This is a genomic window from Streptomyces sp. NPDC058195 (genome assembly GCF_042883525.1).
GTDB lineage: Bacteria > Actinomycetota > Actinomycetes > Streptomycetales > Streptomycetaceae > Streptomyces.
Genome location: NZ_JBHVVM010000006.1, coordinates 59,709 through 170,010, shown reverse-complemented (window position 1 = coordinate 170,010; position 110,302 = coordinate 59,709). Strand labels below are relative to the sequence as shown.

Annotated in this window: 105 protein-coding genes, 2 pseudogenes and 1 riboswitch (1 of these 108 running past the window's edge); of the genes and pseudogenes, 43 read left to right on the top strand and 64 right to left on the bottom strand. The window is 72.3% G+C overall.

Going from position 1 to position 110,302, the window contains the following annotated elements; genetic code table 11:
• Positions 1–360 precede the first annotated feature (360 nt).
• The 3 genes and pseudogenes from sigK to ACFVWY_RS10270 all read left to right on the top strand — a co-directional run bounded on the left by sigK (position 361) and on the right by ACFVWY_RS10270 (position 2,943).
• Positions 361–954, top strand: a complete 594-nt coding sequence (gene sigK, locus ACFVWY_RS10280; protein WP_389869385.1) for an ECF RNA polymerase sigma factor SigK — start codon at positions 361–363, stop codon at positions 952–954.
• The gene (locus tag ACFVWY_RS10275; protein WP_389869383.1) at positions 951–1,700 is read left to right on the top strand and encodes an anti-sigma factor domain-containing protein; all 750 of its coding nucleotides are present in this window, start codon (positions 951–953) and stop codon (positions 1,698–1,700) included. Before sigK ends, ACFVWY_RS10275 begins: the two co-directional genes overlap by 4 nt.
• A 254-nt stretch (positions 1,701–1,954) precedes the next feature.
• Positions 1,955–2,943, top strand: a pseudogene (locus tag ACFVWY_RS10270) (transposase).
• Positions 2,944–2,956: 13 nt separating this feature from the next.
• On the opposite strand, the gene ACFVWY_RS10265 reads toward ACFVWY_RS10270, so the two are convergent.
• From ACFVWY_RS10265 to ACFVWY_RS10230, 8 genes are all read right to left on the bottom strand, one after another.
• Entirely contained in the window at positions 2,957–3,961 is a 1,005-nt protein-coding gene (locus ACFVWY_RS10265) for a MerR family transcriptional regulator (protein WP_389869381.1), read from the bottom strand.
• A gap of 4 nt (positions 3,962–3,965) precedes the next feature.
• The gene (locus ACFVWY_RS10260) at positions 3,966–4,637 is read right to left on the bottom strand and encodes a HEAT repeat domain-containing protein (RefSeq protein ID WP_389869379.1); all 672 of its coding nucleotides are present in this window, start codon (positions 4,635–4,637) and stop codon (positions 3,966–3,968) included.
• Between the two features lie 87 nt (positions 4,638–4,724).
• Positions 4,725–5,474 (bottom strand): precorrin-4 C(11)-methyltransferase, encoded by a 750-nt coding sequence (cobM, locus tag ACFVWY_RS10255; RefSeq protein WP_389869377.1) that lies wholly within the window; start codon positions 5,472–5,474, stop codon positions 4,725–4,727.
• Positions 5,471–6,745 (bottom strand): precorrin-6y C5,15-methyltransferase (decarboxylating) subunit CbiE, encoded by a 1,275-nt coding sequence (gene cbiE, locus ACFVWY_RS10250; protein WP_389869376.1) that lies wholly within the window; start codon positions 6,743–6,745, stop codon positions 5,471–5,473. The genes cobM and cbiE overlap by 4 nt, the downstream gene beginning before the upstream one ends.
• Positions 6,738–7,760, bottom strand: coding sequence for an ABC transporter substrate-binding protein (locus ACFVWY_RS10245; RefSeq protein WP_389869373.1), 1,023 nt, complete (start codon positions 7,758–7,760; stop codon positions 6,738–6,740). The genes cbiE and ACFVWY_RS10245 overlap by 8 nt, the downstream gene beginning before the upstream one ends.
• A 15-nt stretch (positions 7,761–7,775) precedes the next feature.
• Positions 7,776–8,561 carry an ABC transporter ATP-binding protein gene (locus ACFVWY_RS10240; protein ID WP_389869371.1) on the bottom strand — a complete coding sequence of 262 codons (786 nt, stop codon included), beginning with the start codon at positions 8,559–8,561 and terminating at the stop codon, positions 7,776–7,778.
• Positions 8,561–9,589: a FecCD family ABC transporter permease gene (locus ACFVWY_RS10235; protein WP_389869369.1), complete on the bottom strand. Its 1,029-nt coding sequence runs from the start codon at positions 9,587–9,589 to the stop codon at positions 8,561–8,563. Before ACFVWY_RS10235 ends, ACFVWY_RS10240 begins: the two co-directional genes overlap by 1 nt.
• Before the next feature lie 182 nt (positions 9,590–9,771).
• A riboswitch (cobalamin riboswitch) is annotated at positions 9,772–9,893 on the bottom strand.
• Positions 9,889–10,224 carry a hypothetical protein gene (locus tag ACFVWY_RS10230; protein WP_389869368.1) on the bottom strand — a complete coding sequence of 112 codons (336 nt, stop codon included), beginning with the start codon at positions 10,222–10,224 and terminating at the stop codon, positions 9,889–9,891. Its footprint overlaps the riboswitch before it by 5 nt.
• A gap of 220 nt (positions 10,225–10,444) precedes the next feature.
• Between ACFVWY_RS10230 and ACFVWY_RS10225 the strand changes: the two genes are divergently transcribed.
• Complete coding sequence (locus ACFVWY_RS10225; protein WP_389869366.1) at positions 10,445–11,146, top strand: ankyrin repeat domain-containing protein; 702 nt, start codon at positions 10,445–10,447, stop codon at positions 11,144–11,146.
• A gap of 8 nt (positions 11,147–11,154) precedes the next feature.
• Here ACFVWY_RS10225 and ACFVWY_RS10220 read toward each other — a convergent pair whose 3' ends face one another.
• Together ACFVWY_RS10220 and cynR are read right to left on the bottom strand one after the other, a co-directional pair.
• Complete coding sequence (locus ACFVWY_RS10220) at positions 11,155–11,799, bottom strand: GntR family transcriptional regulator (RefSeq protein WP_389869363.1); 645 nt, start codon at positions 11,797–11,799, stop codon at positions 11,155–11,157.
• A gap of 63 nt (positions 11,800–11,862) precedes the next feature.
• Entirely contained in the window at positions 11,863–12,771 is a 909-nt protein-coding gene (gene cynR, locus ACFVWY_RS10215; protein WP_389869360.1) for a transcriptional regulator CynR, read from the bottom strand.
• Positions 12,772–12,894: 123 nt separating this feature from the next.
• On the opposite strand from cynR, the gene ACFVWY_RS10210 reads away from it, so the two are divergent.
• On the top strand, positions 12,895–13,494 hold the full coding sequence (locus ACFVWY_RS10210; protein ID WP_389869358.1) for a carbonic anhydrase: 600 nt from the start codon (positions 12,895–12,897) through the stop codon (positions 13,492–13,494).
• Between the two features lie 58 nt (positions 13,495–13,552).
• Positions 13,553–14,023: a cyanase gene (gene cynS, locus ACFVWY_RS10205; protein ID WP_389869355.1), complete on the top strand. Its 471-nt coding sequence runs from the start codon at positions 13,553–13,555 to the stop codon at positions 14,021–14,023.
• 476 nt (positions 14,024–14,499) lie between these two features.
• Here cynS and ACFVWY_RS10200 read toward each other — a convergent pair whose 3' ends face one another.
• The gene (locus ACFVWY_RS10200) at positions 14,500–16,005 is read right to left on the bottom strand and encodes an MFS transporter (protein ID WP_389869354.1); all 1,506 of its coding nucleotides are present in this window, start codon (positions 16,003–16,005) and stop codon (positions 14,500–14,502) included.
• 132 nt (positions 16,006–16,137) lie between these two features.
• Entirely contained in the window at positions 16,138–17,100 is a 963-nt protein-coding gene (locus tag ACFVWY_RS10195) for a helix-turn-helix domain-containing protein (RefSeq protein WP_389869351.1), read from the bottom strand.
• Between the two features lie 91 nt (positions 17,101–17,191).
• Here ACFVWY_RS10195 and ACFVWY_RS10190 point away from each other — a divergent pair, with 91 nt between their 5' ends.
• Entirely contained in the window at positions 17,192–21,424 is a 4,233-nt protein-coding gene (locus tag ACFVWY_RS10190) for a S8 family serine peptidase (RefSeq protein ID WP_389869348.1), read from the top strand.
• A 178-nt stretch (positions 21,425–21,602) separates the two neighbouring features.
• Here the strand turns inward: ACFVWY_RS10190 and lysA are convergent, their stop codons facing one another.
• Together lysA and ACFVWY_RS10180 are read right to left on the bottom strand one after the other, a co-directional pair.
• The gene (gene lysA, locus ACFVWY_RS10185; RefSeq protein WP_389869345.1) at positions 21,603–22,952 is read right to left on the bottom strand and encodes a diaminopimelate decarboxylase; all 1,350 of its coding nucleotides are present in this window, start codon (positions 22,950–22,952) and stop codon (positions 21,603–21,605) included.
• A 17-nt stretch (positions 22,953–22,969) separates the two neighbouring features.
• Positions 22,970–23,347 carry an SAV_915 family protein gene (locus ACFVWY_RS10180; RefSeq protein WP_389869343.1) on the bottom strand — a complete coding sequence of 126 codons (378 nt, stop codon included), beginning with the start codon at positions 23,345–23,347 and terminating at the stop codon, positions 22,970–22,972.
• Positions 23,348–23,581: 234 nt separating this feature from the next.
• Here ACFVWY_RS10180 and ACFVWY_RS10175 point away from each other — a divergent pair, with 234 nt between their 5' ends.
• The 3 genes from ACFVWY_RS10175 (at position 23,582) to ACFVWY_RS10165 (ending at position 26,548) form a co-directional block, all read left to right on the top strand.
• On the top strand, positions 23,582–24,010 hold the full coding sequence (locus ACFVWY_RS10175; protein ID WP_389869341.1) for a hypothetical protein: 429 nt from the start codon (positions 23,582–23,584) through the stop codon (positions 24,008–24,010).
• A gap of 139 nt (positions 24,011–24,149) precedes the next feature.
• Positions 24,150–25,262 (top strand): PLP-dependent cysteine synthase family protein, encoded by a 1,113-nt coding sequence (locus ACFVWY_RS10170; RefSeq protein WP_389869339.1) that lies wholly within the window; start codon positions 24,150–24,152, stop codon positions 25,260–25,262.
• Complete coding sequence (locus tag ACFVWY_RS10165) at positions 25,259–26,548, top strand: MDR family MFS transporter (RefSeq protein WP_389869338.1); 1,290 nt, start codon at positions 25,259–25,261, stop codon at positions 26,546–26,548. The genes ACFVWY_RS10170 and ACFVWY_RS10165 overlap by 4 nt, the downstream gene beginning before the upstream one ends.
• A 23-nt stretch (positions 26,549–26,571) precedes the next feature.
• Here the strand turns inward: ACFVWY_RS10165 and ACFVWY_RS10160 are convergent, their stop codons facing one another.
• From ACFVWY_RS10160 to ACFVWY_RS10145, 4 genes are all read right to left on the bottom strand, one after another.
• Positions 26,572–27,060, bottom strand: coding sequence for an NUDIX hydrolase (locus tag ACFVWY_RS10160; protein ID WP_389869336.1), 489 nt, complete (start codon positions 27,058–27,060; stop codon positions 26,572–26,574).
• On the bottom strand, positions 27,057–27,413 hold the full coding sequence (locus ACFVWY_RS10155) for a hypothetical protein (RefSeq protein WP_389869333.1): 357 nt from the start codon (positions 27,411–27,413) through the stop codon (positions 27,057–27,059). Before ACFVWY_RS10155 ends, ACFVWY_RS10160 begins: the two co-directional genes overlap by 4 nt.
• Before the next feature lie 453 nt (positions 27,414–27,866).
• Positions 27,867–28,595, bottom strand: a complete 729-nt coding sequence (locus ACFVWY_RS10150) for a hypothetical protein (RefSeq protein WP_389869330.1) — start codon at positions 28,593–28,595, stop codon at positions 27,867–27,869.
• On the bottom strand, positions 28,592–29,971 hold the full coding sequence (locus ACFVWY_RS10145; RefSeq protein WP_389869327.1) for a right-handed parallel beta-helix repeat-containing protein: 1,380 nt from the start codon (positions 29,969–29,971) through the stop codon (positions 28,592–28,594). Before ACFVWY_RS10145 ends, ACFVWY_RS10150 begins: the two co-directional genes overlap by 4 nt.
• Before the next feature lie 389 nt (positions 29,972–30,360).
• On the opposite strand from ACFVWY_RS10145, the gene ACFVWY_RS10140 reads away from it, so the two are divergent.
• Positions 30,361–31,305, top strand: a complete 945-nt coding sequence (locus ACFVWY_RS10140) for a Dyp-type peroxidase (protein WP_389869325.1) — start codon at positions 30,361–30,363, stop codon at positions 31,303–31,305.
• A 75-nt stretch (positions 31,306–31,380) separates the two neighbouring features.
• On the opposite strand, the gene ACFVWY_RS10135 is transcribed toward ACFVWY_RS10140, so the two are convergent.
• The gene (locus ACFVWY_RS10135; protein ID WP_389869322.1) at positions 31,381–33,468 is read right to left on the bottom strand and encodes an SdrD B-like domain-containing protein; all 2,088 of its coding nucleotides are present in this window, start codon (positions 33,466–33,468) and stop codon (positions 31,381–31,383) included.
• 941 nt (positions 33,469–34,409) lie between these two features.
• Positions 34,410–35,375, bottom strand: coding sequence for a pirin family protein (locus tag ACFVWY_RS10130; protein WP_389869321.1), 966 nt, complete (start codon positions 35,373–35,375; stop codon positions 34,410–34,412).
• 175 nt (positions 35,376–35,550) lie between these two features.
• On the opposite strand from ACFVWY_RS10130, the gene ACFVWY_RS10125 reads away from it, so the two are divergent.
• Positions 35,551–35,895 carry a tetratricopeptide repeat protein gene (locus tag ACFVWY_RS10125; RefSeq protein ID WP_389869319.1) on the top strand — a complete coding sequence of 115 codons (345 nt, stop codon included), beginning with the start codon at positions 35,551–35,553 and terminating at the stop codon, positions 35,893–35,895.
• A 99-nt stretch (positions 35,896–35,994) separates the two neighbouring features.
• Here ACFVWY_RS10125 and ACFVWY_RS10120 read toward each other — a convergent pair whose 3' ends face one another.
• Positions 35,995–36,753: a CbtA family protein gene (locus ACFVWY_RS10120; RefSeq protein ID WP_389869318.1), complete on the bottom strand. Its 759-nt coding sequence runs from the start codon at positions 36,751–36,753 to the stop codon at positions 35,995–35,997.
• A gap of 27 nt (positions 36,754–36,780) precedes the next feature.
• Positions 36,781–36,996: a CbtB-domain containing protein gene (locus ACFVWY_RS10115; RefSeq protein WP_389869315.1), complete on the bottom strand. Its 216-nt coding sequence runs from the start codon at positions 36,994–36,996 to the stop codon at positions 36,781–36,783.
• 270 nt (positions 36,997–37,266) lie between these two features.
• On the opposite strand from ACFVWY_RS10115, the gene ACFVWY_RS10110 reads away from it, so the two are divergent.
• A complete protein-coding gene (locus tag ACFVWY_RS10110) occupies positions 37,267–37,872 on the top strand; it encodes a histidine phosphatase family protein (RefSeq protein WP_389869313.1) in 606 nt (201 codons plus the stop codon).
• A gap of 186 nt (positions 37,873–38,058) precedes the next feature.
• Positions 38,059–38,943: a family 16 glycosylhydrolase gene (locus ACFVWY_RS10105; protein WP_389869310.1), complete on the top strand. Its 885-nt coding sequence runs from the start codon at positions 38,059–38,061 to the stop codon at positions 38,941–38,943.
• 193 nt (positions 38,944–39,136) lie between these two features.
• Here the strand turns inward: ACFVWY_RS10105 and ACFVWY_RS10100 are convergent, their stop codons facing one another.
• Positions 39,137–40,576: a dihydrolipoyl dehydrogenase family protein gene (locus tag ACFVWY_RS10100; RefSeq protein ID WP_389869308.1), complete on the bottom strand. Its 1,440-nt coding sequence runs from the start codon at positions 40,574–40,576 to the stop codon at positions 39,137–39,139.
• 115 nt (positions 40,577–40,691) lie between these two features.
• Here ACFVWY_RS10100 and trxA point away from each other — a divergent pair, with 115 nt between their 5' ends.
• On the top strand, positions 40,692–41,072 hold the full coding sequence (gene trxA, locus ACFVWY_RS10095; RefSeq protein WP_389869307.1) for a thioredoxin: 381 nt from the start codon (positions 40,692–40,694) through the stop codon (positions 41,070–41,072).
• 33 nt (positions 41,073–41,105) lie between these two features.
• Here the strand turns inward: trxA and ACFVWY_RS10090 are convergent, their stop codons facing one another.
• Both ACFVWY_RS10090 and ACFVWY_RS10085 read right to left on the bottom strand, forming a co-directional pair.
• Positions 41,106–41,492, bottom strand: coding sequence for a hypothetical protein (locus tag ACFVWY_RS10090; protein WP_389869305.1), 387 nt, complete (start codon positions 41,490–41,492; stop codon positions 41,106–41,108).
• Positions 41,493–41,557: 65 nt separating this feature from the next.
• Positions 41,558–42,580, bottom strand: a complete 1,023-nt coding sequence (locus tag ACFVWY_RS10085; RefSeq protein WP_389869302.1) for a LacI family DNA-binding transcriptional regulator — start codon at positions 42,578–42,580, stop codon at positions 41,558–41,560.
• Positions 42,581–42,702: 122 nt separating this feature from the next.
• On the opposite strand from ACFVWY_RS10085, the gene ACFVWY_RS10080 reads away from it, so the two are divergent.
• Positions 42,703–43,170 carry a type II toxin-antitoxin system PemK/MazF family toxin gene (locus tag ACFVWY_RS10080; RefSeq protein WP_389869301.1) on the top strand — a complete coding sequence of 156 codons (468 nt, stop codon included), beginning with the start codon at positions 42,703–42,705 and terminating at the stop codon, positions 43,168–43,170.
• Here ACFVWY_RS10080 and ACFVWY_RS10075 read toward each other — a convergent pair.
• A complete protein-coding gene (locus ACFVWY_RS10075; RefSeq protein WP_389869299.1) occupies positions 43,155–44,012 on the bottom strand; it encodes a TIGR02452 family protein in 858 nt (285 codons plus the stop codon). The two genes, ACFVWY_RS10080 and ACFVWY_RS10075, sit on opposite strands and share 16 nt — an antisense overlap.
• A 148-nt stretch (positions 44,013–44,160) precedes the next feature.
• Between ACFVWY_RS10075 and egtA the strand changes: the two genes are divergently transcribed.
• From egtA to egtD, 4 genes are read left to right on the top strand one after another with little or no spacing between them, the layout of a single operon-like run.
• On the top strand, positions 44,161–45,480 hold the full coding sequence (egtA, locus tag ACFVWY_RS10070; protein WP_389869297.1) for an ergothioneine biosynthesis glutamate--cysteine ligase EgtA: 1,320 nt from the start codon (positions 44,161–44,163) through the stop codon (positions 45,478–45,480).
• Complete coding sequence (gene egtB, locus ACFVWY_RS10065; RefSeq protein ID WP_389869294.1) at positions 45,477–46,820, top strand: ergothioneine biosynthesis protein EgtB; 1,344 nt, start codon at positions 45,477–45,479, stop codon at positions 46,818–46,820. Before egtA ends, egtB begins: the two co-directional genes overlap by 4 nt.
• Entirely contained in the window at positions 46,820–47,575 is a 756-nt protein-coding gene (gene egtC / locus ACFVWY_RS10060) for an ergothioneine biosynthesis protein EgtC (protein WP_389869291.1), read from the top strand. The genes egtB and egtC overlap by 1 nt, the downstream gene beginning before the upstream one ends.
• Entirely contained in the window at positions 47,572–48,534 is a 963-nt protein-coding gene (gene egtD, locus ACFVWY_RS10055) for an L-histidine N(alpha)-methyltransferase (protein WP_389869289.1), read from the top strand. Before egtC ends, egtD begins: the two co-directional genes overlap by 4 nt.
• Here the strand turns inward: egtD and ACFVWY_RS10050 are convergent.
• The 3 genes from ACFVWY_RS10050 to ACFVWY_RS10040 form a co-directional block, all read right to left on the bottom strand.
• Positions 48,477–49,400, bottom strand: a complete 924-nt coding sequence (locus ACFVWY_RS10050) for a lysophospholipid acyltransferase family protein (RefSeq protein ID WP_389869288.1) — start codon at positions 49,398–49,400, stop codon at positions 48,477–48,479. The two genes, egtD and ACFVWY_RS10050, sit on opposite strands and share 58 nt — an antisense overlap.
• Positions 49,397–50,191, bottom strand: coding sequence for a GNAT family N-acetyltransferase (locus ACFVWY_RS10045; protein WP_389869286.1), 795 nt, complete (start codon positions 50,189–50,191; stop codon positions 49,397–49,399). Before ACFVWY_RS10045 ends, ACFVWY_RS10050 begins: the two co-directional genes overlap by 4 nt.
• Before the next feature lie 189 nt (positions 50,192–50,380).
• The gene (locus tag ACFVWY_RS10040) at positions 50,381–51,637 is read right to left on the bottom strand and encodes an extracellular solute-binding protein (protein ID WP_389869284.1); all 1,257 of its coding nucleotides are present in this window, start codon (positions 51,635–51,637) and stop codon (positions 50,381–50,383) included.
• A 204-nt stretch (positions 51,638–51,841) separates the two neighbouring features.
• On the opposite strand from ACFVWY_RS10040, the gene ACFVWY_RS10035 reads away from it, so the two are divergent.
• On the top strand, positions 51,842–52,057 hold the full coding sequence (locus tag ACFVWY_RS10035) for a dodecin (RefSeq protein ID WP_389869281.1): 216 nt from the start codon (positions 51,842–51,844) through the stop codon (positions 52,055–52,057).
• Between the two features lie 58 nt (positions 52,058–52,115).
• Here the strand turns inward: ACFVWY_RS10035 and ACFVWY_RS10030 are convergent, their stop codons facing one another.
• The 3 genes from ACFVWY_RS10030 to ACFVWY_RS10020 all read right to left on the bottom strand — a co-directional run bounded on the left by ACFVWY_RS10030 (position 52,116) and on the right by ACFVWY_RS10020 (position 53,670).
• Positions 52,116–52,604, bottom strand: coding sequence for a hypothetical protein (locus tag ACFVWY_RS10030; RefSeq protein ID WP_389869279.1), 489 nt, complete (start codon positions 52,602–52,604; stop codon positions 52,116–52,118).
• Between the two features lie 12 nt (positions 52,605–52,616).
• Positions 52,617–52,958, bottom strand: a complete 342-nt coding sequence (locus ACFVWY_RS10025; RefSeq protein ID WP_389869276.1) for a hypothetical protein — start codon at positions 52,956–52,958, stop codon at positions 52,617–52,619.
• 118 nt (positions 52,959–53,076) lie between these two features.
• The gene (locus ACFVWY_RS10020) at positions 53,077–53,670 is read right to left on the bottom strand and encodes a hypothetical protein (RefSeq protein ID WP_389869275.1); all 594 of its coding nucleotides are present in this window, start codon (positions 53,668–53,670) and stop codon (positions 53,077–53,079) included.
• Positions 53,671–53,933: 263 nt separating this feature from the next.
• Between ACFVWY_RS10020 and ACFVWY_RS10015 the strand changes: the two genes are divergently transcribed.
• From ACFVWY_RS10015 to ACFVWY_RS10005, 3 genes are all read left to right on the top strand, one after another.
• Positions 53,934–55,304: a polysaccharide pyruvyl transferase family protein gene (locus ACFVWY_RS10015; protein ID WP_389869273.1), complete on the top strand. Its 1,371-nt coding sequence runs from the start codon at positions 53,934–53,936 to the stop codon at positions 55,302–55,304.
• A gap of 118 nt (positions 55,305–55,422) precedes the next feature.
• Positions 55,423–57,849 (top strand): ABC transporter, encoded by a 2,427-nt coding sequence (locus ACFVWY_RS10010; protein ID WP_389869271.1) that lies wholly within the window; start codon positions 55,423–55,425, stop codon positions 57,847–57,849.
• Between the two features lie 238 nt (positions 57,850–58,087).
• Positions 58,088–59,854, top strand: a complete 1,767-nt coding sequence (locus ACFVWY_RS10005) for a glycosyl hydrolase family 18 protein (protein ID WP_389869268.1) — start codon at positions 58,088–58,090, stop codon at positions 59,852–59,854.
• A 73-nt stretch (positions 59,855–59,927) separates the two neighbouring features.
• Here the strand turns inward: ACFVWY_RS10005 and ACFVWY_RS10000 are convergent, their stop codons facing one another.
• From ACFVWY_RS10000 to ACFVWY_RS09990, 3 genes are read right to left on the bottom strand one after another with little or no spacing between them, the layout of a single operon-like run.
• Entirely contained in the window at positions 59,928–60,674 is a 747-nt protein-coding gene (locus tag ACFVWY_RS10000; RefSeq protein ID WP_389869265.1) for a succinate dehydrogenase/fumarate reductase iron-sulfur subunit, read from the bottom strand.
• The gene (locus ACFVWY_RS09995) at positions 60,671–62,620 is read right to left on the bottom strand and encodes a fumarate reductase/succinate dehydrogenase flavoprotein subunit (protein ID WP_389869262.1); all 1,950 of its coding nucleotides are present in this window, start codon (positions 62,618–62,620) and stop codon (positions 60,671–60,673) included. Before ACFVWY_RS09995 ends, ACFVWY_RS10000 begins: the two co-directional genes overlap by 4 nt.
• Position 62,621: 1 nt before the next feature.
• A complete protein-coding gene (locus tag ACFVWY_RS09990) occupies positions 62,622–63,329 on the bottom strand; it encodes a succinate dehydrogenase (protein ID WP_389869259.1) in 708 nt (235 codons plus the stop codon).
• A gap of 95 nt (positions 63,330–63,424) precedes the next feature.
• Here ACFVWY_RS09990 and ACFVWY_RS09985 point away from each other — a divergent pair, with 95 nt between their 5' ends.
• Positions 63,425–64,309 carry a LysR family transcriptional regulator gene (locus ACFVWY_RS09985; RefSeq protein ID WP_389869257.1) on the top strand — a complete coding sequence of 295 codons (885 nt, stop codon included), beginning with the start codon at positions 63,425–63,427 and terminating at the stop codon, positions 64,307–64,309.
• Positions 64,310–64,370: 61 nt separating this feature from the next.
• Here ACFVWY_RS09985 and ACFVWY_RS09980 read toward each other — a convergent pair whose 3' ends face one another.
• Entirely contained in the window at positions 64,371–66,536 is a 2,166-nt protein-coding gene (locus tag ACFVWY_RS09980; protein ID WP_389869256.1) for a putative bifunctional diguanylate cyclase/phosphodiesterase, read from the bottom strand.
• A complete protein-coding gene (locus ACFVWY_RS09975; RefSeq protein ID WP_389869255.1) occupies positions 66,533–67,351 on the bottom strand; it encodes an SAM-dependent methyltransferase in 819 nt (272 codons plus the stop codon). Before ACFVWY_RS09975 ends, ACFVWY_RS09980 begins: the two co-directional genes overlap by 4 nt.
• 665 nt (positions 67,352–68,016) lie before the next feature.
• Here ACFVWY_RS09975 and ACFVWY_RS09970 point away from each other — a divergent pair.
• The 6 genes from ACFVWY_RS09970 to ACFVWY_RS09945 all read left to right on the top strand — a co-directional run bounded on the left by ACFVWY_RS09970 (position 68,017) and on the right by ACFVWY_RS09945 (position 72,981).
• On the top strand, positions 68,017–68,532 hold the full coding sequence (locus ACFVWY_RS09970; protein ID WP_389869253.1) for a hypothetical protein: 516 nt from the start codon (positions 68,017–68,019) through the stop codon (positions 68,530–68,532).
• 15 nt (positions 68,533–68,547) lie between these two features.
• Positions 68,548–69,315 carry a hypothetical protein gene (locus ACFVWY_RS09965; protein ID WP_389869250.1) on the top strand — a complete coding sequence of 256 codons (768 nt, stop codon included), beginning with the start codon at positions 68,548–68,550 and terminating at the stop codon, positions 69,313–69,315.
• 176 nt (positions 69,316–69,491) lie between these two features.
• Positions 69,492–70,001, top strand: a complete 510-nt coding sequence (locus ACFVWY_RS09960) for a hypothetical protein (protein WP_389869248.1) — start codon at positions 69,492–69,494, stop codon at positions 69,999–70,001.
• A gap of 116 nt (positions 70,002–70,117) precedes the next feature.
• Positions 70,118–70,579, top strand: a complete 462-nt coding sequence (locus tag ACFVWY_RS09955) for a universal stress protein (protein ID WP_389869245.1) — start codon at positions 70,118–70,120, stop codon at positions 70,577–70,579.
• Positions 70,580–70,769: 190 nt separating this feature from the next.
• Complete coding sequence (locus ACFVWY_RS09950) at positions 70,770–72,212, top strand: amino acid permease (RefSeq protein ID WP_389869242.1); 1,443 nt, start codon at positions 70,770–70,772, stop codon at positions 72,210–72,212.
• Positions 72,213–72,411: 199 nt separating this feature from the next.
• Positions 72,412–72,981, top strand: a complete 570-nt coding sequence (locus tag ACFVWY_RS09945) for a sigma-70 family RNA polymerase sigma factor (RefSeq protein ID WP_389869239.1) — start codon at positions 72,412–72,414, stop codon at positions 72,979–72,981.
• On the opposite strand, the gene ACFVWY_RS09940 is transcribed toward ACFVWY_RS09945, so the two are convergent.
• The gene (locus tag ACFVWY_RS09940) at positions 72,915–73,112 is read right to left on the bottom strand and encodes a zf-HC2 domain-containing protein (protein WP_389869236.1); all 198 of its coding nucleotides are present in this window, start codon (positions 73,110–73,112) and stop codon (positions 72,915–72,917) included. The genes ACFVWY_RS09945 and ACFVWY_RS09940 overlap by 67 nt on opposite strands.
• A 125-nt stretch (positions 73,113–73,237) precedes the next feature.
• On the opposite strand from ACFVWY_RS09940, the gene ACFVWY_RS09935 reads away from it, so the two are divergent.
• A complete protein-coding gene (locus ACFVWY_RS09935) occupies positions 73,238–73,768 on the top strand; it encodes a hypothetical protein (protein WP_389869233.1) in 531 nt (176 codons plus the stop codon).
• Positions 73,769–73,778: 10 nt separating this feature from the next.
• On the opposite strand, the gene ACFVWY_RS09930 is transcribed toward ACFVWY_RS09935, so the two are convergent.
• The 10 genes and pseudogenes from ACFVWY_RS09930 to ACFVWY_RS09885 form a co-directional block, all read right to left on the bottom strand.
• Positions 73,779–75,002 carry a sensor histidine kinase gene (locus ACFVWY_RS09930; RefSeq protein ID WP_389869231.1) on the bottom strand — a complete coding sequence of 408 codons (1,224 nt, stop codon included), beginning with the start codon at positions 75,000–75,002 and terminating at the stop codon, positions 73,779–73,781.
• Positions 74,999–76,480, bottom strand: coding sequence for a cation acetate symporter (locus tag ACFVWY_RS09925; protein ID WP_389869229.1), 1,482 nt, complete (start codon positions 76,478–76,480; stop codon positions 74,999–75,001). The genes ACFVWY_RS09930 and ACFVWY_RS09925 overlap by 4 nt, the downstream gene beginning before the upstream one ends.
• Positions 76,477–76,839 (bottom strand): hypothetical protein, encoded by a 363-nt coding sequence (locus ACFVWY_RS09920; protein WP_389869226.1) that lies wholly within the window; start codon positions 76,837–76,839, stop codon positions 76,477–76,479. Before ACFVWY_RS09920 ends, ACFVWY_RS09925 begins: the two co-directional genes overlap by 4 nt.
• A 72-nt stretch (positions 76,840–76,911) precedes the next feature.
• Positions 76,912–77,664, bottom strand: coding sequence for a LytR/AlgR family response regulator transcription factor (locus tag ACFVWY_RS09915; RefSeq protein ID WP_389869223.1), 753 nt, complete (start codon positions 77,662–77,664; stop codon positions 76,912–76,914).
• Between the two features lie 70 nt (positions 77,665–77,734).
• Positions 77,735–78,390, bottom strand: a pseudogene (locus ACFVWY_RS09910) (DNA-formamidopyrimidine glycosylase family protein).
• Positions 78,391–78,426: 36 nt separating this feature from the next.
• Positions 78,427–79,281, bottom strand: a complete 855-nt coding sequence (locus ACFVWY_RS09905) for an amidohydrolase family protein (protein WP_389869222.1) — start codon at positions 79,279–79,281, stop codon at positions 78,427–78,429.
• Between the two features lies 1 nt (position 79,282).
• Entirely contained in the window at positions 79,283–79,594 is a 312-nt protein-coding gene (locus tag ACFVWY_RS09900) for an L-rhamnose mutarotase (RefSeq protein ID WP_389869220.1), read from the bottom strand.
• A gap of 1 nt (position 79,595) precedes the next feature.
• On the bottom strand, positions 79,596–80,585 hold the full coding sequence (locus ACFVWY_RS09895) for an aldo/keto reductase (RefSeq protein WP_389869707.1): 990 nt from the start codon (positions 80,583–80,585) through the stop codon (positions 79,596–79,598).
• Positions 80,586–80,737: 152 nt separating this feature from the next.
• Positions 80,738–82,156, bottom strand: a complete 1,419-nt coding sequence (locus ACFVWY_RS09890) for a wax ester/triacylglycerol synthase family O-acyltransferase (protein WP_389869217.1) — start codon at positions 82,154–82,156, stop codon at positions 80,738–80,740.
• 210 nt (positions 82,157–82,366) lie between these two features.
• The gene (locus ACFVWY_RS09885; protein WP_389869214.1) at positions 82,367–84,433 is read right to left on the bottom strand and encodes a SpoIIE family protein phosphatase; all 2,067 of its coding nucleotides are present in this window, start codon (positions 84,431–84,433) and stop codon (positions 82,367–82,369) included.
• Positions 84,434–84,689: 256 nt separating this feature from the next.
• Here ACFVWY_RS09885 and ACFVWY_RS09880 point away from each other — a divergent pair, with 256 nt between their 5' ends.
• Complete coding sequence (locus ACFVWY_RS09880; RefSeq protein WP_389869213.1) at positions 84,690–86,057, top strand: FAD-dependent oxidoreductase; 1,368 nt, start codon at positions 84,690–84,692, stop codon at positions 86,055–86,057.
• A gap of 139 nt (positions 86,058–86,196) precedes the next feature.
• On the opposite strand, the gene ACFVWY_RS09875 is transcribed toward ACFVWY_RS09880, so the two are convergent.
• On the bottom strand, positions 86,197–87,249 hold the full coding sequence (locus ACFVWY_RS09875; RefSeq protein WP_389869210.1) for a chitinase: 1,053 nt from the start codon (positions 87,247–87,249) through the stop codon (positions 86,197–86,199).
• A 343-nt stretch (positions 87,250–87,592) separates the two neighbouring features.
• On the opposite strand from ACFVWY_RS09875, the gene ACFVWY_RS09870 reads away from it, so the two are divergent.
• The 6 genes from ACFVWY_RS09870 (at position 87,593) to ACFVWY_RS09845 (ending at position 93,694) form a co-directional block, all read left to right on the top strand.
• Entirely contained in the window at positions 87,593–88,642 is a 1,050-nt protein-coding gene (locus ACFVWY_RS09870; protein WP_389869207.1) for an iron-siderophore ABC transporter substrate-binding protein, read from the top strand.
• A gap of 18 nt (positions 88,643–88,660) precedes the next feature.
• On the top strand, positions 88,661–89,701 hold the full coding sequence (locus ACFVWY_RS09865) for a FecCD family ABC transporter permease (protein ID WP_389869204.1): 1,041 nt from the start codon (positions 88,661–88,663) through the stop codon (positions 89,699–89,701).
• The gene (locus ACFVWY_RS09860) at positions 89,698–90,762 is read left to right on the top strand and encodes a FecCD family ABC transporter permease (RefSeq protein WP_389869201.1); all 1,065 of its coding nucleotides are present in this window, start codon (positions 89,698–89,700) and stop codon (positions 90,760–90,762) included. The genes ACFVWY_RS09865 and ACFVWY_RS09860 overlap by 4 nt, the downstream gene beginning before the upstream one ends.
• Positions 90,763–90,884: 122 nt before the next feature.
• Positions 90,885–91,727, top strand: coding sequence for a YndJ family protein (locus ACFVWY_RS09855; RefSeq protein WP_389869199.1), 843 nt, complete (start codon positions 90,885–90,887; stop codon positions 91,725–91,727).
• Positions 91,724–92,227, top strand: a complete 504-nt coding sequence (locus tag ACFVWY_RS09850) for a DUF1990 family protein (protein ID WP_389869196.1) — start codon at positions 91,724–91,726, stop codon at positions 92,225–92,227. Before ACFVWY_RS09855 ends, ACFVWY_RS09850 begins: the two co-directional genes overlap by 4 nt.
• Before the next feature lie 27 nt (positions 92,228–92,254).
• Positions 92,255–93,694, top strand: a complete 1,440-nt coding sequence (locus tag ACFVWY_RS09845) for a lipase maturation factor family protein (RefSeq protein WP_389869194.1) — start codon at positions 92,255–92,257, stop codon at positions 93,692–93,694.
• A 15-nt stretch (positions 93,695–93,709) separates the two neighbouring features.
• Here the strand turns inward: ACFVWY_RS09845 and ACFVWY_RS09840 are convergent, their stop codons facing one another.
• Genes ACFVWY_RS09840 through ACFVWY_RS09800 form a run of 9 tightly spaced genes read right to left on the bottom strand, consistent with a single transcriptional unit; the run spans position 93,710 to position 101,901 of the window.
• The gene (locus ACFVWY_RS09840; RefSeq protein ID WP_389869191.1) at positions 93,710–95,059 is read right to left on the bottom strand and encodes an ammonium transporter; all 1,350 of its coding nucleotides are present in this window, start codon (positions 95,057–95,059) and stop codon (positions 93,710–93,712) included.
• A 27-nt stretch (positions 95,060–95,086) separates the two neighbouring features.
• Complete coding sequence (locus ACFVWY_RS09835) at positions 95,087–96,046, bottom strand: urease accessory protein UreD (protein WP_389869188.1); 960 nt, start codon at positions 96,044–96,046, stop codon at positions 95,087–95,089.
• Position 96,047: 1 nt separating this feature from the next.
• Entirely contained in the window at positions 96,048–96,668 is a 621-nt protein-coding gene (ureG, locus tag ACFVWY_RS09830; protein ID WP_389869185.1) for an urease accessory protein UreG, read from the bottom strand.
• Positions 96,669–96,710: 42 nt separating this feature from the next.
• A complete protein-coding gene (locus tag ACFVWY_RS09825; RefSeq protein WP_389869183.1) occupies positions 96,711–97,475 on the bottom strand; it encodes an urease accessory protein UreF in 765 nt (254 codons plus the stop codon).
• A gap of 18 nt (positions 97,476–97,493) precedes the next feature.
• A complete protein-coding gene (gene ureC / locus ACFVWY_RS09820) occupies positions 97,494–99,218 on the bottom strand; it encodes an urease subunit alpha (protein ID WP_389869181.1) in 1,725 nt (574 codons plus the stop codon).
• The gene (locus ACFVWY_RS09815; protein ID WP_389869178.1) at positions 99,218–99,724 is read right to left on the bottom strand and encodes an urease subunit beta; all 507 of its coding nucleotides are present in this window, start codon (positions 99,722–99,724) and stop codon (positions 99,218–99,220) included. The genes ureC and ACFVWY_RS09815 overlap by 1 nt, the downstream gene beginning before the upstream one ends.
• A complete protein-coding gene (locus ACFVWY_RS09810; protein WP_389869176.1) occupies positions 99,721–100,575 on the bottom strand; it encodes a cobalamin biosynthesis protein CbiX in 855 nt (284 codons plus the stop codon). The genes ACFVWY_RS09815 and ACFVWY_RS09810 overlap by 4 nt, the downstream gene beginning before the upstream one ends.
• A 3-nt stretch (positions 100,576–100,578) precedes the next feature.
• Positions 100,579–100,884 carry an urease subunit gamma gene (locus ACFVWY_RS09805; RefSeq protein ID WP_376688282.1) on the bottom strand — a complete coding sequence of 102 codons (306 nt, stop codon included), beginning with the start codon at positions 100,882–100,884 and terminating at the stop codon, positions 100,579–100,581.
• Between the two features lie 54 nt (positions 100,885–100,938).
• On the bottom strand, positions 100,939–101,901 hold the full coding sequence (locus tag ACFVWY_RS09800; RefSeq protein WP_389869172.1) for an urea transporter: 963 nt from the start codon (positions 101,899–101,901) through the stop codon (positions 100,939–100,941).
• Between the two features lie 213 nt (positions 101,902–102,114).
• On the opposite strand from ACFVWY_RS09800, the gene ACFVWY_RS09795 reads away from it, so the two are divergent.
• Together ACFVWY_RS09795 and ACFVWY_RS09790 are read left to right on the top strand one after the other, a co-directional pair.
• Positions 102,115–102,588 carry a fluoride efflux transporter FluC gene (locus ACFVWY_RS09795; RefSeq protein ID WP_389869170.1) on the top strand — a complete coding sequence of 158 codons (474 nt, stop codon included), beginning with the start codon at positions 102,115–102,117 and terminating at the stop codon, positions 102,586–102,588.
• Entirely contained in the window at positions 102,585–102,959 is a 375-nt protein-coding gene (locus ACFVWY_RS09790) for a fluoride efflux transporter FluC (protein WP_389869168.1), read from the top strand. Before ACFVWY_RS09795 ends, ACFVWY_RS09790 begins: the two co-directional genes overlap by 4 nt.
• Positions 102,960–103,063: 104 nt before the next feature.
• Here the strand turns inward: ACFVWY_RS09790 and ACFVWY_RS09785 are convergent, their stop codons facing one another.
• The gene (locus ACFVWY_RS09785) at positions 103,064–103,240 is read right to left on the bottom strand and encodes a hypothetical protein (protein ID WP_389869165.1); all 177 of its coding nucleotides are present in this window, start codon (positions 103,238–103,240) and stop codon (positions 103,064–103,066) included.
• 416 nt (positions 103,241–103,656) lie between these two features.
• Positions 103,657–105,141 (bottom strand): SDR family NAD(P)-dependent oxidoreductase, encoded by a 1,485-nt coding sequence (locus ACFVWY_RS09780; protein ID WP_389869163.1) that lies wholly within the window; start codon positions 105,139–105,141, stop codon positions 103,657–103,659.
• A 289-nt stretch (positions 105,142–105,430) separates the two neighbouring features.
• Here ACFVWY_RS09780 and ACFVWY_RS09775 point away from each other — a divergent pair, with 289 nt between their 5' ends.
• On the top strand, positions 105,431–105,886 hold the full coding sequence (locus tag ACFVWY_RS09775) for an ATP-binding protein (RefSeq protein ID WP_389869161.1): 456 nt from the start codon (positions 105,431–105,433) through the stop codon (positions 105,884–105,886).
• Positions 105,887–105,944: 58 nt separating this feature from the next.
• Here the strand turns inward: ACFVWY_RS09775 and ACFVWY_RS09770 are convergent, their stop codons facing one another.
• Positions 105,945–106,625: a (2Fe-2S)-binding protein gene (locus ACFVWY_RS09770; protein ID WP_389869158.1), complete on the bottom strand. Its 681-nt coding sequence runs from the start codon at positions 106,623–106,625 to the stop codon at positions 105,945–105,947.
• Between the two features lie 209 nt (positions 106,626–106,834).
• Between ACFVWY_RS09770 and ACFVWY_RS09765 the strand changes: the two genes are divergently transcribed.
• Positions 106,835–107,884 (top strand): DMT family transporter, encoded by a 1,050-nt coding sequence (locus ACFVWY_RS09765; protein WP_389869156.1) that lies wholly within the window; start codon positions 106,835–106,837, stop codon positions 107,882–107,884.
• On the opposite strand, the gene ACFVWY_RS09760 is transcribed toward ACFVWY_RS09765, so the two are convergent.
• From ACFVWY_RS09760 to eat, 3 genes are all read right to left on the bottom strand, one after another.
• The gene (locus ACFVWY_RS09760) at positions 107,854–109,209 is read right to left on the bottom strand and encodes a transglycosylase family protein (RefSeq protein ID WP_389869153.1); all 1,356 of its coding nucleotides are present in this window, start codon (positions 109,207–109,209) and stop codon (positions 107,854–107,856) included. The genes ACFVWY_RS09765 and ACFVWY_RS09760 overlap by 31 nt on opposite strands.
• 163 nt (positions 109,210–109,372) lie before the next feature.
• Positions 109,373–110,095 (bottom strand): gamma-glutamyl-gamma-aminobutyrate hydrolase family protein, encoded by a 723-nt coding sequence (locus ACFVWY_RS09755; RefSeq protein ID WP_389869150.1) that lies wholly within the window; start codon positions 110,093–110,095, stop codon positions 109,373–109,375.
• 46 nt (positions 110,096–110,141) lie between these two features.
• On the bottom strand, positions 110,142–110,302 hold the final stretch of the coding sequence (eat, locus tag ACFVWY_RS09750) for an ethanolamine permease (protein WP_389869148.1). 1,297 nt of this gene lie beyond the right edge of the window; only the last 161 of its 1,458 coding nucleotides appear in the window; its start codon lies beyond the right edge, outside the window; the stop codon is at positions 110,142–110,144.

Below are 110,302 nucleotides of genomic sequence, written 5' to 3'. Positions count from 1 at the left end.
CTCCCATGAGGACACCTCGGCCGAGCAACCCACGCGGCCGGTGAGGGGAGCAGGAGAACGTCGCTCCGCTCTCCTCACGCACCGTCTTCGCCGCCGTGCCCCCTCCGGCTTGGCCTCTGGGGCCAGCTTCCCTCGAACGGGTTACTCAGGGATAGCACGGGTGACGAAGCGCCCCCATCCACACGCCCGTCCGCTACGAACAATGGACGAGAAACCCCAGGATTTCGGTGACCGGACCACCCCCAGGTGGTCCGGCCCGATCGAGCGACGACAAAGGACCGGCATGCGATGCACGCTCCGCCCCCCGACGGCCGGCCCAGGCCGCCCCGTCGCCTTCTCACCGCGACCGGAGCGGCGCAGGTGAACCAGCCGCTTTCCTTCGGCGCCGGCCGCAACGGCCGCCCCGCCCCCAACGACCTCACCGAGGTCATGGGCCAAGTGGCGCGCGGCGACAAACTGGCCTTCTCCGCCCTCTACGACGCCCTGGCCCCTCTGGTCTTCGGCATCGTGCTCAAAGTGGTGCGCGACCGGGCACAGTCCGAGGAGGTCACCCAGGAGGTCATGATCGACCTGTGGCGGCAGGCGGCGCGCTACCGGCCCGAGGCCGGCGCGGTGACGGCGTGGGCGGCGACGATCGCCCACCGCCGGGCCGTGGACCGGGTCCGCTCCGCCCAGGCCGCCACCGACCGCGAGCAGGCCCAGGCCGCCCGCGAGCACACCACCGCCTTCGACGAGGTCACCGAACAGGTCGAGACCCGCCTGGAGTCCGAACAGGTCCGCCGCTGCCTGCGCGGCCTGACCGAACTGCAACGCCAGGCGGTGACCCTGGCCTACTACCAGGGGCTGACCTACCGTGAAGTCGCCGAAGCCCTGCGCACGCCTCTTCCCACCATCAAGACACGCATGCGCGACGGGCTCATCCGGCTCCGCGACTGCATGGGGGTGACCACATGAAACACCACGCCACCGATGCCCACACCCTCGTCGCCGCCTACGCCCTAGGCGCCCTCGACGACGCCGAACGCAAGGAATTCGACACCCACCTCCAGACGTGCGAGGCATGCCGGCAGGAAGCCGCCGAGTTCCAGGCGACCACGGCACGCCTGGCGGCAGCCGTCGCCCAGCCACCGCCTCCGGCAGCCAAGGCGCAGGTCATGGCCGCCATCGACGGCGTGCGTCAGCTGCCCCCGCGCGTCCCCGCCGCCAGTGCGGCGCCCGCCCTCGGCGGCATCCTGCGCCGCCGAGCCGTACCCCTGGCGCTGGCGGCCAGCGTGGCCGCGGCCGCACTGGGCGGCGTCGCGGTGTGGCAGACGCAGAACGGACAGGACCTCGAACAGCAGGCCCGCCAGGCCCAGCAGCAGCTCGACGAGGTCAGCGCCGTCCTGGCGGCCCCGGACGTCCGCACCGTCCACGGCAAGACCGCCAACGGCGCCCTGACCACCGTCGTCGCCTCCGAGCAGCAGAACAAGGCCGTCTTCACCGCCGCCAACCTGCCCGCGCCCGGCGCCGGGAAGACCTACCAGCTGTGGCTCGACCACAACGGCACCATGCGCCCGGCCGGACTGATCGACCACGACGGCACCGTGCTCCTCACCGGCGACCCCGCGGACGCCGGCGCCGTCGGCCTCACGCTCGAACCCACCGGAGGATCCCCCCAGCCCACCAGCGACCCCCTGCTCCTGATGACCCTTCCCGCCTGACCGGGCGTTCCGCATCGATGGCGGTCGAGGTATCTCATCCCCGCCCGCCGTCACGCTGAGCGCACATTGCGCCGGTCTCACCGGCTGAACCGGTGCACCTCTTCGGCCGACCAATAAGCTTGTTCTTTTCTTCCGGCCTCGAACGGCGTCTCGAACTGAGTCGCTCACCTGGGGGTTCGCCGGACGTGGGGGCTGCCTTCGTCTGATCATGTGCTCCGACCAAGGTGCACGTGACCAAGACGAAGGCCGTGAGGATGAGTCAGCTGCCTGATGCTGTCCGGAGGGAAGCGTTCGCGGAAGCGTCACGCTTCCGGGGCGAGTTCTACGAGTGTCTGACCGCTCGGCGTGACGAGTTGTTCGAGCTGGTGGACGCGGTGCTGTATGCGGACGGTGCGGTGAAGTCCCCGGTGGACCTGACGCTGCTGCCCGAGCATCGCCGTGGGCACGGGGCGATGTACGGCGGCCTGAACCACGGCCGCATCGACGTCGACCGGCTACGGACGGTGCTGGCCAGCCTGCCGCTGCCGCGTTTCGACGGCGGGCGCCTGGTCCTGGCGGTCGACGTGTCGCCGTGGCTTCGCTCGGACGCGCCGTGCTCGGCTGAGCGCCTGTTCTGCCACGTCTACGGCCGGGCGAGGACAGCCTCGCAGTTCATGCTCCTCATGGCTCGACCACGACGGCAAACTCCCCTTGGTCGAGGGCACGTTGATCCGCCTGAAGGTCGAGCACCTGTCGAAGGAACGGGACGCTCCGGCGGTCTGGTCATGGTCCTCCAAGACCGGCGCCACCCCCGACGACGTGGACCGATTCTGGCAGGCGTTTCTCCGCCGTTTCGATCTGGAACACACCTTCCGCTTCGCGAAGCAGACCCTTGGCTGGACCACCCCGAAACTCCGCACCCCCGAAACTCCGCACCCCCGAAGCGGCGGACCGCTGGACCTGGATGCTGATCGTCGCTCACACCCAGCTCCGGCTCGCCCAACCGCTCACCGCAGACCTCCGCCGGCCCTGGGAGAAACCCGCCACCTCCGACCGGCTCACCCCGGCTCGGGTCCGCCGGGGGTTCAGGAGCATCCGCGCTTATCTCGCCTGCCCGGCCCGAGTTCCCAAACCACGAGGCACCGGACCCGGACGGCCACCCGGCGCCAAGAACAAACACCGGGCACCCCTCTACGACGTCGGCAAAGCCGTCAAGCGCCCCGAGACCCTCAAGGCCATCGGCAAGCCCGGAAGATCTTGGTAGATAAAGAACAAGCTCAGGCTCCTTCGCGCAGGCGCAGTACGTGGGCGGCGGTGAGCGCGACGGCCCGGTCCCGGTCCTGCGCCAGGGCGGCGAGGGCGGCCGAGGCCGCGGCCCCGGGGATGTCGGCGAGCGCCTGGGTGAGCCGCAGCCGTACGGGCGGTGCGGCGGCGTCGTGGGCGAGGCGGTCGACGAGCCCGGTGGCGATCCGGCCGGCCGTGACGGGGTCGTGCGCCAGGGCGCCGAGCGCGTCGGCCGCGTCGGTGTCACTCCTCCCCTCCGCGACCATGGCGAGGAGTTCCGGTGCCGCGTCGGTGACTCCCCGCGCGGCGAGCGCCAGGGCCGCGGGGCCCCGGACCCCGGGGGCCGGGTCGGTGAGGGCCCGGCGCAGCGGTGCGTCCGCCGCGGTGTGCGGCAGTTCGGCCAGCGCCCGTACGACGCGTTCCCGTACGAGGGCGGAGGGGGCGTGCAGCGCCTCGGCCAGCAGGGCCGGGGCGTCCGGGCCGGACCGGGCCAGGGCCCAGCGCAGGGCTCCGGCGACGTGCGGGTCCGGCTCCCCGAGCACCGCCTCGACCAGCGCTTCCGCCGGTACGGGGCGGTCCTCGGCGGCGGACAGGGCGGCGCGCTGCCGGGTTCCGGGGCTCGCGGACGCCAGTTCGTGCAGGAGCCGCACGGTCCGCAGGACGTCCGTCCAGCCGACGGGTTCCGCGGCGTCGATCCGCCGGAGCCGGGTGAGCAGTTCCGTCTCGGCGGCGATGCGTTCCCGGGTCCGGCGGACCAGGTCGTCGACGAGTGCCGCGGGCGCGAATCCGGGTTCGTCGAGCGCCCGCGCGACCTCGCGCAGCGACAGTCCCAGCGAGCGCAGGCTCTCGATGTGGAAGATCCGCCGGATGTTCTCGTCGGAGTACTCCCGGTAGCCGGATTCGTTGCGGCCCTCCGGCCGGACCAGGCCGAGCGATTCGTAGTGCCGGAGCATGCGGGTGCTGACCCCGGACCGCTGCGCGACCTCACCGATCAGCACTGCGTCACCGCTCCTCCTGGAGGTCCCCGCCGAGGGCCACGACGCGCTTCGCCGCCTCGATCGCGGACTCGAATCCGGCGCCCGGGTCGCGCCTCAGCCGCTCCGTGGCGATCGCGTGGGCCCGCGCCCGGGGGCCGGGGCCGGTTCGCGCGGCGGCCAGGAGCGGCAGCGCCGCCTCCCCGAGCGCGATCAGCGCCCGGCTGAGGCTCAGCTGTGTCTCGTGCCCGCCGCGTCCGAGCTGTGCCGCCAACCCTACGGCCAGCTCCTGCTCCGCGCCCTCGGGCACCAGCACGACGGCCGCCCGCCAGGCGCTGCGGGCCACCTCGTCGTCGGCGTCGGCCAGCAGCTCCGGTGTGATCACCGGCCAGGCCCGCCGGTCCCCGATCTTGGACAGGGTGTGCAGGGCCTGGCTGCGTGCCTGCGCACGCTCCGAGCGGACCTCTCCGACCAGCAGCGGGACCGTCGCCGACGGGGCGTGGCGGGTGAGCGCCCATGTCAGCATCTCGCGTACGGAGAAGTCGGGTTCGGTCGCGCAGCGCCCGACGAGCGGGCCGACGGAGCCCGGGTCCGGGGCGGAGCCGACCGTCATCGCCGCCCGGAGCCGGACCGACGGGTCGGTGTGCTCCAGCGCCCGGAGCGCTCGTGCGGTGTACGTGTCCTGGGTGGGCAGGGTCATCGAAGCCACCTCCTGGCCACGCAGTGAACCGCTTGTCACCGTGTCAAGGTCAAGCCGGTCCGGCCCGGACGGGGCGCGGGCGTGTGGTCAGCAGGTGTGGCGGTCGCGGGCGGGCGAGTAGAGGTGGCTGTCGCGGAACTGCCCGGCGCCCAGGGTGCGGCCGACCATGATGACGGCGGTACGGATCACGCCCGCCGCCTTCACCTGTCCGGCGATGTCGTCGAGGGTGCCGCGCAGGATGATCTCGTCCGGGCGGGAGGCCAGCGCCACGACGGCGGCCGGGCAGTCGGCGCCGTAGTGCGGGAGGAGTTCCCCGACGACGCGGTCCACGTACTGGGCTGCGAGGTGCAGCACGATCAGGGCGCCGCTGCGGCCCAGGGTGTCCAGGTCCTCGCCCGGCGGCATGGCGGTCGCCCGGTTGGCGATCCGGGTGAGGATGACGGTCTGGCCGACGGTCGGTACGGTCAGTTCCCGCTTGAGCGACGCGGCGGCGGCGGCGAACGCGGGTACGCCGGGCACCACTTCGTAGGGCACCCCCGCCTCGTCGAGCCTGCGCATCTGCTCGTTGACCGCGCTGAACACGGCGGGGTCGCCCGAGTGCAGCCGGGCCACGTCGTGACCGGCTTCGTGGGCGGCGAGCAGTTCGGCGGTGATCTGGTCGATGTCGAGTCGCGCGGTGTCCACCAGGCGGGCGTCCGGCGGGCAGGTGGCGAGCAGTTCGCGGGGCACGAGGCTGCCCGCGTACAGGCAGACGGCGCAGGCGGCGAGGGTACGGGCGCCGCGCACGGTGATCAGGTCGGCGGCTCCGGGGCCCGCGCCGATGAAGTAGACGGTCATCTGTGGGTGTCTCCTGGGTGGGGTGCGGGACTCTGTGCGTCGGGGCAGGTCGGGGGTTTGCGCACGGACCACTGGGTGACCGGCATGGCCTGGCGCCAGCCGGTGAAGCCGCCGACCGGTACGGCGTGGGCGACGGCGAGCCGGACGAGCTCGCCGCCGTGGCGGCGGTGCGACTCGGCGAGCAGGGCCTCGGACTCCAGCGTGACCGTGTTGGCGACGAGGCGTCCGCCGGGCGCCAGCGCGTCCCAGCAGGCGTCGAGGAGGCCGGGCGCGGTGAGCCCGCCGCCGATGAACACGGCGTCGGGTACGGGCAGTGCGGCCAGCGCGCCGGGGGCACCGCCGGTGACCACCCGGAGTGCCGGTACGCCGAGGCGTGCGGCGTTGCGGGTGATGCGCGCGGCCCGCTCCGGCTCGCGTTCCACGGTGATCGCGCGGCAGGACGGGTGGGTCCGCATCCATTCGATCGCGATCGATCCGGAGCCGCCGCCGATGTCCCAGAGGAGTTCGCCGGGAGCCGGGGCGAGCACCCCGAGGGTCGCGGCCCTGACGTGCCGTTTGGTGAGCTGTCCGTCGTGCGCGTACGCGTCGTCGGGCAGGCCGGGTACGGCGCCCAGGCGCAGTGCTCCGGGGGCGCGGCGACAGTCGACGGCGACGATGTTCAGCGGGTCGGACGGGGGGTGCGGCCAGTGGTCGGCCGTGCCCTCCAGACAGTCCTCGCCGGGCCCCCCGAGCTGTTCCAGCACCCGGATCCGGCTGGGACCGAAGCCCTGTTCGCGCAGGAGTCCGGCGACTTCGGCGGGGGTGCCGGCGTCGGCGCTGAGGACCAGGACGCGGCGCCCGTCGTGCAGCGCGGCGGCCAGCCGGGCGGTGGGGCGGCCCACCAGGGTGACGGTCTCGGTGTCTTCTACGGGCCAGCCGATCCGGGCGCAGGCGTAGGAGACGGACGAGGGGTGCGGCAGGACGCGCAGATTCCGGGCGCCGACCACCTCGGTCAGGGCCCGGCCGATCCCGTAGAACATCGGGTCACCGCTGGCCAGGACGGCGATGCTGCTCCCGGTGTGCGCGGCGAGCAGTCCGGGGACGGCGGGCCGCAGCGGGGAGGGCCAGGTGATCCGGCGGCCGGGGCAGGACGGCGGGAGCAGGTCCAGCTGGCGCCCGGCGCCGATGAGGACCTGGGCGCCGGTGAGTGCGGCGCGGGCCGCTTCGGTCAGTCCTGCCCAGCCGTCGGCGCCGATGCCGACGACCGCCACCGGGGCCGGTCGGTCAGCCATGGGACACGCTCTTCAGGTAGGTGGCGAGCGCGTCGACGGCGGCGGGGTTGCGGGGGCTCTCCACCAGGTCCACGTAGTGGAGGACGAAGATACGGCCGTTCCTGATGGCGGAGACGTTCGCCAGCGGCGGGTAGGACGTGAGGAACTCCTTCTTCTGCTGCGCGCTCCGGTCTCCGTAGTCATTGATCACGATGACCTCGGGGTCGCGGGCGACGACGGTCTCCCATCCCACCGTCACCCAGGTGTCCTTGAGGTCCTTCATGACGTGGTCACCTCCGGCCTTGGTGATGATGTCGTGCGGCCCGGCGAACGCGCCGGAGGTCAGCGGCTTGTCCCGCCCGTCGTCGTAGAGGAAGACCCGGGGGCGGGCGGAGCCCTTCGGGGCCTTGTCCCGTGCCGCGGCCACCTGGGCGCGGAAGCCGGTGACCAGGGCTTCGGCGCGGTCTTCCACGTCGAAGATCCTGCCCAGGTTGCGCAGGTCGGTGTAGAGCGCGTCGAGGGGGGCCATCACCCCGCGCGCCGTGCCCCGGCCGTTGCGGCAGGACTCGCTGAGCAGGTACGAGTCGATGCCCACGCGCCGGAGTCCGGCGGGGGTGAATCCGTCTTCCTCACTGAATCCGTAGTTCCACCCCGCGAAGACGAGGTCGGCGCGGGCGTCGAGGGCGAGTTCCTTGGTGAGGGTCTTCCTGGAGAGCCACGTGGTCTTCGCGTACCCGTCCTTCCAGGGCACGGAGGTGAGGTCGCCCTTGTCGTCGGGCATCACGTAGCCGGCCATGTGGTCCTCCAGGCCGAGCGCGAACATGATCTCGGTGATGCCGACGTCGTTGGTGACGACGCGCTGCGGGGCCTTGTCGTAGGTCTTCTTCTCGCCGCAGTTCTCGACGGTCACCGGATAGTGGCCCGTCGCGCTCCCGGGGCTGCTCCTCGGCTCCGGGGACGCGGGCAGCTGGGCGCCGCACCCGGTGAGGACCAGGGCGGCGAGGGCGAGCGCGGCGGGGCGCAGGGGGTGGGGCATGGCGGTGGCGCCTCCTCAGGAATCGGTTCGGGCGGGGCCGAGGCGGTCGAAGAGCAGTTGCAGGGCGCCGGTCTCGGGATGCGGGACGCGGTGGGCGCGCACGCCGAAGACCTCGGCCAGCAGCTCGGGGGTGAGCACGTCGTACGGGGCTCCGGACGCCACGATCCGGCCACCGGCGATGACGTGGAGCAGGTCGCAGTGGAGTGCCGCGAGGTTGAGGTCGTGCAGGGAGGTGAGGACGGTCGGTCCGCTGTCGCGCACCAGCGCCAGCACGTCCAGCTGCTGCGCGATGTCGAGGTGGTTGGTCGGTTCGTCGAGCACCAGGAGCCGGGGCTCCTGGGCCAGGGCGCGGGCGATCAGGACCCGCTGCTTCTCACCGCCGGACAGGGTGAGGAAGCCGCGGTCGGCGAGGTGGGCGGCGCCGACCCCGGCCAGTGCCCGCGCGCAGGCCGTCCGGTCCGCCTCGGTGGCCCGGCCCACCGACGACTGGTGGGGGGTGCGTCCCATGGCCACGACCTCGGCCACGGTGAAGTCGAACTCGGAGGCGGCCTCCTGGGGAAGCGCGGCCAGTCGGCGGGCGCTCTCGCGCGGGCTCATCGCGTACAGGTCCTCGCCGTCGAGCCGGACGGTGCCCGCGGAGGGGCGCAGCGCGCGGTAGACGCAGCGCAGCAGGGTGGACTTGCCGCTGCCGTTCGGCCCGACCAGGCCGACGAGCTGGCCCTGGCCCGCGCCGAGCGTGGCGTCGCTCACCAGGCGGGCACCGGCGATCTCCACCGTCAGGTCTTCGATGTCGATCCGCATCAGGCACCTCCGAAGGAGTAGGAGCGGCGGCGCATCAGCAGCACGAAGCACGGCACGCCGATGGCCGCGGTCAGAACGCCCACGGGCAGTTCGGCGGGGGCGAGGACCACCCGGGAGAGGATGTCGACCCAGATCATCAGGACGGCGCCGACCAGCGGGGCGACGGCGAGCAGTCGGCGGTGGTCCGCGCCGACCAGCATCCGTACGGCGTGGGGCACCATCAGCCCGACGAAACCGATCGCCCCGCTCACCGCGACCACCGCTCCCGTGACGGCCGCGCAGACCACGAAGAGCTCCTTGCGCAGCCGCCCCGCGTCGACGCCCAGGGCGGCCGCCGTCTCGTCGCCCATGGCCAGGGCGTTCAGCCGTCGGGCGGACCAGGCGAGGTGGGCGAGACCGCAGAGTACGGCCCCGGCCGCGATCGGCACCGAGGCCCAGTTGGCCCCGCCGAGGCTGCCGAGCATCCACATCATCGCGGAGCGGGCGGCCTCGCCGTGCTCGGCCGCGAACACCATGAAGGTGGTGACGGCCGAGAAGCCGTAGTACATCGCGGTGCCCGTGAGGACGAGCCGCAGCGGGGTGAGGCCGCGGGCGGTGCGGGCGATCGCGTACACCAGCAGCATGGCGAGGAGCGCGGCGAGGAACGACGCCGCGGACAGCGCCCAGATGCCCAGGGCACCGAAGGCGCCGAAGATGAGTACGGCGTTGGCGCCGACGGCCGCTCCCGAGGAGATGCCGAGGACGAACGGGTCGGCGAGGGCGTTGCGGACCATGGCCTGCACGGCGATGCCGACGGCGGCCAGTCCGGCGCCGACGACGGCGGCCAGCATCGCGCGCGGGAAGCGCAGTTCCCAGACGATGGTGTACGCCGCGACCTGGTCGGCGGATATCCGTCCGCCGGTCAGCCCGGCCCACAGATAGCGCAGCACCTCGCCCCAGGAGAGCCCGGAGGCCCCGATGCCCGCGCCGCAGACCAGGGAGACCAGCAGCGCCGCGCACAGCACGGGTACGAGGAGTTTCGGTGACATCCGGCGGGGCGGCGCGGGCCCGGATCCGGCTCGGGCCGCGCGGAAGGGCGCGGCAGACCGACGGGCGAGAGGGGTGGCCACGGGCGGTTCGCTTTCGCCTCGGGCCGTGCATCTACGTCATCAACGGAGCGGCCCGGACGCGGCGCGCCCCGTGCAGCACCCATCGCAGTCCACGGCGAATTGACAGGAGCCTTCACCGCCGCGGGTAATCGGGCTCACGGGGCCCTGTTCGGGCACCGTCTACCGTTGCGGGTCAGCGCCGGACTTCGACCGGACTTCCCCCGCGGGGCAGATGCAGCTTAACCCGAGTGGTCCGGTGCCTCCTCGCCCCCGTCCGAGTCCGGACGCGCCGCCTCGGCCCGCTCCGGTGCGTGGGCCCGGCGCGCGGTGCGCCAGGCCCGGCTCAGTACCAGCGTCGGCAGACCGGCGACGGCAGCGACGGCGAGCCCGGCGACCTGCTGGGGCCAGCCGCCCTCGGCGTCGGCTATCGCTCCCGTGTAGCCGACGCCCAGCATGATCAGCAGTTCCCCGGCCGTCTCGCCCCGGTACGCCCCGCGGGGGAACCCGGCCGTCCGAACGGTTCCGCCAGAACCCTGCTCCCCTTGCCCGGCATGGCGCCCCCATCGACGGCTCATGCGGATTCCCACCGGTCTTGTACCCCGGGCACCCGCGGCCACACCGCTCCTGGCAGGGGTGACGGAGCCGCGGGCGCATCGTACGAACGGCTGACACGGGGGTCGTCCTGAGGGGTACGCATCGCCCGCCGGTTCGGTGACCGTGCGCACCGGGGGCGCGTCGAGCATGGAGGGTGCGGGCCCGTACCGTCCGGGGCCCGCCCACGGATTGCGAGGAACCATGCCTTCGACACGACGCGCCGCTCTCCTGACCGTCCCGCTCCTCGGGATCGCCCTGCTCGCGACGGCGTGCGGCGGATCGTCCGGGGCCGGGGCCGGGGCGAAGCCCGTGGGCTCCGACCGGGCCCTGCTCGACGCGGCGCGTTCCGGGGACGCGGACGCGGTGCGCGCCGCGATCGAGCGGGGTGCCCGGCTGGAGACCCGCGACGGGGACCGCCGTACCCCGCTCCTGCTGGCCGCCTCCCGCGACCACGTCGAGGCCGCCGAGGTTCTGGTCCGCGCGGGTGCCGACCCGGACGCCCTGGACCGGCAGCACGACACACCGTGGCTGGTGACGGGGGTGACCGGCAGTGCGGCGATGGCCCGGACCCTGGCGGTCGCCGGCCCGGACTACACCATCGTCAACCGCTACGGCGGCACGTCCCTGATCCCGGCGGGGGAACACGGCCACGTCGGCTACGTGCGGGAGGTCACCACCAACCCGGACATCGACGTCGACATCGACCATGTCAACGACCTCGGCTGGACGGCCCTCCTGGAGGCCGTCATCCTCGGCGACGGCGGCGAGGACCACCAGGAGACCGTGCGGCTGCTGCTGGCCGCGGGCGCCGATCCGGAGATCGCCGACCGGTCCGGGACCACCGCGCTCCAGCACGCCCGGCAGCGCGGATTCGACGAGATCGCCGGGCTGCTGGGCGGCTGACCGGTCCCTCAGGAGGGTGCGCGCCGGGCGGCCGCCGCGTTGCGGCCCGAGATCAGGTGGCGGCTCGCCAGCTCCGCCACGCCCGCGACGTCCCGTTCGGCGATCGCCGTGTACAGGCCCTCGTGTTCGCGCGCGACGCCCTCCAGGTCGTCGTGCTGTCCCAGCAGCCAGCGCATCCTGCTGCGCAGGGTCGCCTGGAGTTCGTTCAGGAGCTCGTTGTCGGCCAGCGCCGTGACCGTCTCGTGGAAGTCGGCGGCGGCCCGGCGGGCGCCCACGGCGTCACCCTTGGCGGCGGCCTTCAGCTCGGCGTCCAGATCCGCGCGGAGCTTTTCGAGCCCCGCGCGGGTGCGCCGCTGGGCGGCCAGCCGGAAGGTCAGGGACTCCAGGGCCGCGCGGACCTCGTCGAGGTCCTCCACGTCCGCCGGGGTGAATTCCCGTACGACGGCCCAGGTGCGGGGCCTGGGGGTGACCAGGCCCTCGGTGACCAGCGCCTTCAGGGCCTCGCGTACCGGCAGTCTGCTCACCCCGAGCTCCGCGGCGAGTTCGCGCTCGACGAGTTTGCTGCCCGGCTCGCGCGCGCCGTCGATGATCTCGTCACGCAGCTGGCGCGTGACCCGTTCCGACTCGGGCTCGAAGTCCCCAGACCCTGTCATGGGCCCGATTGTCTCATCACCCGGCACCCTCACCCCCCAGGCCGCCCGCCGGTACGGGACGCGTCAGGCGGGTGTGTAGCCGCGGGTGCGGACGAGGTCGTGGACGAGTCCGGTGAAGGCGTGCGCGGCGGCGCTCTCGTAGCCGCTCTCCCGGCGCAGCAGGGTCGCGACCCGGGTGGGCAGCGGGGGGTCGACGGGGACGGGGCCGAGGTGCGGGTCGTCGTCCGTGATCGCCAGGGGCAGCACGGTGGCCAGCGGGCCGGTGCGCCGGACGATCTCGGTGAGGGCCTGGATGGTGTTGGCCTCGACCGCGATCGGGGGGTCGATCCGGTGCAGGGCGAAGTAGTCGTCGATATGACTGCGGGTGACGAAGTCGCTGCTGAGCAAGGCGAGTTGCTGATCGGCCAGCTCATGTACCGGCAGGGGGCGCTCACCCCGGGCCTCGGCGCGGTGGGCGCCGGTGACCAGGCTCAGGGGCTCGGTGAACAACGGGGTCGCGGCGATGCCGGGGAGGTGGGTTTTGGCGAAGGCGATGCCGAGGTCGAGTTCGTCGGCCAGCAGGCTCGCCTCCATGCGGTCCTGTGTCATCTCCCGGAGGTCCAGCGTGACACCGGGGTGGCGGGTGTGCAGCGCCTGGATGAGGGGGCCGACGAGATACGCGGCGAAGGTGGGGGTGAGCGCCAGCCGCAGATGCCCGCGGGAGAGGTCCGCGACGTCCAGGACGGCACGATCGGCGGCCGCCAGCTCCCGCAGGGCACGTCGCGCGTAGTGCACGTAGGCCGCGCCCGCGTCGGTGGGGCGGACACGGCGGCCGCTGCGGTCGAGCAGCTGGGCGCCGACGGCCCGCTCCAGCTGCTTGATCTGCTGCGACAGCGTCGGCTGCGAGATGCGCAGCTCCTCGGCGGCGCGCGTGAAATTGCCGTGTTCGGCCACCGCGATGAGGTAGCGGAGATGCCGCAGTTCAGGTCCCATCAGTAAATAATAGAGCTGATCTATAGGGATCATGGATACCAAGTCTTGGACACTATAGCTACAGGTCATGCATGGTGGTTCTCGTCAGCCCCTCGGGGCGGCACCCATCGAAAGGAGTGACCGATGCAGGACCTCACGGACGGCGTCACGCGATTCCACCGCGATGTCTTTCCCGCGAAGGCGGACCTCTTCGCCCGCCTGGCCACGACACACCGGCCGAAGACGCTGTTCATCGGCTGCTCCGACGCCCGGGTGGTCCCGGAGCTGATCACCCAGAGCGATCCGGGCGAGCTGTTCGTCATCCGCACGGCGGGCAATCTCGTCCCCGCGTACGGGTCCGGCCGCGACGGCATCGCGGCGAGCATCGAGTACGCCGTCGCCGTGCTCCATGTGACCGACATCGTCATCTGCGGCCACTCCTCCTGCGGCGCGATGACCGCCCTGGCGGAAGGGCACGACCTCAGCGACGCCCCGGTCACCGCCGACTGGCTGCGGCACGCGGACGCCGCCCGGGCCCGCGCCGCCGCCGCACCGGCCGCGTCCGGCGCGGACCGGGTGGCCGCCCTGGTGCGGGCCAATGTGGCCGCACAGCTGCAGAACCTGAACACCCACCCCTCCGTGGCCCGCGCCCTGGCCGACCGCTCGGTCACCCTGCACGGCTGGGTGTTCGACATCGCCACGGGCACGGTCGAGCCGGTCGAGGCCACTCTGGCCGCGGCCTGACCAGCCCCACCGAACCACCGGCCCCGCACCGGGTCCGGCACCCCCGAAAGGAATCCCCGTGCCGCACGCACAGTTCGACCCCACCGCCCGCCAGGCCCTCGCCGTCGCCGCCGTCGAGGCGAAGACCCGCAAGGACCTGACCTGGGAGCAGATCGCCGACGCCGCCGGGTTCTCGGTCGCCTTCGTCACCGCCGCGGTCCTCGGCCAGCACGCCCTGCCGGAGACCTCCGCGCGGGCGGTCGCCGAACTCCTCGGCCTCGACGAGGACGCGGTGACGCTGCTCCAGACGATCCCGACCCGCGGCTCGATCCCCGGCGGCATCCCCACCGACCCGACCATCTACCGCTTCTACGAGATGCTCCAGGTCTACGGCACCACCCTGAAGGCCCTGGTCCACGAGCAGTTCGGCGACGGCATCATCAGCGCCATCAACTTCAAGCTCGACGTGAAGAAGGTCGCCGACCCCGAGGGCGGCGAGCGCGCCGTCATCACCCTGGACGGCAAGTACCTCCCCACCAAGCCCTTCTGACCCGCCCCTCCCCCCACACCCTCTCCCCCCACCGCTGTAAAGAACAGAGCACGGCGGGCCGGACGGCGCCCCACGGCGCGGTCCGGCCCGCCGTTTGCGCATCGTCCGCCTGAACGTGGTCGGCGTCCCAGTGCACCTGCCGCGTGACGAGCGCCGTCGAGGGGCCGGTGGCCCGGCTGGGCACGCCGAGCGCGCGGGCCCGTACCACTGCCGCCGCGGCTTCAGCCCCGGACTGTGCGGGCCTTCGTCCCAGCGTCGTGATCGCCGTCGCCCCCGCGCCTTCTTCGGTGCCGCGTGCCGCGGCCGGGTTCTCCTGGTCCATCGGCCCGCCCTCGCCGCGCCGCCGTACACGGCCGTCGCCGACCGCGCCGAGGGCGGAGGTGACCGGCCGGGGGCGCGAGGGCATGTCCAGGCTCCCCGAGCGCGTCATCGAGCGCGTCGGGGTGCCCGTCGCCGACGGGGTGACCGCGGCCGATTCACTGGTAGGGCCCGGCCTGCGCACGTCCGGGGCGCGTACGTACGCCACGCCGCGGCCCGGGGAGATCTCCGGCCGGCCGCCGCGGAGGTGACGCGCCTCCCAGGGTCGCCGTGACGGCGGCGGCGAGCAGCAGGACGGCCAGGGGGCACCACATGGCGGTGGTGAAGCCGTGCAGGGCAGCCGCCCCCACGCTGCCGTGGAAGGCGGCCGCCGTGCTCGCCGCGACCGTGTTGAAGACGGCCGACCCGATCGAACCACCCACCTGCTGGGCGGAGTTGACAGCAGCCGAGGCAATCCCGGCGTCCTGCGTGGTGACGCCCGAGGTCGCCCCGGTCATGAGGGCGAGGAAGCTGCCGCCGTTGCCGATGCTGAACGTCACCAGGGCGGGGACGACCCTCGCCGCGTATCCGGAGTCCGGCGTCAGGAGCGCGAGCTGGAGCAGCCCGGCGGCCGAGAGGCACAGGCCCGCCGTCATCATCACCCGGGGTCCGAGCCGGGGCAGCAGGCGGGTGCCGAGCTGGGTGGCGGTGGCGGTGGTGACCAGGCTGACCGGCAGGAAGCCGAGGCCGCTGGCGAGCGCGGACCAGCCGAGCACGGTCTGGAGGTAGTAGGTGAGGAACAGTGAGACGGAGAGCTGCCCCGTCATCAGCGCACCCCCGGCCACCAGGCAGGACACCCGGCGGCGGTCGCGCATCAGCCGGGGCGGCAGCAGCGGCGTGGCGGTACGGGTCTGCCGGAGGGCGAAGGCGGTGAGCAGCACGGCGCCCCCGATGAGCGCGCCCAGCACCGAGGGGGCCCGCCAGCCGTCCGCCTCGGCGCGGCTGCATCCGAAGACCAGGGCGGTCGGTCCGCCGCAGCCCAGCACGGCACCGACGAGGTCGATGCGGCCGGCCGCCCGCCGGGCGCGGTCCGCCGGTATCCATACGGCACCGAGCAGCGCGGCGAGGGCGATGGGCACGTTGACCAGCAGGCACCAGCGCCAGCCGAGCCACTGGGTGAGCACGCCGCCCAGGACGACGCCGAGGGACGCACCGGCGCCGCCGAGTGCGCCGAAGACGGCGATGGCGCGGCGGCGTTCACCGGGGTCGGTGAACGCGGTCGCCACGAGGGCGAGCGCGGACGCGGCCAGCAGCGCGGCGAAGGCGCCCTGGACGGCGCGGGCCGCGAAGAGCGCGTGCGCCGTGGGGGCCAGGCCCGCCGCGGCGGAGGCGACGGCGAAGCCGAGCAGTCCGGCGGTGAACATCCGGCGGTGCCCCAGGTGGTCGGCGAGCCGCCCGGCGAGCAGCAGCAGTCCGCCGAAGGCGACGGTGTAGGCGGTGACCACCCAGGGGCGGTCGCCGTCGCTCATGTCCAGTTCGCTCTGCAGGGTCGGCAGGGCCACGTTCACGATCGTGCCGTCCAGCAGGATCATCAGCTGGGCCAGCCCCAGCACGCACAAGGCCCGCCATCGCTTCGGGTGCGGCGGCGGGAGCGGTGGACAGTGGGGCGTGAGGGGATCAGACATGAGATTTTTGTATACCAAATACACGCACTACGACAGTCGCCCCCTCCACATGCACCACCAGCCCCGGATAAATCCCCTACTCCACGGGATACCAATTCTTTCGAGAGCTTCACGCGACGATGAAGACCCGTCTCACAGCAGGCCGCGGCGGGCCGCGATCACACCGGCCTGGAAGCGGTTGGCGGCGCCGAGCAGCTCGTGCAGCCTGCTGATCCGGCGGCGCATGGTGCGGACCGACCAGCCGAGCTGACGGGCGATCGCCTCGTCCTTGAGGCCGCTGACCAGCAGGGTGAGGACGAGCCTGTCCTCCTCGCCCAGCGGGTCCTCGGCGGGGGCCTCCAGCGGCAGGGCCTGTTTCCAGCACAGCTCCCAGTAGTGGGCGAGGGCGTCGAGCAGGGTGGACGGGCGGATCACCGCGGCGCGCACGTCGTGCAGGTCCAGGGAGAGCGGCATCAGGGCGAGCTTCCGGTCGGCGATGGCGAGCTTGATGCCGAGGCCGGGCAGAACGCGGGCCTGCTCGCCGTGGCGGACCAGTTCGCGGATGTCGTCGAGGACACCGGGCCACTCCAGGGCCTCGGGGGCGTAGACCGCCCGGTAGCGCACGCCCCGGCCCAGGGCCGTCGCCTCCACCGGGTTGGAGGTGGTCAGGGCGTACGGCGGCCGGTCCAGGGTCATCACATCCCGGTGGGCCTCCTGCTGGAGGCGGACGAACCAGCGGCCCAGGGCCTCGCTCCCCGTGGTGATCTCCACCTCCTCCTCGCCGCCCGCCCCGGCGCACGCCGCGGCGAACAGCCGGGACAGCTCACCGGCCGCCGACCGGACCTTCTCCAGCTCGTTGCTCCTGGCCCGTACGAGTGCCTCGACGGCGGCCTCCGGTTCGATCGCCGCGTACCTGCGGCGGGCCCCGGCAAGCCGTCCGACCAGACCGTGGTCGCGGAGCCGGTCCAGCGCTCGGGCGACGCGCTCGGCCGAACATCCGAGGTCTGCGGCGAGTTCGGCGGGCGCCGCGGTCCGCCGGGTGAGCACATGGCGGTAGACACTCTCGTCGAACGGGTCGATGCCCGCGGCGGTGAGCTGTGAGGTCTCGGGAGTCATGAACGGATCGTGGCCCAGTTGTGCCACCGACAGCAATGGGCCACAAGGATCCGTTGTGCGGCAAGTGCCGGGACCGGTAGGACCTTTACGCATGGCAATGAAGTCACGAAGACCGCGTCATGCGGCGCTCGCCGTCGTTGTGCTCGCCGGTGCCCTGGCGGCGGCGCCGGGCGCAGCCGACGCGTCCACCACCCCCGACCCACCGCGCCGCGTGCTCGTCGAACTGTCCGGCAGCCCCGCCGTGTCCGCGGCTCCCGGCGGCTCGCTGCTCGCCGCCGGGGCCGCCCGCGATGTCCCGACCGCGCGCCGCGCCCTCGCCGCGCGGCAGGAGACGTTCCTCGGCTCGGCGCGGGACGCCGGACTGCACCCCTCGGCCACCCGCCGGCTCGGCCTGTTCATCGACGCCGTGGCGATGACGGTGCCCGCCTCCGAGGTGGGCCGCCTGTCCTCGCTGCCGGGGGTCACCGCCGTCCGCCCCGACACCCGGATGCTGACGAAGACCGACACGAGCGTCCCGCTGACCGGCGCTCCCGGCGTCTGGCGCCGCGAGGACCCCGCCGGGGCACGGGCCACCGGCACCGGCACCACCGTGGCGATCCTGGACAGCGGCGTGGACTACACCCACCCCGACCTGGGCGGCGGAATCGGCACGGGCCACAAGGTCGTCGGCGGGCACGACTTCGTCAACGGCGACGACGACCCGATGGACGACAACGGCCACGGCACCCATGTCGCGGGGATCGTCGCGGGCCGGGCCGCCGGGAAGGAGGGCGTCACCGGCATGGCGCCCGGTGCGAACCTGCTGGCGTACAAGGTGATGGACGCCGACGGCTCCGGCTACACCTCGGACATCATCGCCGGGATCGAGGCCGCCGCCGACCCGGCCAGCCCGCACCGCGCCGACGTCATCAACATGAGCCTGGGCGGACCCGGCGACGGAACCGACCCGCTGGGCCGTGCCGCCACCGCGGCCGTGAAGGCCGGTGTGGTCGTGGTGGCCGCGGCGGGCAACGACGGGCCCGGCGCGGGCACGGTCAGCACCCCCGGCATCGCCGAAGGGGTGATCTCGGTCGGCGCCTCGACCAGCGGCCTGCGGCTGCCGAGCGCCTATCTGGCGGGCAAGCGGCCCGAGTTGATCCAGACCTACCGCGGCATCCTGTCCGCGAACCCGCCCCGGCAGCCGGTCACGGCGCCGCTCGTCGACGTCGGCGAGGGCACCCCCGAGGACTGGGAGCGGGCCGGTGACGTACGCGGAAAGATCGTCCGGGCCCGGATGCTCATCGCCTCCGACACGCGGGACCTCTCGCTCGACGCCCTGGAATGGGCGCGGGAGGCGGAGCGGCGCGGTGCGCTCGCCGTACTGGGCGGGGTCTCCGCCTCCGACGGTCCGGTGCTCGCCGCCGGGGGGCCGGGAGCGGTCCGGCCGCCGGAGGTGAGCCCTGAGCCGGGCGTGGCCCACGTGCCGTCGTCGTCCGCGCGGATCGACGCCTCCGGTGACTCGCTGCGCATGGACCGTCTGGTGGTCATGGGCGTCGACGCGACCCAGTACACGGAGCTGAGTGCCCGGCTCGCCGCCGGGAAGGTGTCGGTCACCCTGCGCGGCACCGACGCCACCGACCAGATCGCCTCGTTCTCCTCGCGCGGCCCCACCCTGGCCTTCGCCCTGAAGCCCGACCTGGTCGCCCCGGGCGTGGAGATCCGCTCCACCATCCCCGCGTCCCTGTACGGGCCCGGCCAGTACCGCATGTCGGGTACGTCGATGGCGGCCCCGCACGTCGCCGGTGCGGCCGCCCTGCTGCGCCAGCTGCACCCCGGCCGGACGCCCGCCGGGATCAGGGCCGAACTGATCGGCACCGCGAAGCCGCTGAGCGGCACCGGGCCCACGGCGCACGGCTCGGGCAGGCTCGACGTGGCCGCGGCCGCCTCCGCCACCCTCAGCGCCTCGCCCCCGTCGGTGTCGTTCGGCCTCGCCGACCTGTCCCGGAGCCAGGTCGGCGGCACCGCGAAGGTGACCCTGCGCAACACCGGAGCGCGCGCCCTGTCGGCCACGCTGCGCACCGACGGACCGGCCACCGTCTCCCCGAAGCGGATCTCCGTACCAGCCGGGCGCACCGCGACCGTCACGGTCTCGCTGCGCGTCGCCCGGCCCGGCGCCGACACCGAGATCGGCGGCCGTCTCACGGCGACCCCCGACCGCGGCCCCACGATCGGGGTTCCCTATCTGCTCGCCGTACGGCACCTCGCCGTCCAGGCCGCACCCGACCCGAGCGACGGCCGCACGACCGTGCACATCGCCCCGCCGACCCCGCTCGCCCAACCGCCGGCCGTCACCGTCACCCCGCCCCGCGGCAGGTCCGTGAGGGTGACCGCCACCCTCGACACCGCGACCGGCTACTACCGGGCCCCGCTCACCGCCACCGCCACCGGTGTCCACCGGGTCGCGGTGCGCGGCACCACCGGCGGCGGGCAACTCCTCACCGGCTCGGCCTTCTTCGAGGTCACCCCGGCCAACAGCCGCACGGACCGCTGGGAGCCGGCCGGGCCCAACAGTGAGACCGGCACCGTCACGCTCGCGCCGGGCCGCCCGAAGCAGGCCGTCCTCACCCAGTTCCAGCAGGCAGCCCCCTGGCTGACCACCGACAACGGTGCGTCCTGGCGCCGTCTGGGCCGTCTCCCGGTCTCCGACGGCACCGGACCACTCGTGGTCGACGCGAAGGACCCCGATCGCTGGTGGTACGCCGTGAACAGCGTCCACGACGGCAGCCGCCGGGGCACCATCCTGCGCACCGACGACAACGGAAGCACCTGGCGCACCCTCGATGTCCCGGACACCCGTTTCTCGGCGCTCGTCGCCGACGAGCAAACCCGCACCCTGGTCGCGGTGACCCCGGACGCGCTGCTGGTCAGCACGGACGCGGGCGACCACTGGACGACGTACCCGACCGGGGTGCCCGGGGCCGTCAGGGCCGCCGCCCTGACCGGGAACACCCTCTACCTGTCGACGTACTCCGGCGTCTGGTCCCGGACCGGTGTCGGCTCGGGCGAACCCGGCGAGGCGCGCCGGATCTTCGACCCGGCCGGCCGGACCGTCGGCTCGATGGCCGCCGACGCCTCGGTCGTGGCGGTCTACGTCCCGGGCCAGGGCGTGATCGGCTCCCACGACGGCGGCGGCACCTGGCGCCCCCTGCTGCCGATGGAGGAGGGCGGGCTGAGCCTGACCACCTCCGGCGGCGACCTCTATCTGAGCGCGCTGTCCGGCAAGGGCAGACTCAGCCGCGACCACGGGCGGACGTGGACCGAGATGGCCGCGCCGTCGCGAGCGGCGCTGGCGGTCGACTACGACCGCTGGGCCGACGGATCCGTGACCGTCTCCAGCGAACAGGACGGCCTCTACCGGGGCTCCCAGGACGGCACCGGGTACCGGCGGATCGGCGTCCAGGGACTGACCGTCCACGACCTCGCGGTCAGTGACGGCCGTCTTCTCGCCGCCACCGACAGCTCCGTCTACCGCACCGCGCTCCCCGTCCAGGGCCCGGAGTGGGGCCCGTCCGGCGGCGAGGGCGGCAGGGGCGTCGTGGTACCGCTGCTCGCGGTGTCGGCCAAGGACCCGAAGGTGGTCTGGCGGGTCCGGCGCACCGGATACGGCGCGTTCGCCGTGGAGCGCAGCGGGGACAGCGGGGCCCACTGGCAGCAGCGGGGGCTCTCGTCGGAGATCCCGACCTCGCTGCTGGTCCACCCCGCCGACCCGGACCGGGTACTGGTCGGATTCCAGAGCCTGCTGGGCAAGGGGCTGTTCGCCACCGGTGACGGCGGGGCGACGTGGAAGAACCTGTACCACGGCCGGTCCTTCGACGCCCTCATCGGCGACCCCTCCGATCCGCTGCGCCTGTGGCTCGGAGGGCGCGACGGCCTGTTCCGCTCGGACGACGGCGGCGTGACCGTCACCAAGGTGGCCGACGGCCCGGTGGCCGCGATCGGCCTGGACGGACGGCGCCTGGTCATCGGCGGTGAGACCGTCCGTGTCAGCACGGACGGTGGCCGCACCTTCCGCGCCGCGGACACCGGCGCGCTCGCGATCCACGTCTCCGACCTGCTGCGGGTGAAGGACACCTGGTACGCGGCCACCACCACGTCCCGGGCCAGTGGCCTCCCACAGGGCGGCCGCGGCGTCCTGCGCAGCACCGACGGTGGCCGCAGCTGGCAGAACATCTCCTCCGGCCTGCAGAACACCGACACCACGAGGCTGGCCGCGAGCCCGGACGGCCGCACGCTCTTCGTCGGCACCGTCGACGGCGGCGTGCACCGCCTGGCCCTGCGCCGCTGATCACCATGCCCGTGGGGGCGTCCGGACGGAATTCCACCGTCCGGGCGCCCCCACGGGCGCTCCCGGTGCCGGGTACGGCGGCTGCGCGTGGTGGCCGTGGCCAGCGCGGGTGCTCCGGCCGCGGGAGGGGAGCGAACCGCCACGGCCGACGACGGGCGCTACTACGGCGGGGTCACGCTCACAGCCCGATGTCGCGGCCGGTGAGGTCGGCGAAGGACTCCCGGCGGACCAGCAGCCGGGCGCGGCCGTCCGCGACGGCGATCACCGGCGGACGGCCCACCAGGTTGTAACTGGACGCCATCGAGAGGTGATAGGCGCCCGCGACCGGGACGGCGATCAGGTCGCCGGGGCGGACGTCGCCGGGCAGGGCCACCTCGGCGGCGAGGACGTCGCCCGCCTCGCAGTGCCGTCCGACGACGGTCGCCGGGCGGAGCCCGGCCGTGGTCCGTCGCCCGACGAGCCGGGGTGCGTACCGTGCGCCGTACAGCGCGGGCCGCGGGTTGTCGCTCATCCCGCCGTCCACGGCCACGAAGACCCGCGTGCCGGTCCGCTTGACCGCGAGCACCCGGTAGAGCGCCACACCCGCGGGCCCGACCAGCGCCCGGCCGGGTTCGATGGCGAGCCGGGGCACGGGGAGGGCTGCCTCGGCGCAGCTCGCGGCCAGTTCCCGGCGGACGCGGGCGCCGAGGGCGCGGATGTCGAGCGCCCGCTCCCCCGGCCGGTGGGCGACCCCGTGCCCGCCGCCGAGGTCCAGCTCCGGCAGGAGGGTGCCGTGCCGGTCGCGGATGCGGGCGAGCAGCTGGACGACCGTGCGCAGCGCGGTGGTGTAGGGGCCGGGCTCGGTGATCTGCGAGCCGATGTGGCAGTGCAGTCCGACGAGTTCGAGCGCGGGCTGGCCGAGGATCCGGGCGACGGCGTGCTCCGCGCCGCCCCCGGTGACCGACAGCCCGAACTTCTGGTCGTCCGTTCCGGTACGGATCGCCGCGTGGCCGCCCGCACTGACGCCCGGGACCACCCGGACCAGCACCTTCTGGCGGGTGCCCGCCGGTACGAGCGCGGCGATCCGGGCGATTTCCCAGGCGCTGTCGATGACGACCCGGCCGACACCGAGCCGCAGTGCGGCCTCCAGGTCCCGCGGGCTCTTGGCGTTGCCGTGCAGCACGATGCGCTCGGGCGGGAACCCGCTGGTCACGGCGTACTCCAGCTCGCCCGCGGAGCAGACGTCGAGACCGAGGCCCTCGTCCCGTACCCAGTGCAGGAGGGCGCGGCAGAGGAAGGCCTTGGCCGCGTAGAGGACGTCGGTGTCCGGGAAGGACCGCAGGTAGGCGCGGCAGCGCTCGCGCACCTCGCGCTCGTCGAGGAGGTAGAGGGGGGTGCCGAACCGTTCGGCCGCCTCGGTGAGCCCGACGCCGCCCACCGTGATGTCGCCGTCGGGGGCGGGGCGCGCCGAGGCGGGCCAGACGGACAGGCTCGTGGGGACGGCGGAAGGCGCGGGCTCGGCCGGACTTCCGGGGACTGCTGTGGTCATGGTGCTCCCTCGGCCGGTCAGGAGGCGGACGTGGCGGTCAGCGACGGTGCTCCGGCCGGGCGTGGCCTTCGCACCGTCCGCCGGACCGGCCGCCCGGGGACCTCGGCGGGGCCGGGTACGGCGAGCAGCGGGTCGACGACGAGCGTGGTGACGCCGAGCGGCGCGGTCAGGGCGCGCACCGCCGGTTCGGACAGCCTGATCCAGTGCTGCCGCCCGCCGAGAGCGCGGACCAGTTGCCGTTCGCCGGTGAAGGCGACGGCGGTCCGCTCCCCGAGGGGCGTACGGAAGAGACGGGCGCAGCAGCCCGCCGGTCCCGGCCGGACCGGGACGAACAGCGTTCCGGTCCGGCCCGGCCGAAGGGGATCGGGGTCCTCGGCGCACGGGTGGTCGTTCATGGCACTCCTCAGGGGACGGGCACATCGCCCCAGGCCGCCGACGGCCGGGGCACGGTACGACGCTAGGCCGCCGCCGCCCCGCCCGGCCTGCCCCTTAGCGTCCTCTTGACCTCGTACACGCCCCTCTTGACGCCCGTTTGACGACCGGTCACGGTCTGGTTCCGCGCGGGACGGCGACCGTGCGCGGCAAACCGTGAACGTGACTTCACGTGTTCATCTGGGTACGTTGAGTCAGTGACCGGTATTCCGCCCCTCCCTCCGGCGCATCGCCGGGTGCGCGGCGGTGGCGTGCTCCTCGCGCTGGTGTGGGTCGCCTTCCATCTGCTGGGCTGTGTGCACAGCCACGCCTCGGCCCTCGGCGCGCATCATGTGCCGATGAACGCGGGCGCCGCCGTCTCGGCCCCCGCCGCCCCGTCCCATGCCGGCCCGGTGGTGGCCTCGTCCTCCGATCGCGGGCCGTGCTGCCCGGAATCGGATCACGCGGCGGACTGGTTCCGCACCGACGCCCCGTCCGCCCCGGCCCCGGGCGGGGCGCTCGCGGTGCAGGTCCAGCCCTGTCTCCTGGCCGCCGTCCCCCCGGGAGGCGGCACGGTCCGGACGCCGGATCACCGGCTCGTCGGCGGGCGGTGCGTACTCACGACGCTGTGCGTGGCGCGGACCTGACAGGTCCCGCGCCGCCGCCCGACCGCTCCCGCCGCTCCGTCGCGCAGCGGACCGGTTCCGGGCCGCGGTGCCCCGGCCCCCGATCCCCCGATGCCCCGACGGCCGCTTCCGGCCCGGGGCGAGGAGCCGTGACACCTCCATGAACATGTCCCCGTACGCCCCTGCCCCGACGTCCGCCCGGGGGCCCTCCGACCTGGTGGGCCACACACCGGTGCTGTGGATCGGTGAGCCCTTCGCCGACGCTGGACGCGGATTCTGGGCCAAGCTCGAAGGCGCCAACCCCGGCGGTATCAAGGACCGCCCCGGCCTGCACATGGTGGCCCGCGCCCGCGAGCGCGGCGAGCTGGCCCCCGGCGCCCCCGTCGTGGAGTCCTCCAGCGGCACCCTGGGGCTGGGGCTGGCGCTGGCCGGGATCGTCCTGGGCCACCCGGTCACCGTCGTCACCGATCCGGGCCTCGAACCGGGCATCCGGCGGGCCCTGGCCGCTCACGGTGCCCGCATCGAGACCGTCACCGCCCCGCATCCGGCGGGCGGCTGGCAGCAGGCCCGGCGGGAGCGGGTCGCCGAACTGCTCGCCGCTACGCCCGGAGCGTGGTGCCCCGACCAGTACAACAACCCGGACAACGTGGCGGCGTACGCCCCGCTGGCCGCCGAGCTGGTCGCCCAGCTGGGACGGATCGACGTGCTGGTCGCCTCCGTCGGGACCGGCGGCCACTCCGCGGGGATCTCGGCGGCACTGCGCCGCACGTTCCCCGGGCTGGCGCTGATCGGGGTGGACTCCGTCAGCTCGACGATCTTCGGGCAGCCGGCCGGTCCGCGTCTGATGCGGGGACTGGGTTCCAGCATCCATCCGGGCAATGTCGATCACTCCGCCTTCTCCGAGGTCCACTGGGTGGGCCCGGGCGAGGCCGTCCGCTCCTGCCGGTCCCTGGCCCGCCACGCGTACGCCTCGGGCGGCTGGAGCGTCGGCGCGGTCGCGCTGGTGGCGGGCTGGGCCGCCCGGACCCACCCGGTCGGCACACGGATCGCCGCGGTCTTCCCCGACGGTCCGCACCGCTATCTCGACACCGTCTACAACGACGCCTGGTGCCAGGGCCAGGGCCTCCCGGACCCCTCGGCGCCCCTGCCACGGGAGCCGGACGAGGTCGCCGGTCCGGGCGAGCGCACGGTGACGTCCTGGACGCGCTGCCGCACGGTCGTCAGCCCGGCTGCCGCCACCGCCGCCACCCCCGTCGTGGCGGGTGCTCGATGAGGGGGCTGCGCGCACGCATGCGCTCCTTCGATCCCGGCATCCAGCTGCTGATGGTCAATCAGTTCGGTATCAACCTGGGCTTCTACATGCTGATGCCCTACCTCGCCGACCACCTCGCGCACGGGCTGGGGCTAGCGGCCTGGGCGGTCGGTCTCGTCCTGGGCGTACGCAACCTCTCCCAGCAGGGGATGTTCTGGCTCGGCGGAACGCTGGCCGACCGGATCGGCCACAAGCCGATGATCCTGGCGGGCTGCGCGCTGCGGACCGGGGCGTTCGCCCTGCTGGCCTTCGCCGGGAGCCTGCCCGCGCTGATCGTCGCCTCCGCGGCCACCGGACTGGCCGGTGCCCTGTTCAACCCCGCGGTCCGCGCCTGCATCGCCGAGGGGGCCGGGGAGCGCCGGGTGGAGGCGTTCGCCACCTTCAACGTCTTCTACCAGGCGGGCATCCTGCTCGGCCCGCTCGCCGGACTCGCCCTGCTCACCCTCGACTTCCGGGTGGTGTGCGCCGCCTCCGCGACGGTGTTCGGGGTGCTGGCCGTCGTACAGGCGCGGGCGCTGCCCGCGCGGCGTCCGGCGCCGGACCCGGAGCGCGCGGGCGGCTGGCGGGGCGTCGCCGGGGACTGGCGGACGATTCTGGGCAACCGGCCGTTCATCCTGTTCTCCGCCGCGATGGCCGGTTCGTATCTGCTGGCCTTCCAGACGTATCTCGCCCTGCCCCTTCAGGCCCGGACCGTGCTGGGTGACGGGAACGGGGCCGCGATGGGGATGGTCTTCGCGGTGTCCGCCCTCGTCGCGGTGGCCGGCCAGCTCCGGCTGACCGACTGGGCCAGGAAGCGGCTGGACCCGGCGCGGGCCATCGCGCTCGGCCTGGCCGTCATGGGCGCCGCCTTCCTGCCGCTGCTGCCAGGCCCGCACCAGGGCGCGGGGCGGCTGACGGCGGCGCTCGGGCTCGTGGGGCTGGTGGTGTGCGCGGCGCTGCTGGCCACGGGGTCCGCGCTGCTGTACCCGTTCGAGATGGACACCCTGGTCCGGCTCTCCGGGGAGCGCCTGGTGGCCACCTACTACGGCGCGTACAGCACGGTGGCCGGGATCGCCGTCGCCGCCGGGAACCTGGCGGTGGGCGCCCTCTTCGACCTGGCAGCCCGCGCCCACCTGCCCTGGCTGCCCTGGGCCGCGCTGAGTGTGCTCGGCATGGCGTGCGCGGGCGCGCTGACGGGGCTGCACCGCACCGGGCACCTGCGCCTCGCGCCCGCCGGTTCCCCGGCCGGGGAACCTGCCGCGGCCTGAGCCCGCGGGGCCGCCCGGCCGGTTCAGGCCGGGTCCGGGCGGTCCCGTACGGCGCGGGCGATCAGGTCGTGGACCAGGAAGCCGCCGGGCGGGCAGTTGTCCTTCAGCCGCTCCAGATCACCGGGGCCGAACCAGTCGAAGCCGGAGTGCTTGGACCACTCCAGGGCGGGACGGGCAAGGTCCCCGTCGACGTCGACCAGATAGTCGGCCTCGTGCCGGAGTCCTCCGCCGTCGTCCCCGGTCCAGGTGCTGACGCCGAGGAAGCGCCGTACACGGCGCAGGCGCCAGCCGGTCTCCTCCTCGACCTCCCGGGCGAGGGCGTCCAGAAGCCCTTCGCCCGCCTCGACATGGCCGCCGACGATGTCCCAGGTGTCCGGGAAGAGCCCCCGGTCCGGGCTTCGCCGCTGGGCGAAGGCGGCACCGTTCCGGTCGAGGATCACGGCGCCCACGGTCCAGGTCTCCCCCGGCCCGGGTACGGGCACCTCGACGCCCTCGTACAGGGTGAAGGTCACTGCTCCGGGTCTCCTTCCACCGGGGCGAGCCGGTGCGAGCGGGATACGGAAACGGCCGTCCGGGCCTCGGCGGCTTCGTCCCCCCACAGTACGGCCCAAAGCGGGCCGTCATACCTTCCGTTGAGCAGCTGCACGACATACAGACCGCCGGTAGCGACCGCTTGCTCCTCATCGCCGGCCTGATGAGTGGCTGCGGGCTCCGCAACGGAGCAGCTGTGGCCGTCAATATCAACGACATGGTCGCAGATGACGTGTACCGGGTCTGCGAACAGGCCAACCACACAACCAGCCAGTACGCACAGCTCAAACACCGCAAGCCCGACGAATACCGTGACGGTCCACTGCCCCAGCACGTCCGGACCACAATCCGCTGGAACGCAGACAAGTACGGTACCGCGAACGGCTACCTGCCCCGGCACCCCAAGGGCACGGCCCAGCCATACCTCTACCGGCCATTGAGGTCCTCGTCGATCGCGGTCGTCCCAAGCGGATTCACAGAACGGCCAGAATCATTCCCAGGCAGCCGGGCCTGCGCTCTGCCGCACATCAACGCATCCACAAGCCTTGGCTATTGCCCTGAGCCGAAGACCTACGCATGACAAGTGAGATCGACTCCGTGCTCGCGAGTAACCGACGATGCCGGGTAGCGCTGTCTTCCCTGGTCAGAGCCACCCGGCATCGCGGCTGATCCCGCTCATGACACCTTGTGCCACATCGTCCGTTCACACATCAACTGCCGCACACACGGCTGCTGGGCCGACTCCGGCCTTGGAGAACAGCTGGTCTCCGGCACCTGGGGCTGGATGTCATGTGGGGAAAGTGGCGACCAGCCAGTCGGTGGTTCCGCCCAGTCGCGCCGAGAAGCGGCGGAGTCGGGCGTCCTCATCGATCCAGTAGCGGGTGCGCCCTGGGGTGGCGCGGGCCGCTTCTCGGGCTTTCCCCTGGAGGGCGTTGGCGGACGGGCCGGCGAACACGGTGACAGGGACTCCGGCGACTTTCTCGTCACCGAGACGGCGGGCGCCACTGCGGAGCAGCAGTTGGGCGTTGTCTGCGCGGTCTGTCGCCAGGTTGAGCAGCAGAAGCAGGGTGGTGTCGACGGCGGACGCATGGGCCGCGAGCGGGTGTCGGTTCCAGTCGTCGCGGGGTGAGCGTGCGGGGAGAGGGCCGGTCCAGTTGCGTTGCATGGAGACGGTGGTGCGGTTCCAGCGCAGGAGGTGGCGTGTGCCTTCGAGGACGCCGCCTCCGCTTTGAAGGATGGCGAGGCCGGTTCCCCGGCGCCAGTCGAGGCGGCCGGTGAGTCGAACGGCGTGTCCTTGGACGGGGATGTCGGCTGTGACCTGGGAGGTGCCGCGCCGGTAGTTGGTGAACCGTGTGAGGGCCAGCAGTTCGGCTTGCGGTGTGGTCAGAGCCGGGGCGGCGGCCGGGGCGGGCGGCTTGTTCTGGGTGCAGGCCGAGGCGCCGAGAAGGGTCAGGAAGGTCAGCGCGATGCCGTAGGCGGGAAGGGCAGACAGCGTGCGGCGGCGTGGCGGCGTCATCGTGTGGTCGCACCTTGACTGGGTCGTGCGGCGAGCAAATCCGCGGCGGGGAGGGAAACGCGGTCCGGGTTCACGTCGCCGGGCAGGTGGAGGGCGGGTGTGGCGGGTGCGGTCCGGGCGTCCGGGAGTTGCGGCTGGGCGGGGGGCGGTGCGACGTCGAGGAAGGCGATGCCAGCCGGTGGAGGGGCGGTATGGGCGTGGGGCGCCCTGGCGGAGGACCGGCTGTTTCCCGCAGGGCACGAAGCGGCGCGGGGGAGATCGTCGGGAAGGGTGCGGTGCAGCGTGTTGCCCTGCAGACAGTTGCCCTGGCCGGGAGCTCGGGCGGATGTCTGGTAGGCGATGTCGACCGCGTTGTCGGACAGGGTGTTGTCCTGGAGCCGGTTACTCAAGGGTGGTACGTCCTCGTGGGAGGCGAGGACGATGCCGACGCGTGAGTTGCCGATGACGCGGTTTCGCAGGAGTGTGTTGCGCTGGCCGCCGGCGATGCCGATGCCGATCCCGAAGCCGCCGTCGGCCTGTTCGGGGGTGTCGGGGGCATTGTTGTCCGAGACCAGGTTGCCCGCGATCATTCCGCCGGTCTGAGGTACGAAGGCTTCCTGGTAGTCGCTGTCTACGGTCATACCGACCCGGTTGCGCGTGAATCGGTTGCGCAGCACCCAGATGGGCCCGCTGGCGTTGGTGCCCTCGTAGCCGATGGCGTTGTGGTCGGCGATGTTGTCCTGGACGAGTACGTGGCAGGGCTTGCACTGGCCGACGTAGAGGCCGGAGTCCGCGCTGCCGGAAGCGTAGTTGTGCTCGATCACGCCATTGCGGGCGTTGAACGCGTAGATGCCGTACAGCCCGTTGGCGTGAGCGGTGACGTAGCGGACACGGAAGCCGTCCAGGGGAGGAAAACGGGCCGGGTCGAGGTGCTGATAGCCGTCGCTGCCGCGGGCGAGTCCGCCGTCGGCGTCGCTCATGCCGGTGACCAGGACACCGTTGAGGAGGTGGTTGCTGACGGTCAGGTTCTCCACGGAGACGCCTGCGGCGGTAACGACGATGCCGTTGCTGCGTCGGCCCTGACCGTCGATGACGACGCGGTTGCGATCGGTGCCCCGCAGTACCACGCGGTCCGTGCGCATCTGGATGCTCTCGTGGTACTTCCCGGGCGAGACGAGCACCAGGTCGCCGGGGCGAGCACGGTCGAGGGCCGCTTTGATTGTCGATGCCTGCGCCGGCACCCGGATGATGGCGGGACGTGCCGAGCGGCCGGGGGCGTGGCCGTCTGTGGAGGGCGTTCCCGAGCAGCCACCGCACAGGAGCGCGGCGGCCAGCACGCCGCCCAGGGTCGCGGCGCGCCAACGTCCCTTTACCCAGCGGGCGATGAGCGACATCATGTGCGGCTTCTTCCGATCCGTGACGACAACCACCGTTAGCTTAGAGTACGCGAATGACTACTAAAGGTGCTCATCCGGGGGGATCGAGTACGGGACAGCAGCCGTTGCGGCGCAGAGCGCTGGTGGGGGGCACGGCGGCCGTGGCGGTCGGCGGGGTGGTCGGCTACGAGGTCGGCACGCGGCGAAGGCCGCCTGTTTCCCCGGACGGGGTGTCTCCTGTCGGGGCTCCCGGCCCCGCAGCGTCCTCGGCGTCTGCGTCGGTGAAGGTGTCCGCTCTGGGTGACCATCAGGCCGGGGTAGACCGCCCGGTGCAGCCGCAACAGCATGTGGCCCTGTCGGTCTACGAACTGCCAGGAACCGCACACCCGGACACCCCGACCGGGGACTTCGTGAGCTTGACCGGAAGCCTCGTGGCCGAGCTGGGAGTCCGCGTCCGCGCTGTCACCACGCGGGCCGGTGATGCCGCCCTGGGCGGACTCCCGCCCGGCGATCTGACCGTCACCGTAGGGGTGGGCCCACGAGTCGTGGCCGCCGTGGACAGCGACCTGCCCGGTGCGCGCGCGCTGCCCGGATTCGACCGGGAGGAGATGTCCGAATCGGCCCGCGGCGGCGATCTGATGATCCAGGTCTGCGCGTCCGATCCGCAGACGGTCACGCTGGCCGACGCCGCCCTGAGGGCGTGGCTCCAGGAGCAATCGGCGGCGCCGCTCTGGTCGCAGCATGGTTTCCGGCCTCCCGTACCGCCTTCGCCACCCGGACAAGCTCGGCAGAGGGTTCCGGTGCGCAATCTGCTGGGCTTCCTGGACGGGATCGTCGCACCGCACACCGGACGGGAGCTGGACAAGGAGGTGTGGCTTCCGGCCCCGTCCCGGGTGCGAGGCGGCACGGTCCTGGTAGTGCGGCGCTTGCGGCTGGACACCGCGCGATTCCTCGCCCTGGACCTCGCGCAGCAGGAACGGGCGGTCGGGCGGCGTCGCGTGGACGGGGCGCCACTGAGCGGCGGCGGGCGGGACACACCCGTGGATCTGGGGGCCAAGTCCCCGCAGGGCCGATACCTGGTACCGGCCATGGCCCACGCTCGTCGCGCCCACCCCAGCGGCACAGGAAGCGGACTGATGCTGCGGCGCGGCTACAGCTACGCCAACGGACCTGAGGACCACGGGCTGCTGTTCATCTGCTTCCAGCGCGAACTGCGCACCTTCGTGGCGACGCAGCAGCGCCTGGACGACGGCGACGAACTGGCCTCCTTCGCCACGGCAACCGCCTCCGGCACTTTTCTCGTGCTGCCGGGATCCACCGGGGCGCGTCCGCTCGGCACCTCCCTGTTCTCCTGACCCCGGAAGGATCCCGGGGGATCCGGGCCGCCCGTACCGGCACGCCCCGGATCCCCCGGCTGACACGGCCAGCTGTCAGGTGCCCGCCCACATCCCGGCGTCCAGATCGTGGTCGACCGAGCCGGGAGGACCGGTCGTCACCGTCGCCACCGCGGTCGGAGCCTGGTTGTCACCACCGGTCGGCTGGGCGTCCGAGTTGGTCGCCGGGTCACGACCCGTGGTGGGCGTCCACATCAGGTCACCGGGTGAGGTGACGTAGGGAGGCAGGTTGCTGGTGTCGACCGTGCTCTTGTCGAACTCCACCGTGTAGTTGGTGTTCGGCTGGAGCCCGTCGCGGTGGTCGAAGTAGTACTCGCCCTTGGCGTTGGTCCTTTTCGTCGCGATGACCCGTCCCGACGAGTCCTTCAGAGTGACGGTCATGCCCTGGATGCCGAGGGTTTCGTCGTACCGGGCGTTCTGGGAGCCGCCGCCGTCGTCGAACCAGACCCGGTTGCCGATCTGCACCGGCGGGTCGTCACACAGCAGTTCCAGGTCGCCCAGGCCATGGGCCTTGCCGAAGCCGCCGTCGGTGTCGTAGACGACCCCGAACCCGTCCTGCGTCGCGTCGCGGTTGCCGGTCGCGCGGTCGAACCAGCCGACCCCGCCGGAGTTGATGGTGCGATACGGGTCCAGGATGGTGCTGGCGATCGTGGCCTGCTGGAGCGGGAGCGCGAGCGCGCCCTGCGCTGTCTCCCGATGGCCGGTCCCGGTGTAGTAGGTGTCGCCGGTGAACCACTCGTTGCCGCCCTGGGGGCGGGGGCAGTCGGTGCTGCCTTCCCAGTGGTAGGTGCCGGCGGACTTGCGGCAGACCTTGATGATGTCGCCGCCTGTGACGGTGCTCTCGATGCCGCCGCCGGGGTTGGCGTTGGGGATCACCAGACCGGACTGGTCGCCGTACCGGTCACGGAATCCCAGTACCAGGCCGCCGTCCCGCTCGATCTCGATGTCGCTGAGCATCGGCTGCGGGTAGGTGATGTTCCCCGTGGGGAACTGGGACAGGTTGTCCTGCGTCCACGGCTTCCAGTTGGCCGGTGTGGGGTCCTGGGCCGGGTCGCGGGGGTAGTTCAGCGGTTCGTTGACGATGGGCGCCGCGCCGAACGTGGCGGTGCTGGGGTTGTATGTCCATACCACCGCCCGCAGTTGGGTGGGGTCCTGCGTGCTCTCGGCGGAGCAGACGCCGCCCACGTACACCACGCCGTCACGCACGCCGAGCCCCATCGGCCGCCAGTCACCGGGAGGGGAACAGGCGGAATCCGGGATCTTGACCGGTGCGCGCTTGAATCCGGTGGCCGTGGTCTGCGTCGCGTCGTAGGTATAGAGATTGCCGTCGTTCATGTTGACGACGTACAGCTCCGAGCCGTCCGAGGAGATCTCGATGTCACCGAGGGACTCCTTTCCGGGCCGGTTGGCGAACGGGGCGTCCACCCGGTTGCTCTGGTTGTGCGCGGTGGTGCCCGCGTTCGGCACCGTCGTGAACAGAGTGGTGGCGCCGGTGGTCCGGTCGGTCACGTAGACCGCGCCCTGGCCGCCGGGTCCGTACTCGGTGTGGCGCTTGGCGTAGGCCCCGGAGAAGATCCGCTTGTCCTTCTTGCGGTAGGCCAGCCCGTAGACAGCACCGGTGTCCTGGACCGTGGCGATCGGCCTCGGATTGGTGGTATTGCCCTGGGTGTCACCCCGGGAGTTGTACGGGAAGGTGACCAGCGTCTTCTCACCCGGCTTGGTGGCCGCCTGCTGACAGGCCGTGACCAAGGTGGGGTTGTCCTGACAGTAGTCGTCGGGGCTCCACACGGCCATGTTGAGTGTGACGTCCTGGCCGTACTCCAGGTCCACGAAGTTGAGGTGCGAGGACAGGCCTGTGCCGGCGAACGCCGGCTGCAGGAAGCCGGTACCGGTGGCCGGGTCGTACTTGTTCGGCCAGTCGATCAGCTCGACCTTGTACTTCCCCCCGGAACGCGCCCAGGTGGTCAGGTCAATGGTGATGGTCCCGCTGGGACCGACCGGGTAGGTCTGAGTCTGCCTCGACAGGTCACTGGTGACCCGGATAGTCGCTCCGGCCAGGGCGGTCTGGATCTGCGGATTGAGCGTGCCCGCCGCGGCGAACTCCCTGAACACATTGACCGTCAACTTGCCATCGCCCGGCTGGGCGAAGACCGGCGTGGCTGGCGCCAGTAGGGCACCGGCGCAACTCAGCGCCACCATTGCCCGCCAGACTGTTCGTCTGATCACGTAATTCCCATCTCTGCCTCGCGGTCGTCATGGGTGGAGCACAGGGCAGGGTTTCCGAGAGCCCTGGATGTTCGGTGGCTTCAGGCAGAAGAGACGCGGGTCAGGTTCTCGGACATCAGGCCGCCACGAGCCCCGACGGAACGTCGACCCGGCACTCCACCCCAGCCACCTCCCACCTATAGTAATCGACCAAATACACAGCGTGACCATAGGTTGAATGGGTGACCCTCCAGGCGCGGTCGGCGCACGTCGGACATGTACACGAGCCTGCTCCCCGAAACGGATCTGGCGATCGCGGAAAATCTCGGGCCGGCTTGTGCGGCGAGCGTGCACTGGGACGCCATCACCCGCGCCACGCGAGAGGTCGCGGCCACCGGGCTGTTCATCGCAATCGGATACGACCCGCGCACCAAGCTTTCCGCTGTCAGCTCGATCCGGACGAGGAGGGCTGCTTCAAAGTCGCCGCACCCACCAGCGTCACGATGAATATCCTCGCCCGGGGGCAGATCGTGGCTCGGCGACCGCCCTACAGGAGAGTGGCCTGCGGAACCCGGCCTTCGGCGACCGTGGCAGCTTTGGGACTGCTCCAGCAGCGCTCTTCGCACGGCTGAGGCACCGCGAACGAGATCGGCATCCGCAGGAAGCCGGAAGGCCATCGGTGCCGGGAAGGAGTGCCCCGGCTCGACATGTCCGTCCGTGTCCCGCCATTCCGCTCGTGTGGCGGGCCCACGAGATCCACGCGTCGGCTGAAGAGACCCTCAGCCCTCCCCTGTCGCCCGTCAGTCGCACCGGGACACCGGAAAAGCGCATGCTGGCCGCCGCACGAGCAAACACCCAGGTCAGCGCACTCGTCCCCGAGGCTTCAGGGGGGTTGCGGGCAGCTCGGGGGCAGACAGTGGGGGACCGTCGTAGCCGTGAACGGTGCCGAACCGGGCTCCTGTCTCCCAGTCCGCACGAGCCTGTGCGATCTCCTCCTGGGACCGCCCGATGAAGTTCCACCACATGATCAGCTCCTCGTCGAACGGCTCGCCGCCCAGGAGCATGAGGCCCGCGTCGCTGTCCGCCCGCAACGGAAGTTCAGTGCGGCCGCAGCCGAGGTAGAGCATCGAGCCGGGCAGTACGGGTACCCCGTCGACCTCGGCCCGGCCGGACATGGAGAGCACCGCGTACTCGAAGTCCGGTTCGAGTGGCAGCCGGGCCTCGGCCCCGGCCCTCAGGGCCAGGTCGGCGCCGACGATCGGGGTGTACGCGGTACCGGGCGAGGCGGTGCCGTCGAGTTCGCCGAGGATCAGGGTGGCGGTGAGGCCGGGAGCCGAGACGGTCGGCAGGTCGGTGTGGTGCTGGAAGTGCGGCTCGACCCGTCGGTGGGCGTCGGGCAGCGCCACCCAGAGCTGGGCGCCGTGCAGGAACCTCGCGTGGGCGCGGGGACTCTCCTCGGAGTGGCTGATCGCGCGGCCGGAGGTCATCAGTCCGAGTTCGCGCGGGCGGATCGTACGGAGGCTGCCGAGGCTGTCCCGGTGCAGGACCTCCCCCTCGTGCAGCCAGCTGACCGTCTGGAGCCCCATGTGCGGGTGGGGCGGCACCTGCATCCCGGGTTCGTCCGCGATGTCGTCGGGTCCGTAGTGATCGACGAAGGCCCAGGCACCGACCATCCGGCGGCCGAGGTTGGGCAGCAGTCTGCGGACCTCGGTGGACTCGCCCAGCCGCACGTGGCGCGGGGTGAGGAGTTCGCGTACGGGCTCGGCGACGACGAAGCCGCGTCCGCCGCAGACGGCAGGCACGGCCTGGCGATCGAGATTGCTCATGGCCCTCAACCTATTCCCGCGCGGCACCGGGGTGCCGGTACCCACGCCGAAGATTTAGTGGAATATTAAACCAATGCGTCGCGTTGGCGCGTACAGAAGGACCGGGCGGCAGCCGGGTCGGTGGCAGGGCCCAGCCGGAGGCGTTCCGGTGGCGGTCCGCGGCAGAGGAGATCAAGTGAGCGACGCGTACTTCGAGTTCGGCACGGCCGCCGACCGCTGGGACCGTGCCCAGATGTTCTTCGAGGCGAAGGAGTACCTGACGGCGGCCCGCATCCTGGAGGGGCTGGTCGAGGAGGACCCGGAGCTGGTGTCGCCGCGGCTGCTGCTGGCCCGGACCTACTACCACTCGGCGCGTCTCGGCAAGGCCGAGACCGAGCTGCGGGCGGTGCTGGAGCGCGACCCGGTGGAGCACTACGCGCGGCTGATGCTCGGGCGCACCCTGGAACGCCAGGGCCGGGGCGAGGAGGCGGCCGGGCATCTGCGGATGGCGGCGGCGTTCGCCGGGGACTTCGACGCCTGATCTTCGGGGCACGGACGGGACAGTGGAGGTGACGTCGCCCCCGCCGGGTTCAACCCGCGGGGGCGACGTCCGGTGGCTGGCCGGGACGCGTGGTCCCGGTCAGCCGGTGACGGCGGTGCGGTGCGCCGCGCCGCTCCCGGCCGCTCCCGGCACCAGCAGCCGTTCCGTCAGGTGACCGAAGACCAGGCCGAAGGCCGCCCACAGGGTGGCCTGCACGGCGAGGGTGCTCAGCCGGAACTCCCACAGCAGGGTGGCTGGGAAGCCCTCGCCGACCTCGTCGTACGAGGGCAGGAACACATACGAGAGCCCGATGACCACGACGTAGGCGAGGGACGCCGCCACCGTGGCGTTCCAGTTGCCGAGGCGGGGGGCCAGCCGCTTGCCGAGGATCACCGCGGCGACGGCCAGCAGCACGCCGAGCGCGACCATCAGGAAGAAGAGGGCGGTGCGCCTGCCGATGGTGTCGGGGTTGCCGACGGCCGGCGGGTTGGCCGGGTACTTCAGGAACGGCACGACGTACACGGTCAGCAGTGCCGCGCCCGCGACCAGGGCGGCCGTGGCACGCGGACCGAACCGGCCGATCCGGCCGAGGGCGTAGCAGAAGACGAGCGCGGCGATGCCGCCGGTCGCCACGCCGAAGACGAGCACCCCGGTGGCCAGCCCGGCGGTGGACTGCACGGTGCGGCTGACGAGCTCCTCGCCCGCGCCATGGGAGTGGCTGTGCGCCTCTTCGAGGGCGATGGCCGCGTCGACGCGCGACTCACCGAGGAAATAGGCGACGAGCAGCGCGAGCACGCCCGCGGCGAGACCGGCCAGCATGCCGCGGACGAGAAGGGCTCTGACGGATATGGAGTTCATGGGGGTTCCCCTGGATCGCGCGGCGGGTCAGTGGCAGGGGAAACCGAGAAGGTGACGGCCGTCGTGGACCCACTCGTGAACGCCTTCGCCGGAGATGACGGCGGTGGCGCCCTGCTCGGCGCCGACGAAGTAGAGCAGGACGAGCATGAGGATGCCGAAGAAGACCGCCCAGGGTGCGAGGGCCTTCAGCGAGATGGGGGTGATCGCCGGTGCGGCGGTGGCGGGGGCAGCAGTCTGCGCCATGGCAGAACCTCCTGAGGGAACACGCGTCCCGATCGTGGTGCCTGAGACGTGGGTACTGGGTCTGACTTCCCGCACACGTACGGGTTCACAGTGGCGCGACCGTGCCGGATTCCCACCGGACTTCCAAGTGCACCCACGTCATGTCCGCCGTGACCATACCGCTCGGGGCCATCCGCCGCCATGGCCCCGACGCCGGTCGGACGACCCGGTGTCAAGGTGGGTGCCTCACGAGAGCACAGAGGGCCGCAAGGGCTAGGAGTTGACCGGATCATGACCGTTCGCGTGATGTTGATCGCGCCGGCGCTGAACGCCGCGCTGCGCGAGGCGCGTTTCGACGGGGACGTCCCCCTGGACTCCGCCGGGGTCCGCCGGGCACGGGCCGCCGCCCCCGGCGTGCCGGACGCCGGTCTGCTGCTGCGCGGGCCGTCCGGGCGGTGCGCCGCGACCGCCGGGGCTCTGGGGCTGGGTCTGCGCACGGTGCTCGAACCGGCCGTGCGCGGCTGGGACATGGGCCGGTGGAGCGGTCGGCGGCTGGACGAGGTGAGCGCGGCCGAGCCCGCGGCGGTGTCGGCCTGGCTGGCCGATCCGTCCGCGGCTCCGCACGGCGGCGAATCCCTGCTGGAACTGTGCTCCCGGGCGGGGCACTGGCTGGAATCCCTCGGGTCCGGCCCTGACCCGGAGGGGAAGGAGGTCCGCGTGCTGGCCGTCGTCGAGCCCTCGGTGGTGCGGGCGGCGACCGTCGCGGCGCTCGCCCTGCCGCCGGAGTCCTTCTGGCGACTGGATGTCGCGCCGCTCACCCTGACCACGCTCAGCGGACGGTCCGGCCGGTGGAATCTGCGGTGCGGGCAGCCACTGTCCCCGGCACCGGCCGACTGACACCCCGTCCGCCCGGTCCGTCCCTCGTCCGTGTGCAAGAACTGCGGTCCGGCCACCTTCCCGGCGCGATGTTGCTTCACTTCTTGCTTCACGTACAGCATCACGGCCTCTCCTGACCCCCACACCAGCGGCCCGTCATACGTATGACCACGCACGGCCGCTCTGTTCCGCACGGGAAGGACCCTCATGACCCCTCCGCATCGCCCGCGGCGTCTGCTCACGTCCGCGCTCTGCACGCTTTCCGCACTCGCCCTCGTCCCGGCCCTCTCCGGACCGGCGTCCGGAACTTCCGTCCCCGGGCCGCGCGCCGCCGCGGCAGCGGGTTTCTCCGACGACTTCGACGGCCCCGCGGGCTCCGCCGTGGACGGCGCCAAGTGGCAGATCGAGACCGGCGACAACGTCAACAACCATGAGCGGCAGTACTACACGGCCGGGAACAACAACGCGGCCCTCGACGGCGAGGGACATCTGGTCATCACCGCCCGCCGCGAGAATCCGGGCAACTACTCGTGCTGGTACGGGACATGTGAGTACACCTCGGCACGGCTGAACACCTCCGGAAAGTTCAGCCAGACGTACGGTCACGTCGAGGCGCGGATGAAGGTGCCGCGCGGCCAGGGCATGTGGCCGGCCTTCTGGATGCTGGGCGACGACATCGGCCAGGTAGGCTGGCCGAATTCGGGCGAGATCGACGTGATGGAGAACGTGGGCTTCGAACCCTCCACCGTCCACGGCACCCTGCACGGTCCGGACTACTCCGGCTCCGGCGGCATCACCGGCGCGTACAGCCTGCCCGGCGGCCAGGCGTTCGCCGACGACTTCCACACCTTCGCCGTCGACTGGGCGCCGGACTCGGTGACCTGGTCGGTGGACGGAAACGTGTACCAGCGCCGTACCCCGGCCGATCTCAGCGGCAAGACCTGGGTGTTCAACAAGCCCTTCTTCCTGATCCTGAACCTCGCGGTCGGCGGCGACTGGCCCGGCAACCCCGACGGCAACACCACCTTCCCGCAGCAGCTCGTCGTCGACCACGTACACATCACCACCAGCGGGGTGAGGCCGCCCGCCTGACCCACCGCACTCTCCCCCGCCGCACTGCCGGTGCCTGCCGGTGCCTGCCGGTGCCTGCCGGTGCCTGCCGGTCACAGCATCCGCAACGACGGGCCGCCGCCACCCGGTCCCGCCGAGGACGGCGACCGCTACGGGGGGGGAGGGGGAGATGGCGGGCACGACGCGTGGTGGCCGCGCACGGTCTCCCCGGCGCTCAGCCCCGGTACGTCTCCAGCAGCCGCAGCCAGACCTCGCTGATCGTGGGGTACGCGGGGACGGCGTGCCACAGGCGGTGGACGGGCACCTCGCCCGCGACCGCGACGGTCGCCGAGTGGAGGAGTTCACCGATGCCGGGTCCGACGAAGGTGACGCCGAGCAGGATCTCCCGGTCGAGGTCGACGACCATGCGGGCGCGGCCCCGGTAGCCGTCCGCGTACAGGCCGGAGCCCGCCACGGCGGCGAGGTCGTAGTCGACGGCGCGGACCCGGTGGCCCGCCCGCTCGGCCTCGGCGAGGGTGAGTCCGACCGAGGCGGCCTCCGGGTCGGTGAAGACGACCTGAGGGACGGCGGCATGGTCGGCGGTGGCGGCATGGGCGCCCCAGGGGCCGGTCTCCAGAGGCGGGGCGCCGGTGGCGCGGGCGGCGATCGCGGCGCCCGCGACGCGTGCCTGGTACTTGCCCTGGTGGGTGAGGAGCGCCCGGTGATTGACGTCGCCCGCCGCGTAGAGCCAGTCGCTTCCCTCGACGCGGCAGCTGTCGTCGACGATGAGCCAGGAGCCGGGTTCCAGACCCACCGTCTCCAGTCCGAGGCCGTCGGTGCGCGGGGCCCGGCCGGTGGCGAAGAGGATCTCGTCGGCCTCGATCCGTTCGCCGTCCTCCAGTTCGACGGTGACCGGTCCGTCCGGGTCGGGGCGGTGGACGGCGGCGACCGAGGCACCGGTACGGAGGTCCGCCCCGGCCTCGGTGAGGGCCTGCGCGACCAGTTCACCGGCGAAGGGTTCCATCTTCGGCAGCAGCCCCGTACCGCGGACCAGCAGCGTCACACGGGCACCGAGGGCCTGCCAGACGGTCGCCATCTCCACCCCGACGACACCGCCTCCGACGATCACCAGACGGCCGGGCACCTTCTGCGCGCTGGTCGCCTCCCGGCTGGTCCAGGGCCGGGCCGTGCCGACGCCGGGCAGGTCGGGGACGACGGCGCGGCTGCCGGTGCACAGGACGACGGCGTGGCGGGCGGTGAGCCGGTGCTCCGTGCCGTCGGACGCGGTGACGGCGACCTCCCTCTCGCCGGTCAGCCTGCCGGTGCCGCGGTGGATGTCGGCGCCGATCCCGTCCAGCCAGGCCGCCTGTCCGTCGTCCTTCCAGTACGAGGCGTAGCTGTCTCGGTGGGCGAGGACCGCCCCGGTGTCCAGCGGCCCCCGCACGGCGGCGGCGAGGCCCGGGACGCGGCGGGCGTCGGCGCGGGCGACCACCGGGCGCAGCAGGGCCTTGCTGGGCATACAGGCCCAGTAGGAGCATTCACCGCCGATCAGCTCCGCCTCGACGACCGCGGCGGTCAGCCCGGCGGCCCGGACCCGGTCGGCGACGTTCTCACCCACCGGTCCCGCTCCGATGACCACGACGTCGTACTCGGTGTTCAGGGAAGCATCTGTCATGGGGACAGTCTGGCCGCGGGTGTGGGTGACGGCCACATGGGCAGGCGGAATAGCACGGGGGCGGGCACCGTTGTCCGGTCAGGTCCAAGTGGGCACAGGAATGAGGTACCGGAACATGAGCACCATCGAGCTCACCAAGGAAAACTTCGACGAGGTCGTCAACGAGAACAACTTCGTGCTGATCGACTTCTGGGCTTCCTGGTGCGGTCCGTGCCGGCAGTTCTCGCCGGTGTACGAGGCGGTGTCGGAGCGCCACGGCGACGTGGTCTTCGCGAAGGTCAACACGGAGGAGCAGCAGGAGCTGGCGGCGGCCTTCGAGATCCGTTCCATTCCCACACTGATGATCGTCCGGGAGAACGTGGCGGTGTTCGCGGAGCCCGGGGCGCTGCCGGAGGCGGCCCTGGAGGACATCATCAGGCAGGCCCGCACGCTGGACATGGCCCAGGTGCGCCAGTCCATCGAGGAGCAGAAGGACCAGGGGCAGGGGCAGCAGTAGGTGCTCGGGCACGCCGGGGCCGGGCCGTGGGGCTCAGGTCCCGGCGCCGGGCCCGGTGTCCCGTTCCCTGACCCGGGCGGTGAGGCCGTAGGTCAGTTCGGCCCCGTCGACCAGCAGGGCCTCCACCGTCCGGGTCTCCGGGTCGACGTCGGCGACGACACCGTCACCGGCGTACCGGGGGTAGCCGGACGCGCCCGTCTCACCGGTTGCCGAGACGACCGCCGACCGGACCGCGCCGCCGGATGGAGCGCTGCCGCCGGATGCGGCCGCGTCGGTCTTGGCCGTTTCCTTTCCTCCGGCCTTTTCGGCTTTTCCGGCTTCCCCGGTTCCGGCCTGCCCGGTCCCGGCCTCCCCGGCTTCGGCGGTGTCTTCGACGAATCCGGGGACCAGCAGGATCTCGTAGCTCTGCGGATGGCTCATGGCCTCACGTTAAAGGCTGTTTCGCGGTCCGGTGCGGAGCCGTGCGCACCGGACCGCCGGGTGTCTCAGGCGGACTCGCGCCGCACCACCGCGGCCCGCAGCAGATCGTGACACTCGGGGCTGCCGCCGGGTTCTCTGACCAGCCGGTCCACCAGTTCCGCGAGCGGCTGGGCGGTGGCCAGTTCCATGCGTACGGTGGTGAGCCGGGGCCGCAGCAACCGGCCCAGCATCAGGTCGTCGGCACCGATCACCGCGGTCTCGCGGGGTACGTCGACGCCCGCATCCTGCAGGGCGCGCATCAGCAGCATGGCGTACGCGTCGTCGAAGGCGAAGACGGCGTCGAGGTCCAGGGCGCGCCAGCGGGCGGCGAGCCGGGCGGCCGACTCCTCGTCGTAGCGCAGCGGCAGTGGTTCCACCCGGGCCGTGAGGCGCCGGGCGGCCCGCCGGGCCCCGGCCAGCCGGGGTTCGGCCAGCCGGCGCAGGCCGCTCTCCTCAGGCATGACCACGCCGATGCGGCGGCGTCCGCCCGCCAGCAGGTGCGCCACCGCGCAGTCACCGACCACTCGTTGGTCCATGACCAGCGCGTGGGCGCCGGGCACCGGGCGTGGGCCGAGGGTGATCACGGCCTTGGCCCCGGACCGCCGGAGTACGGAGATACCGGGCGCGGTGAGGTCGATGGTGCCGGGGGCGATGACGGCGACCGGGCGGAGTTCGGCCCAGGCGCGCGGCGCGTCCCGCGGATCCAGTCCGGTGCTGCCGTACTGGACGACGGTGTAGTCGAGTCGGCGCAGCCCCGACTCCATTTCGTGGAAGAAGCGGTGGTGGAACGGCCCGGCCGGGACGTCGGCGGTGGGCAGCAGCACCATGCGGGTGTGTCCGGCGCGCAGGCTGCGGGCCGCGGCGTGCGGCACGTAGCCCAGTTCGTCGGCGGCTTCCCGGACCCGGCGGCGGGTGGTCTCGCTGATCCGCACGGAGGAGCTGTTGTTCAGCACGTACGAGACGGTGGCCCTGGAGACCCCGGCGAGCCGTGCGACGTCGACGCTGGTGGGTACGGGGCGTTCAGTGGGCTGATTCGGTAACTGGCTCATGGCGTCGGGCAGTCTTCCAGACCCGTGCCGTACGGGTACGCCCCGGGGCAGGCACAGGTCCGGCGCGGGCGCCACCGGCCCCGTGCCCCGGCCACCGCGGCGGCGGGGCCTACCGTGTGGGGATGATCTACGAGCACCGTGACAACAGCACCGCCCCTCCGGCCGGCTCCCCGGGCCGCTCCGGCCCGGCCGCCACCACGGAGGCCGACCCGCGCGAGGCGGGACCGGTCCGCACCTCCTACGCACCCGACCGCGACGGCGACCCGGACCCCGGGGAAATCGTGTGGACGTACGTCCCCTTCGAGGAGAACGACGGACGCGGCAAGGACCGCCCGGTCCTGGTGGTGGCCCGGGAGGCCGCGGGCACGCTGCTCGCCGTGCGGCTCTCCAGCAAGCGGCACGAGCGGGACCGTGAGTGGGTCGCGCTCGGGGCCGGTCCCTGGGACAGCTCCGGCCGCCCGTCCTGGGTCGATCTGGACCGGGTGCTGCGGGTGCACGAGGACGGCATGCGGCGGGAGGCGTGCGCGCTGGACCGGACGAGATTCGACCTGGTCATCGGGCGGCTGCGGGAGCGCTACGGCTGGTCGTAGGCCGTCGCCGGGGTGCCTTCGACGCCGAGCACACGGTGGAAGGCACCCCGGGTGGCGGAGTCCGGCGACCGGTCGAGGACGCCGAAGACGATCTGCTCGAAGTGCCCGGCGAACCGTCCGCCGTCCAGGAGCAGCGCCCGGAACGTCCGGGCCACCTGCGCCGGATCGTTGCGGAACACACCGCAGCCCCAGGCCCCCAGCACCAGCCTGCGATATCCGCGCACCGCCGCGACCTCCAGCACCCGCTCCGCCCGGGACGTGAGCGCGGCGGGGATGCGGTGGGCCTGTTCGGGGGTTCGCGCGCGGATGACTCCGGCGTTGGGCGCCGGGGAGGTCAGGAAGCCGACCGTGAACGGCGCGTCGAGCAGCCGTCCCCGGTCGTCCCGGAACACCGGTACGCCCGGGGAGTGAATCACCCGGTCGGTGTAGAAGGCGTCGCGTTCGGCGCGGTGGTGGGCGTAGTACTCGGGTGCGCGCAGCAGGGTCGTGTAGAGGGCGGAGGCCCGGCACAGGGCTTCCTCCTGGGCCTGGGCGCCGTTGAGGTAGCCGCCGCCGGGATTGCGGGCGGAGGCGTAGTTGAGGACGGCGATCTTGCCGGGGGCCTCGCCGGTCATGCGGTGGGCGGCGGCCAGGCTGCTCTCGCCGGTGACCTCGACGGCCGGGATGCGGTCGCCGTCCAGTGCGGCGAGGGGCACCGGCTCGGGCCCGTACAGCCTGGTCCCCGAGAACGCGCTGCTCAGCGCCCGTTCGATGGATATCTCCCGGCCGTCCCGGGTGCGGTAACGGCCCGCTTCGACGATGGCCTCGGTCTCTCGCGCGATGCCGCGCAGCCGTGCGCTCATCGGTACTCCCCCATGTGGTGCATACGGGGCATGCTCGGTGCCCCGACGGCAAGGGCGCAACCGGATTTCCCTCACGCGGGGGCACTCTTGTGCGATCCATCCGCAGGGGTTTGGCTGGTGGGGAGAGACCTACGGAAGGAGACCCGGCATGTCGTTCGACACCACCGGGAACCATGGTCCGCCCGGCGGTTCCCCGCCCCTGGACGAGGGCGAGGCCGAGGACTTACTGCGCTGCATCTGCTTCAAGACGGGACCGCCCCGCAAGGTCGGTGTGGAACTCGAATGGCTCATCCACGACCGGGATCATCCCCGCGTCCCGGTCCCGCACCACCGTCTCGAAGCGGCCGCCGGCATCCTCCGGGCCCTGCCTCTGAGCGCGTCGGTCACCTTCGAGCCCGGCGGTCAGCTGGAGCTCAGCTCGCGCCCCGCCGGTTGCCTGATGGAGTGTGTCGACGCCACCGCCGCCGATCTCGCCGCGGTGCGCGCGGCCCTGGACCAGCTGGGGCTCGTGCCGGTGGGCCTCGGCGTCGATCCGTGGCACTCCCCCCGCCGTCTGCTGCGTGAACCCCGCTACGACGCGATGGAGATCGCGCTGGACCGGTCGGGCCCCGCGGGTCGCGTGATGATGTGCAACACCGCGTCCGTCCAGGTCTGTCTGGACGCCGGGGAGGAGGGGCCGGGCCCCCTGGGCTACGGGCGGCGCTGGCAGTTGTGCCATCTGCTGGGCGCGGTCCTGGTGGCCGTGTTCGCCAACTCGCCCCTGCGGCTGGGACGCCCCACGTCCTGGCGGTCCACCCGGCAGTCGTTGTGGGCCGCGCTCGACCCGTGGCGGCCGGTGGCACCGCCCCCCGGCCTGCCCCCGCGCGACGCCTGGGCCACGCACGTGCTGGACACCCCGGTGATGTGCATCCGGGACGACAGCGGGCCGTGGGCCGTGCCGAGCGGGCTGACGTTCCGCGAGTGGATCCGTTCCGGCGCGCCGAGACCGCCGGTGCGCGCCGATCTCGACTACCACATCAGCACGCTCTTCCCGCCGGTGCGGCCGCGCGGCCATCTGGAGCTGCGCATGATCGACGCCCAGTACGGTGCGGACGGCTGGCTGGTGCCGCTCGTGGTCACCACCGCCCTGTTCGACGATCCCAGGGCCGCCGAGACCGTGTTCCGTACCGTGGCACCGCTGGCCGGGACGGCGGGACCGGGGCCCGCACCGCTCAATCCGCTCTGGGTGCGCGCCGCCCGCGAGGGTCTGGCCGATCCGGAGCTGCGGGCGGCTGCGGTCACCTGCTTCGAGGCCGCGCTGGAGGCGCTGCCCCGGCTCGGGGCCTCGCGGCGGGTACAGGAGGCGGCGGCCGGATTCCACGACCGGTACGTGGCCCGGGGCCGCTGCCCGGCCGACGACCTGCCCGCACTGCTCGCGTCCGCCGCGTCCGGCGCTCCGGGCCACCCCTTCGAGGAGCCCCGCTCATGACCGACTCCTCCGTACACCGCGGCCCCGCGCCGGACGGGGCGGACCCCGAGGTGCTGCGGCAGCGTGCCCTCGCCGCGCTGCGCACCGCCCGGGACCGCACCGCGCGGCTCACCGACAGCGTGGACGACGGTGAACTGACCGCTCAGCACTCACCGTTGATGTCCCCGCTGGTCTGGGACCTCGCGCACATCGGCAACCAGGAAGAACTGTGGCTGCTGCGCGGGGTGGCCGGCCGGGAGGCGATGCGCCCGGAGATCGACGGCCTGTACGACGCCTTCGAACACCCCCGGGCGACCCGTCCCTCGCTGCCACTGCTGCCGCCCGCGGAGGCGCGGGCGTACGCGGCGGAGGTACGCGGCCGGGCCCTGGACGTGCTCGACACCACCGCCCTGGACGACGGCCGCCCTCTGGTGCGTTCCGGCTTCGCCTTCGGCATGATCGCCCAGCACGAACAGCAGCACGACGAAACGATGCTGATCACCCATCAGCTGAGGTCGGGTCCGGCCGTGCTGGCGGCGCCGCTGCCGCCGCCCGCCGAGGACCCGGCGAACCTCCCGGCCGAAGTCCTGGTCGGAGGAGGCCCGTTCACGATGGGCACCTCCACCGAGCCCTGGGCCCTGGACAACGAACGCCCGGCACATGTGCGGGACGTACCGGGCTTCTTCCTCGACACCGCACCGGTCACCTGCGGCGCGTACCAGGATTTCATCGAGGACGGCGGCTACACCGAGCGGCGCTGGTGGGCGCCCGAGGGGTGGACGATGGTCCGCGAGCACGACCTGGCCGCCCCGCTGTTCTGGCACCAGGACGCCGGTCAGTGGCTGCGCCGCCGCTTCGGGGTCACCGAGCCGGTCCCCGGGAACGAGCCGGTGCTCCACGTCAGCTGGTACGAGGCGGACGCCTACGCCCGCTGGGCCGGGCGCCGCCTGCCGACGGAGGCGGAGTGGGAGAAGGCGGCCCGCCACGATCCGGCGTCGGGGCGCTCGCGCCGTTACCCCTGGGGCGACGCGGACCCGGCGCACGGACAGGCCAACCTCGGCCAGCGCCATCTGCGGCCCGCGCCCGCCGGGGCGTACCGGCAGGGACGCTCCCCTTACGGCGCCGGGCAGCTGATCGGCGACGTGTGGGAGTGGACGGCCAGCGACTTCCTGCCGTATCCGGGCTTCTCGGCGTTCCCGTACCGGGAGTACTCGGAGGTGTTCTTCGGCCCCGCCCACAAGGTGCTGCGCGGCGGTTCGTTCGCCGTGGACGCGGTGGCGTGCCGGGGCACCTTCCGCAACTGGGACCTGCCGGTGCGGCGCCAGATCTTCTCCGGATTCCGTACCGCGAGGGATGCCTGATGTGCCGTCATCTCGCCTACCTGGGACCGCCGGTGCCGCTCGGCGAGCTGCTGACCCGGCCACCGCACTCGCTGGTCCGCCAGTCCTGGGCGCCACGACACCAGCGGTACGGCACGGTCAACGCGGACGGCTTCGGCGTCGGCTGGTACGCGGACGGCGACCCGGTGCCGGGGCGGTACCGGCGCCGGGGCCCGGTCTGGGGTGACGAGACCTTCGCCGACCTGGCCCGGGTGGTGCGCAGCCCGGCACTGCTCGCCGCCGTCCGGGACGCCACCGAGGCGGGCGCCGACGGCGAGGCTGCCGCCGCCCCGTTCACCGCCGGGCCGCTGCTGTTCAGCCACAACGGCGCGGTGAAGGGCTGGCCGTGGTCGGTCGCCCCGCTCGCCGCGGCACTGCCCCCGGCCGAACTGCTGGCCCTCACCGCGCGCTGCGACTCGGCGCTGCTCTGGGCCCTGGTGCGGCGGCGCCTCGCGGACGGCGACGGGCTGCCGGAGGCCGTCACCGGCACGGTGCTGGACGTGGCCGCCGCGGCACCGGAGTCCCGGCTGAACCTGCTGCTCACCGACGGCACGTCGATCGTGGCGACGGCCTGGGGCGACACCCTGTGGTGTCTCACCGGGCCGGGCCCGCGCACGGTCGTGGCCTCGGAACCGTACGACGACGATCCGCGCTGGCGCCCGGTCCCCGACCGCACCCTGCTGGTGGCGACCCGCGCCGATGTCTCACTGACCCCGCTCAAGGAGCCCCTTGCGTGAGCCCGTTTCTGCTGACCCGCACCCTGCCCGCCGACGCGACGGACGCGGCGCTGCGCGCCGATGTCCTGCACGGCCTGACCCGGCACCCCAAGACGCTGCCGCCCAAGTGGTTCTACGACTCCCGGGGCAGTGAGCTGTTCGAGGAGATCACCCGGCTGCCCGAGTACTACCCGACCCGCGCGGAGCGGGAGATCCTGGTCGAGCGGAGCGACGCGATCGCCCGCGCCTCGGGGGCCCGGACCCTGATCGAACTGGGGTCGGGTTCGTCCGAGAAGACCCGCCATCTGCTGGACTCGCTGCCCTCGCTGCACAGTTACGTACCGGTCGATGTCAGCGAGAGCGCGCTGTGCGGCGCCGCCGAGGTGCTCCTCGCGCAGCGGCCCGCGCTCTCGGTGCACGCCCTGGTCGCCGACTTCACGGGCGGGCTGGCGCTGCCCGGCACTCCGGGGCCCCGGCTGCTGGCGTTCCTCGGCGGCACGATCGGCAACCTGCTGCCCGAGGAGCGCGCGGCGTTCCTGCGGTCGGCACGGTCGCTGCTCTCCCCGGGCGACGCCCTGCTGCTCGGCACCGATCTGGTGAAGGAGGAGAAGGTACTGGTCGCCGCCTACGACGACGCGGCCGGAGTGACCGCGGAGTTCAACCGGAACGTGCTGCGGGTGGTGAACCGGGAGCTGGGCGCGGACTTCGACGCGGACGCCTTCGGCCATGTGGCGCTCTGGGATCCGGAGCACGAGTGGATCGAGATGCGGCTGCGGTCCCGGCGGGCGCAGACGGTGAAGATCCCGGCCCTGGATCTGCTGGTGAGCTTCGAGGCCGGTGAGGAAATGCGTACGGAGGTGTCGGCGAAGTTCCGCCGGGAGGGGGTCCGGGCGGAACTGGACGCGGCCGGTCTGCGGCTGGATCAGTGGTGGACGGATTCCGGGGAGCGGTTCGCGCTCTCGCTGGCGACAGCTCTCTGAGCACGGCGGGCCAGGGCGCGGCGGCCGGGGAACCCGCCCGCCGGGATCGGCGCCAGCACGCGGATCTCGGCGGTCAGCCCGGCCGCCGTCACCACCCGCCACAGTGAGGTGAGGAGCGGGTCGTCGCCGACGAAGGCGGCGGCACCGGCCGGGACGTGGTCGTTGGCCGGTGCCGGCTTCTGGCGGCCGGGGGGCCGCGGGGGCGCGGTGTGGTAGCTGAGGTGTACCGGCAGGACCGTGGCGTTCGCGTCGATCGCGGCCTGGAAGGCGGCCGGTGCGAACCGGCCGCCGGGTCCGCGCCCGCACCAGGTGGTGCCCTCCGGGTAGACCACCACCCGCCCGCCGCGGCGCAGCGCCGCGGCGAGGGCACGGACGGTCGCGGGCAGCGCGCGCAGCCGGTCGCGGTCGACGAAGAGGGTGCCGCCGCGCGCGGCGAGCGGGCCGAGCAGCGGCCAGTCGCGGATCTCGCGCTTGGCCAGCATCCGGCCGGGAAGCACGGCGGCGACGAGTGGGATGTCCAGCCAGGAGATGTGGTTGGCGACGACGAGCGTGCCCGTCGTCCCGGAACTCACCGGCGTCCCCGGCGTCCCCGGCGTCCCCGGCTTCCTGGCGGACGGCACGGGGGCTCCGGTGATCCGCACCCGTACGCCGAAGGCGCGCACGACCCCGTACGACCAGCGCCGGATCAGCCGTTCCCGGCGGGCCGCCCCGAACAGGGGCAGCAGGGGTGCCCCCAGCGCACCGGCCAGGACGCAGGCGCATCCGGCGAGCAGCAGGGCCGCGGCGGCCGGGCGGCGGCGTCTCCGGCCGGTGTGACCGGCGCAGGTGCGCGGGGTGCAGGGTGCGGTGGGCAGCCAGGGGTTCATCGCAGCGGGGCGAGGGCGAGGAAGTGGCGCAGGTAGCGGGGGTCGGTGCGGCGCAGCGACAGCAGGACGTAGAGGTCGGCGACGTCGAAGTCCGGGTCGTGGGCGGGGGCCCCGCACACCTGGGCGCCCAGCCGCAGGTAGCCGCGGAGCAGCGGGGGCAGGGTGGCGAGCCCGGTGCGCACCGGCCGTGCTGCGGCGGTGGGCTGCCACAGGCGGCGCGGGGTGACCCAGTGGTCCTCGGGGGCGAGGTACTTGGTCCGTACGGTCTCCCAGGCACCGGCCGCCGCGGCGCCGCCGTCGGCGAGGGGGATCGAGCAGCAGCCGGCCAGCCAGTTGTGTCCGGTGCGTTCCATGTAGCGGGCGAGTCCGGCCCAGATGAGGGCTATGACGGCGCCGTCGCGGTGGGCGGGGTGGACGCAGGACCGTCCGACCTCGACCAGGTCGTCGCGGATCGGGCCGAGCCGTCCGAGGTCGAACTCGCTCTCCGCGTAGAGGCCCCCGGCGGCCCTGGCCCGCTCGGGCGGCAGGACCCGGTAGGTGGCGACGACCTCGCCGGTGGTCTGCTCCCGGACGAGCAGGTGGTCGCAGTACGCGTCGAAGGCGTCGGTGTCCAGGCCGGGTTCGGTGCCGTCCAGCCGGGCGCCGAGCTCACCGGCGAAGACCTGGTGGCGCAGGCGCTGGGCGGCACGCACCTCGTCCCGGCCGGCGGCCAGGGACACCCGGTAGCGCGGCTGGGCGGGGGCGGCGGAGGGCGAAGTGGCGGGGAGGGAGGCAATGGGCAGCGCGTTCATGACAATCTCCCGGACGGATCGGTAAGGGCGGCTGCCGGGCCGCCGCACGGGGTGCGACGGCCCGGCCCCTTACTTCTTCCGTGACCGGCTTGATTCGACATGACCGCCCGGGAGCGCCGACATGTGGGACGCCTGAATCCCGGGGGTGGCCAGAAGCGGCCCCCCGGAGCCACCGCCGGGCGGTGCGGGTCAGTCCGCGGAGAGCTTGGCGGTGATCTTCGACGAGGCGTTCCGCGCCTCGCGCGCCGGGTCGCCGCCCTCCAGCACCGCCGTCATGTACGGCTTGATCGGGTTGTCGGCCTCGACGTCGGCCCACTGCGGGGAGTTGGGGGTCGCCCGGCCCTGGACGGCGCCCTTGGCCATCGCCGCCGTGCCCGCCTGGCCCGTCACGACACTCGCGAGGCCGGGCTTGTTGGGCACGTAGCTCATGGTCCGGGCGAGCTCCTCCTGCCACTTCCGGCCCGCCAGCGCCTTGACCACCTCGATGCCCTCGGCGCGCCGGTCCGCCTTCTCCGGAACGATGAGGTCGGAGCCGCCGGTGAAGACGGTGCCGGGCGCCTTCGCACTCTTTCCCGGAATGGGGAAGTAGCCCAGCTTGCCCTTGAGTTCAGGATTCCGCTTCAGGATCTGCGCCACGCTGCCGGGCACCGAAATGATCTGCGCGACATTACCCTCGGCGAACACGTCGGACTGCGGGGGCTTTTCCTCGTCAGCATCCTTGGGCCCGTCGCCGAGTCCCTGGAGTTCCTTGTAGAACTTCATACCGCGGAGCGCCGCGGGACTGTCCAGGGCTCCCTTCCACACACCGCCCTCGTCCACGGCCAGTTCACCGCCCTCGTCCCAGATGAATCCGGCGAGTACGTACCAGTTCTGGCCCGCGAGATAGATTCCCTGGTTTCCGTCCTCGTTCAGCAGCCGGGTGTCGGCGATCCACTCGGCCCGGGTCTTCGGCGGGTTCTTGATTCCGGCGCGCTCGAAGATCTCCTTGTTGTAGATCACCACACGGTTGGCCGCATACCAGGGAATGCCGTACTGCAGGCCGTTGACGCTGCCCGGATCGGCGAGGCCCGGGAGCCAGTCCTCGCTGCCGAGGTCCCTCACCGCCTCCAGGGTCAGATCGCGCAGACCGCCGCTCTCCGCGTACTGGGCGACCTGGGTGTTTCCGACCTCGATGACGTCGGGGGTGTCCTTACCCTTCAGGGCGCGAATGACCTTCGGACCGATTCCGCTCCAGCTCTGGAACTTGAACTCCAGCTCGATGGAGGGGTGTTCCTTCTCGAAGTCCGCGGTGAAACGCTTGAGGAAATCGGCGGAAACACTGTCCTTCATCAGCCAGACAGTGACTTTCCCGCCGTCAGAAGCACCCGATCCCCATCCCACTCCACAGCCTCCCAGCGCAAAGGAGGAAACGAGCGCGACGGCACCGACGAGTATGCGGTTCTTCACCAGGTTCACCTTCTGCTGAACAAATAACGACTGGATTCAGGAACCCGGTGTGGGGGACTGCGGGCGGCGCTCGCACGGGCGTGGCTGGATTTTGGTATGGACCATTGATTTGGTCAAGCGGCGTTCATCGGTTGTTTCACTCGCCGACCCCTCGCGGAGTCGGGCCGGATGGGGCACCGTGATAAGGACGAGAGGAGACATAAGATGTCAAACCACACCTATCGGGTCACCGAAATCGTGGGAACCTCCCATGAAGGGGTCGATGACGCCATCCGCCGAGGCGTCGCAAGAGCTTCGGAAACGTTGCACAATCTCGACTGGTTCGAGATCACTCAGGTGCGCGGCGAGATCAGGGACGGCCGGATCGAGCACTACCAGGTGGGCCTGAAGGTCGGGTTCCGGCTCGACGAGACCAGCTGACCCGCCCGGCCCGTCCCGGCCCGTCCCTTCCCGGCAGGCCACGGCGGGTCGCGCCGGGTCAGGTACGGCCCTCCCGCTCCTGGGCGTCCCGGAGCGCCTCGGACGACGTCGCCCAGCGGGCCCGCACCACGGAGAATCCGGCCCGTTCGGCCGCGTCGCAGACGAGTTCGTCGTCGTCGACCAGCATCCGCACCTCACGCTCCCGGCCCAGCCGGCGCAGGATCTCCAGCTTGGTCCGCCGGGCCGGTCGGCGGTCGTCGTTGCCGCGCATGTACACCCGCCCGTCGGGCAGCCCGTGCGCGGCCAGCCAGGCCAGGGTGTCCCGGCGGCACCGCTCGGGCCGCCCGGTGAGGTATCTGACCTCGCACTCCTCGGCGCTGCTCAGCGCCAGCCGCACCCCTTCGGCCAGCGGCGGGTCATCGACGGCCGCCGCGAAGAAGCCGTCCCAGTCGCGCCGCGGGCCCTCCAGGTAGTGCTGACGGTGGCCGCTGTCCGCGAGCGTGCCGTCCACATCGAATACGGCCAGAGGCCGCGGGTCGCTCTTCACTCCCCCATCCCATCAGACCAGCACGGCCACCAGAAGGACCAGGGCGAACGCTCCGGCCGCCACCGCGGCGGCCCGCAACGACCGGCGCCGGGACCAGACCGGGAGCACCTCCGGGCCGCCCTGTCCGGGGAAGACGCAGAAGACGTGGCCGGGGTCGTCCGCTATCGCCACCGACACCAGGGGCAGCCACTCAAGCTCGGCGCGCCTGGCGGCCTCGCCCGGCCGGGCCGCCAGGGCCGCACGGACCGCCTTCACGTGCTCCGGGTCCAGCGTCCCGGGGAGCGGTGCCCGCGCCGAGGTCAGGGTGGCCCGCTCCCAGGTGCCGCCGCTCCCGGTCCGCCGCCGGACGCGCAACGGCGGCGCGGGGTCCGGCAGTCTCGCCGTGCTGTGTCGCGGGGCCCGGCCGACCAATCCGGCGGTCCAGCGGGCGAGCGGGCCCGTACCGTCGCACGGGGCGTGCTTCGTGGCCCCCTCACCCTCGCAGGCCGGGCAGTTCCGCAAGCCCGTGCCGTCGCACCGCGGGCACGGATCGGCGCCCCGGCCACGGCACTTCGGGCAGGCCGACCGGAGCTTGCCGCACTTCACGCAGGTGGTCCGCGCACCAGCCCCGTCGCCCACGGCTCCGTTCCCGCGGCGCTTGCCGGTGCCGTCGCACCAGGTGCACGACTCCTCCCCCTCGCAGGCGGCACACCCCGCCCCGGTCCGGCAGACCGGTTTCCCCGCTCCCCGGCAGCGCGGGCACGGCCGGCGCCCCGCAGGCCACCGTCCGTACCAAGCCGCTGAGCACCAGCTCCACCTCGTGCGGCCGGACCGGGTCCGTCGGCGGCCCGGCCGGGTGGCCGCCCAGCTCCCCCTCGTACGTCGGCAGCCCCGAGGGGTCGTACCGTCCGGGCCTGGTCTCCGTCCGGGTGGCGCGGGTCTCCACGGAGCGCACGACGCGCAGACCGAGCATCGGGAGCGGGGTGATGTCGGCGCCGGTGCGCCGCAGTTGCCAGCCCTGTCCTGGGCGGCCGATGTGCCGGGCGACCGCTTCGAGGGCGTCGCCCCCGGACAGTGCCCCGGCCATGACGGCGTGCGCCTCCCGGCGGGCGCGCCACGCGCCCGGGGCGGCGTACGGTCGGCGCCGTCCGGCCTGCAAGAGGTCCGTATGTGCACCACGGCGGGCGCCTCCGCACACACCCCGCGTACCCGCCCGCGCACCCGCCCGCGCGCGGAGGGGGCATCCCCCGCTCGCGTTCCGTGAAGACCGCAAAGGTTGTACACGATGCGCATGGAACCAAAAACGAGCGTAAAGCTATATTCATCTTTGTGGCATCCAACGTAAACCAAGTGAAGCGAATACTCCTCCGCTCGGGGAAGAGCCCCTACGACGTGGTACCGGTCGAGCGCGCCCTGCACGAGGACGTGTTCGCCACCAACGCGGGCAACCTGATCTTCAGCGACGCCGCTCACAAGATCCTTGAGACGCCACACACGGAGGTGGTGTCCAACGGCATCGCCACCAGGGTCGCCGACGCGGACCGCATCAACAGCGAGTACGACGCCTTCGTCATCCCGCTGGCCAACGCCTTCCGGCCGTCCTTCGAACCGCAGCTGAAACGGCTGACCACGCTCATCTCGAAGCTGAAGATCCCGGTGGTCGTCCCGGGTGTCGGCGCCCAGACCGGAGTCAACTACTCCGCGGACCGGCTGAAGCCGATGCAGTCCACGGTCCACGCCTTCGTCTCCGCCGTGCTCGACCACAGCGCCTCGATCGGGGTCCGCGGCGAGTTCACCGAGCGGTACCTGCGGGACATGGGTTTCCGTGACGTGGACGTCATCGGCTGCCCGTCGATGTTCCTGCACGGCGAGAAGCTCACCATCCGGGAGGACGGCCAGGCCCTCGGCGCCGGATCGCGGATCGCCGTCAACGGTTCGCACGACGCGGTGCGCAAGACCAAGCTCGGGCAGATCATCAGCCGGACCCACACGTACTACCCGCACCTGCGGTTCATCGGCCAGAACCTGTCCGACGCCCGCCAGCTGCACTGGCGCGACCTGTCGCACCCGAACGCCGCGGTCACCAACATCCCCACCCACCCCGACCACCCGATGTACGCGGAGGACAAGGTCCGCGTCTACATCGACCCGGTCACCTGGATGGACGACCTGCGGGGCTTCGACTTCTCCTTCGGCTCGCGGATCCACGGCAACATCGCCGCACTGCTGGCCGGGACGCCCGCCACCGTGCTGTGCGGCGACTCCCGGACCCTGGAGCTGTGCCGCTACTTCGACATCCCGCACCGGATGCTCACCGAGGCTCCGGCCCACCTCGACCCCTCCGAGCTGTACGAGACGGCCGACTTCGGGCCGCTGACGCGCGGTCACCGGGAGCGGTTCGACCGGTTCACCAACTTCCTCGACAAGAACGGCCTGGCGAACACCTTCACCCACGGCGACAGCGGCGCGGCCTTCGAGAGCCGGATGAGCAAGCTGGCCTTCCCGCCGGGCGTCCGCCCCTGGACCGGCCCGGAGGCCGCCGAGCTGGCCCCCCGGCTGAACTGGCTGCAGACCCAGCTCACCGATCTGAGCGCCGAGAACACCAAGCTGAAGCGCCGGATCGCCAAGGCCGCCGCGGTGCCCGTTCAGCGCTCGACGTACCAGCGCGCCCGCAGCGTCGTGGGACGGCCCATCAAGCGCGCGCTGCGCCCCTCCCGCTGATCCGACGGTCTCCGGGGCCGGTCCGCCGGTCCCGGCTCCGGGCTGCCGGAAGACCTACTATCGGAGTGTTTGCCCCGGTCCGCCGGTGTCACCCCGATCCGTACGGAGTTGCACACATATGCCCACACCCCACGATCCGTACGTCCGGGTGCGCGGCGCCCGTGAGCACAACCTCCAGGACGTCTCGGTCGACATCCCGCGCGACACCCTCACCGTCTTCACCGGCGTCTCCGGCTCCGGGAAGTCCTCGCTCGCCTTCGGGACGATCTACGCGGAGGCCCAGCGCCGCTACTTCGAGTCCGTCGCCCCGTACGCACGGCGGCTGATCCACCAGGTCGGGGCACCCGCGGTCGGCGAGGTCACCGGCCTGCCGCCCGCCGTCTCGCTGGAGCAGCGCCGCTCGGCGCCCGGCGCCCGCTCGTCCGTCGGCACGGTCACCACGCTCTCCAACTCGCTGCGGATGCTGTTCTCGCGGGCCGGGGACTATCCGGCCGGGGCCGGGCGGCTGGACTCCGACGCCTTCTCGCCGAACACCGCCGCCGGGGCCTGCCCGACCTGCCACGGCCTCGGCCTCGTCCACCGCACCACCGAGGAACTGCTGGTCCCCGACCCCTCGCTGTCAATCCGCGAGGGGGCGATCGCCGCCTGGCCGGGGGCCTGGCAGGGCAAGAACCTGCGCGATGTACTGGACGCGCTGGGACATGACGTCGACCGGCCCTGGCGCGAGCTGCCCGCCCCGGAGCGGGAGTGGATCCTCTTCACCGACGAGCAGCCGGTGGTGACGGTCCATCCGGTGCGCGAGGCGGGACGCATCCAGCGCCCCTACCAGGGCACGTACATGAGCGCCCGCCGCTATGTGATGCACACCTTCGCGGACTCCAAGAGCCGTACGCTGCGGGCGAAGGCCGAACGGTTCCTGACCGCCGCACCGTGCCCGGACTGCCACGGCAGCCGGCTGCGTCCGCAGGCGCTGGCGGTCACCTTCGCCGGGCGGACGATCGCGGAGCTGGCCGCGCTGCCGCTGACCGCGCTCGCGGAGCTGCTGGACACGGCGGGCGGCGACAGCACGGCGCGGGTGCTGACGGCGGATCTGCTCGCCCGGATCGGTACGGTCACCGAGCTCGGCCTCGGCTATCTCAGCCTCGACCGGACGGCCCCGACGCTCTCCTCCGGCGAGCTGCAACGGCTGCGGCTGGCCACCCAGCTCCGCTCGGGCCTCTTCGGGGTCGTCTACGTACTGGACGAGCCGTCGGCCGGTCTCCACCCGGCGGACACCGCGTCGCTGCTGGGGGTCCTGGGGCGGCTGAAGGACGCCGGGAACACGGTTTTCGTGGTGGAGCACCAGATGGACGTGGTGCGGCGGGCGGACTGGCTGGTCGATGTGGGACCGCTGGCCGGCGAGCACGGGGGCCGCGTGCTGCACAGCGGCCCCCCGGCCGGGCTCGCGCAGGTGGCGGAGTCGGCCACCCGGCGTTTCCTGTTCGACGAGGGGCCCGCACCGGAGCGTGCCGTGCGGACTCCCACGGGGTGGCTGCGGCTGAACGGGGTCGACCGGCACAATGTCCGCGGAGTGGACGCGGCCTTCCCGCTCGGCGTGTTCACCGCCGTCACGGGCGTGTCGGGATCGGGGAAGTCGACGCTGACCGGCCAGGTGCTGGCCGGGCTGCTCACCGACCGGCGGCCGTCCGCCGGCACCGGGGAGCCGGGCACGGAGCCCGCGAGCCGCTGGTGCGCGTCGGCCGAGGGGCTGTCGGCGGTGGACCGGCTCGTCCAGGTCGACCAGCGGCCGATCGGCCGGACGCCCCGGTCCAACCTGGCCACGTACACCGGGCTCTTCGACGTCGTGCGGAAGCTGTTCGCCGCCACGGACACGGCCCGAGAGCGCGGCTACCGGGCCGGGCGGTTCTCCTTCAACGTGGCGGGCGGGCGGTGCGAGACCTGCCAGGGCGAGGGCTTCGTCTCCGTGGAACTCCTCTTCCTGCCCAGTACGTACGCGCCCTGCCCGGACTGCCACGGAGCCCGGTACAACCCGGAGACGCTGGAGGTGACCCTGCGCGGGCTCGACATCGCGCAGGTGCTGGACCTGACGGTCGAGTCGGCGGCCGGGTTCTTCGCGGGCACACCGGCCGCCGAGCGCAGTCTGCGGACCCTGCTCGACGTCGGGCTCGGGTATCTGCGGCTCGGGCAGCCCGCCACGGAGCTGTCGGGCGGCGAGGCCCAGCGGATCAAGCTGGCGGCCGAACTCCAGCGCACCCGCCGGGGCCACACGCTGTACCTGCTGGACGAGCCGACGACAGGGCTGCACCCCGCCGATGTCGAGGTACTGATGCGGCAGTTGCACGGCCTCGTCGGCGCGGGCGACACCGTGGTGGTCGTGGAGCACGACATGGCCGTGGTGGCGGGGTCCGACTGGGTGATCGACCTCGGTCCCGGCGGCGGAGACCGGGGCGGCCGGGTCGTGGCGGCGGGGACACCGGCCGAGGTGGCGACGGCGCCCGGCAGCCGCACGGCGGCGTACCTGGCCGCGGCACTCCGCCACCCCTGACATCAACTCCCGTGCACCTGGAGCGAGTTGCCGTATCCGGCAAGCAATGGGGAATGAAACGGCAAAGACCCTTGACCGCGTTCTGGTCCAGACCAATTATGGGCATGCCTCACGGCCGCTCCACACCGTGCGGCGTGTGACCCCCGGCCGGGCTTCACAGGAACGGGCCGCGCCCTTCGACGGGCGTGGCCGAGCCGTGCGATCCGCCCGTCGTCTCACCCCCCTGGGAGCATCCCCCATGCGATGTCCAAGAGCACTCGGCGCAGTCCTGAGCGTCCTGGCCACCACCGTCGCCTCCGCCGGACTGGTCCTCGGCGCAGGTGCCGGGGCCGAGGCCGCCCCCACCGCCGCGACCCCGATGCCGGCCCATGTCTTCGCCCCGTACTTCGAGGCGTGGAACGGTGACAGCCCGGCCGCGCTGTCGCAGGCCTCCGGCGCCAAGTACCTGACCATGGCCTTCATCCAGACCGAGGCCCGCGGTTCCTGCACGCCCTACTGGAACGGCGATTCCAGCACCCCGATCGCCCAGTCCGAGTTCGGCGCCGACTTCACCACCATGCGGTCGCGGGGCGGTGACGTGATCCCGTCGTTCGGGGGGTACACCGCCGACAACGAAGGCACCGAGATCGCCGACAGCTGCACCAGCGTCGACTCGATCGCCGCCGCGTACGAGAAGGTCATCACGACCTACGACGTGTCCCGCCTCGACATGGACATCGAGGACAACTCGCTGGACAACAACGCCGGGATCGACCGCCGCAACAAGGCCCTCAAGAAGGTCCAGGACTGGGCCGCCGCCAACGGGCGCCCGCTGCAGATCTCGTACACCCTGCCCACCACCACGAGCGGTCTGGCCGACAGCGGTCTCGCGGTGCTGGAGAACGCGGTGTCCAACGGCACCCGGGTCGATGTCGTGAACCTCATGACGTTCGACTACTACGACGGCGCCTCGCACAACATGGCGCAGGACACCAAGACGGCGATCAGCGGCCTCAAGGACCAGCTCGCCGGGCTGTATCCGTCGAAGACCGAAGCGCAGCTGTGGGGCATGGCCGGCATCATCGAGATGCCCGGCATCGACGACTACGGCCCGGCCGAGACGTTCACCACGGCGGACGCCCCGGTCGTCTACAACTGGGCGGTCTCCAAGGGCCTGAGCACCCTGTCGTTCTGGGCCCTCCAGCGCGACAACGGCGGCTGCCCCGGCACCGGCGGCAGCGACACCTGCTCCGGGATCGCGCAGGACACCTGGTACTTCAGCCACACCTTCGCACCGTTCACCCGGGGCGGTGGCGGTCCGGTGACGGACGACTACTCGGTGGCCCTCTCCCCCGGCTCGGCCACGGTGGCTCCCGGCGGTTCGGTGACCGCGGCGGTGAACACCGCGGTCACCTCGGGCAGCGCCAAGACCGTCGCGCTGACGACGAGCGGGGCGCCCGCCGGGGTGAGCGCGACGCTCAGCACCGGCTCGGTGACCGCGGGCGGCAGCGCGAAACTGACGGTCGCCGCCTCGGCCTCCGCGGCGCCGGGCACGTACCGGATCGATGTGACCGGCACCTCCGGCACGCTGAGCCACACCGCGTCCTTCACCCTGACGGTGTCGGGACCGGGCGGCGGCACCGGGGTCCTGGTCAACGGCGACCTGGAGAGCGGCTCGCTCAGCCCGTGGACCTGTGAAACGGGTGGCGCGGTCGTCTCCACCCCGGTGCACGGCGGTACGCACGCGCTCGCCGCGGCGGCCACCGCCTCGCAGACCGGCGAGTGCGCGCAGACCCTCACCCTGTCGCCCAGCACCACGTACACGCTGAGCGGCTGGGTGCAGGGCGACTACGGATACCTCGGGGTGCGCGGCGACGCGACCGCGAGTGTCTGGGGTTCGTCGAGCGGCTACGCGAAGCAGTCGGTGAAGTTCACCACCGGTTCCACCGGGAAGGTGACCGTCTATCTGCACGGCTGGTACGGACAGGGCACGGTCCACGGCGACGACCTCTCCGTGACGTCCTGATCCGCCACGGCCGGTGAGTCTTCCCGGTCCCGGGGGTGGGCGGCCCCCGGGACCGGGAATCCGCGCGTACGGGTCAGCGGCGCACCGTGCGGGTGGCGCGCAGCCACTCCTTGTTCATGGCCGAGATCGACGGCAGCGGGATGCCCTTGGGACAGGCGGTGGCGCACTCCCCGGTGAGGGTGCAGCCGCCGAAGCCCTCGCTGTCCATCTGGCCGACCATGTCGAGGACCCGGGTCTCGCGTTCCGGGGCGCCCTGCGGCAGGACGTTCAGGTGGTTGATCTTCGCCGAGGTGAAGAGCATCGCCGAGCCGTTGGGACAGGCCGCCACGCAGGCCCCGCAGCCGATGCACTCGGCGTGCTCGAAGGCGAAGTCGGCATCCGGCTTGGGCACCGGGGTGGCGTGGGCCTCGGGGGCGGTGCCGGTCGGGGCGGAGATGTAGCCGCCCGCCTGGATGATCCGGTCGAAGGCCGAACGGTCCACGACCAGGTCCTTGACGACCGGGAAGGCGGAGGCGCGCCACGGTTCGATGTCGATGGTGTCGCCGTCCTCGAAGGACCGCATGTGGAGCTGGCAGGTGGTGGTGCGCTCGGGGCCGTGGGCGTCGCCGTTGATGACGAGGCTGCAGGCGCCGCAGATGCCCTCGCGGCAGTCGTGGTCGAAGGCGACGGGGTCGTCGCCCTCCAGGATGAGCCGCTCGTTGAGGGTGTCGAGCATCTCCAGGAAGGACATGTCCCGCGTGATGCCGTCCACCGCGTAGGTGGACATGGATCCGGGGGCGTCGGCGTTCTTCTGGCGCCAGACGCGCAGGGTGAGCTTCATGCGTAGCTCCGCTGGGTGGGGTGGACGTACTCGAAGGCGAGCTCTTCCCTGTGCAGGACGGGCGCCTCGCCGGTGCCGGAGAACTCCCAGGCGGCGGCGTAGGAGAACTCCTCGTCACGGCGGGCCGCCTCGCCGTCGGGGGTCTGGGACTCCTCACGGAAGTGGCCGCCGCAGGACTCGGCGCGGTGCAGCGCGTCGAGGCACATGAGCTCGGCGAGCTCCAGGTAGTCGACGATGCGGTTGGCCTTCTCCAGCGACTGGTTGAACTCGGCCCCGCTGCCGGGCACCTTGATGCGGCGCCAGAACTCCTCGCGGATCTGCGGGATGCGGGCGAGCGCGGTACGCAGTCCGGCCTCGGTACGGGCCATTCCGCAGTACTCCCACATGAGTTCACCGATCTCGCGGTGGAAGGAGTCGGGGGTGCGGTCACCGTCGACGGCGAGCAGCAGGTTGAGCCGGTCCTCGGTGTCGGCGACGGCCTCCTCGACGGCGGGGTGCGAGGCATCGATCTCGTCGTGGTGCGGGTTGCGGGCCAGGTAGTCGTTGATCGTCGAGGGGAGGACGAAGTACCCGTCGGCAAGGCCCTGCATCAGCGCGGAGGCGCCGAGCCGGTTGGCGCCGTGGTCGGAGAAGTTGGCCTCGCCGATGGCGAAGAGGCCCGGGACGGTGGTCTGGAGGTCGTAGTCGACCCAGAGCCCGCCCATCGTGTAGTGCACGGCCGGATAGATCCGCATCGGGGTCTCGTACGGGTTCTCCGCCGTGATCCGGGCGTACATGTCGAAGAGATTGCCGTACTTCTCCTCAACCTTGTCGCGGCCCATCCGCGCGATCGCCTCGGCGAAGTCCAGGTAGACACCCTGTCCGCCGGGGCCGACGCCGCGGCCCTCGTCGCAGACGTTCTTCGCGGCGCGGGAGGCGATGTCCCGGGGGACGAGATTGCCGAAGGAGGGGTAGATGCGCTCCAGGTAGTAGTCGCGCTCCTCCTCGGGGATCTCCCCCGCCGGGCGGTTGTCGCCCTTGGCCCTGGGAACCCAGATCCGTCCGTCGTTGCGGAGCGACTCGCTCATCAGCGTCAGCTTGGACTGGTGGTCGCCGGTGCGCGGGATGCAGGTGGGGTGGATCTGGGTGAAGCAGGGGTTGGCGAAGTACGCGCCCCGGCGGTGGGCCCGCCAGATCGCGGTGGCGTTGGAGTTCATGGCGTTGGTCGACAGGTAGAAGACGTTGCCGTAGCCGCCGCTGGCCAGGACGACCGCGTCGGCGAAGTGGGTGTCGATCCGCCCGGTGACCAGGTCGCGGGCGACGATGCCCCGCGCCCGGCCGTCGACCACGATCAGGTCGAGCATCTCGGTACGGGCGTGCAGTTCGACGTTGCCCGCGGCGATCTGCCGGGACAGGGCCTGGTACGCGCCGAGCAGCAGCTGTTGTCCGGTCTGGCCGCGGGCGTAGAAGGTACGGGAGACCTGGACGCCGCCGAAGGAGCGGTTGTCGAGGAGGCCGCCGTACTCGCGGGCGAAGGGGACGCCCTGGGCGACGCACTGGTCGATGATCTCCACGGAGATCTGGGCGAGCCGGTGGACGTTGGACTCCCGGGCGCGGAAGTCGCCGCCCTTGACCGTGTCGTAGAAGAGGCGGTGGACGGAGTCGCCGTCGTTGCGGTAGTTCTTCGCGGCGTTGATGCCGCCCTGGGCGGCGACCGAGTGGGCGCGGCGGGGCGAGTCCTGGAAGCAGAACTGGACGACGTGGTAGCCCTGTTCGGCGAGGGTGGCACCGGCCGAGCCGCCGGCGAGTCCGGTGCCGACGACGATCACGGTGTGCTTGCGGCGGTTGGCGGGGTTGACGAGCTTCGCCTGGAAGCGGCGGGTGTCCCAGCGTTCGGCGACGGGGCCGTCGGGGGCCTTGGTGTCGGCGACGGGGGCGCCGGTCGCGTAGTGCGCGTAGTCGGTCATGTCAGCTCACGACTCCGGTCATGACGGCAATGGGTACGGAGAGGAAGCCCAGGGTCAGCACCGCGGCCAGGGTGCTGGCGAGGGTCCTGAGGAACCGGTCCCGGCTCGCCCGGCCCGCGCCGAGGGTCTGGGCCGCGCTCCACAGGCCGTGCCGGACGTGGAGCCCGAGGGCGAGCACCGCGGCGATGTAGACGGCGTTGCCGTACCAGGTGGAGAAGGTGTCGATGACGTTCTGGTACGGGTGACCGGGCTGGAAGCCGCCGGGGTGCGCGGTGCCCGTCGTCAGGTCGAGGATGTGCCAGACGATGAACAGGGCGAGGATGATCCCGCCCCAGCGCATGGTGCGGGTGGCGTAGGCGGCGCGCGGCCTGCGGTGCACGTACGCGGTGGGGCGCGCCCGGATGTCGCGGCGGCTGAGCTGGTACGCGGAGACCGCGTGCAGCACCACGGCCACCACCAGCACCACCCGGACGATCCACAGGGCCCACTCGTAGTGCAGGAAGGGCTCGCCCATGGTGCGCAGCCAGTGCGCGTAGTGGTTGAACTCGCCGGAACCGAAGAAGATCTTCAGGTTGCCGATCATGTGGACGACCAGGTAGAGCAGCATGATCAGGCCGCTCACCGCCATGACCGTCTTCTTGCCGACGGACGAGTCCCAGAGCGTACGCGTCATGGACGGCCGTCGGTCCGTCCGGGTTGCCAATGCCATGCGCACGACGCTAGGGCCGGACGACCCCATCAGTCCAAGACATGGAACGGCTGATCTCCATAGGGAATGGCTATCATGCGGGCTAGAGTGGGTTCATGCAGTTCCAGCAGCTGACGTATTTCGTGGCCGTGGCCGAGACTCTGCACTTCACCCGCGCCGCCGAGGCGGTGCACGTCTCACAGCCCTCACTCTCCCAGCAGATCCGGGCCCTGGAGAACGAGCTGGGCGCGGAGCTGTTCAGCCGGGCGCGCGGCAACATCACGCTGACCGACGCGGGCGAGGCCCTGCTGCCGCTGGCCCGGCGCATCCTCGCGGACGCGGACACCGCTCGCCACGAGGTGCAGGAGCTGGCACAGCTGCGGCGGGGCCGGGTCCGGCTCGGCGCGACGCCCAGCCTCTGCACCGGTCTGCTCCCCGAGGTGCTGCGCGCCTTCCACGACCGGCATCCGGGCATCCGGCTGCTGCTGGAGGAGGGCGGCTCACTCGATCTGGTGCGGGAGCTGGCGCGTGGCGCGCTCGATCTGGCGCTGGTGGTGCTGCCGCTGCCCGCCGCGTCCCCCGCGCTGACGACCCTTGAGCTGCTCCAGGAGGACCTGGTCGTGGTGTCGTCGGCCGGAGCCCCGCGGCCGGGGCGGGGCGGGCGGGTGCGGATCGCCGATCTCCAGGGCGAACCGCTGGTGATGTTCCGGCACGGCTACGACCTGCGGGAACTGACCGTGGCGGCCTGCCGGGCGGAGGGCTTCGAGCCGTCGTTCACGGTGGAGGGCGGCGAGATGGACGCCGTGCTCGGCTTCGTCCGGGCGGGGCTCGGCATCGCGGTGGTGCCCAGCATGGTCGCCGGGCGCTCGGGTCACGGGCTGCGGACGACGCCGCTGGCCGGTCCCGGTCTGCGGCGCACGATCGCGCTCGCGCACCGCAGCGATGTGGCCCCGCCGCGTGCGGCGCGCGAGCTCCAGAAGCTGTTGCTGGCCGTCGGCTGACCCGGGGCCCCATGCGCGGGACCGGGGTACGAGGCGTGTGGCGCCCCGTACCCCGGTCGGTTCACACCGCGTCGGCCAGCAGCAGCGAGTGGATGCGGTCCGGGGCGCCGGGCCGGGCGTAGTACCAGCCCTGGGCCGTGTCGCAGCCCAGCTTCCGCAGCTGCTCCGCCTGGGCGCCGGTCTCCACGCCTTCCACCGTGACGGCGAGGTCCAGGCTGTGCGCCAGCGAGACGATGCCCTCGACGATCTTCAGATCGACCGGGTCCGCCGGGTGCTGCTGCATGCCCCTGGTGAACGAGCGGTCCAGCTTGAGCACGCTCACCGGGAGACGGCGCAGGTTCGCCAGGTTCGAGTAGCCGGTGCCGAAGTCGTCGAGCGCGATGTCGACGCCCATCTCGGCGAGTTGCCGCAACGGCTTGAGCAGGTCGTCGTCGGCGCCGATGAGCGCGGACTCGGTGACCTCCAGGCAGAGCGCCTCGGGTTCGAGCCCCGACCGCTCCAGTACGTCGACCGTCTCGGCGACCAGCCGCGGGTGGTGCAGCTGGGTGGGCGAGAGATTGACGTTGATCCGGACCGGGCCGCCGTCGCTGTGTCGTTTCTGCCAGAAGTGGGCCTGCCGTACCGACTCCTCCAGCACCCAGCGGCCCAGCGGCACGATCAGCCCGGTGTGCTCGGCCAGCGCGATGAACCGGTCCGGTCCCAGCACTCCGTGCTGCGGGTGGCACCACCGCACCAGCGCCTCCGCGCCGTGCACCGTCCCGTCGCCGAGGTGCACCAGCGGCTGGTACTCGATGAAGAACTCGCCGCGTTCCAGGGCGGCGGGCAGCGCCGTGGTCAGCCCGTGCCGGGTGATGGCACGGGCGTCCGCCTCGGCGTCGGCGAGCTCGAAGCGGTTGCCGCCGGCCGACTTGGCCCGGTACATCGTGATGTCGGCGCTGCGCAGCACCTCGGCGGCGTTGCGCTCACCGGCCGGTCCCTCGACGATCCCGATGGAGCCGCGCACCGTCAGCTCGCGGCCGTCCAGGCGGATCGGGGAGCCCAGCGCGCCGAGGATGCGGCAGGCCAGTTCGTCGACCTCGGTCTCGGTGTCGGGGCCGGTGGTCAGGGCCACGAACTCGTCGCCGCCGAGCCGCGCGACCATCTCGCCGGGTGCGGTGGCGCAGCTCTGCAGCCGGTCGGCCACCTCGACCAGGAGCCGGTCGCCCGAGGCGTGGCCGAGGCTGTCATTGATCGCCTTGAAGCCGTCCAGATCGAGGTAGCACAGGCCGAAGCGGCTGCCGTTGTCCGCGGAGAGCGCTTTCTCCAGCCGCTCGAAGAACAGCGTCCGGTTGGGCAGTCCGGTGAGCGCGTCGTGCGTGGCCTCGTACCGCAGGCGCAGATTGAGCAGCCGGCGCTCGGTGGTGTCCTCCAGCAGGGCCAGCTGGTACTGCGGCCTGCCCTCGGTGTCACGCAGCAGGGAGACCGTCAGATTGGTCCACAGCACCGTGCCGTCGTTGCGGTAGAAGGCCTTCTCGACCCGGTAGTGCTCGCGTTCGCCGCGCACCAGCTCGTCGTAGTACTTCCACACGTACGGCGTGTCCTCGGGGTGGACCCACTCGGTGACCTTGTGGCTGCGCACATGGTGGTCGAGTCCGCCGAACATCCGGGTGAGGGTGTCGTTGACCTCCAGCACGTTGCCGTCCAGGTCGGCGATGCCGATGCCGATGGCCGCGTCCTTGAACACGGCGCGAAACCGTGTCTCGGTGGCGTGCAGGGCGCGTTCGGCGTCCGTCCGGGCGGTGAGGGCGGAGCGGGCGATGGCCTCCTGCTCAGCCCGGGTCCGTTCGCGCAGCGCCTGGGTGAAGCCGCCCGCGAGGGCGTGCTGGATGCGGGCGCAGCGGGCCCGGCCGTCCTCGGCCGACAGCGCGGTGGCGCCGCAGTAGAGCACCAGATACGAGTCGACGACACCGAGCGTGCTGCTCAGCGCGTCCGGATCCGTGCAGTGCGCGTCGACGAGCGCGGCACCGACCTTGCCCGCGGGGGCCGGGTCGAAGGACCGGGCGTGCAGGATGTCGCTGAGCCCGCGGGCCAGTGGCAGCAGATGCCGCTCGAACTCGGCACGGGTCAGGGAGGTGGCCGTCGAGGGGAAGATCGCCCGGCTCCAGATGGTGGCGAATCTTCGGAGCCGGTCCTCGGGACTGTCGGGCTCCGTGTCCGGCGTGCCCGACGACTGGGCGGGGATGCTCACGCCTTGCGTCCCACTCCCGCGAAGCCCGAGAACGCGTAGGGGTCCTCCTGCTCCGCGACGACCGGGGTGTCCGGGCGCCAGTACGGCATCGACACCAGTCCGGGCTCGATCATTTCGTATCCCTCGAAGAAGCGCGCTATCTCGTCACGCGACCGCATGACCAGGGGGTTGCGGATGCTGTTGTAGACCTCGACCGTGCCGCCCGCCTCCTCCCGGCTGAGCGGAATGCCTTCGTACGAGGCGTGGGTGAGGACGATGAGGCTGCCGGGGGCGAGTGCCTCGCGCAGTCCGGCGAGGGCGCCCAGCGGGTCGTCGGCGTCCTCCAGGAAGTGGAGCACGGCGATGAGCAGCAGGGCCACCGGGCGGTCCAGGTCGAGAAGTCCGGAGATCTCCGGGTTCTTCACGATCTCCTGCGGACGGCGCAGATCCTCGGCGGCAATCACCGTCAGGTCGTTGCCCTCCAGTACGGCCCTGCTGTGCGCGACGGCGACCGGGTCGTGGTCCACGTAGGCCACCCGGGCCTCCGGGTCGGCCGCCTGGGCCACTTCGTGAACATTACCGAAGGTCGGTATTCCGGATCCGATGTCCAGAAACTGAGTGATGCCCTCACTCACCGCGTAGCGCACGGCCCGGCGCATAAAGGCGCGATTCGCCTGCATGATCTTGGGCAGCCCCGGCATGAACTCCATGGCTTTGCGGGCGGCTTCCCGGTCCACCTCGAAATTGTGCGAGCCGCCCAGATAGAAGTCGTACATGCGGGACACGCTCGGCACCGAAATGTCTATGCCTCGCGGTGCCCAAGCGGGACGCTCCATCAAAGTCTCCAACAAGTCGCCACGGCGATCCGGCCATGTCCATGGTCAGTGTTGACCTGAGGCTACTGATCGTCCGCCAAGAGAGCGAGCGGAAACGGAAATTAGCCGTCCGTTATTGGTCACACACCACTGGCATGTGCGACCGGCCCGTTGCTGCGTGTGACATTCGGTACCGATCGGGCGGACTGCCGCGGCACGGCCCCCATCCGCCCGCCCCGCCCCGGCCGTTGATGAATCCGGGCACGGCACCGGTTTGCCTCGCGGGAATTGGGACGGACCGGACGACGCGCGTTGTCCGGTCACTTGAGGGCACCGGATCGATTGCGGTCGGTAAAAGCCCGGTCACCGATTTTATTGGCAGCATTCTTTACCACTACCGCAATGACGGACCGGCGCACCGCCCGGACGCCGCCGCACGCCCCGCCTCCCTGGACGTGCGGGTGCCCCGCACGTCAACTCTCGTACGGGTGAACCACGTTGCCCACGGAGCTCGCCACGGCCCCGGCCGAGGTGCGGACACCCCGCCCTACCTGCACCGACCGCACCGCGCGGCGCCCATCGGCGCTCCCCGGCGGCAAAGGATTTCAGGTGCCCGGTTCCCACCATCAGGCGAATCCGGCTCTCGCACCGCGTGTCGCGCGGCGGGCCGGTCCATGCTCCCGCTCGTGTATGGATCATTCATAGGACGGTTCGGGGCGGCCCTCGCGCTGCTCTGGCTGCTGGGCACTCCGGCGCCCGCGCTGGCGGACAGCTGCGCGTACGCCTCCGTCGGCGAGAACGGCGACGGCTCGTCGTGGATCGCCACGGCGGGGGTCGGCCCGTGCCTGTCGAGCCCGGCGCCCGAGCCGCCGCCCGCCCCGCGCCCCTCCGCCCCCCGCCCCTCTCCGCCCCCGCCCGCCGCTCCGCCGCCCCGGCCCGCACCGCCGCGGCCAGCGGCGAAGCCCGCGGTGCCGCCACCGCCCGCGCCGGAGCCGGAGCCCGCACCGGCCCCCTCGCCCGCCCCGAAGCCCTCGCCCTCCGCGCGCCCCGCGCCGCCCTCGCCCCGGCCCGTGGCGCTGCCCCACTACCGCAGGCCGGAACGCAGGGCCGTACGGCGGAGCAGCTCCGTGATGACCACCACGCTGCTGATCACGGCACCCGCGGTGTTCGCCGTCGCCGTACTGCGCCCCCGCTCCCGCTGACCTCCGGAGAATCACATGTCGGAATGGCTTGTTCTCGCCCTGGCCATGGGCGCGGCCTGTGCCGTCGTCCTGACCATCGCCGTACTCAACAACCGCCGGGTCGGGGAGGACGACGACCCCTCCGAGACACCCGACGTCATCGAGTACATGACGATGATGATCGGTGTGGTCTACGCGATCGTGCTCGGGCTCGCCATCGCGGGCGTCTGGGAGGGCCGCGGTGAGGCCCAGGAGTACGTACGGCTGGAGGCTCAGGCCCTGCACGAGGTGCAGGCCCGCTCGTCGGTCTACCCGGCGGAGGTGCGCTCCCGCATCCGCGCCGACGTCGACGCCTACGTGCGCCACGTCGTCGACGACGAGTGGCGGGCGATGAGCGAACACGGCTCCCTCACCGAGGAGGGCACCCGGCTCCTGGACCGGGTGCGTACCGACGTCACCGAGTACCACCCGCAAAACAATTACGAGGGGGAGGCATATCAGCCACTCGTCGACCAAGTGGCCGCGGCCGACGACGCGCGCAACGCCCGCGGCCAGAGTGCCGGTGCGACGATGCCGGGCGTGGTCTGGTTCGGCCTCATCACCGGAGCCCTGGTGACGATCGGCCTGCTGTTCACCCTGCAGATCCGCAGAACCTTCCGGGAACTGCTGCTGGCCGGTCTCTTCAGTGTTCTGATCGCCTTTCTGCTCTTCTTGATCTGGGACTTCGACACCCCGTTCGGGCGTGATATCTCGGCCACCGCGGAGCCGTTCCTCGATCTGTTCCCGCGCGCCACCGGCGGATAGCGGTCCGAGGTCCCCCTCCCACGCTGCTCCGCCCGGGGGATGCCGGTGCCCCGTGCGGAGCACCCGGATCGCGGGGCCGCCGGGCGGCTCCTAGCGTGTGGCCCGTCGAGGTGCATTTCTGACACTCTGTGGAAACTCGTTCCGCAAGTGCTCCTCGGGGACCTGGAGGCTCACCCATGCGCTCGATACGAGAAGCACCCGTCGCCCTGCTCGGCGCCGCCGCTCTCGTCCTGACCGCTCCGGCCGCGTCCGTGTACGCGGCGGCGTCGGGAGGCGCGTTGCCCGCGACCGGTTTCACCGTCACCCCGTCGGTGATCCCGCCGGGAAGCCAGGTCGTCCTGGCCGCCCGGGGGTGCCCCACCACCGCAACCGCCGGCTCCGGCGTCTTCGACACGGTCACCCTCGCACGCGGCGGCTCCGTCGCCGCCACGGTCGACTGGGACGCGAGGCCCGGCGCCTCCTACGCAGTGACGTTCATCTGTGCCACGTCGCCCGCCACCACGGCGAAGGCCACGCTGACGATCGCCGGAGCGCCGAAGGCAGCGGCCCCGGCACACGGCGGGCCCGGCGACGGCGCGGGCACGATGAGCGCCGCCACGACGGCGGCCGGAACGGCGTTGGCAGTGGCCGCCGTCACCGGAGCCGTCCTGATGGCACGTCACCGCGGGGAGAACCGCTCGCACTGACAGCAGGGCAGTGCCGACCGGACGGAGCGTCGCCCCGGGTCCTCCCCAGGACCCGGGGCGACCGACGTTCCGGCCCCTCTCCGCAGGTGGTGAAGCCAGCGGATAGCCTCACTGCCGTGACAGAACGGCAGCCTCATCAGTTCGAACGTGGCACAGATGGTCCGAAAGTGATCGTCGCGGGCCTGGACGGTTCCGATTCCTCCATGCGGGCCGCGGCCTACGCGGCCGGCCTGGCCCGCCGCCAGGGCGCCGTGCTCGCCCTGGTCTACGTCCAGCCCGTGCTCTCCGCCGGGGCCGCGCTCGGCGCTCCGGTCGCCGACACCACCGGCGAGGTCGCCCAGGGGCTGGTGGACGAGATCCGCGAGGCGACACACCGGGTCAAGGACACCTGGGACGTGCGCTGGGAGTTCCACACCTTCCGCGGCGATCCGTACAACGGGCTGGTGTCCGCGGCGGACGAGCTGAAGGCCGATGCCGTGGTGGTGGGCGCCTCGGAGTCGGCCGGTCACCGCTTCATCGGCTCGGTCGCCGTGCGGCTGGTGAAGGCGGGCCGCTGGCCCGTCACGGTCGTCCCCTGACGATTCCGTACCGAACCGGGACGGATCAGAGACCCGGGCCCGGCACGCCTCCGCGCGGCCCGGCCCGGACCATCTGCCGGAAAGATACGGAATCATCCATTCCACCGGACGGCACGCCGTCTTCCACACCGGCCTCGCCTGGGCCATCATGAGCGCCCGTCAGGGACAGCCGCCGGTGGAAAGGTGACTCATGGCAAGGCTCCGAATGGGCGAGGGTGTACTGCGCCGCAAGCCGATCGAGCAGATCGACGAGAAAGGGGGCGCGGGGGAAGCCACCGCTCAGCTCACCAGAACGCTCGGCCTGTGGCAGCTCACCGCCATCGGCGTGGGCGGCATCATCGGCGCGGGCATCTTCACCCTCGCCGGCACGGTGGCCCACGGCACCGCCGGTCCCGCCGTGCTGATCTCCTTCCTCATCGCGGGGGTGGCGAGCGCGGCGGCCGCCTTCAGCTACGCCGAGTTCGCGGGCCTGATCCCGAAGGCCGGTTCCGCGTACACCTACGGATACGCGGTCCTCGGTGAGCTGGTCGGCTGGTTCATCGGCTGGGACCTGCTGCTGGAGTACACGGCGATCGTGGCGGTGGTCGCGATCGGCATCTCCGGCTACTTCAGCTTCCTGCTCGGCGAGATCGGGCTCACCGTACCGAAGTGGATGCTGGGCGCGCCCGGCACCGGCGACGGCCACAAGATGGACCTGTTCGCCTCGCTGCTCTGCATCCTCATCGCGTACCTGCTGACCCTCGGCATCAAGAACGCGGCCCGCTTCGAGACGGTCGTGGTGGTCCTGAAGGTGCTGGTCGTCCTGCTGGTCGTCGGCGTCGGGGTGTTCCACATCAACACCTCCAACTACACCCCGTTCTTCCCGTTCGGAGTGAGCGGCGCCTTCACCGGGGCGGCCACGGTGTTCTTCGCGGTGTTCGGATACGACGCCATGTCAACGGCGGCCGAGGAGTCCAAGGACGCCCAGCGCCACATGCCCAAGGCGATCATCTACTCGCTGGCGATCTCGATGGTGCTCTACGTGGCGGCGTGCCTGGTGCTGACCGGGATGCAGAACTACAAGGACATCGACCCGGAGTCGGGCTTCTCCACCGCGTTCAAGTCGGTGGGGCTCAGCGGCCTCGCCGATGTGATCGCGGTGGGCGCGATCATCGGCATCCTCACCGTGATGTTCACCTTCATGCTGGGCGTGACCCGGGTGTGGTTCTCCATGAGCCGTGACGGGCTGCTGCCGAAGTGGTTCGCCAAGACCCATCCGACCCGGCACGTGCCGACCCGGGTGACCTGGATCGTCGGTTTCGCCTCGGCGGCGATCGCCGGGTTCCTGCCGATCGGCGAGGCCGCCGAGCTGACGAACATCGGCATTCTGCTGGCCTTCGTCGTGGTGTGCATCGCGGTGATCGTGCTGCGCTACAAGCGGCCGGAGCTGCCGCGCACCTTCCGCACCCCCGGCATGCCGTTCGTCCCGGCCCTCGGGGTGGTGTTCTCCCTCTGGCTGATCACCTTCCTCCAGTGGCAGACCTGGGTGCGGTTCGCGGTGTGGTTCCTGATCGGTCTGGTCATCTACTTCAGCTACTCGTACCGGAAGTCGGAAATGGCCAAGGCACCGGAATCGGCCGCGGAGCAGCGCTGACCGGGTGTCCGGGCGGCCGTGCCCCGGCCGCCCGGCGTCCCTGGGCACCGCCGCCCGACCGTTCACCGCACCACTCGCCGCACTGTGCGACCGCTCGTCGCACGGAGCCGCCCGTCGCCTGTTCCTCGGCGCTCCGATGCGTTCGGATACGCGAATCGGCAGTACGGCGGCAGGGGCCCCGGCGGAAAGGGCGATCACGATGACCACCACGACGACCGACGAGCGGGCCCTCGCGGCGCTCCAGCGGGAGCACGGGCCCGCTCTGCTCCACTTCCTGCTCGGCCTGACCTTCGGCGACCGGCAGCGGGCCGAGGACCTGCTCCAGGAGACGCTGGTGCGGGCCTGGCAGCACCCGGAGGCCTTCGACGCCCCGTACGAGTCGATGCGGCCCTGGCTCTTCACCGTCGCGAGGCGGCTGGCGATCGACGCGCGCAGGTCCCGGCAGGCCCGGCCGACCGAGGTCGGCGATGCCGTGCTGGAGACCACCGCGACCACCACCGACACCGCCGAGGCCACGGTCTGCGCGCTCGATGTGCGCGAGGCGGTGCGCACGCTCAGCCGGGAGCACCGCGCGGTGCTCGTCCAGATGTACTTCCGCGGCCTCACGGTCGACGAGACGGCACGGGTGCTCGGCATTCCGCCCGGCACCGTCAAGTCCCGGTCCTACTACGCGCTGCGCCAGCTCTCCCGCAGTCTGCCCGGCTACTCCAGCAGGTCCTCCTCACGCAGCAGGGCGAGCAGCGAGACCGCCTCCGCGGCGGCCACGTAGTCGGCGGCGCAGCGGTCGCAGGACTGAAGGTGCCGGGAGACCTCGCGGCTCTCACCGGCCGTGAGCGCGTCGAGCACATAGGCGCCGAGCACATGCCGCACGTGCGTGCCCTCCCCGGGGTCGGCGGTCATCGCATCCTCGTGTCGTGAGCGGATCCGGTCCTGACGGATCCTGTGCTTCTGGCCACGCGGGGCGCGCTCCCCCGGTTCAATGCTCCCGGAAGCGCCGTACCGAACAGAGAAAGAGGCGAGACGGGATGCGCCCGGAGCGTCAGGACGGAACCAGTGGTGGCGGGCTGCTGGTCCCGATGGACTGGATGTACGCGGAGTACGTCGCCGACGGCATGCTGCGGACCGGCGATCTGATGGAGCCGTCCACCCTGGAGTACCGGGCCGGGCGGGACGCCCTGGCCCTCACCGTCTTCCTCTCCAGCGGTGCTGTGCCCGGCGCGCTGCCCGCGTCCCGGCTGGACGAGCTGAGCCTGCTGACGGCGTACGGGGCGGCCTGGTGCGGCTGGGTCCGCGAGCGCTTCGAGGCGCTCGACGCGGCCCGGGAGGCCGGGGCGGACGGCCCGGACCCCGATCTGCTGCTGGCCCGGGTGGCCTGGCGGTGGCTGCGGGAGACCGAGCTGCTCGCGGCCGACCTCGACGCGATCGGCGCGCCGCCCCCGGACCTGCCGACGGAGCGGCCCGGTCCGCGGGACGCGGCCCAGGACGCGGCCCAGGTCTGGACACCGGCCTGGCAGCTGGGGCTGCCGCTCGGTCATCTGGCGATCCATCTCCACTGAGCTCCGCCGGTCAGGAACCGTGCACCCCGGCACGGTACTTCGGCAGTCGTACGGTGATCTTCATCCCGGCGCCGATGCCGGTCTCCATGACGAGTCCGTAGTCGTCCCCGTAGACCTGGCGGAGCCGTTCGTCGACGTTGAGGAGGCCGATGCCGGTGGAGCGGCCGCCCTCGCCGCGCAGGATCTGGCGCAGCCGTTCCGGATCCATGCCGGTGCCGTCGTCCTCGATGACGACCTCGGCCTCGGAACCGGCGTCGAAGGCGCTGATGGTGATCCGGGTCGTGGTCTTCGCCTCCTCCGCTTCGCCGCGGGCTCCGGGAACCGCCCCTTCGAGGCCGTGCTTGACGGCGTTCTCGACCAGGGGCTGGAGGCAGAGGAACGGCAGGGCGACGGGCAGCACCTCGGGAGCGATCTGGAGGGTGACCGCGAGGCGTTCGCCGAACCGGGCCCGGACCAGTGCCAGGTACTGGTCGATGGAGTGGAGTTCGTCGGCGAGCGTGGTGAAGTCGCCGTGCCGCCGGAAGGAATACCGGGTGAAGTCGGCGAATTCCAGCAGGAGTTCGCGGGCCCGCTCCGGGTCGGTGCGGACGAACGAGGCGATGGCGGCCAGCGAGTTGAAGATGAAGTGCGGGGAGATCTGGGCCCGCAGCGCCCGGATCTCGGCCTCGATGAGCTGGGTGCGGGAGCGGTCGAGCTCGGCGAGTTCCAGCTGTACGCAGGCCCAGCGGGCGACCTCCCCGGCGGCCCTGGCGAGGACCGCGGATTCGCGGGGTGCGTAGGCGACCAGACTGCCCAGTACGCGGTTGTCGACGGTGAGCGGTACGGCGACGGCCCAGCGCAGCGGGCAGTCGAGGTCGTCGCAGTCGCTGCGGAAGGCGGTGTCCCGGCCGTTGGCGAGCAGTGCGCGGACCTGGTCCATGACGTGGCGGCCGTGGTGCTCGCCCTCACCGTCCCAGACGAGCACCCGGTCGCGGTCGGTGAGGCAGAGGGCGTCGGTGCCGAGCAGGGAGCGCAGCCGGCGGGCGGATCTGCGGGCGCTCTCCTCGGTGAGCCCGGCCCGCAGCGGGGGTGCGGCGAGTGAGGCGGTGTGCAGGGTCTCGAAGGTGGCGTGTTCGACGGGGTTCCCGACGTCGCTGGGGCGCAGCGGGCGGGCGGCGCGGCGGCCGAGCAGGTATCCGGCCCCGAGCAGCAGGAGGGCGAGCGGGACGAGCGCCGCCCAGCCGGCTCCGGTCATCGGTGTCTCCCGGAGGTCAGCGCTTCCGGCAGGTGGAAGCGGGTCATGGCGGCGTTGGTGCCGGGCGGTATCCGGCCGGGGGTGGCGAGGGACACCAGGACCATCGCGAGGAAGCCGACCGGCACCGACCAGACGGCGGGCCAGGCGAGCAGGGCGTGCGGCCAGCCCGGCGGCTGCACCGCACCGCTGACGGTGATGGTGACGGCCAGGAACGCGGAGCCGCCGCCGAGGAGCAGTCCGGCGATGGCCCCGGGCGGGGTGAGCCGCCGCCACCAGATGCCGAGGACCAGCAGGGGGCAGAAGGAGGACGCGGAGACGGCGAACGCCATGGCCACGGAGTCGGCCACCGGCACCCGGCTGACCATCAGCGAGCTGGCCAGCGGTACGCACATGGCGAGGACCGTGGCCAGCCGGAAGTGCCGTACCCCGCGCGAGGGGAGCACGTCCTGCGTGATGACCCCGGCGACGGCCATGGTGAGCCCGGAGGCGGTGGAGAGGAACGCGGCGAAGGCGCCGCCCGCGATGAGCGCGCCGAGCAGGTCGCCGCCGAGCCCGCCGATGACCCGGCCGGGCAGGAGCAGGACGGCCGCGTCCGCGTCCCCGCCGTGGATCAGCTCGGGGGCGTAGAGGCGGCCGAGTGCCCCGTAGACCGGGGGCAGCAGGTAGAAGACGCCGATGAGGGCGAGGACCGCGACGGTGGTGCGGCGGGCGTCGCGGCCGTTGGGGCTGGTGTAGAAGCGGACGACGACGTGCGGCAGGCCCATGGTGCCGAGGAAGGTGGCGACGATCAGTCCGTAGGTGGCGTACATCGGGTGCTCGGCGCGGAAGACGGGGAGCTGTTCGGTGAAGGAGGCGCGGGGGCTGCCGTCGCCCCGCCAGGCGAGCACCAGGAAGATCGCGGGAACCAGGAGCGCGGTCAGTTTCAGCCAGTACTGGAAGACCTGGACGAAGGTGATGGAGCGCATGCCGCCCGCGGCGACGGCGATGACGACGACGGAGGCGACGAGCACGTCGCCGAGCCAGCCGGGCGCCCCGGTGAGGATCTTGAGGGTGAGGCCCGCGCCCTGGAGCTGCGGCACGAGGTAGAGCCAGCCCGCCGCGACCACGAAGACGCTGACCAGGCGGCGTACCTGACGCGATTCCAGCCTTCCTTCGGCGAAGTCGGGCAGGGTGTACGCGCCCGAGCGGCGCAGCGGCGCGGCCACGAAGACCAGCAGCACCAGGTATCCGGCCGTGTAGCCGACCGGGTACCAGAGCATGTCGGGGCCGTGCACGAGGACCAGTCCGGCGATGCCGAGGAAGGAGGCGGCGGAGAGGTACTCGCCGCTGATGGCGGCGGCGTTGAGCCGGGGGCGTACGGTGCGCGAGGCGACGTAGAAGTCGGAGGTGGTGCGGGAGATGCGCAGTCCGAATCCGCCGACGAGCACGGTCGCGAGGACGACGGCGGCGACCGCCGCCACCGCGTACGTTCGGCTCACGGCGTGGGGCGGCCTTCCACGAGCCGGGCGAAGTCGCGTTCGTTGCGCTCGGCCTGGCGCACGTACCACCAGGCGATCAGGGTGAGCGGCGGGTAGGCGGCGAAGCCGAGGACCGCCCAGACCAGTGCGGAGCTGTGCAGGGCCTCGAAGACCAGCGGCAGGGTGCCGGCGACCAGCGCGACGACGGCGAACGCGGTGAGCCCGGCCCGCAGTTGCCCGCGCATCAGCGAGCGGACGTACGCGCCGCCGAGCGCGGTCTGCTCGTCGATCTCCGACTGGGTGCGGTAGCGCGGCAGCGGGCGCACCCGCCGGGGCTCCCCCGTCACCACTTCGCGCCGGGGCGCTGGCTCTGCGGACATGGGCCCGGAGTGTACGCAGCACCGGACCGTCGTGGGAAGGCCGGGCTCCGGTCGGGCCTGGTCAACGGCTGGTCAGCGGCTGGTCTGGCGCATCAGCAGATCGCGCAGGGCGCGGGTGTGGCGTCGGCTGACGGCCAGTTCGGCGCCGCCGATGCGGACGCTCATGCTGCCCGCGTCGAGGCGGAGTTCGTCGATCCGTCCCAGGGCGACGAGGTGGCGGCGGTGGATGCGGACGAAGCCGCGGGAGCGCCAGCGCTCCTCCAGGGTCGTGAGCGGTACGCGGACGAGGTGGCTGCCGGCGGCGGTGTGCAGCCGGGCGTAGTCGCCCTGGGCCTCGGCGTAGGCGATGTCGTCCACGGGGATGAAACGGATGACTCCGCCGAGTTCCACCGGGATCTGGTCGCCCGGGGCGTCGAGCACGGGCGCGGTGCGGTCGCCCACCTGTTCGGCCACCCGGCGCACCGCTTCGGCCAGCCGCTCGCGGCGTACGGGCTTGAGTACGTAGTCGACGGCCTTGAGGTCGAAGGCCTGGACGGCGAAGCCCTCGTGGGCGGTGACGAAGACGATGAGCGGCGGGGCGGCGAACCCGGCCAGCAGTTGGGCGACGTCGAGCCCCGTGAGGCCCGCCATGTGGATGTCCAGGAAGACGACGTCGATGGCGGCCGGGTCGTCCGGCCCGGCGTCGACGGCGCCGCCGATGCGGCGCAGTGCCTCGGTGGCGCCGGTGGCGCCCTCGGCGCTGCGGATGCGGGGGTCGGCGCGCAGGAGGTAGAGGAGTTCCTCCAGGGCGGGTTCTTCGTCGTCGACGGCGAGTACGCGGAGCATGGCCGGAGTGTAGAGCGCACACCTGGCCCGGGGGGACTGGTCGCGCCGCGGATTCTCCGTCCGCGGGCGGTCATCCGGGCAGGCGGGACACGCGGCGGTCGGCCAGGGGCCGGTCGCCGGTCCGGCAGGCCGGGCGGTACGGGAGCGCGGAGTCGCTGGACGACACCTCACGGATGGTGTCGCCGCAGACGGGGCACGGCTCACCGCACGCCCGTGGACCCGCATCCCGCTCCTCTTGCCGGCCTTGAGCTCCTTGGCCGCGAGCCCGGCGGAGCGGGCCACCGCGTCCCGGAGTGTGGTGCGCGGGGCGGTGTACAGCCGGGCGATGCCGGGCACCTCGGCCGGGTCGCGTACCAGGTACACGGCGAGGCGCTTGGCGGTGCCGGCCTCGGTGAGGTCGAAGCCGTCGCCGCCGGTGAGAACGGTGCGCAGCGCCAGGGGGCCTTGCCGGGGCGGGACGGGGCGGGGCGTCGGGAGGGGCGTCCCTCCCGCGCAGCCAGCCCGCCCGGGCGAGACGGGTGATCAGGTGGAGCGGCCCGGCCTCGATGTCCAGGTACGTGCCGTGCCGGGCGACCGCGGTGACCGTGGCGCCGTGCAGGGCGGTGAGCGCGGGTCGCAGGTCTTGAGCACGCCGACGTTGAGCGGCGGGACGCGGTCGGTCTCCTTCCCGGCCAGGTGGCCGCCGGGGAAGATCCGCAGGGTTTCGGTCTCCGGCAGTCCGGGCATGGCTCCAGACTGCCGAAGGGCCCGGCGGGGCGCCTGTCAGAGCCGGTAGACCCGCTCGGCGGTGGTGGCCAGGACCTGGCTCCGCTCGTCCTCGGTGAGGGCGTCGGTGAGGCGGTGCGCCGCGTCGACGACCTCCCCGTACGTCGCGGCGAGCCGGCAGACGGGCCAGTCCGAGCCGAACATCAGCCGGTCGGGGCCGAAGGCGTCCAGGACGGTGTCGGCGTAGGGGCGCAGGTCGCGCACGGTCCAGTCGCGCGCATCGGCCTCGGTGACCAGGCCGGAGAGTTTGCAGACGGTGTTGGGCCGGGCCGCCAGGGCCCGTATGTCCTCGGCCCAGGGGTGAAGTGCGCCGGAGGCGACGGGGGGTTTGCCCGCGTGGTCGAGGACGAAGGTCAGCTCGGGCAGCAGGGCCGCGGCCTGGACGGTGGCGGGCAGCTGGCGGGCCTGGACGATGAGGTCGTAGACGAGTCCGGCGTCGGCGACGGCACGCAGCCCGCGCAGCACGTCGGGGCGGAGCAGCCAGCCGGGGTCGGGTTCGCCCTGGACCTGGTGGCGGATGCCGACGAGCCGGTCGCCGCCGGGGAGCGCGCGCAGGGCGGCCAGGGTTCCGGCGACGTCCGGGGCGGTGAGGTCGCACCACCCGACCACTCCGGCGACCAGGTCGCTGTCGTGGGCGAGGGCCAGGAATTCGGGAGTCTCCTCGGCGACGGTGACGGTCTGGACGAGGACGGTGGCGCGCACTCCGGCGGCGCGGGCCTCGGGCTCCAGATCGGTCAGGGTGAAGTCGCGGCGGAGCGGGGCGAGTTCCTCGCCGGTGATCCAGTCCTGGTCGCGCACCGCGAGGTCCCACACGTGGTGGTGGGCGTCGATGACGTGCCGCTCGGCGGTCATGTCACAGCTCCCAGGCGACCGGGAGGCCGGCTGCGGCGCCTTCGGCCGAGTAGTCGTGGGAGACATCGAGCAGTTCGTCCATCCGGGCCTGCCAGGCCACGTTGACCGGCAGTTGTTCCAGTTCGGCGAGGAGTGCGGCGTAGTCCTCGCAGTCGATGACGTGGAAGAGGTCGGTGCCGCTGCGCCAGATCGTCCAGGAGGTGGCGCCCGCGGCGCGGATCGCGGCGGTGAGTTCGGCGGGGACCTCGCGGTGCGCGGCCTCGTACGCCTCGACGCGGTCGGCGCGGACCTTGGTGTGCAGGGCGATTCTCATGTCAGTGTCCGTTCTCGGTGAGCAGGCCCTCGGCACGCAGCTCCTCCCAGAGCTGGTCCGGTATGTCGCGGCGGAGCAGAGCGGCGGCGTCGTGGACCTCGTCCGGGGAGCGGGTACCGACGAGGACTCCGGCGACGGCGGGGTGGGCGAGCGGGTAATGGAGGGCGGCGGCCCGCAGCGGGACTCCGTGGCGCTCCGTGACGGCCTTGATGCGCAGGGCCCGCTCCAGCAGGGTGCGCGGAGCGGCGGTGTAGTCGTAGGTGGCGCCGGGGCGCGGATCGGCGAGCAGCCCGGAGTTGAAGACCCCGCCGACGACGACGCCACGGCCCCGGGCAGCGGCCTCGGGCAGCAGTTCACCGAGCGCGGACTGGTCGAGGAGGGTGTAGCGCCCGGCGCAGAGGACGACGTCGGCGTCGGTGTCGCGGAGAAAGCGGGTCAGCATCGCGGTCTGGTTCATCCCGGCGCCGATGGCTCCGACGACGCCCTGGGCCCGCAGCCTCTCCAGCTCCGGATAGGCCTCGCGGAACGCTGCCTCGCCATGGTCGTCCGGGTCGTGGAGATAGGCGATGTCGATGCGGTCGAGGCCGAGCCGTTCCAGGCTGTCCTGGATGCTGCGGCGTACGCCCTCGGCGCTGAAGTCCCAGCGGCGGACGTGGGTGGCGGGCACGGCGAAGCCTTCGCTGAGCCCGTCGGGGCCGGTTTCGGGGACGGCTCCGGCAGGGAGTGGGTCGAGCACCCGGCCGACCTTCGTGGACACGACGTACGCGTCGCGGGGCCGGTCGCGCAGGGCCTCGCCGAGCCGCCGTTCGGAGAGGCCGAGTCCGTAGTGCGGCGCGGTGTCGAAGTAGCGGACGCCCTCGGCCCAGGCGGCCTCGACGGCGGCGGCCGACCGGGCCGGGTCGACGGCGGTGTAGAGATTGCCGATGGCGGCTGCCCCGAACGACAGCTCGGTGATCTCGACCGCGCTGTTTCCCAGTGTGTTGCGCCGCATGCCTCCGCCGCCCTCCCCGATGATCGCTTCCTGCATACAGCGAATATTCATCGGATCACTTGGACGCGTCAACACCTCAGGCGCCATCAAATCCGGCACCTTTCAGGAAACCTGTCCGATCTATAGTCGTTCGACTCTATGGCGTTTCGGCTCTATGGCCGCCCGCCTCTGTGGCCGCCCGGGGCGTTGGGGTCAGGTGCCGGGCCGGACGACAGCAGGGCGAGCAGCTGCGCGACCTCCTCGTCGGCACAGCGCGCCAGCCGCTCCAGATCGGGCAGCGCCTCCCCGTCGGCGACCAGCCCGACCCGCACCCGGCCACCGTACGTGGCGAGCGCGACGGCGAGGGCCTGGCCGCGGGCCAGCGGCGCCATCGGGTAGACGGCGCGCAGCGGGCAGCCGCCGAGCGAGAGCGCCGAGCGCGGCAGGGGCACGCTGGTGACCAGGACGTCGAAGAGCATCCTGGCCGCGCCCCCGGCGAGCGGCGCGCCGAAGCGGTGGGCCAGCGAGGGGAGCTGGTCGGCGAGTACGGCGACCGCCCCGGCACCGCGCAGCGGGCCCGCGGCCTTGTTGCGGTCCATGGCGGCGCGTACGGTGCCGAGCCGCCGCCAGGGGTCCGGGTCACGGACCGGGAGCGGGAGCAGGTAGCCGGAGAGCAGGTTCCCGCTCGTCGCGGGCCCGCCGGGCCTGCGGCGGGAGACCGGGACCAGGGCGCGCGGGTCCTGGCCGGGCAGTGGTTCACCGCGCTCGCGCATCCAGCGGCGCAGCGCTCCGGCGACGACCGCGAGCAGGACGTCGTTGACGGTGCCGCCCGCGGCGCGGCGGATGCGGTGGAGGGCGTCGAGGTCGAGGTCGGCGGTGGCCAGACGCCGGGTGCCGCTGGAGCGTGCGGTGAGCGCGGGTGTGCCGCGCGGGTCGAGGCGGCTGGCCCGCACCATGGAGGCGCCGACGCCGAAAGCCCGCCCGAGGTCCTCGATCCGGCGCAGCCCGATGGGGCCCGGAAGCCAGGAGCGGGGCGGTACCGGGCGTGCCCGGCGGCCCGGGGCCCGCCCGGCGGTGGCGATCTCGTCGAAGATCCCGGACCCGATCGCCACCGCCCGCATGCCGTCGGCCAGTGCGTGGTGGAGCTTGACCAGCACCGCGAAGGGGCCGCCGCGCGCGCCGTCGATGAGGTACATCTGCCAGGGCGGCAGCCCCCGTTCGAGGGGGCGTTCCATCAGTTCACCGGCGAGCCGGGTGGCACCGGCCATGAAGCCGCCGTTCGCCTCCCGCCCCTCGGCCCCGGTCAGCCGCACCCGGCGGACGTGCCGCCGGACGTCGAAGTCCTGGTCCACGAACCAGGCGGCCCCGCCGACCGGCAGCAGCACGTCCCTCACCCGCATCCGCAGCCGGGGGACGGCCGCGGCCCGGCCGCCCAGCAGGGCCAGCAGGGCGTCCGCGTCCGGCGCGGGGGACGATCCGGCCGCATCCGGCGCCGGGCCGAAGACGGCCAGCGCGCCCAGGTGCATCGGATGGGCGGGGGATTCGAGATGCCAGAAGGCCAGGTCGAGCGGGGCCAGCAGCTCAGTGTCCAACGGGTCCTCATGTCGTCGCGGCGTCATCGAGAGGGCGTCGGGAGGCGGAACCGACGAAACCGCAGTCAATCCTTACGGTCGGTTACGGTCAAGTACAGACATGTAGTGATCCATTACGCTCCAGCGGGGTGCCATCCGGCGTCACCCGTGTGCCCGTGCGTCATGGGCACGCCGAGCCGTCCCCCGGCAGGCCACGCGTGTACCGGGGTGTCACCCGCCTACCGGGATGACGAACTCGCACCAGACGCACTTGCCGCTCCCCCGGGACTCCACCCCCCACAGGTCGGCCAGCCGGTCCACCAGCATCAGCCCCCGCCCGGAGACCCCGGTGTCCCCCGCGTCACGCCGTCTGGGCAGCGCGCTGGAGCGGTCCTCGACGTCGACCCGCAGCCGCCGCTCGGGACCGGCGAGCACCCGGATCGTGACGATGGCCCCGCCATCCGTGTGCATGAGGGCGTTGGTGATCAGCTCGTCGGCGGCCAGTTCGATCTCGTCGGCCCGCTCCTTGGCACCCCAGGCGCGTACCGCCGCCCGGATCATGTGGCGCGCGGAGCTGAGCGCCTCCGGGTCGCTCTGCGCGACGTGCTGCTGGAGACGGCCGCCGGGCTGCGGGGCGTGCGCGGCCTTGCGGCGCAGCAGCAGGACCGCGACGTCGTCCTCGCCGCCCCGCTCGTCGACCGCCGCGCAGAGCCGGTCGGCGAGCCGCTGGAGGTCCTGCGGGCCGTCGCGCACCATGGTGGCCAGCAGGTGCATGCCCTCGTCGAGATCGGCGCCCGGCAGCTCCACGAGCCCGTCGGTGAACAGCACCAGGGTCTGGCCTGGGTCCAGCTCCACGGTGCTGACCGGGTACTCCAGCCGCCCGAACTCGGCCGAGAGCCCCAGTGGCAGTCCGCCCTCGGCGGAGAGCCTGCGGCAGCTGCCGTCGCTCTCGCGTACCAGCGGGTCGACGTGCCCGGCCCGGACCAGCTGCACCACCCCGGTCGTCAGGTCGGCCTCGGCGTAGGTGCAGGTCGCGAAGCGGTCCGTGTCCAGCTCGTGCAGGAAGACCGAGGCCCGCGCCATCACCGTGGCGGGGCTGTGCCCCTCGGCCGCGTAGGCCCGCAGCACGATCCGCAGCTGCCCCATGACGGCCGCCGCGTGGGTGTCGTGGCCCTGTACGTCCCCGATGACGGCGCCGACCCGTCCGCCGGGCAGCGGGATCACGTCGTACCAGTCGCCGCCGATGTCCCGGCCCAGCCGGGCCGAGCGGTAGCGGACGGCGATCTGCGCGCCGGGCACGTCCGGGATCCTGCGCGGCAGCATGGCCTGCTGGAGACCCTCGGCGAGATCGTGCTCCTGCTCGTAGAGCATGGCCCGCTGGAGGCTCTGCGCGATCGAGCTGCCGAGCGCGACCAGCAGATTGCGCTCGTCCGGGGTGAAGCCGTCCTTGTCGCGGTAGAGCAGGCCGAGCGCGCCGATCGGCCGGGCCTGGGCGATCAGCGGCAGATAGGCGGCCGAGGTGATGCCGAGGTGGCTGATGTGGGGCCACAGGATCGGGTAGGAGGCGGCGAAGTCGGCGGCGGACTCGATGAAGCGCGGCACGAGCGTGCGCACCACCTCGCTCATCGGGTACTGCTCGTCCGTGCGGGTGTACCGGGTGCCCGGTACGAACGAGTCCTCCGGGCCGTCGGCCACCAGGTGGATGCGCCCGGACTCCATCAGGCCCATCACCAGGCTGGTCGCGCCCAGGAGCGCCAGGCCCCGGGAGTTCTTCAGCACCTCGATGACGTCACCGACGGTCCGGGCGTGCGCCAGGGCGGCCGTGGTGCCGTCCACCAGGCTGGTGCGGCGCCTCCGCTCCAGGTCCAGCTCGCGGCGGGCGGTGGAGTCGGCCAGTTCCTGGGTCGCGTCACGGACGATGCCGATGATGCGGCGCGCGCGGCCGTCCGCGTCGCGCCGGATGAAGCCCTGGGTGTGCGTCCAGCGCAGACCGCCGTCGCGCCGCCTGATCCGGAAGTACGCGCCGTAGTTGGCCTGCCCGCCCTTCAGCGCCCGCGCGACCATGGCGTCGAGCCGTTCGCCCTCGTCCGGCGGCACCCGGATCCCGAGCGATTCCGGCCGGTTGTCGTACTCCTCCGGCCGCAGGTCGAACACGTCGAGCGCGGGCCGGTCCATGTGCATGAGGCCGCTGTCGAGGTCCCAGTCGAAGCTGCCCATACGGTTCAGGGCGAGACTGAGATCCGGGTGGGCGGGCCAGTCGTCCGGGAGTGACAGGGCACCCGCTACCCGATCATCCATGCGGGTCACTCTGCCACCATTTGTCCGATTCTTCGAGCGAACCTCGCGCGGTCGGGCGAATCGCCCGGGGTGCCACCCGACCGGCACTGCGGGCCGCCCGGGATGCCGCAGGGCGGGGCGGGACGTCTCGTAGGGCGAACCGGCCGCGGCGCGCCGCGGGGCAGCGGATACCGTGTCCGTGGGCACGGTAAGTCCAGCCTTACCTTTACCCTGAGCTGCACAGACCGCACCAGTTCGTTCTAAGGACCAGCACCTGATGACCCGCCCCGTCCGTATCGCCATAGTCGGAGCCGGCCCCGCCGGCATCTACGCGGCGGACGCGCTGCTGAAATCCGACGCCGCCCAGGACCCGGGCGTTTCGATCGACCTGTTCGAGCGGATGCCCGCCCCCTTCGGCCTGATCCGCTACGGAGTGGCCCCGGACCACCCGCGGATCAAGGGCATCGTCCAGGCGCTCCACCAGGTGCTCGACAAGCCCCAGCTGCGCCTGTTCGGCAACGTCGACTACCCGAACGACATCGGCCTCGACGACCTGCGCTCCTTCTACGACGCGGTGATCTTCTCCACCGGCGCCGACGCCGACCGCGCGCTGGACATCCCGGGCCACGAACTGGACGGTTCGTACGGCGCCGCCGACTTCGTCTCCTGGTACGACGGCCACCCCGACGTCCCGCGCACCTGGCCCCTGGAAGCCGAGAAGGTGGCCGTGCTCGGCGTCGGCAACGTGGCGCTGGACGTGGCGCGCGTCCTGGCCAAGACGGCCGACGAGCTGCTGCCGACCGAGATCCCGGCCAACGTCTACGAGGGCCTCAAGGCCAACAAGGCGCTGGAGGTGCACGTCTTCGGGCGCCGCGGTCCCGCTCAGGCCAAGTTCAGCCCGATGGAGCTGCGGGAGCTGGACCACTCGCCGAACATCGAGGTCATCGTCAACCCCGAGGACATCGAGTACGACGCGGGCTCGATCGAGACCCGGCGCAACAACAAGCAGGCCAACATGGTCGCCTCCACGCTGGAGAACTGGGCCATCCGCGACGTCGGCGACCGGCCGCACAAGCTGTTCCTGCACTTCTTCGAGTCCCCGGTGGAGGTCCTCGGCGAGGACGGCCGGGTCGTCGGCCTGCGCACCGAGCGGACCGAACTCGACGGCACCGGCAACGTCAAGGGCACCGGCGCGTTCACCGACTGGGACGTGCAGAGCGTCTACCGCGCGGTCGGCTACTACTCGCAGGAGCTCCCGAAGCTCCCGTTCGACGTGGTCTCCGGTACGGTCCCGCACGCCGCGGGCCGGGTCCTGGACGGCGGGGAGCACCTGCCCTCGGTGTACGTGACCGGGTGGATCAAGCGCGGCCCGGTGGGACTGATCGGCCACACCAAGGGCGACGCCAACGAGACGGTGGCGTGCCTGCTGGAGGACCGCGCCGAGGGGCGGCTGGCCGCGCCCGTCCGCCCCGAGCCGGAGGCCGTCACCGCCTTCCTGGAGGACCGCGGCATCCGCTACACCACCAAGCAGGGCTGGCACCGCCTGGACGCCCACGAGCAGGCGCTGGGCGCGGAGCAGGGCCGGGAGCGGATCAAGGTCGTGGAGCGCGAGGCCATGCTGGACGCCTCCGAGCCGCGCGACTGACCCGTACACAGCCGCCCCGCACGACTGACCCGTACACGCCGCCCCGCACGAGACCGGCCGGCCGCGCGTAACGCGCGGCCGGCCGGGGGGGGCAGCCCCGTCCACCTCGGCAGGGCCGCCCGGTCCGTGGTCCCGGGGCTCAGCGCCCCTGGAGCGCCTTGACGTTGTCGCCGAAGGTCCACCCCTTCGAACCGTCCCAGTTGAGCGACCAGGTCATCAGGCCCTTGAGCCCGTTGCCGTAGTGGTTCCAGGCCTGGGCGACCTGACCCGTCGACATGTACCCGCCACCGGCGCCCGGCTGGGCCGGGAGCCCCGGCACCTGCTTGTCGTACGGCACCCTGATCGTGGTGCCCTGGACGACGAGCCCCTTGTCCAGACAGTCCGTCTGGGCGGTGAAGCCCTGGACGGTGCCCGCGGAGTACGAGTCACCGGCGCAGCCGTACATGCTGCCGTTGTAGTACTGCATGTTCAGCCACCACAGGCGGCCGTTGTCCGCGTACTTCTTGATGATGGGCAGGTACGCGCCCCAGATCGAGCCGTAGGTGATGCTGCCGCCGGTGACGTAGGCCGTCTCCGGTGCCATCGTCAGGCCGAAGTTCGAGGGCATCTTCGCGAGCACGCCGTCGATGATGCGGATCAGGTTGGCCTGCGAGGCCGAGAGCTGGCTGATGTTCCCGCTGCTGGTCAGACCGGTCTCGATGTCGATGTCGATGCCGTCGAAGTTGTACTTCTTCAGGATCGGCACCACGGTCTCGACGAAGCGGTCGGCGACCGTGCTGGAGCTGAGGTCGATCCCCGCCGTGGCGCCGCCGATCGACATGAGCGTGGTGAGGCCCGCGGCCTTCGCCTGGCACATCTCGGCCGGGGTCGGGACCTTCACGGTCGAGTCCATCCCGTCCTCCCACTGGACGGTGCCGTCGGAGAGGATGACGGGGAAGGCCGCGTTGATCACGTTGTAGCCGTGCTGCGCGATCCGGCTGTCGGTGACCGGGATCCAGCCGAGCGGCGGGTGCACGCCGTTCGCGGCTCCGTCCCAGTTCTCCCAGTAGCCCTGGAGCACCTTTCCCGCGGGCTTCGACTTGACCGCGCAGGTCTCGTCGGCGGCGGCGCTGGGCGTCGCCGCCACCAGCATCTGTACGGCGCAGGCCGCCGCGAGGCCGACCCCCAGCAGGCGCGATATCCGACCGGACATTGGGCACTTCCCTTCTCGAATGGCATGCCCCTGACAACGCAGACGGAATGCGATCTCGCATTTCACGGCTCGCAACACGCTAGGGAGACCCGGACGGCCCGTCAATAGGTCTGGACCAAAGAAGACCCTTCCCCCGTCCGGAGCGAACCCGGAATCACCCCCTCCGAGGAGCGGCCGCCACCCTTCCCCAGGGGGGCGATTACCGCCACAAAGAGACTTAGCTTAGGCTTGCCTAACTCTCTGCGATCCGCATCGGGCCGTAGCCGTGTGCCGTCGGCCACCGCTGCGGCCTGCCCTCGCGCGGTCGCGGGGCCCGCTCCGTCTCCCAGCATGAGGAACACCCATGTCCCGGTTCATCCGCGCGCGTCGCCGCACGCTCGTCGCAACTGCCGCCGCCACCGCTCTCGTTCTCGCCGTGGGCGGCTGCTCGTCGGGCGACGGGGGCAAGGAGAAGTCCGCCGCGGCCACGAAGAGCTCCGGGGCGTTCCCCGTCTCCCTCAAGAGCGCGCTCGGCACCGCCGAGATCAAGGAGCGGCCCGAACGCGTCGTCACCCTCGGCCAGGGCTCCGCGGAGACGGCCATCGCGCTCGGCCACACCCCGGTCGGCATCGAGAAGTACGAGTGGGGCAGCGACAAGACCGGCTACCTGCCCTGGGTGCACGACGCGGTGAAGAAGTCCGGCGACAGACTGCCGGTCCAGTTCACCGGTGGCGAGGACATCGACTTCGAGGCGATCACCGAGCTGGAACCAGACGTCATCCTCGCGCCGTGGTCCGGGATCACGCAGAAGGACTACGACATCCTCAAGGACATCGCCCCCACCGTCGCCTATCCCGATCTGCCCTGGAGCACCGACTGGGACCAGCAGATCGACATCATCGCCAAGGCGCTGGGACAGCCCGGGCAGGCGAAGGTCCTCACCGCGGGGATCGAGAAGCAGCTGGCCGACGCGGCGGCGACCCGGCCCGCGTACAAGAAGCACACGTTCTCGTACATCTACAACACCGGACCCGGCACCCTCGGTGTGTTCAAGCCCGACGAGCAGCGCGTCAAGATGGTCTCCTCGCTCGGCCTCAAGGTCGACCCGGTGGTGAACACCTTCAAGGAGACCAAGGGCACCGACTCCGCGCTCATCGGCCTGGAGAACGCCGGGAAGCTGAAGGACAGCGACCTGGTCTTCACCTTCTACATGGACGAGAAGGCCCGCGCGGAGATCGAGGCCCAGCCGCTGTACGCGGCGATCCCGGCGGTCCGGAGCGGAGCCGTGGTGGCGGGCAAGGACAACTCCTTCGTCACCGCCTCCTCGATCATCAACCCGCTCACCGTGCCGTGGGTCGTGGACCGCTACCTGCCGCTGATCGACCAGGCCGTCAAGGCCGCCGACAACGGCTGAGCCGGGCCGCCGCACCCCATGGCCACCACCACCTCGCCCGCCCCGCCGGGCGCCGCCGGTACCGCGCGGTCCGGCGCCGTCCGGCGGCTGTTCCCGCTCATCCTCGTCATCGCCGTCCTGGCGTTCGCGGTGTGCGCGAGCGTCATGTACGGCAGCCGGACCACACCCTTCGGTGAGGTGCTGCGCGTGCTGGACGGCACCGCCGACGAAGGCGTCACCACCGTCGTCGAGAGCCGCTACCCGCGGACCGCGCTCGGCCTGCTCGCCGGTCTCTGCCTGGCCGTCGCGGGCACCCTGATGCAGGGGGTGACCCGCAATCCGCTGGCCGACCCGGGGCTGCTCGGGATCAACGCGGGCGCCAGCGCGAGCGTCGTCGCCGCGACGGCGTTCCTGGGCGCCTCGGGCGTCACGGAGACGATGTGGTGGGCACTGCCCGGTGCGCTGGGTGCCGGTCTGCTCGTCCACGTGATCGGCTCGGCGGGGTCGGGCAGCGGTCTCGTCCGGCTGGTGCTGGCTGGTGCGGTGCTCTCCGCGGTGCTGACGGCGTTCGTGCAGGCGGTGACCCTCAGCCACCCGAAGGTGTTCGACAGCTACCGGTACTGGGTCGTCGGCGCGCTCGGCGGGCGGGACTTCGACGTGTTCTGGTCGGTGCTGCCGTTCGCGGTGGCCGGTCTGGTGGTGGCCTGCCTGCTCGGTCCGGGCCTCAACGCGCTGGCGCTGGGCGACTCCACCGCGGCGTCCCTGGGGGCTTCCCCGGCGCTGGTGCGGGCGGGCGGGCTCCTGGCGGCCACCCTGCTGAGCGCGGCGGCGACGGCCGCGGTCGGCCCGGTCGCCTTCGTCGGGCTGGCCGTTCCGCATGTGGTGCGGGCGCTGGCCGGGGCGGACTTCCGGGCGCAGCTGGTGTTCTCGGCGCTGCTCGGTCCGGCGCTGCTGCTTCTGGCGGATGTCGTGGGGCGGGTGGTGATGCGCCCGCAGGAACTGATGGTCGGCGTGGTGACCGCGTTCCTCGGAGCGCCCGCGCTGCTCGTCGCCGTACGCAGGATGAGAGGCAACGCATGACATCGCGTCAGGCCGCGGTCCGCACCGCGCCGCCGTACAAGGTACTGACGGCCGGGCGGCGGGTGGCCCTGCCGGTCCGGCGGGTGCCGGTGCTGACGGCGCTGGCGCTGCTGGTGCTGCTGGCGGCGGGAGCCGTGGCCACGCTGTCGCTCGGGCGGCTCGGCATCGCGCTCGCCGATCTGCCCGGGGCGCTGGCCGGAGGGGCCGAGGGCAGGGACGCGTTCGTCCTGGAGCGGCTGCGCGGGCCCCGGCTGACGGTCGCCGTGGGGACCGGTGCGGCGCTCGGGCTCTCCGGGGCGCTGTTCCAGTCCGTCACCCGCAATCCGCTGGGCAGCCCGGATGTGATCGGGCTGGCCTCCGGCGCCGGTGCGGGCGCCGCGGTCGCCGCGCTGCTGTTCCCGGACACCGTGCCGGTGGCGCTGGGCGCGCTGCTCGGCGCGGTCCTCGCCATGGCCCTGGTGTACGTGTCGACCGGCACGGGCTTTCGCAGTCCGGCCCGGCTGGTGATCGCGGGCATCGGGGTGGCCGCGATCGGCACGGCGATCACCCAGTACGTCGTGTACGCGATGGAGCGGGACCGGGCCGCCGCGCTCACCGCCTATGTCAACGGCAGCCTGTCCGCGCGCTCCTGGACGGACGCCACGACGATCTGGCTGGTACTGCTCGCCGTCGCCCCGCTCACCGCACTGATCTCGCGGCGGCTGGACATCGGGGAGATGGGCGACGACCTCGCGAGCGCGCTGGGTTCAAGGCCGCGTACCACGAAGTCCGTCGCCGTGGTCCTGGCGATCGCGCTCTCGGCCGGTGCGGTGAGCGTCGCCGGGCCGGTCGCGTTCGTCGCGCTGACGGCTCCGCAGATCGCCCGGCGGATCACCCGGCTCTCCGGCCCGCACCTGGCGCTGTCGGCGCTGACCGGCGCGCTGCTGCTGGTACTGGCCGATCTGTGCGCCCAGCAGGTGCCTTTCCTCGGCCATCCGCCGGTCGGCATCTGCACGATGGCCGTTGGCGGTGTGTACCTGGGCTGGCTGCTGATCCGGGAGTGGCGCCGCGGGGTCCTCTGAGCCGGGGCCCGCTCTCTTCCGGGCACCTGGCCACCCCCTTCCTTGAACGCGTTCAAACGAGGCCGTAGAGTCACCACCGCACGAACTTGAACACGTTCAAGTCGAGGGGGCTTGGCGCTGTGATGCCGTCGTTGGTCAATGCGATCGTGATGCTGGGCATGCTGGTGGTGGTCCCGGCGGGGCTGCGGCTGGCGGGGGCGCCCGAGCTGGACCGGATACGCCGGGTGTGGCCGCTGTTCGCCGTGCCCGGTGCCCTCGCGCTCTGGCTGCCGCGCGGCACGGCGGCCGCCTCGCTCGCCGCCGTCTACGCCCTCGGGGCCTTACTGCTCGCGCTGCACGCGCCGCTACGGCTGCTCCGCGAGCCCCGGGCCTGCCGGGCACCGGCCGAGATCGCGCTGCTCACCGCCCTGGTCATGCCGTCGGTCGCGGCCACGGCCCTGCTCGCCGAACGCGCGGGGCACCCGCTCCTCGGCTTCGGCCTCGGCATCCTCGCGCTGACCGTGCCGCACTTCCACTTCGCGGGCTTCGCCGCCGCGCTGGTCGCCGGGCTCGTCTGCCGGATCACCGGCACCCGGGCGGGCCGGTTCGCCGCGCTGAGCGTGCCGCTGGGCACCCTGCTGGTGCTGGGCGGCTACTTCGTCGGCGACTGGGCCGAGCTGGCCGGCGCGGTCGTGCTGACCGCGGGCATGTGGACGGTCGCCCTGCTCACCTGGCGTTCGGTCCGCGGCCGCGGCCGCGAGCGGTCCACCCGGTCGCTGCTCGCGGTCTCCTCGGGCGTGCTCGCCGTCACCATGGTCCTCGCGCTGAGCTGGGCGCTCGGCGAGGCCACCGGACTCCCCCATCCCCCGCTGGGCTGGATGGCCGCCACCCACGGCCTGGGCAACGCGCTGGGCTTCGCGCTCTGCTCGCTGCTCGCCTGGCGACGGCTCCAGCACGACACCCACCACGAAGGACGGACCGCGTGAACGCGTTCACCTACCCGGAGGTCGGGGCCACCCGGCTCGGCCCGCTGCCCGACCGGTACCACCACCTCCGCCACCGCACCCGCGTCGGCCGCGGCCGGGCCGACCTCGACACGGTGGGCGCCGCCATCACCGGCTGGCGCATGCACCGCGCCGCCGGAGCCCGGGTCGAGGCGGCGGCGGACCGCGCCGAGGCCGGGGGCACCCTCACCGTCTCGCTCGGAGCGGGCCCCTTCCGCTTCACCGCGCCCTGCCGGGTCGTCTGGACCGCGTACGAACCCGACCGCGTCGGCTTCGCGTACGGGACGGCCCCCGGTCACCCCGAGTGCGGCGAGGAGTCCTTCGTGGCGGAGCTGGCGGACGACGGGACGGTGTGGTTCACCGTCACGGCGTTCAGCCGGCCGGCCGCCTGGTACGCCCGGCTCGCCGGCCCGCTCGTACCGGTCCTCCAGCGCTGGTACGCCCGCCGCCTCGGAAGCGCGCTGCGCCGGATAGCCGCCTGAGGCGGTTTCTGGCCGATACTGGAAGCGATGGAGTGGTTCACCGCGGACGGGTACTGGCTCAGCCGGCTGATCTTCCAGCGGGCTCTGGCCGCCGTGTACCTGGTCGCCTTCCTGACCGCCGCGCTCCAGTTCCGGGCGCTGATCGGCGAGCGCGGCATGCTGCCGGTGCCGGAGTTCCTGCGGCGCACCGACTGGCGCAGCGCCCCCGGTCTCTTCCGCCTGCACTACAGCGACCGCTGCTTCGCGGCGACCGCCTGGAGCGGCTGCGCGATCGCCGTGGCCCTGCTCATCGGCGCCGACGCGTACCTCCCGCTCTGGGCGGCGATGGTGCTCTGGGCACTGCCCTGGGCGCTGTATCTGTCGATCGTGCAGGTGGGCCAGACCTGGTACGGCTTCGGCTGGGAGTCGCTGCTGCTGGAGACGGGTTTCCTCGCCGTCTTCCTCGGCAACGGGCACACCTCCCCGCCGGTGCTGGTGCTGTGGCTGCTGCGCTGGGTGCTGTTCCGGGTCGAGTTCGGTGCCGGACTGATCAAGATCCGCGGCGACTCCTGCTGGCGGAACCTGACCTGCCTGTACTTCCACCACGAGACCCAGCCGATGCCGGGGCCGCTGAGCTGGTTCTTCCACCGGCTGCCCCGGCCGCTGCACCGGGCCGAGGCCGCGGCCAACCACGTCACCCAGCTGCTCGTGCCGGTGCTCCTGTTCACCCCGCAGCCGGTGGCGAGTGTGGCGGCGGGGCTGATGGTGGTCACCCAGCTGTGGCTGGTCCTCTCGGGCAATTTCGCGTGGCTGAACTGGCTGACGATCGTGCTGGCCCTGTCCGCCGTCGACTGGTCCGTGTTCGCCGGGCCGCCGCCCGCCCTGACGGCACCACCTCTCTGGTACGACGTGGTCGTGCTGGCGGTGAGCGCCCTGGTGGTGTTCCTCAGCTACCGTCCGGCGCGCAATCTGGTCTCCCGCCGCCAGGTGATGAACCGCTCGTTCGACCCGCTGCACCTGGTCAACACGTACGGCGCGTTCGGCAGTGTCAGCCGGGTCCGGCTGGAGGTGGTGGTGGAGGGAACGGACGAGCGGGTGCTCCACGACGGCACGCGCTGGCAGGAGTACGGTTTCCGCGGCAAGCCGGGCGATCCGCGCAGGCTGCCGCGTCAGTTCGCCCCGTACCATCTGCGGCTGGACTGGCTGATGTGGTTCGCGGCGCTCTCCCCCGCGTACGCCCGGCCGTGGTTCGGCCCGTTCGTGGAGCGGCTGCTGGAGAACGACCGCGACACCCTGCGGCTGCTGCGTCACAACCCCTTCCCCGGTGCCCCGCCGACGCACGTCCGCGCCCGGGTGTACCACTACCGGTACACCACGTGGCGCGAACTGCGGGCCACCGGACGCTGGTGGCACCGGAGCTATGTGCGGGAGTTCATGCCGCCGGTCTCGCTCGGTCCGTCCCGGACCGGACCGGCACGGCGGTCCTGAGCCGCCTCGGGCGGGTCACTTGGACTCCTCCCGGGCCCGCAGCAGCCGGGTGATCTGCTTGACGAGTTCGTCGTCGCTGGTCACCTTCTTCCCGGAGACCAGGGCGCCGAGCCGCTCCGCCGTCTGGAAGTCGTAGGCGCGCTCCCGTTCCGTACCGGGGACCTTCTCGTACTCGTCCTCCGCCCGGAAACCGACGGTCACGTCGACCAGTTTCGCGATGATCCAGGTGAGCACGAAGGAGAAGGCGATCACACAGACGATGGCGAGGAGCTGCTTGCCCAGCAGCCCCCAGCCGCCGCCGTAGAACAGGCCCTTCTTGCCACTGATCCGCGCGGTGGCGAACAGGCCGACCATGATCAGCCCGACCATACCGCCGACCCCGTGCACCCCGACCACGTCAAGCGTGTCGTCCACGGCGAACCGGTACTTGAGCGTGATCGCGAAGGCGCAGACCGCACCGACCACGAGCCCGGTGATGACCGCGCCCAGGGCGTTGACCTCGCCACAGGCCGGGGTGATGGCGACCATGCCCGCGACGGCGGAGGAGACCACGCCCATCGTGGTGACCGTGCCGGTGCGCCACTTCTCCACCAGCGGCCAGGTGACCATGGCACCGGCGGCGCCCAGCTGGGTGTTGAGGAACGCCGCGCTCGCGGCCCCCTGGGTGGTGAGCGCCGAACCGGAGTTGAAGCCGAACCAGCCGAACCACAGCAGCCCGACGCCGATCACCACCAGCGGGATGTTGTTGGGGCGCTCCTCCCGGCGGGCGAAGTCGCGCGGGGCCCGCAGCACCAGCGCGACGGCCAGCCCGGAGATCCCGGAGTTGAGTTCCACCGGCAGGCCGCCCGCGAAGTCCAGCGCGCCGAGATGCTTGACGATCCAGCCGTCCTGGTCGAACACCCAGTGCGCGAGCGGGACGTAGACGATGAGCAGCCACAGCACGACGAAGACGAGCCAGCCGCGCATCCTGGCGCGGTCCGCGATCGAGCCGCTGATCAGCGCGACCGTGATGATCGCGAAGCCCATCTGGAAGGTGCTGTAGACATAGGTGGGGATGTGGCCGGTGAGAGTGGTCAGCCCGATGTCGTGCATGAACACGTGATCGAGGTTGCCGATGAGTCCGGCTCCGCCGACGTCCGGCCCGAAGGCCAGCGTGTAGCCGATCGCCCACCACAGGAGCGTTCCGAAGGCCAGCGCGGCGAAGCTCATCTTGATCATCATCAGGATGTGCTGGGTGCGCACCATGCCGCCGTAGAAGAACGCCAGTCCCGGCGTCATCAGCAGCACCATGGCGGTGGAGGCGAGCAGCCAGGCGGTGTCACCGGAGTCGTACGCCGGTGGCATCGGCGCGGGGGCGAAGTTCATCGGCGGATACCTCGTCGTGGTGGGGGGTCAGGGCTTGCGCAGGGCGGGGGCGGGGTGGCCGGTCAGCTGCCGGCGTACGGCGTCCCAGGCCGCGGTGTGCGCGGCGGCGACCCGTACGGGGCTGTCGTCCAGCAGCCGCAGCCAGGCGCCGCAGTCCCGGGGCAGCACGCTGACCCCGTACAGGAGACCGGAGCCGGCGAGCGCCGTGTGGAGGGTGTCGGCCAGCTCGGCGGCCGGGACGCGGTCGGTGACGACGAAGAGCGAGGCGACGTGGTCGTGCCCGGCGAACACTCCGGGGCCGAGGACACCGCCGCCCGCCCCGCCCGGGTTCAGCCGCAGGGTGTCGAGGGCCAGGAGGGTTCCGTCGGGGCGGGCGATGCGCAGATCGGTGGCGAGGGCCCGGTAGGCGTGGCGCTCGCCGCGGGCGAGCCGCCCGGCGGTCACGGTGTCGCCGAGGAGCACGGTGGCGCCGGGGGCGGCCGTGACCTCGGTGCGCTGGTAGAAGCGGGCGTCCCTGAACGGGATCAGCGGGTCGGGCAGGTACTCCACGTAGGCGCCGTCCTCCGCCGCGAGGTGCACGCGCTGGCTCGCGTAGTCGTGCTCCATCCGGAAGATCTTGGTCGCCGCCTGGGTGGTCAGGTGCACCTGGGTGCCGGGACCGCAGCGGAAGTCCATGCGGTAGCGGTCGGCCTGGGCGATGCCGCCGCCGGTCGCCATCAGGTAGACGTAGCTCATGCCGGGCATCGCCGCGTCGATCCACAGCGGTCGCATGATCTGGAGCGGGGTCTTCTGGTAGCGCTCCACGAGTTCGGTGCGCCCACCCCGTACGGCGAAGGCCAGGTCGAGGATGCCGACCTTGGCCGGGGAGCCGGGCCCCAGCGTGTCGGGCACGGACGCCAGGGCCGCCACCTCCGGGGGAAGCCGGTCCGCGGTGTAGTAGCCAGGGGCGAGCCGGTCCGGCCGGGGCGGCGACGGGGTGGGCCGCATCTCAGATCAGCGCCTTGCGGCGGGACGCGAGGTAGCCCGCGACGTCCTCGACGCCGATGCCGGTGAGGCAGTCGGTGAGGACGACAGGCCGGTCCCCGCGCACCTTGTGGGCGTCGGACTCCATGACGCCGATGTCGGTGCGTACGTACTTCGCGATGTCGATCTTGTTGATGACGAGCAGGTCGGACTCGGTGATGCCCGGTCCGCGCTTGCGGGGCATCTTCTCGCCCTCGGCGGTGTCCAGCACGAAGATGAAGAGGTCGACCAGGGCCGGGCTGAAGGTGAGGGTGAGGTTGTCGCCGCCGGATTCGTAGAGCAGGGTGTCGGTGTCCGGGAAGCGCTCCAGCATCTCGGCCCCGGCGGCCAGGTTCATCGTGGGGTCGTCACGGACGGCGGTGTGCGGGCAGGCGCCCGTCTCCACGCCGACGACGCGCTCCGGTGCGAGGACCCCGGCGAGGGTGCGGCGGATGTGCTGGGCGTCCTCCTGGGTGTAGATGTCGTTGGTGATGACGCTCGGGCGGTGGCCGCGCTCGATGAGCACCGGCACCAGCGCCTCGATGAGCGCGGTCTTGCCGGAACCGACCGGTCCGCCGATACCGACCCGCAGTACGTTGTCGTCCATGGTGTTCCCTGTTCCTCGGATCAATGGGGGGATGGGGTGGGTTCAGCTGGCGAACAGCCGTGCCTCGGCACGTTCGTGACGGCCGGACATGATGTCCGAGGCGAAGACGGTGGCGCCGACGTCGTCGAGTTCACGCCGCAGCGCCGCCTCGGCGGTCTCCTCGATGACGGGTGCGGCGTACCGCAGCAGGACCTGTGCCCCGCGGTGGTCGGTGAGCCGCAGCCGCAGCGCGGCTCCCGCGAAGCTCGCGCAGAACGCGAACAGGTCGGCGGCGACCGCCTGGCGGGCCGGGACACCGGCCGCCGCGTGGATGACCCCGGCGGCCACCGCCTGGGTGCCGGGTGACTCGCCGCGTACGACACGGTCGAAGTGCGCGGTGATCTCCGGACGGCCGAACACCTCGGCGGCGAGGTCGAGAAGCTGCCGCCCGGTCCGGGTGGCAGCCTGGCGCATCTCGCGCCCCAGCTTGGTGGCGAACAGGTGCTCGTCGATCCGGACGACGGCCGCCGCGTCGCCCGCCCGGGTGGCCCGGTGGGCGAGCGCGAGCGCGGTCGCGTCGGCCGGGCCCACCCCGTGCCGCAGCAGGTCGGCCAGCAGCTCAGGAAGGCTCTCCCGGTCGACCGCCCCGGCGTGCGCGAAGCCCTCCAGACTGTGCGAGAGCGTGTAGAAGCCGCTGGGGAACGCCGAGTCGGTCAGCTGGAGGCTGACCAGCAGCGGCCCGAGCGCCGGTTCGGCGTCCGCGGCGGCACCGGGCCTCGCCGGGGCGGGCAGCACCCCGCCCCGGATCTCTTCCTCGTCTCGGTACACGGTCCTGGTCCTTCTGCCCTAGACCAGGAAGTACAGGTGGTTGAGGGGCAGTTCCTCGGCCGGGTCGATGGTGGCGACCTTGCCGTTGAGGGTGACCTTGAACGTTTCGGGGTCGACCTTGATGTCGGGCAGCGTGTCGTTGCGGACCATGTTGTGCTTCCCGATGGTCCGGGTCCGCCGCACCGGCAGCACCGTGCGTTCCAGGCCCAGTTCGGCCGGGACACCGGCGGCGATCCCGGCCTGGGACATGAAGGTGACGTGGGTCGTGGGCAGGGCCTTGCCGAACTGCCCGAACATCGGCCGGTAGATCACCGGCTGCGGTGTCGGCAGCGAGGCGTTGGGGTCGCCCATCTGCGCCCAGGCGATGATGCCGCCCTTGATGATCATCTTCGGCTTGGCCCCGAAGGAGTGCATGGGCCAGAGCACGATGTCAGCGAGCTTGCCCTTCTCGATCGAGCCCACGTGGTCGGAGATCCCGGTCGCGATGGCCGGGTTGATGGTGACCTTCGCAAGGTAGCGGAGCACCCGCTGGTTGTCGTTGCGGGCGGAATCGCCCTCCAGGGTGCCGAGCTTGTCCTTGCAGTGGTGGGCGATCTGGAAGCACCGGGTGACGGACTCGCCGACCCGGCCCATCGCCTGCGAGTCGGACGAGATCATGCTGATCACACCGAGGTCGTGCAGGACCGACTCGGCGGCGATGGTCTCGGCGCGGACGCGGCTGTCGGCGAAGGACACGTCCTCGGGGATGTCGTGGCTCAGGTGGTGGCAGACCATGACCATGTCGAGGAGCTCGTCCACCGAGTTCTTGGTGTACGGGAGCGTCGGGTTGGTGGACGACGGCAGGATGTTGGGTTCCCCGGCGACCCGCAGGATGTCCGGGGCGTGTCCGCCGCCCGCGCCCTCGCTGTGGAAGGTGTGGATGGTGCGGCCGTCGATCGCGGACCGGGTGTCCTCGAAGAATCCGCTCTCGTTGAGGCTGTCGGTGTGGATGGCCACCTGGATGTCGTGCCGGTCGGCGACCTTGAGCGCGTTGTCGATCACGGCGGGCGTCGCGCCCCAGTCCTCGTGGACCTTCAGCGCGCACACTCCAGCCCTGACCTGCTCCTCCAGCGCTTCCGGGAGGCTGCCGTTGCCCTTGCCCATGATGCCCAGGTTGATGGGGATGCCCTCGGCCGCCTGGAGGAACCGGGCGATGTTGAACGGTCCGGGCGTGCAGGTGGTGCCGTTGGTGCCGTCGGAGGGGCCGGTGCCGCCGCCGATGAGGGTGGTGATGCCGTTGGTGAGCGCCTGCTCGGCCTGCTGCGGTGCGATCAGGTGGACATGGGTGTCGATGGCGCCCGCGGTGGCGATGAGGTGTTCACCGGCGATGGCCTCGGTGCCGGGTCCGACGACCAGGTCCGGGTGGACGTTGTTCTGTGTCTGCGGGTTGCCGGACTTGCCGATGCCCGCGATGAAGCCGTCCTTGATGCCGATGTCGCACTTCACGACACCGACGACGGGGTCGATGACCACCACGTTGGTGATGACGGTGTCGAGCGCGCCCTGGGCGGCGGTGGCCTGCGGGTCGGAGGCCATGCCGTCACGCATGGTCTTCCCGCCCCCGTAGACGACCTCGTCGCCGTACAGGCCCTCGCTGTAGTCCTTCTCGACCTCGACGACGAGATTGGTGTCGGCGAGGTGGAAGCGGTCGCCGACCGTCGGGCCGAACATGTCGGTGTACTGCTTGCGCGGCAGGATGGGCATCAGCGCGACCCCTTCTTCTTTTCCTTGGCGTCCTTCGAGGCCTTCGTGTTCTTGGAGCTCTTGCCGTCGCCGGTGCTCTTGCCGTCGCCGGTGCTCTTGCCGTCGCCGGTGCTCTTGCCGCCCCCGGCCTGCTCCTGGGCCCCGGCGAAGCCCAGCTCGATCGCCTTGCGGACGGCCTCGACCCGTACCGGCTGCGAGGCGAGGCTGCCGTTGAACAGCCCGCTGAAGCCGACGAGCCGGCCCGTTCCCGCGTACGCGCACAGCTCCACCTCGCGCGTGCCGCCGGGCTCGATGCGCACCGAGGTGCCCGCGGGGATGTCGAGGTGCATGCCGAGCGCCCGCTGCCGGTCGAACGACAGCGCCGAGTTGACCTCGAAGAAGTGGTAGTGCGAGCCGACCTGGACCGCGCGGTCCCCGGTGTTGCGCACGGTGAGTTTCACCCTGCGGCGGCCGGCGTTGATCTCGATCGGTTCCTTGCCGTAGATATACCTCTGACGGGATGTCATGCGGTGCTCCTGATGACTCGGCCCGCACCGTGGACATGCCGGTGCGGATGCGGGTGCGGGTGCGCGGCCCCGTGGCCGTGGGGGGTGGCAGGGGGGTGGGAGTGTCCGTGGGAGTGGCCCTCGCCCGGCGGGTGGGTGTGGGCGTGGCCATGGTGGTCGGCTGCGGTGAGTCCGGCCGCGATGCCGTCGTCGCCGTGCTCGCCCCGGTGCCGTGCGTCGGCCACCCGCTCGGCGAGCACCCGGGCCAGCGCCGCCGGGGAGAGCAGCGGACCGCCGTCCTCGACCCGCGTACCGGGTACGTCCGGGAGCGGCGGCCGGGCGAACGCCGCGGGGAGCAGCACCACGTCCCGGGCTCCGAGCAGCAGGCAGCGACGGACGCCCTCGGCCAGGTCGGGGTCTCCCCCGGTGAACGCGACCTCGACCAGTCCGTGTCGGCCGTGACGGCGGACCAGGCTCGCGACGCGGTACAGCTCGGCGTCCTCGAAGGGATCCCCGGCCGGGGCGGTGATCAGCAGCGCGGCGGTGTCGGCGGCCCGGCCCGCCGCCGCGCGCAGCCAGGCGGTCAGATGCTGCGAGGTGCCGAACGGTCCGGCCAGCACGGTCCGGGCACGGGCTGCGGGGGGCAGTGCGCGCAGGGTGCGGGCGGTGTCCGCGACGAGTTCCGGGTCACGGCCGAGTGTCATCGGTACGACACAGCTCTCCTCGCCGCGGCGGGCCAGGGCGGTGACGGTGCGGAAGAGGGCGCGCCCGTCCCGTACGACGGTCGTCCCCGTCTCCGCGAGTTCGCGCAGGGCGGCTCCGTACGCGGCTTCGTGGCCGCAGACGGCGATCACCCGGCAGGGCCCGGACACCGGTCAGCCGCCGATGGGGTCGTGACAGGAGACCAGCTTGGTGCCGTCCACGAAGGACGCCTCGATCTGGAGCAGGCCGAGCATCTCCCGTACACCGGGCATGGTGTCGTCCTCGCCCACGACGTGGCGGCCGAGCTCCATGCAGTCGGCGACGCTCCTGCCGTCACGGGCGGCTTCCAGGATCGCCTCGCTGATCAGTGCCACGGCCTCGCTGTAATTGAGCTTGAGGCCGCGGCCCTGGCGTTTGCGGGCCAGGTCGGCCACGACGTAGACCAGCAGTTTGTCGATCTCGCGGGGGGCGAGGTTCATCGTCAGTACCTTCTCTGGGGGTGCGGGAGTGTGGGGCGGCCCTGGGCCGGGTGGTCAGCCGCTTTTCCGCAAGCGGGGCAGCAGCGGGACCGCCGCCATGAAGGCCCAGGTCACGAGGATGAACGGCCAGGTGAAGGTGTGGCCGCCGAACGGTTTGAACAAGGAGGTCAGGGAGGCGGTCAGGCCGGTGGAGGCGGCGGCGCCGAAGAGCGCGTACGCCCCGTTCCACACCGTGCCGGTGAGGAAGACCGCGCCGATCGCGATGCCGACGAGCACGGCGTTGTACCCGTAGATCCCGTTCGCGATCAGTGCGGTGGGAGCGCCCAGTGCCCAGGCGGCGACGATTCCCACGACGCTCCCCGCCGCCGCGAAGAGCACCACCCGCACTCCGGCGCAGGCCAGGCCGACGAGCATGATGAGCCCGACGTACCACGCGTCGACCAGGAAGATCTGCGAGACGTTGGTGAAGAAGCCGTGCCACAGGTCGCTCCAGGAGATCGCGGTGGACCCGTTGGTGGTGCTGGACACGGCCTTCGGGGCGCCGTGCCAGATCCGCGCGAAGGACGGCGCGCCGAGCACCATGACGCCGGAGACCAGGCAGAACGGTGCGGTGAGCGCGGTCAGTCCGTACGGCTTCAGCAGGGCTGTCAGCGCCATCGTCAGCACGGTGCACATGATCGAACCGACCACCGCCAGCACATAGGTGGCGGGGTGGTGCCCCAGCGAGGTGACCAGGGCGATGCCGGTGAGGCAGCCGGAGTACCCATGGAGGCCGAGGGCGATGGAGGAGCGGTCGACGCCGAAGGCATAGGCCGTCAGCGTCGAGAGGGCGGCGCCCAGGGTGGCGAAGAGTCCGATCTGCCAGCCGGCCGCCCAGAGCGCGGCGAGGATGAACGCCCCGGTCCACAGGCACGACTGGAGGTCCACCTGCCCGACGCCGCGGACGGTGGCCAGCAGGAAGGCGGTCGGTTGCCGCTTCTCCAGTTCGCGGACGGCGGCCGGCTCGGCGAGAGACAAAGGAAGCTCCAGCGGATAGCGGTGGGACGGATCGGCGGCATGGCCCAGTGCCGGTCACGGTGAGAAACCGGGTGCTTTCGATCTGCTGCCATCAACGCACAGGACTCCGCGCTCTTCGCGCGGTACGGCGTTCCATTGCGCTGTTGGAGTCGGCAACCGCGCCGTCGGGCGTGGGACGCGGGCGGGGCACGGTCCGCCCGCTAGCTTCGGTGGATGTCCCCGCAGATGCGGTTGCACCACCGCACCCACCCCGACCACCATCCCGGCGCGCAGCCCTCCATCGTGGCGGCGGTCGCGGTCGGCGGCGCCGCCGGGGCACTGGCCCGCTATGGTGCCGAGCGCCTGTGGCCGACCGGACCCGAGGCGTTCCCCTGGACGATTCTGCTGGTCAACGCGGTGGGCTGTTTCCTCATGGGCGTCCTGATGGTGACCTTGAAGCTGCGCTTTCCCGGCGCGCCCCGGCTGATCAGTCCGCTGCTGGGCACCGGGGTGCTCGGCGGGTTCACCACGTTCTCGCACTACACGGACAATGTGCGGCAGCTCTTCACCGAAGGCAGCACCGGCTACGCGGTCGGCTGTCTGCTGCTGACCATCGTGGCGGCGCTGGCCGCGGTGACGGCGGGTGCCTTCGCCGCCCACCTGGCCCTCGGGCACGGGTACGCGGACACGGCCGAGGGTGCCCGATGACGGACTGGCTGCTGGTGGTCGTCGGCGGGCTGGTCGGTGCGCCGCTGCGCTATCTGCTCGGTGTGGACGCGAAGTTCCGCCTCCACACCGCCTTTCCGTGGGGCACGTTCGCCGCGAACGCGGGAGCGGCGCTGTTCCTCGGGTACGTCTCCGAGGCGGTGACCGACGGGGATCTCGGGCCCCGGCTCCAGCTGCTGCTCGCCACCGGATTCTGCGGGGCCCTGTCGACCTGGTCCACCTTCTCGTACGAACTGCTGACCTTCGCCTCGGCCCGCCGCATGGCCCTCGCCGCCGGGTATCTGACGCTCACCGTCGCCGCGGGCATCGGGCTGTCCTTCGCCGGGGCGGCGCTGGCGGACGCGGTCCGTTGAACGGGACGGCCCGGTGCGCGGGACCGCGGAACAGCGGAACGGCCCCGGTCCGCACAGAGCGGACCGGGGCCGAAAAGAGAGGGTTTCCGCGACGCGGAAGGGGGTCAGTCGATGCCGGGCAGGATGTGCGGCTCGGCGAGGTCGTCCTCGTAACCGGCCAGCCGGATCGGGGCGGACCTGGCCCAGACCTCGATGTTCCGAAGCTTCTCGGGCCCGCGGGCCCGGTCCGTGTGCCGTTCGGCCGGGCGCTTCTCGTGCTTCGTCAGTTCCGGTGTCGTCACCGCGCACTCCTTCGTGTCGCGTAGCCCCGGGCAGCGGCGAGAGTCCGGCCTCACAGCCGGAATCGACGCCCGTGCGGGGCAGGGGCAGAGAACAGCTCGGTCGCGGTGGCGCCGGGTACGGGGCGGGACGGCGACCTGGTTGACAAGTCTGTCCCAGGACGGTCGAGGAGGGTTTGTGGACTTCTCGATGGCGCCCGTTCACATCAGAGTAACCAAATGAGCGCCGCTACGCTCGATGGAACGTGTGCAGTAGGTCACTTTCGGCCACCTCATGCGGATAAGACCTGTCCGCGATCACGGTCCGGAGGACGTCCGTAACGGATCGCGCGGCACCGCTCCCCGTGCGTCCGGGGCTGCGACACGCACGAAGCCGACGGCATCCGCACCGTCGGCTCCCGCGTTCCCTCTCCCCGCGGCTACCAGTTGGCGGGGGCGTAGTCCTTGAGGAAGCAGCCGTACAGATCCTCGCCCTCCTCGCCGCGCACGATCGGGTCGTAGACGCGGGCCGCGCCGTCGACCAGGTCGAGCGGGGCGTGGAAGCCCTCCTCCGCCAGGCGGATCTTGTCGGGGTGCGGGCGCTCGTCGGTGATCCAGCCGGTGTCGACGGCGGTCATCAGGATGCCGTCGTTCTGGAACATCTCCTGGGCGCTGGTGCGGGTCAGCATGTTCAGGGCGGCCTTGGCCATATTGGTGTGCGGGTGACCGGCACCCTTGTAGCCGCGGCTGAACACGCCCTCCATCGCGGAGACGTTGACCACGTAGGCCCGCTTGCCCGCGGTCGCCGCCATGGCCGGGCGCAGCCGGCTGATCAGGATGAACGGGGCGGTCGAGTTGCAGAGCTGGACCTCCAGCAGCTCGATCGGCCCGACCTCGTCGACGGTCTGGATCCAGCTGTTGGTGTGGTGCAGGTCGGGTACGAGGCCGCCCGCGTCGATCGCCGTCCCGGCGGCGATCCGCTCCAGCGAGGCGGAACCGGTGACCAGGGCGAGCTCGGTGACGTCCTGCGCGCTCAGCCCCTCCTTGCGGGCGGACGGCAGGGCGGCCACCCGGTCGACGGTGCCGCTGCCGAAGGTGCCGATGACCTCGGCGGCGGGCAGCTCACCGGCCGGGAGCGGCGCGGACTCGGCGTTGACCAGCTCGCTGTACGCGTTCGCGGAGCGGCGCACCGTCTGGGCCGCGTTGTTGATCAGGATGTCCAGCGGACCCTCGGCGGCCACCGAGTCGGCGAGCGCGACGACCTGGGCGGGGTCACGCAGGTCGATGCCGACGATCTTCAGCCGGTGGATCCACTCGTCGCTGTCCGGCATCGCCTTGAAGCGGCGGATCGCGTCGTTGGGGAAACGGGTGGTGATGGTGGTGTGGGCGCCGTCGCGCAGCAGCCGCAGCGCGATGTACATGCCGATCTTCGCCCGGCCGCCGGTCAGCAGGGCACGCCGTCCGGTGAGGTCGGTGCGGGCGTCGCGGCGCGCACGGTTCTGCGTCGCGCACGACGGGCAGAGCTGGTGGTAGAACGCGTCCACCTCGGTGTACCGGGTCTTGCAGATGTAGCAGGACCGGGGCCGCTGGAGCACGCCGGCGATCTCACCCCGGGTGGACGACGAAGGCAGCACGCCCTGGGTCTCGTCGTCGATCCGGTCGGCCGAACCGGTCGCGGTGGCCTCGGTGACCGCCTTGTCGTGGGCGGTCTTGGCGGCGCGGCGCTCCTGGCGGCGGCGCTGCTTCACCGTCCGGTAGATCCCGGCGGTGGCACGGCGCACGGCGATGGCGTCGGGGTGGTCGACCTCGATCATGTCGAGCTCGTCGAGCACGCTCAGGCAGACGGCCAGCCGCGCCGGGTCGATCCCGGGGCCGAACCCCTCCGTACCGGGAGCGAGCTCCGGGCTGTCCTCTGTCACCGTCATTGCCGTTCCTCTGCCGTCCGTCTCTTGTGGCGCCGACCGCCGTATCCGCTTCTGCCGGGCCGAAACGCCCCGGTCAAGTCTGCCATGCACCTGATGCTGCTCCGTTCGCGTGACACCGCGGGGCCGTCCGGCGGCCGGGGACGGTACCGTTCGCAGCGGCGTGGTGACCGGCCGGCCCGGCGGTGGCCGGGAACTGCCGGGTTTCCGCCGGAGTGGGACCGTTGTTCGCGGGTAGGCGGACACCGAGAAGCTGTCACCGAACACCCCTGCGTCGCCCTGGCTGGAGCACATGAACGAACAGGTCACCTCGCGGCCGACCGACGGGCCCTGCCCGGACCGGTCCCCGGAGGTTCTGCACAGCGCCGAGGTGTTCGACGGCGAGCCCGGCTGTATCGCACAGGCCCGTGCGCTGGCGGACCGCTTCCTGGTCCGGCTGGCCGCCGAGTGGCTCGCCGTCCTGGGCGAGCGCACCCGCAGCGATCTGCTGCTGGCGGTGAGCGAGCTGGTCACCAACGCCGACCGCTACAGCCAGGGCCCGTACCTGCTGGAGCTGGAGGGAACCGCGGAGCGCGTCAGCGTGACGGTGTACGACTCCAGCACCGCCCTTCCCCTGTTCTACTCCCCCGATCCGGCGCGCCCCGGCGGCCACGGCATGGAGATCGTGGTGGCGGTGTGCGACCGGCTGACCGCCGAGCGCGTGCCGGTGGGAAAGCGCATCCGGGCCGAGTTCGAGCTGAGCAGCTGAGCCTGCGGGCTGTGGGGCGGGCGGGACGCCGCCCGCCCCACGACCACGGCCGGCGGGATCAGCGGCGTTCGAAGACGCAGTCGCCGCACAGTCCGCCCGCCGCTGTGCGGTAGTAGAGGCAGCAGCTGCGGCGGCGGAACGCGGCGTCGTGCGGGGTACCGGTCATCCGCAGGTCCGGGTGGTCGAAGAGTTCCGCGGTGAGCGCGCGGGCCCGCGCCGCCACGTCGGGACGGCGGTGGGCGCCCGCCCAGGAGACCAGCTGGCGCAGGGCTCCCGCGAGAGCTGAGCCCGCGTTGCCCCACAGCAGCCGTGCGGACAGCGGGCCGTCCCGGTGGACCGCCTCGGCGAGCGGCACCAGGTGCCCGTACTGGACGGTCTCGCGAATCCGGTCGGCGGTCCCAGGCAGCGAGCCGGTGCCGTCCAGCCACAGATCGTCGGGGGACGAGGGCCGCGGATCCCAGTGGAGGGCGCCGGGCGGCAGATCCGGAAAGCGGCCGGTGGCCGCCGCCGGTCCGAGCGCCACCGACCAGAGGCGGGCGGCCAGCCCGAGGTGCGCGATCGAGGCGGCCACCCTGCGCTCGGAGGTTCCCAGCCGGGCCGCGACCGCGTCGACGCGGGCCGTCAGCGGGGCCTGCTCCCCCGCGTACAGCCGTGCCAGCGACCGGTGTTCGCCTCCGGGCGGGGCGGTGGTCCGCAGCGCGAAGAACCCGTCCACCGGGGCCGCCGGGAACTCCTCCATGGCCTGTGCTCCCTCCCGGCGCTCCGGCAGTCCGGCATGGAGCGACCGCGCCCACCGTAGACCCATGGGCTGAGCGGCGGCCCTCCCGGGTGGATGGGCCACCGTCCGGGGGTGGAGATGGGTACGACGGCTGTACTACCGAAGCAGTACGTGCGATTGCCCTCTCAGGGACGACGACGCGGCGCCCTCGGAACGACAGGGTGGGGTACATGAGTTCCCTTGCGCTTTCCGTGCTGTTGTCCCTGGTCTCCGCGGTCGCCTACGCGGCCGGGGCGATCGTCCAGGAGCGCGTGGCGACCACCGGTGACGGCGGTTCGCTCGCACCGCTGCGCAACCGGGTCTGGTGGGCCGCCGTGGCGCTGAACGGGGTGGGCGCGGTGCTGCATGTCGTGGCGCTGGCCTACGGTCCGCTCAGCCTCGTCCAGCCGCTCGGCGCGCTGACCATCGTCTTCGCCCTGCCGATGGCGGCGCTCCTCGTCCGCAGGCGGGCGGGGGCCACCGCGTGGCGGGGCGCGGTCCTGGCGGCCGCGGGGCTGTCGGGGCTGCTCGCGCTGACGGGGCACAGCGGATCCCACGCGCTGAGCGGTCCGGATCAGCTGCTGCTCGCCGGGGTGGCGCTCGGCGCGGTCACGCTGCTCGCCGTGGTCGCCGCCGCGGGCGTGCGCCGTCCGGTGGTGCGCAGTGTGGTCCTGGCGGGGGCCGCGGGCATCGCGTTCGGCATCGCCTCGGTGTTCATAAAGGCGGTGACGGTGGCGTGGACCTCGGGTGCGGTGGTGGTCGGGCTGGTGACGATCGCCGTGTTCGCCTCCGCCGGGACGCTGCTCTCGCAGGCCGCGTACCGGGGCGCCGGGCTGACGGCGCCGCTGGCGACGGTGACCGTGGCGAATCCGGTGGTGGCGGCGGTCGTCGGCATCGCCCTGTTCGGGGAGCGGTTCCGGTACGGCACGCCCGGGACGGTGCTCGCGCTGGCCTGTGCGGTGGTCGCCGGGGGCGGCCTGGTGCTGCTCATGACGGAGCGGCTGGGCGCGGAGCGCGGTGAGGAGGGGGACGGCGGCCCCCCGGCCGCGGATGCCGCCGCGCGGCCGGCCGGCGCCGCCCTGCTCGCGGAACCGGCTCCGCGGCCACTGCCCTCGGTCCTGCCGCTGGAGTGCGTGGACCGGGTGACGTTCGGTACGGAGCGGGCGGGGTCCGGACCGGACGGCCCGCCGCCCGGTCCGGACGCCGCCTTTCAGACCTTGACGCCGCCCGCCCTGAGGTAGGCCAGCGGGTCGACGTCGGATCCGTAGCCGGGGCCGGTGCGGATCTCGAAGTGCAGGTGCGGTCCGGTGACGTTGCCGGTGGCCCCGGAGCGGGCGATGCGCTGGCCCGCCGTGACCTTCCGGCCCTCGCGCACGTGCACCGCGGACAGGTGGGCGTACTGGCTGTACTTGCCGTCGCTGTGCCGGATCACGACCTGGTAGCCGTACGCCCCGCCCCAGCCCGCCGAGACGACCGTGCCGGAGGCGATCGCCCGGATCGACGTACCGGTGGGGACCGGGAAGTCGACCCCGGTGTGGTAGCCGCTGGCCCAGGAACCGGGCTTGTGGTACGGGGTGCCCAGGCCGGCCGCCACAGGGGCGACGAGACCGGGGTGGTGCGCCGTCGGCTTCTTGGCCGGGCGGCTCTCGTCCTTCTTCGGGTGCGGCTTGGGCTTGGCGGTCTCGTGAGGGGTCTTCGGCCGGGGCGCGGGCTTGGCCGACTCGTGCCGCGGCTCGGGCTTCGCGGTCTCCTGGTGGGGCTTCGCCGCCTGCCGCTGGGGGGCGGTGGCACGGTCGTGGCGCTCGGTGTTCGGGGTGTCGGCGCGGTGCGGTGCGGTGGCCTTCCGGGGCTTCGGCGCGGCCTCGGGCCGGGTCCGCTCCTGCGGCCGGGACTCCGCCGGGCGCGATGCGCGGGCGGTGTCCAGACGCAGCCGTTGTCCGGGCAGGATGAGGTCCGGGTCGTCGCCCACCACCTCACGGTTCTGGGAGTAGAGCTGCTGCCAGCCGCCCTTGAGGCGCTTGTTCGCCGCGATCGCCGAGAGCGAGTCCCCGCGGGCCACGGTGTACGACTCCCGCTTGCCGGGCACGGTGGTCGGCGTGGCGGGGGCGGAGGTGCGCGGCGCCTTCGGCGTCCCGGTCCGCAACTGGCCCGTGCGCTGGGACTGCGGGGCGATGTCGGGGGCCTGCCCGTCACGGGTCAGCCCCGCCTTGGTGGAGCAGGCCGGCCAGGCTCCCGGCCCCTGGGCGTCGAGCACCTTCTCGGCGACGGCGATCTGCTGCCCTCGGGTGGCCAGGTCCGCGCGCGGGGCGTAGACCGTGCCGCCGTAGGCCGCCCAGGTGGAGCGGGTGAACTGCAGCCCGCCGAAGTGGCCGTTGCCGTTGTTGATCTGCCAGTCGCCGGTGGACTCGCAGGCGGCGACCTTCTCCCAGACATCCGTCGGGGCGGCCTGTGCCGGAATCGCTGCGATGAGCGGGAGCGCGAGGCCCGCACCGCCCGCGGTGACCGTGAGCGAAGCACGGTTGATCCGGCTGGGCTGATACTTGCGGTGCCGTCCGTTCGCGGCCATGACTTGGCTCCCCCACTGGCATAGGACACGTCGCAATCGCCCAACTTATGGCCAGACGAAGGAAGATGACAAGAGAGCGAGGGGGCGCACCGGGCACGGGGGCGCGGCCCCCGCGCCGCCGACCCGTACCCGCCCCGCCCGCCTCACACCGCCGCCGACCGGGTCAGGGCGCCGGAACGCCCGCCCGGGTGGCGGACCGGCGCCGCGCCGCCGCTTCCACGAGCGCGGCCATGACCCGGGGGTCCTCGCCCGCCTCGGGATGCCACTGGACCCCCAGCACCAGGCTGTCGTGGCCGGTCAGCTCCACCGCCTCCACGGTGCCGTCCTCCGCGTGGGCGCTCGCCGTGAGCCCGGCCCCCAGGCGGCCCACCGCCTGGTGGTGGTACGTCGGTACCGCGACCGGCTCGGCGACGGCTTCGGCGTACCGGGTGCCGGGCACCGGGGTGACGGTGTGTTCGGCGAAGACGCCGGTGCCGCCGGTGTGCCCGTCCAGGTGCTGGCGCAGGGTGCCACCGCGGGCCACGTTGAGCAGCTGCATGCCCCGGCAGATACCGAGCAGCGGGACGCCCCGGTCGATCGCCGCCTCGATCAGCGCCAGCTCCCAGGCGTCGCGGGTGCGGCTCGGCGGGCCGGTACGGGGGTCGGGGCTCGCGCCGTAGCGGGCCGGTTCGACATCGGCGCCGCCCGCGACGACCACACCGTCCAGCGCCTCGACGGCCTCCCGGGCCGCGTCGGCGGTGTCGTCGGGCGGCAGCATCACCGCCAGCCCGCCCGCCGCCCGCACCAGGCGCGGGTAGCCGGCGGGCAGCAGGGCGGCGGGCATCTCCCACACACCCCACCGGGCCGGTTCCTGGTAGGTGCTGATGCCGATGACGGGCCGGGCCATGCGTCCTCCTCCGTTTCGTTCCGACTTCCTTACGCGGTCCGCGCGTTCACTCTCCCGAAAGCTCGGCCTCGGCCGCCGCCAGGGCGGCGAACTCCTCCTCGGGGGCGCTGGCGACCAGGCGGTGGCGGCTGTAGAACGCGAAGTAGGCCAGCGCCACCCCGTACACACCGAGCGCGATGAACGCCGCGTCCCGGTCCACCAGGAAGG

Excerpts from the sequence above, each read along its gene's own strand:
- ACFVWY_RS10275 (WP_389869383.1), top strand. The coding sequence starts at position 951 with ATGAAACACCACGCCACCGATGCCCACACCCTCGTCGCCGCCTACGCC.
- ACFVWY_RS10260 (WP_389869379.1), bottom strand. The coding sequence starts at position 4,637 with ATGACCCTGCCCACCCAGGACACGTACACCGCACGAGCGCTCCGGGCG.
- cobM (WP_389869377.1), bottom strand. The coding sequence starts at position 5,474 with ATGACCGTCTACTTCATCGGCGCGGGCCCCGGAGCCGCCGACCTGATC.
- cbiE (WP_389869376.1), bottom strand. The coding sequence starts at position 6,745 with ATGGCTGACCGACCGGCCCCGGTGGCGGTCGTCGGCATCGGCGCCGAC.
- ACFVWY_RS10245 (WP_389869373.1), bottom strand. The coding sequence starts at position 7,760 with ATGCCCCACCCCCTGCGCCCCGCCGCGCTCGCCCTCGCCGCCCTGGTC.
- ACFVWY_RS10240 (WP_389869371.1), bottom strand. The coding sequence starts at position 8,561 with ATGCGGATCGACATCGAAGACCTGACGGTGGAGATCGCCGGTGCCCGC.
- ACFVWY_RS10235 (WP_389869369.1), bottom strand. The coding sequence starts at position 9,589 with ATGTCACCGAAACTCCTCGTACCCGTGCTGTGCGCGGCGCTGCTGGTC.
- ACFVWY_RS10230 (WP_389869368.1), bottom strand. The coding sequence starts at position 10,224 with ATGAGCCGTCGATGGGGGCGCCATGCCGGGCAAGGGGAGCAGGGTTCT.
- ACFVWY_RS10225 (WP_389869366.1), top strand. The coding sequence starts at position 10,445 with ATGCCTTCGACACGACGCGCCGCTCTCCTGACCGTCCCGCTCCTCGGG.
- ACFVWY_RS10220 (WP_389869363.1), bottom strand. The coding sequence starts at position 11,799 with ATGACAGGGTCTGGGGACTTCGAGCCCGAGTCGGAACGGGTCACGCGC.
- cynR (WP_389869360.1), bottom strand. The coding sequence starts at position 12,771 with ATGGGACCTGAACTGCGGCATCTCCGCTACCTCATCGCGGTGGCCGAA.
- ACFVWY_RS10210 (WP_389869358.1), top strand. The coding sequence starts at position 12,895 with ATGCAGGACCTCACGGACGGCGTCACGCGATTCCACCGCGATGTCTTT.
- ACFVWY_RS10200 (WP_389869354.1), bottom strand. The coding sequence starts at position 16,005 with ATGTCTGATCCCCTCACGCCCCACTGTCCACCGCTCCCGCCGCCGCAC.
- ACFVWY_RS10195 (WP_389869351.1), bottom strand. The coding sequence starts at position 17,100 with ATGACTCCCGAGACCTCACAGCTCACCGCCGCGGGCATCGACCCGTTC.
- ACFVWY_RS10190 (WP_389869348.1), top strand. The coding sequence starts at position 17,192 with ATGGCAATGAAGTCACGAAGACCGCGTCATGCGGCGCTCGCCGTCGTT.
- lysA (WP_389869345.1), bottom strand. The coding sequence starts at position 22,952 with ATGACCACAGCAGTCCCCGGAAGTCCGGCCGAGCCCGCGCCTTCCGCC.
- ACFVWY_RS10180 (WP_389869343.1), bottom strand. The coding sequence starts at position 23,347 with ATGAACGACCACCCGTGCGCCGAGGACCCCGATCCCCTTCGGCCGGGC.
- ACFVWY_RS10170 (WP_389869339.1), top strand. The coding sequence starts at position 24,150 with ATGAACATGTCCCCGTACGCCCCTGCCCCGACGTCCGCCCGGGGGCCC.
- ACFVWY_RS10165 (WP_389869338.1), top strand. The coding sequence starts at position 25,259 with ATGAGGGGGCTGCGCGCACGCATGCGCTCCTTCGATCCCGGCATCCAG.
- ACFVWY_RS10150 (WP_389869330.1), bottom strand. The coding sequence starts at position 28,595 with ATGACGCCGCCACGCCGCCGCACGCTGTCTGCCCTTCCCGCCTACGGC.
- ACFVWY_RS10145 (WP_389869327.1), bottom strand. The coding sequence starts at position 29,971 with ATGATGTCGCTCATCGCCCGCTGGGTAAAGGGACGTTGGCGCGCCGCG.
- ACFVWY_RS10130 (WP_389869321.1), bottom strand. The coding sequence starts at position 35,375 with ATGAGCAATCTCGATCGCCAGGCCGTGCCTGCCGTCTGCGGCGGACGC.
- ACFVWY_RS10120 (WP_389869318.1), bottom strand. The coding sequence starts at position 36,753 with ATGAACTCCATATCCGTCAGAGCCCTTCTCGTCCGCGGCATGCTGGCC.
- ACFVWY_RS10115 (WP_389869315.1), bottom strand. The coding sequence starts at position 36,996 with ATGGCGCAGACTGCTGCCCCCGCCACCGCCGCACCGGCGATCACCCCC.
- ACFVWY_RS10110 (WP_389869313.1), top strand. The coding sequence starts at position 37,267 with ATGACCGTTCGCGTGATGTTGATCGCGCCGGCGCTGAACGCCGCGCTG.
- ACFVWY_RS10105 (WP_389869310.1), top strand. The coding sequence starts at position 38,059 with ATGACCCCTCCGCATCGCCCGCGGCGTCTGCTCACGTCCGCGCTCTGC.
- ACFVWY_RS10100 (WP_389869308.1), bottom strand. The coding sequence starts at position 40,576 with ATGACAGATGCTTCCCTGAACACCGAGTACGACGTCGTGGTCATCGGA.
- trxA (WP_389869307.1), top strand. The coding sequence starts at position 40,692 with ATGAGCACCATCGAGCTCACCAAGGAAAACTTCGACGAGGTCGTCAAC.
- ACFVWY_RS10090 (WP_389869305.1), bottom strand. The coding sequence starts at position 41,492 with ATGAGCCATCCGCAGAGCTACGAGATCCTGCTGGTCCCCGGATTCGTC.
- ACFVWY_RS10085 (WP_389869302.1), bottom strand. The coding sequence starts at position 42,580 with ATGAGCCAGTTACCGAATCAGCCCACTGAACGCCCCGTACCCACCAGC.
- ACFVWY_RS10080 (WP_389869301.1), top strand. The coding sequence starts at position 42,703 with ATGATCTACGAGCACCGTGACAACAGCACCGCCCCTCCGGCCGGCTCC.
- ACFVWY_RS10075 (WP_389869299.1), bottom strand. The coding sequence starts at position 44,012 with ATGAGCGCACGGCTGCGCGGCATCGCGCGAGAGACCGAGGCCATCGTC.
- egtA (WP_389869297.1), top strand. The coding sequence starts at position 44,161 with ATGTCGTTCGACACCACCGGGAACCATGGTCCGCCCGGCGGTTCCCCG.
- egtB (WP_389869294.1), top strand. The coding sequence starts at position 45,477 with ATGACCGACTCCTCCGTACACCGCGGCCCCGCGCCGGACGGGGCGGAC.
- egtC (WP_389869291.1), top strand. The coding sequence starts at position 46,820 with ATGTGCCGTCATCTCGCCTACCTGGGACCGCCGGTGCCGCTCGGCGAG.
- ACFVWY_RS10050 (WP_389869288.1), bottom strand. The coding sequence starts at position 49,400 with ATGAACCCCTGGCTGCCCACCGCACCCTGCACCCCGCGCACCTGCGCC.
- ACFVWY_RS10045 (WP_389869286.1), bottom strand. The coding sequence starts at position 50,191 with ATGAACGCGCTGCCCATTGCCTCCCTCCCCGCCACTTCGCCCTCCGCC.
- ACFVWY_RS10035 (WP_389869281.1), top strand. The coding sequence starts at position 51,842 with ATGTCAAACCACACCTATCGGGTCACCGAAATCGTGGGAACCTCCCAT.
- ACFVWY_RS10020 (WP_389869275.1), bottom strand. The coding sequence starts at position 53,670 with ATGGCCGGGGCACTGTCCGGGGGCGACGCCCTCGAAGCGGTCGCCCGG.
- ACFVWY_RS10010 (WP_389869271.1), top strand. The coding sequence starts at position 55,423 with ATGCCCACACCCCACGATCCGTACGTCCGGGTGCGCGGCGCCCGTGAG.
- ACFVWY_RS10005 (WP_389869268.1), top strand. The coding sequence starts at position 58,088 with ATGCGATGTCCAAGAGCACTCGGCGCAGTCCTGAGCGTCCTGGCCACC.
- ACFVWY_RS10000 (WP_389869265.1), bottom strand. The coding sequence starts at position 60,674 with ATGAAGCTCACCCTGCGCGTCTGGCGCCAGAAGAACGCCGACGCCCCC.
- ACFVWY_RS09995 (WP_389869262.1), bottom strand. The coding sequence starts at position 62,620 with ATGACCGACTACGCGCACTACGCGACCGGCGCCCCCGTCGCCGACACC.
- ACFVWY_RS09990 (WP_389869259.1), bottom strand. The coding sequence starts at position 63,329 with ATGGCATTGGCAACCCGGACGGACCGACGGCCGTCCATGACGCGTACG.
- ACFVWY_RS09985 (WP_389869257.1), top strand. The coding sequence starts at position 63,425 with ATGCAGTTCCAGCAGCTGACGTATTTCGTGGCCGTGGCCGAGACTCTG.
- ACFVWY_RS09975 (WP_389869255.1), bottom strand. The coding sequence starts at position 67,351 with ATGGAGCGTCCCGCTTGGGCACCGCGAGGCATAGACATTTCGGTGCCG.
- ACFVWY_RS09965 (WP_389869250.1), top strand. The coding sequence starts at position 68,548 with ATGTCGGAATGGCTTGTTCTCGCCCTGGCCATGGGCGCGGCCTGTGCC.
- ACFVWY_RS09960 (WP_389869248.1), top strand. The coding sequence starts at position 69,492 with ATGCGCTCGATACGAGAAGCACCCGTCGCCCTGCTCGGCGCCGCCGCT.
- ACFVWY_RS09950 (WP_389869242.1), top strand. The coding sequence starts at position 70,770 with ATGGCAAGGCTCCGAATGGGCGAGGGTGTACTGCGCCGCAAGCCGATC.
- ACFVWY_RS09945 (WP_389869239.1), top strand. The coding sequence starts at position 72,412 with ATGACCACCACGACGACCGACGAGCGGGCCCTCGCGGCGCTCCAGCGG.
- ACFVWY_RS09940 (WP_389869236.1), bottom strand. The coding sequence starts at position 73,112 with ATGACCGCCGACCCCGGGGAGGGCACGCACGTGCGGCATGTGCTCGGC.
- ACFVWY_RS09935 (WP_389869233.1), top strand. The coding sequence starts at position 73,238 with ATGCGCCCGGAGCGTCAGGACGGAACCAGTGGTGGCGGGCTGCTGGTC.
- ACFVWY_RS09930 (WP_389869231.1), bottom strand. The coding sequence starts at position 75,002 with ATGACCGGAGCCGGCTGGGCGGCGCTCGTCCCGCTCGCCCTCCTGCTG.
- ACFVWY_RS09920 (WP_389869226.1), bottom strand. The coding sequence starts at position 76,839 with ATGTCCGCAGAGCCAGCGCCCCGGCGCGAAGTGGTGACGGGGGAGCCC.
- ACFVWY_RS09915 (WP_389869223.1), bottom strand. The coding sequence starts at position 77,664 with ATGCTCCGCGTACTCGCCGTCGACGACGAAGAACCCGCCCTGGAGGAA.
- ACFVWY_RS09905 (WP_389869222.1), bottom strand. The coding sequence starts at position 79,281 with ATGACCGCCGAGCGGCACGTCATCGACGCCCACCACCACGTGTGGGAC.
- ACFVWY_RS09900 (WP_389869220.1), bottom strand. The coding sequence starts at position 79,594 with ATGAGAATCGCCCTGCACACCAAGGTCCGCGCCGACCGCGTCGAGGCG.
- ACFVWY_RS09895 (WP_389869707.1), bottom strand. The coding sequence starts at position 80,585 with ATGCGGCGCAACACACTGGGAAACAGCGCGGTCGAGATCACCGAGCTG.
- ACFVWY_RS09885 (WP_389869214.1), bottom strand. The coding sequence starts at position 84,433 with ATGGATGATCGGGTAGCGGGTGCCCTGTCACTCCCGGACGACTGGCCC.
- ACFVWY_RS09880 (WP_389869213.1), top strand. The coding sequence starts at position 84,690 with ATGACCCGCCCCGTCCGTATCGCCATAGTCGGAGCCGGCCCCGCCGGC.
- ACFVWY_RS09875 (WP_389869210.1), bottom strand. The coding sequence starts at position 87,249 with ATGTCCGGTCGGATATCGCGCCTGCTGGGGGTCGGCCTCGCGGCGGCC.
- ACFVWY_RS09870 (WP_389869207.1), top strand. The coding sequence starts at position 87,593 with ATGTCCCGGTTCATCCGCGCGCGTCGCCGCACGCTCGTCGCAACTGCC.
- ACFVWY_RS09865 (WP_389869204.1), top strand. The coding sequence starts at position 88,661 with ATGGCCACCACCACCTCGCCCGCCCCGCCGGGCGCCGCCGGTACCGCG.
- ACFVWY_RS09860 (WP_389869201.1), top strand. The coding sequence starts at position 89,698 with ATGACATCGCGTCAGGCCGCGGTCCGCACCGCGCCGCCGTACAAGGTA.
- ACFVWY_RS09855 (WP_389869199.1), top strand. The coding sequence starts at position 90,885 with ATGCCGTCGTTGGTCAATGCGATCGTGATGCTGGGCATGCTGGTGGTG.
- ACFVWY_RS09845 (WP_389869194.1), top strand. The coding sequence starts at position 92,255 with ATGGAGTGGTTCACCGCGGACGGGTACTGGCTCAGCCGGCTGATCTTC.
- ACFVWY_RS09840 (WP_389869191.1), bottom strand. The coding sequence starts at position 95,059 with ATGAACTTCGCCCCCGCGCCGATGCCACCGGCGTACGACTCCGGTGAC.
- ACFVWY_RS09835 (WP_389869188.1), bottom strand. The coding sequence starts at position 96,046 with ATGCGGCCCACCCCGTCGCCGCCCCGGCCGGACCGGCTCGCCCCTGGC.
- ureG (WP_389869185.1), bottom strand. The coding sequence starts at position 96,668 with ATGGACGACAACGTACTGCGGGTCGGTATCGGCGGACCGGTCGGTTCC.
- ureC (WP_389869181.1), bottom strand. The coding sequence starts at position 99,218 with ATGCCCATCCTGCCGCGCAAGCAGTACACCGACATGTTCGGCCCGACG.
- ACFVWY_RS09815 (WP_389869178.1), bottom strand. The coding sequence starts at position 99,724 with ATGACATCCCGTCAGAGGTATATCTACGGCAAGGAACCGATCGAGATC.
- ACFVWY_RS09805 (WP_376688282.1), bottom strand. The coding sequence starts at position 100,884 with ATGAACCTCGCCCCCCGCGAGATCGACAAACTGCTGGTCTACGTCGTG.
- ACFVWY_RS09795 (WP_389869170.1), top strand. The coding sequence starts at position 102,115 with ATGTCCCCGCAGATGCGGTTGCACCACCGCACCCACCCCGACCACCAT.
- ACFVWY_RS09790 (WP_389869168.1), top strand. The coding sequence starts at position 102,585 with ATGACGGACTGGCTGCTGGTGGTCGTCGGCGGGCTGGTCGGTGCGCCG.
- ACFVWY_RS09780 (WP_389869163.1), bottom strand. The coding sequence starts at position 105,141 with ATGACGGTGACAGAGGACAGCCCGGAGCTCGCTCCCGGTACGGAGGGG.
- ACFVWY_RS09775 (WP_389869161.1), top strand. The coding sequence starts at position 105,431 with ATGAACGAACAGGTCACCTCGCGGCCGACCGACGGGCCCTGCCCGGAC.
- ACFVWY_RS09770 (WP_389869158.1), bottom strand. The coding sequence starts at position 106,625 with ATGGAGGAGTTCCCGGCGGCCCCGGTGGACGGGTTCTTCGCGCTGCGG.
- ACFVWY_RS09765 (WP_389869156.1), top strand. The coding sequence starts at position 106,835 with ATGAGTTCCCTTGCGCTTTCCGTGCTGTTGTCCCTGGTCTCCGCGGTC.
- ACFVWY_RS09760 (WP_389869153.1), bottom strand. The coding sequence starts at position 109,209 with ATGGCCGCGAACGGACGGCACCGCAAGTATCAGCCCAGCCGGATCAAC.
- ACFVWY_RS09755 (WP_389869150.1), bottom strand. The coding sequence starts at position 110,095 with ATGGCCCGGCCCGTCATCGGCATCAGCACCTACCAGGAACCGGCCCGG.